Source organism: Candidatus Acidulodesulfobacterium acidiphilum (assembly GCA_008534395.1).
Classification (GTDB): Bacteria; SZUA-79; SZUA-79; order Acidulodesulfobacterales; family Acidulodesulfobacteraceae; genus Acidulodesulfobacterium_A; species Acidulodesulfobacterium_A acidiphilum.
Genome location: SHMQ01000002.1, coordinates 1 through 113,963 on the forward strand (window position 1 = coordinate 1; position 113,963 = coordinate 113,963).

Below are 113,963 nucleotides of genomic sequence, written 5' to 3' on the forward strand. Positions count from 1 at the left end.
ACAAAAGTCGAGGTTGCTCCCGCATTAGTATTTGCAACGCAAGAACCGCTTGAAAGCGTATATCCCGTAGGACATTTTTCCGTCTGCGTCATAGAAATAGAACCGCTTGAATTACCGCCCGATATATCTATATTAGAACTTGAACCTGACAGGGTAAAAGAACCGCTTACGGTTTCGGAGCAGGTAGAGCCGGATAGCGTATATCCGCTCTCAGCGCAAGTTAAATAAGCCCCGCCAGAACAAGAACCGCTCGTAGGCGCAGAACCGTTTGAACACGTTGCAGGCTCTGTTAAGGTTTCAGTTAAAGATAAAGGAATAGAACCAGAAAAAGTATTAGTAGAACTGTCGTAGGTTATGCTATTGCCGTTATAGCTAATAGTATCGCCAGAACCTGAAAGAGTAATCGAACCGCTTCCGCTATTTATTGTAATAGAACCGCTAAAACTCCCGCCCGAATACGTAATAGAACCGATTGCCTCGTTAGAACCGGTTATAGTGTCCGTTGAACCCGATAAAGTAAAAAACGATATACCTGACGAATTTGTAGCGGTTAAAGAACCCGACAAAGCGTAAGTCGTAGTGGGGCTTGCGGCGTAGGCTTTGGTCGTAAATAAAAATAAAAATAATATTAAAAACAATATTTTTTTTAGCATGGTTACCTCTTTTTCGGGAGCGATTCTAACTTTTTTATTTGCAATAATTGATACTCGTTATTTGCCTTATTTAGTTTTTTTTCTAATACCGTTATCTCCGCCCATTCTTTAGTTTCTTTTTTAGTTAGTTTAGCAGGGAGTTTTGAGCGGTAGAGTATTACGGCATTAGGCGTTATTAATTTTTGATTAAACGTAAGAATATTATAATGAAAACCAATAATTAAAACTATTCCGAGCATTACAAGTGCGACGGTTATATAAAAAACAATTTTCCAAAATAGCCAGCGGATAATAGAGTAAGGCTTTTCTAATTTTGGCAAAATATAAGACCAAAAATTAATAGCCGATTGTCTGAAATTGTCTATTGCTTTATTTTTAAGCATGTTTACCTCTAATTAAAATTTTCTTTCAGACGCCAATACCTTATAAACATAACTTTTATCCGCATTGACGTCCGGCGAACCCGAATTATAACAAGCTAAACCTTTTTTAATACCGCCGAATCTCGTTACGCAGCGGTATAATATCCAAGAACCTACCATAACGTTATAGCAAGGATCGGCTAAATTATTCCAATACGGCTTTAACTGCTTATACCAGATAGTATTTATCTGCATTACGCCGTAATCGTAAGTTCCGTTATTGTCATAATCTACCGCCTGAGGATTAAACCCGCTTTCGGTATAGGCTACCGCCTTAATTAACGATACCGGCAAACCGTATTTAAAAGCGGCGCGGTTAAAGCAATAGCTTTGGGCGCAGGCGGTAGAAACCGATAAAAATAATACGGATAAAATTAATAAAAATGATAACTTACGCATATAAAATCAAATTTTAAATTTATTTATTTCCCGCTCCCGCCGCATCTAAATATCCTACCCAGCAGTAAGTATATTCGGCCGGCGTTATAAAATCCAAAAATACTTTATAGTTAGGATTACCGACTTTAGCCTCCAGCGATTTATTATATGCAACGCTATCATTTTCACAGTCTATATAACTCCGCCTCGTGCTTAAATCCGGATTTTGGTTGTAAAGACGTTTTCCTAATAAATAGGATATTTCGTCTATTTTAAACAGACTTTTCGTTTTGATATAGCCTGCCCAGCAATATGTAACTTCAGCGGGAGACATATAGTGCAAAAACAGTTTATAATTAGGATTGCCGTTTCCTTCCGCAAGTTTTTTATTGTATTTAAGCATAAAAATCTTGCATACTTGATAACTCTGCGTGGTAGTTAAATCAGTTTTTTTCTTATAAATAGATTTACCGGCTATATAAGCGGCTTCGTCAAGTTTCTGTAAATTAGAATATACGTCGGCATGAGCAAGCGAAATCATCGAAATAAAAGAAAGAACTAAAACCGTAAAAAAAAATATTTTTTTCAATTTTTGTCCCCCCTAAATATTTATATTTAGCAATAAAGCAGCAATAGCATTAATTTCTTCTACCGAAAATATCTGAGACGTGTTATCGAACATACTTACTGCATTGCTGACAGCATCGTATCTTGACTTTGCGGGTTTATTCAAAGAACTCGTCATATGAGCATCATCGATGAACCTGTCGGCTATGCCGATAACATAAGCGCTTCTCGAAACTCCCGTCATCTTTTTGTTGTAGCCTTTTGCTAAAGGCAATTCGTGGTGGTCTAAAATAGCCAACGTCGAAACGGGAGATATTGGTAATGCCGAATTAGCCGATAACTTAGTATGTTGTTTCATCATATCGTATTCGCCTCCAGTTAAATCTCCCTTATATAAAATATATTCGGGTATGCCGATAAGACCGCTATTAGCCATATACGAAGCTACCACTAAATCTTCTTTTTCTAATCTGGCTTCTTCATTATTACCGCTTTTAATCAAGTCGAAATCCATTTTTAGAAGCTCAAATATCGACATCGCCACTGCGCCCGTCTTTACGCATTTGTCGAATATTATAGGCTTATTGACCGCTACGTACCCTAAAATCGTGTTTAAAGATTTTATTTTTTCGGATACCGGCTGCACCTGATTATTTTCAGGATTTGGATTTTCTTGCGACGGTTCTTGAATATCCGCATTGTCTTGATTAACGGTTTCTTCCGTTTGAACGCCTGCCGTCTCAGTGGTTTGTTCTTGTAGTTCTTCTTGATTCTCCAGCATAATATTAATCCTCCTATGATTTTTTTGACTTGCAAGTATATTTTATATACCAAGCTTTACATCCCACGGTAAACAAAGGAATAAATGCGCTTATTCCGTAAACCAAAGCGCTTTTTACCATAAGGTCGAAAAAAGACGGCCTTATTAATTTATAAAACAACAAAGAGTAATAAACCCTTTTCTGCGGCAAACTTCTGTCTATGAATTTTGCCCAAGAAAAAAAAGTAACGAAATAATGCCCTATCGAGACAAAGCCGGATAATTTATAAAGCAGATAAAAAACAACTATTGAAAAACCGCCTATAAGCCCTATCATAACCGTTCTTCCCGTTAGAAGGGATAATATAGCTATTTTGGTTATTCTTCCCGTATAAAGGCTTGCAAGGGTCAGGCAAAGCATTAAATAAGCTATAAGCGGAAGAAGCGCAACCGATATTAAAAGAACCTGCTTAAATAACCCTATCGGATGTCCGGTAAAAAAATATACGTAATCAGGTATTATAAAGGCAAGCAGAGGAAATAAGAGTAAAGTAAAAAGCAGTTCAAAAGAACCGTGTTTCATTCCTACGTTCATATACTCAAGCCTGTCTTTATAAGTAAATCTGTCTGTTTGCAATTTAACGCCCTCTAATTCTATAGCTCTCCATTTTTGCACTTGGTCTATAACTTCCATAAATGTTAGAACTTTTTTCTTTTTTTCGGGCATCATAACGCCCGGAGTGCCTGAGCCTTGATTAAACATACCATCGAAATCATCATTATTCATAGCTCGGATACCCCCATACAAGGGAGGAGAGCTATCCTCCTTGTTTTAAAAGTTTCAATCAACCTTAATTTTATATATTTAACCGAAGCGTTGATTTTTTCTCCGGTCAAAAGCCTTAAATCAAAATAGCCTGAACTTCTTAAGCTGTAAATAAAGCACTCTATCTTGCCGTATAATACCTTATCAAACCTGTGGAAACCAAAAGCCTGTTTAATGGTATTAACCTTTCTTTTACCGCCTTTAAGCAGGTTAGCCTTAAATAAAGAGCGGTTACACTTGCGGACGTATTTAATGAAATAGTTATTGTCCGTCCTTTCCTGTCCGCTCCCGCCTGCTATGCAAAAGGCGTCGTTAGCGTGGCTCTTTTCGAGTTTTAACGCTATCCTTGAGGACTTGGTAAGGTAGCCGTAAGTAATGCTAACGGCGTTGCCTAACTCCCGCAGCTTATTAACTATCTTCCAGCGCAGGATAGACATAATAGTTTCAGCTTTAAAGGCTTTATGTTTCTTGACTTTAAGCTCTATCTTGCCTTTATGATACGCCTTATGGCAACTTTCGCATAATGTTATAAGGTTATCCGGTCTATCCCCGCCTGTCTGACGGCTTTCGATGTGGTGAACGTTTAATACCTTATCCTTGCTCTTGCCGTTACAAGCTTGGCATTTATGACCGTCCCTGTAAAGAACGTATTCCCTTACGTTCCAAAAGTCCTTTTGATCGCCGTTCTGATAGTCCGTTCCCGTTATATCCGGATTCTTAATTTTCTGGATATCGAAAACAGCGGCTTCGACGGTAATCTCCGATACAGGCAATATAGACTTAACAAAATCTACCGCTTTAACATGCTCGTTAAGCCTGTGTTCTACGCTCGGAGCGAGCCAACCGGCTTTAATACCACGGTTTAAGAAACGAGCCTTGCGATACCATAACCTATTGCGTCTCGTCCTGCGGTATTGCCTTTTCTCCGATAAGAGCTTTTGTATGTCGGTTCGTAATTCTACTTCGGAGCGAAAAAGCTCTTTATCGCTTGATACCGCCGATAATCCGACGTGCTTATAGCCGGTATCGACGCCTAATTTGACGTCTTGAACCTGATTTTCACAATCAAAGTTAAGCTGAATTGTAAAAGGCGTTCTTTTAACCACTTTAGCCCTGCCTTGCTTTAAAAGTTTTCTTGCTTTAGCCGCTTTGCACGGCATTAACGGTTTACCGTCAATACTTAAAACATAGACTAACATAATCGTTTTTAAAACCTCCTGTTAGTTGAAGTTAGATACGCATCGGGAATGTTATTCAAGGTTTTTAAGTCTGTCACACTATCCATTACCCTCTCAGGATTGTTTAATAACAGACCACAGTTGCTACGGACTTGCGTTTTACGGGTCAATTCCCGATATCCGTAGGTGTGTGCCTTATAGGTTCTCTTGAATAACTGCTGATTAAACATAATTTAATCTCCCTTATCAACCGGCTTTTGCAAGCCTGCGGATTTATCCGCGGGTGGTTGACTGTTTTTTAGTTCCAAAATTGCCTCCAGAAAACTACAAAAATTTTCGTATAAAATATTGATTGTGAGTTAATGCGTATATATCCGCCTTTGGCACAAAATTTAAAACAAGTACAATTAAAACCGCAAGCAACGGCAAAGTAACAAGTCCGTATTCCTGAATAGTCCCAACTCTGAATAAATGCAGGCAAAATCCTTTTTTCGTAATAGGATACAAAAACGGAACGCCTTCCATAGTGAGGCTATCGAGGAATAGATGAGAAAGAAAGGCAAGCGTAAAAACGGTTATTTCAGGTTTAAGGTTTATATCGTAATGAATATATCTTCCTTTTAAATAAATAATGCCGAAAATACAAACCGCAAGAAATAATAGCGTATGAGCAATGCCTCTGTGCTTCCATATCGTATTTTTTTTTCTTGAGTCTCCCAGTATTAAATCTATATCCGGCAAAACACCGCCTACCATTCCCGTTAATAAGAGAGGAACGGTATTTATAGGGGCGTGACTTCCGCTAACGCCGATATAGGCGGCGGTGACGGTTAAACCGGCTATAATATGAGTTATTCTCGTCATGAAAAAAATTAAAAAAATAAAAGTTTACGTGAACTACCCGCCCTTACGGACGGGGACTTAAAGTTATAGATTAGTTAAAAAATATCACTTTAATAAATGTTTGTCAATACAAAAATTAAACAAAAAGATATTATACGGAAAAAATTAGTTAGTGGTATATGCTATATATTGTTATATAGTATTATCTTCCTTTAGGAACGAAGACTCGTATTTTTTATTAGTGTAAATTATTACTTTTTCCTTCGCCCTTGTTAATGCTACATAATAAAGCCTTCTTTCTTCTGCAAAAGGATATTCGTTAACGGTATCGGATACGAGATCAAGAATAGAATCGCTTGCGTTTTCGGAAGGAATATTTTTTTTATTCGCATAAATCAAAAAAACAATATCCGCTTCAAGTCCTTTAACCCCGTGAATAGTATCGTTCAATACGGTTATATGCTGTTTTTTAAATTCATCTTTAAGCCTGTCGATTTCAAGAGCGTATAGTTCTTTTTTTAAATATGCGCCGTTTTTTCTGTTAAGAATATATACGGTTTTATTTTTTTCGTCCTTTAAATATTTTTCTATATCGGTAAATATATCCGATTCTTTTTCATAGTTTACTATTACGACGGCATCATCTTCGGAATTTGTATTTGCGATTATGCTCTTTTTAATCTGGTTCGGATTTTTCTGAATAAACTCGGAAGAATAATCGACTATTCCCTTGTCACATCTGAAAGTTTTCGTTAAAAAATTAGTTTTTGTGCCGTAACCGCAGCTTTTGAAATATTTATCGAAGTCATAGATATATTTAATATTGGCTCCGGCAAAACCGTTAATAGCCTGATAATCGTCGCCAACCGCAAAAAGTTTCGCGTCTTTGTTTTTATTTAAAACTGCTTGAACCATATTAAACTTAGAATCCGAAATATCCTGAAATTCATCTATCATGATAAGTTTATAATCTGGGGTAAAATCGCCGGAATTAATGCTTTCTGCGGCCTTTATTACCATATCGGTATAGTCTATCATGTTTTTGCTTTTAAGTTCGTTTGCGTAGGCGCTATAAACTTCTTCGAACATTTTTAAAAACAAAATATTTCTTTTCCTGCCGTATGAAAACTTAATAGATTTGGCTTTTCGTTTTAATTCATCAAGGCTAATTTGCCTGTCCTTAAAATTATCAAGGAAACAGACGAGCAAGTCGTTCAGTTTATTCTCCCCTATTCTACCTAAATCCCTGTTGATTTCCGATACGGATTTAGGAACAAGTTTTAAACCTCTCTTAATGAGTTCTTTTTTAAGATAGCCAAATAGTTTGCCTGAAAAAAACATACCGCTCGTGGTTGCAATAAAATCTATTTTGTCTTTTTTGTAAAGTTTTATTTTTCTATCCATATTTTCTATATATTCTTCCCCGAAAACCGATTTACCGCAGTTGTCAACGGCAAAATGCTCGTGATATAAATCTGCATCAGGGTAATAGAAATCAGGATTAGCGACAATCTGTTTTTTATTCTTTGAAAAATAAGGCTTTTCATATTGATAGTTGACGCCGTTTACGTATAGATAGTTTGCTATAACCGCTTCTTGATAAGACTTAACATATTCGCCTTTTATGGTCCTATAACGGATATCTTTGCCGGTTGCAGCTTTTTTATATCTGTCTCTTTCCAATAAATCATTGTATTCGGCGTAGGGTTCGGCAGTTTCTTTTAAATCAGATAAATAGCGGGTTACAAATTCAACATAATAACCGAAGAATTTTTTATTGACGGAAGCGTAATTTCTAATAAATCTGTTCGCAAAATTTTCGTCGGCTACCGAAACCGTACCGTCTCCTGATTTATTTATAACCAAAAAACCAAAAGAATGAAAAGTATGAATATTTCCCCTTCCTAAATCAATGCCGATTAAACCTGCTCTTTTAATTAATTCTTCCCTGACTTTTTTATTAAAAGCCAATAGAAGTATCTGTTCTGGTTCATATAAACCTTTTTTCAGAATATAATTTAATTTATAAAGCATAGTTTCGGTTTTACCGGAACCTGCCGCTGCAATTAAAAGGTTTCTGTCTTCAAACGTTATAATTGCGTTTTTCTGCTCCTCGGTAAGCTCATTGCCTTTTGCGCTAAAGAAAAGGTTTTTATATTTATTTTTTTCCGATTTTATATATTCGGCGTTTCTTTTTTCTATTTCTTCCGTAAATCTAAATTCTGCTATGTTTTTTATTTTTTGGGATAAATCGGCGTCGTCAAGCAATTTATACATAGAAGATTTTACAAGATAGGAACAGTAGTTTACTAAAGCGCCGTATTTTTCTTTAAGTAAAGATATATCGGAATATGCGACATATTTGTCCTGAGACATTAAATCTTTGTAATCGGAACGCAAGATTTCTATTCCTAAATCGTTTAACTTTAAAAGACAAAGAGATTTGAGTTTAGGGGATAATGAATGCAAAAAATTATCTATAGTTATATTCAGAACAAAAGACAGTTTAATGCTGGGGCGATTATTCAAAATAACGACTATTGTAGAAAAAATAAAAGAGCTGCCGTATTTTATATCGTAAATATCGTCGTATTTAATAGATGTTTTATTTTTGCCGTTTTTAAAAATAAATAAAGCAGGCGGGTCGTCTATTAAACTTAAAGATTTTCTTTCAAATATGTTTAATAAAGCAAACGGTTTTATCTGCATTTTTGCTGTGTCCGCAATGCGGAAATTAGTTTGAAAAAAAAATTAATCTTTATCGTATTTATTAGCTTCTTTTGAAATATCCGAAACGATTTTTGCTATATGCTGTTTTTCCGTCATCTCAAAGTCCACGCCTAATATAGTTCCTAAAACTAAAGCTAAGATTAAAACTCCGCCGGCGGCGAAAAACATATCGCCTAAAAGTGGAATAAACCACTTAAATATAATTCCTAAAACAGTAAAAACAACGGCAAATATCGTATAATACGCCTTTTTGCTTAATTCAGGCTTATCGCCTGTTTTATGCGATGAATAAGTTTTGTTTGCCGCATTTTTGCTTCTTTTGTAAAGATAAACAAGCAAAACGACAATGCCGATAATAATTAATTCAGGATAACCGATTCCATACATAATTAGCCCCCTTTAAAAAAATGTTATTTTAATAAATTATATCATAAAAATATGAAATAGATTAATGTTGACCTGGCGCCGTTAATCCAAAAGGATGAACCATTTGTCCTTTCGCAATATTAAATCCGGTATTAATACTATTATTGAAACTATTAAGATTAATATCACCATAACTCGTTAAGTTAAGTCCTTCGTTAAACGCTCCTGGGTTAGATAAATTTTTTCCGCCTTGTTTAAATTGATTATATAAATAACCAGCGCCCGACTGAGAAAAAACACCTACGGTTGAAACAGCGACTCCGTCAACTATTCCTAATCCCTGATCAACTCCTGTATTAATAAAATCTTTTTTGCCCCCGTTAAAACCTGGCGCAAACGGATCATTGTTTTGTAAAAACTGCATTGCCGCCGGATTTGCTTCTTTATTAACCCAATGACTCGTAGCCCCCGTCGGTTCGCCTACTGAGCCTATACTTGGCAACGGAAGATTATAAGCATTACTCGCCGCATTATTTAAATTAACATAATTGCCGCCGTTATTGTTAAAATTGCCGTTAATTACGCCTTGAGCATGTTTTACCTGACCAGATATATTTGTAGGAACCGAAGATGTCGCCGAATGAAGAACTTTTCCTCCTGCATTGATGCCAGCATTAACTCCAGGAATCATTGCGCTTTTATCTCCAAAATTTGCCATTTGCTGCAATACTGGAGCCATAGTCGATAAATGTTTAGAATCGGTAACAAAATTTGAAAACTGTCCGACAAAATTGGAGAGACCGCCTTTACCCGTATGTGTGGCGTTTAAAAATGCCGGCGTTACGCCTCCCGTAACCCCCATCGTTCCAGTTTGCACTTCTCCAAGTTCCTGCTTTAAATCCTTAATTTTAGACTCCGTTTGTTCTAATCTATTAACTTGGCTTAACTCATGTCTTGCATCGTTACTAATACCAGCAATATGTTTGCTTGCTATAGTCGCTAAATCTTGATGCAGCGTGCCTGTATTCCGAGCAACGCCGGAAGCCGTTGCCGTCGTATGAGCCGAATTAACGGAATGGCTGCTTCCAGTAGTTACAGCACCTCCTATGCCATCTATTTCTAATCCTACAGTACCATTTTTTCCAGTAGTAGTATTATGCGCCGTCGTCGTATTTTGTCCGTTCTTCGTTGAATTAAAAACCTTAACGGTTTGAATATGTCCTGAAGTAGAGGTATTGCCTTGCGAAGCTTCATATTTATTATATCTGTTTATAATGCTGTCGGAAGCTTTAGTAACAGACTGAGATCTGCTGTTCAATTCTCTTTCTTCATGCGTTAAGTTGGTTTTAATATCTGTTTCTAATGCTTTTCTCTCGTTAGCGCTCATATTGCTAGAAACGTTTGTAAAGCCCCATCCGTCAGAACCTTTTTCCAATGTAGCAGTAGCACCACTTCCCGCCTGGACGGACGCATATTCATGTCCTCCGTTTTCATAGGTATTTACTTTCATACCGTCGATTATCTGCTCTCCTGTATTTGCGCCGTGCTCGTTTGTAAAATTTCTTGCCCTATATCCCGTATTTTGAACGTTCGTGACATTCGTCCCATTAGCAAGATAGATATTATCTTTAATCTGCCCCGCCGTCATATTGCCTAATCCTGCTTCTGCTCCTTTAACCGAAGCGTTTTTAGATATGGCGCTGTCCATTCCGCCGACTACGCTTGCGACGGCGTAACTGGAACCTGAGGCTATCATATAGGCAACCATTGGAACCGACCATGAGAAATAACCCATCCAAGACAAGGATGTAGCAAGGAAAGAATTTACCGTTCCACTTCCGGAAACGGAATAGCCTAAACCTGCAATAGGTTGATACTGCGCTTGAATTATAAGCTGCGTTATATAATTAAATATTGCGGTCAAAGACGGCCAAATCGTAATCATAATCATAAGCTGAAATAAGAGCTTAAGGTATGACACGCCCATATGCGTTAAAATAAGAATAAAAATAATAACGGAAGCGCCGAGTAAAATCGCTTCGAATATGCCGAAAACTATCGGCATATATTTGCCCGCAAGTATGCCGGACTCCATCATGCCCGTTTTAGTAGATGTTACCCCCGTTCCGGTTGCTACGGCCAAAGAAGAAGCGTTTGAATCGGACGCCTGAGCCATTTTTAAAATTGCGGGAGCATACATATTGACGCCTATCGCCTGCATAAGCTGAGCCTGACCGCCCTGCTGCATATTAAATATATAAGGATTAACCGCGCCTATGGCATTTGACAGGTCGGAAAAGGAAGCCATTTGTAAACCGCCCGCTATAGCCGGACCTGCGTTATTTGTTATATAATCCTGAACGGCAGTTTGAAGCCAAGTAGTTTCCTGAGAACAAGTGGTTGTCGTTCCGCCGGGATCGCTTTGACCCGAAGCCGTTTCGGTAACGGAAGTTGGGGAACTACCTGAATACCATTCCGTAAGCAGATTGCCGCCCCCGCCGGTTGCGGTATTAGACGTGTAAGTGCTCATAACCGTCCAAATGCTGTTTGCGGCGTTAGAGTTATAAGTTTGGGACGCGGTATCGGTTGCGTCTCCGGCTCCCAAAAGTTCGGAAACGTCTAAATATCCGGCGGATATTCCCGGCGCTACGCAGTTTGAAATATACTGGTTATAATCCTGATAAAGATAGGAATTAGACGTCGAAATAGTGGCGCTGTCCGCCTGCTGAATTATGGAAACGCCTAAACCTTCGGACAGCATATTATCTCCGGCAGGAACTGAAAAATCATTAGTAAAATCTTTGGCAAGCCCGTATTGAATAGTCGTAAAATCCGACCATAAAACCGCTATTCCCCAAGGAACGTTACTTATAGGTTGGGCGTTTGTAGGAGCCGCGGGATTTGAAACATCGTTAATAATTACGGTAGTCTGATTATAAACGAGCCCCGTTAGTATTATACTGAAAACTATAACGTATTTAGCCGTAGAAAGTAGCGAATGCTGATGATAGATAGTAACCCTGATAGCATAATAAATCGCCGCTATTAAAGCCAATATAGTAAACAGAACCCCGATATTATTATTTTTAAAAAACAAGGCTATCGCCTGAAACATTCCGTAAAGCAGATAGCCGTTTCCGAAAGCGTAAACCGTATACATAAAAACTCCAAAAATTATGGATTATAGTTGTAATTTCCAGCAAGCCCATATTGCGATAGCGAACTTACCCACGCCTTATTTAGATTAGCGTAATATTTTAAATTAGCCTGCTGAATATGAAGCGTAGATTCATAGGTATCATACATTTTATCGATAGCGCTCTGCACGTGTTTGACCTGATTTACATAAATATTCCATATGCGCGTTTTTTTCTTTCTGTCTAAATTTTTTGCCGCCATAACGTTGATCTCTACCGCCTTTAATATATCGCTAAAAAGACTTCTCGCGTAACCCGCAGCCATTAAATCGGCTGCTGTTTCTACTATGGCAGGATCGTTATTGACATATGCAAGTTTAAGAACTAACAGCACAGGGACGGAAGATTGCGTTATGAGATTATCCATTTGCGATTGAGACAATGTTGCCACATAAGTTCCACAAAGTCCGCTGCCGACGTTTAAAAAATTAGACTCGCCGAAGTAACTTTGCATAATTTGATTTAAATAACTCTTATAATAAAACGCAAAACCCTGAAAACACATATTAGGCGTTACTTCTTCAAGACTGGATAGACTTGTAGCATTTGTAACGGAACCGGACGGAGGAAAAGGAATTACCATAGAAGTTACATTTTTACTTCCGAACATCAACATGCCAAATAAACTCGTTAATTGATTTCCTGTCGGGTTAGTAGTAACGACCTCGGCGGGAGAAAACATTCTAACAACAGGTTCTCCTTTTTTAGCCGCAGACGCATAACCGACGACATCCCCTATAAACTGCCCCCTTAAAACTCCTATCAAATCATTTGCGCCGCCTGTACCCGGTTTTGTTCCGTCTATTAAACCGATATGCGCCTGCAACAAAGAATTTCTTAAGAGAGACCCCTCTTGAAATTGACTTGCGGCCGCCTTCTGTCCGCAACTCGAAAATCCTGAGTTTACTAGCGCCTGCGCTCCTGCTTCAGTCGAAGCGCAGTTCATAGCGCCGTTGACGGTATTTACAAAGTTTCCAACAGCGTTAGAAACATTGCCTAAAGTATTACTAACTTGGTCGGCGAAAGCGTTTGTAGCACCCGCTACGCCTGTTTTACCTATCATATTTCCTAATTCCGCTCCGGCAAGGTTGCCCATCGCTTCGGCCGTTTGACAGGAATTAAAATTTAGCCCGTTAAGCTTATTGGCAATAGCTTCTATCTGATTCATAATGGTCTGGCACTGCTTGCATAGGACGCCTAAAACCATATTGAAAGCAAATACCAATACTTCACCCGATTGGATGATAGACTGTAGGACTTGCATTAAATGAGAACCGAGCATTGCAAACGCTCCCCATTCGGCGCTTATACCTGAACATCCTATCGAGAAATTAGGCGGGGTTATGGTAAATAACTGCAAGCTCTGACCCGCAGTATTAAATCTTACGTTACTATAACCTAAAGCATAGATATTTTCGCCTTGCGTATGAAATACCCCTGCTCCACCGCTATTAGATACGGAATTGGCACCGTTAAGACCTGCGGAAACGAATGAATTTATCCCTGCATATGCCGGCTGAACATAATAACTAACGGTCGCAAGCGTAGGCGTCGCAATCAAGAAAAAAGATAAGAGCAAAGACGCTATCTTAAATTTTAAATTTTTATACATAAACCCTCCTAAAATCAAACAACTGCTATATCTTTCGTAATGTATATCCTATTCCTTCCATTTTCTTTTGCTAAATAGACGTTATTATCCGCTTCTTTTAGTATTTCCTCTTTTGATTTACCGCTGTCAAAAAAACCCACGCCCATTGAGCAGGTTATTTTCGGTAAATCCGGTATTCTTATCTTTTCTACGGCGTCTTTTAATTTCTTTGTTAAAAACCTTGCCTCCTGTAATGAGTTCCTTATATGATTAGACGACACCAAAACAAATTCTTCGCCACCATATCTGAAAAATACATCGCTGTTTTTCCTTATATTTTTATTTATAGTCTGCGCAAATATTTTAAGCACTTTATCTCCCGCCTCATGTCCATATGTATCGTTAAATTTCTTGAAATGATCTATATCGAAAAAAACTACAAAAAAAGGCTCGTTGCTAACTTGAGATTCTTTATAAACTTCTTCTAAATATTTATCGAATGTTCTTCTGTTATTCGCTCCGGTCAAGTGGTCTTTTTCCGCCGTATCTTTTAATCTTGCAATTTTTTTCTCAGTCTTACTGAATTCTTTTTTTATATTTATAGCGAAGTTATAAACATCATACGAGATAAAAAAATTAAAACCCGACAATAATACAAAAATTAAAGAATATACGCCGAAATCCATGAATAAAAAAAAAATGAAAAAGCCAAAAGCAAAATACTTGAAAGTAACAGCATCAGCGTATCACCGACTTAGGAAAAAGCGGTATAGTATTATATTTAACAACGCTATCTTTAACTAATCCGAAGTATCTCGAATCTAATCCGTATTTATCCGGGGAAGCGGCAAAAAAATAACCGGCGGGTATTTTATAATTATGCCAGACCGGAAAACCTTTTATTTTCATATGAGGCATAGGTATTAAAACCGCATACTTTGGTATCTCGGCTATAAATCTTCCGTTACAATAGTCTTTTCTGCCTACGGTATTTAATATCTGTCCATGCGTGCAAGCTACGTATTTAACCAGCAAATCCTTTTTAGGATAATGAAGTCCGTTGGCTTCATAATATTTTTTCCATAAAAAAAATCTTTTAGGCGCAGGAAAAACTACCGCCTTGCCGTCCTTTATTGCAGGACGCAAGGCGGTATATTTTTCGTTAATAAAAAAATAGGTATCCATGGACGGAGTGTTGGATATTCCGAAGGCGTAAAACTGGCTTATGATAAGATAGAAGAAAGCAAAAAATAGTATAAGCGCAGAAATACTATAAAACCTTTTGCTCTTTAAGCCTGCTTTCAATTTTTCCCGTAATGTCTTCATATCCCTTGCCGCCTATTACCGCTTGTTTTACTATTATGACGCCGTTAGACTCGTAAACTTTAGTATCCAAATCGATGTCCTTTACGAAATCAGTTATCTCTCCTTTTATCATTTTAGGAGTGGTAGATGTAGGATGTCTTAATATTTCTTTATGAATTTCCTGCCTTTTTAAATCCGTCAGTTTTTTTAAATTCAAGGCGTAAATTTTAGTTCCGCCCGCTCCCATATGTTTAATATATACAATATTAACAAATAATGTCAATACTAAAATTGCAAAAAAAGATATTGCATAAATCAAAACGCTTATCTTGCTAAAAGTTTTTTGTTTTTTTACCGATTTTTCCTGCTGTTCCACAAATACCTCCTAAAAATTAATTTTTATTTTTTTCTTTTGCATTGTCTTCGGCTATAACCGACTCTATCGCCTGAACCATGCTTAGCCCCTTATCGGTATATTTCTTAAGTCTTAACTTGTCTTCCATGAACGTAGTAAACAGATAATACATAAACCTATCAACCATTATCCTTGCCACTACTTTTACGCCGAAAGGCGTATTAATAAAAACTTCGGAATGATAAGGCTTAAAATTAGAAACCGACCTTAAAACGTGATAATCCATTTCGGAAAAACTTATTAATTGAGAAAGTTTTAAAGCGTTAATAGATTCTTCCGTCTGTTTTAAAAAGAATTTCCAAGAGCTTGAGTTTATAATAACCCTGCCGGCTCTTGATATAGATTTTTCGTTTACCGAATAAATATCGTCAAAGCCCTGAGTAGCTATAACTATAGAAGCTCCGTGCTTTCTGAAACGCCTGTACGCCTGTTCTATAAAAATATCAATCTTATGAGACGTGCCTAAAAATTTATGCGCTTCGTCGATAAAGCATATTACTCTTGATTTAGAAATACCGCCGTGATAAGTTTTATTCGTTAAATGAAATATCATAATCATAATAACGGCGTCTCTTAATTCCTGCATATTTTCGATAGTATCAAGTTCCATAACGACGTAAGGCTTAGTAAAATCTATAGAAGATTTTCCGGTAAAAAACTTGCCGTAAATTCCGGTAGCGGTATAAGGTTTAAGCTGCTGCCCAAAGTTCTTTAACTCCCTGTCTTCGCTGCCAAAAAACCATTCAGATATATGCGTTATTTCGAGTTTTTCTTTATACTCGTTCCAAAGCTCCGTCAATGCGCCGTCGATATATGACTTTATTAATTTTTCCACTTGGTCGGAATAGTCTTTTGAGAGCGAAGCGCCTATAAAATAAATAAAATCCCTCAGATATTCCCAGTTCTCCTCAAAATCTTTCTGCGTTTTTATTTCGGAAAAGGGGTTTATCGATATAGGATTATTAAGGTTAAATTCTATCCACTGTCCGCCTATTGATTCGCAAAGCTTTTCGTAAGAACGCCCTATATCGAACGTAAAAACCGTATCGCCCCTTGAAAGATACATAAGCGTTAAATAGTTTATAAATACGGATTTACCGGCGCCGGACGTAGCGACTATATATCCGTTGTAATTGTCAGGAGAATCGAATAAATCAAACTCCATTAACTGTCCCCTTCTCGATATTAAAGGGATCGTCGGCGTCTTAGTCCCCGCCCAGTCGGCTTCTGAAGGTATAAACTGCGCCGCTTCGTCGGTGAAAAGCGTTATGTAATTTTCCGTAATAGTATAATATTCGCTGTTCATTGCCATAGGCAATGACGAAAAGAAATTGACGGGGACTATTCTTGCGACGTGTCCGAGCTTAATTCTTTGCTGCGGCGCCCCGGAGTCCCAATAGGACTTTACCGTATCTACGCTTCTTTTTACCTCTTTTTCGTTTTTTCCCGAAACAAGCACGTTCAGTGAAAACTGAACGAGTTTTTGTTTCTCTTCTATTTTCTTTACAGTATGTAAAGCATCCGCTTTCTTCTTATTATGTCTTGGAAATAAATTTGCAGGCATATCCTGAGCCATTGTAGCAGACTGCCTGCCTTTAATACCCGCCGCTTTTTTATTTGAAATCATGGCAAAAGAAGCAGTTATTATAAAAGGCGTATAAAATTGCTGCTTATCGACGTTCGGAGTCAAATAATCGCCCAACCTCGAAGAAAACATCCAGATGTTTGTTTCGTTAGGCAGATGCACCGGTTCTAAAGAAGCCCAGTAAACGCCGTCCGATATAACGTATTTTTTATTTCTCGTATCTATTAAAGTATCGGGGGCAAGCATTTGCCTTGCAAGAGGCACTCTGTCGTCGTATTCCGGTATATCCCTGAAGTCGTGGTTCATGTTCAAAATTTCATAAACTAAAGCTTGAAATTCGGAAGGTTTTACGTTTCTCGGATAATAGCCTTTAGTACTTAAAATATTTTCTATGGATTCGGTAATCATACTAAGCCTGTCGAGGCTTTTTTCCATAGTAATAGAAATAAAAAGCCTGTGGTTTTTAAGCTTCGTTTCCATAAGATTGTTGATTTTATCCTTCGTCTTATTATCCAAAAAATCGACGTAGTTTTTTATAAGAGCGCCGTATAAAGGTTCTTCTTTTGCCCTTTCTTTTTGCGAGGCGAATATATCAAGTTCGTTTGTAATATTAGGGGAGCCGTATAACATAAACTGTATTATGGCACCGGGGACGAGCATATCTAAAATGGATTCAAAAGCGGTAGTATCCGCCGCTACTATAGAGGGGGATAATTCAAGTATGCTTCCCGCTATTCCGTCATTATGAATATAAATACGCTCGTCTTCTTTATACCATGAATACGGCAATACTTCGGAAATATGCGTATATTTTGAAGCTGTATCTTTTAGCAACGGCTGCATTGTTTTTTCTCCTGTTAGCGTCTGATTCTGAACATATTTAACTTGTCGTTTTTATATTTTTTAAACAAATAATTTCCGTAAAGCCATCTGCCCGAACGAACGACTACGAATATATCCTGTCCGCTATGAAACGTTTTTTTAGAGGAATACGGAAGTATCCATATCTTTTTAATTACCGCAGGAATATATAAAGGCGGAGTGCTTGTTTTAAGCATATATTTTAGAAGATACTGCGATACTGATATAGATTTCTTAAAATTATATTTACCCGCCTTAACGGTTTTAACGCCGCTATTTCCCATTTCTTCGCAGGCTTTCGTATGTCTTAAGGATACGGGGCAATTAACTTTTGCCTTTTTTTGTTTTTCTAATTTAGCGTATAGAGCGGGATGTAGAGACGCCTTGTAATTAGTTACCAAAGACGAACAGTTGCCCATATCGGATTTTGCCTCAGGACAAGAATAATTACTTGAATACGGAAGCATAGCGCAACCGGAAAAAGCAAGCATCACAAAACCTACGCCTGCTAATATTCCTGCTATTTTAAATTTTTTATTTTTAAGCATTTTATTGACACCCCGCTTTAATTAATTTTTTCTTTTTAATTTTAACCGTCTTGATTTGTTTTTCTTTTTCTTTATCCATATTATTTAAAATTTTTAAAGATATTGCTCTGAATTTTCTTGACGTTTACGGTTTTAATACCTAAAAGGCTGTAAATTTTACCTATATTAAGCCCTAAAACCGCCTGATTTTTTATTATGAAATACGGCACTCCGAAAATAGAGAATTTTTGCGCCAAAGCGGTATCATATTCAAGCCTTTTCATCGCATAGGTAGACTGCTTGAATTTAGGCGGTATATTGCCAGACTTGGTTAAATAAACTTGTTTTACCATTATCTTGTTTAATAAGGCCACTCTTTGTTTATTATTTAAATGCTGCATTTTAGTAAAATAATAGAGTTCCATTTCTGTAGAATGCGGATGTATGGACGGCTGCGGTATTAAAAATAAATATCTCGTCATTTTATTTCTTAATCTTTTCGACTCTGTGGTAAGTCTTTCAAACGCCCTGCAATAAGGACAGTCTATATTTGCAAATTCTATTACTTTAACCGGACCGTGTCCTATCTTAATGGCTTTTGCCAAATCAACGTATTTTGCAATCTTTTCCGCTTTAGACGCCTGAATGCCCGCCATAGATTCGTTAGTTAAATTCTTGCCGGTATTAGTCCAAATCTGACCGAATACTAAGAGTTTTTTAGACGGATAGACGTAAACTATCTGTCCGTTAGGCATTAAAGCCCCGTAAAGTCCTTGAATAGGCGTAGTTAAAACTTTAGAAATTTTGGTATGCGGTAGTATTGCTTGAATAGTATTTAAAGATATAGCATAAACATTAACCGTTAAAGAAAATACCGCCATTAAGGTTAAAATAAATAATTTTTTCATTTTTTAGCCCCCTTTTTATTAGGTTTATTATTAGATTTATTGCTTTCGATATTATTTTTATAAGTCGCATAAAATCCATGCGTTAATACCAGCGTTAATTTTCTCCCTGCGCCTACGACTACCACAGGCATCATAGAATTCGCCATTTTAGAATAAAATTTAGAGAGTTCTCCCGCAGCAGTACTTAAACCTTGACCTAATCCCGCTTCGCCTACGTTAGACGGATTAATAGTAGAAGTAGAACCTAATGCCGAATAGCTCATAGTTTCCGACTGCATACTCACGACATTGGCAAACCCTTGCATAATTCCCGCCATAAACTCTCTTGCGAGTATTGCTCCCTGTTTCGTTACGACCTTGCCTCTTAATCCGACTTTGCCGTGTTCGCCTACGATATAGCCTTTAATAGGAGCGGATATATGTTTATTCCCGCCCTTGACTATACAGGACAAATCGGTAGTCCTTAAATATACCCTTTCGCTTGAGAGCGACCCGTAACCCTCGGCTATAACGAAACACCCTTTCATAGATAAGCGGTATTGGTTAGGCAAAAACGATAAATTAGTAAGCCTTATAATCGTAGGATAAGGATTAGACTTGCCTTTCATACTCGCTGGGGCGTCTAAACCGTTAAGAAGGATCCCTTGAGTAAATGTTCCCGCCGGAACGTAAAAACCCCCGATACTTTTTTTTTTATTTTTTTTGGTATTCTTGGGCGAAGAATTTAAAATAGTATTAATAGGGTTTGTTATCGGCACTATTTGAACCTGCGGCTTTTTGCCGGGGACGGGCGGAGACGCAAATTTAGAATTATTATTGTTGTTGTTAAACGGAAGCGGCGGCGTAAAGACCCCTCTTGGCGGCTGATTAGGCGTTTTACTTACGCCTTTTGCGCCGTTCGTAGAATGAATTACCGCAACGTCATGAAGTTCTTTTTGATATACTTTATTCTGTTTTTCTAAATTTTTTATTTCGGCGTTATTTTCCTGAAGCTGGTTTTCGCCTTTTGCCACCCAGCTTTGCTTAGATAATTTATTGACGTTTATTATACTTGCTACCGGAGATTTTTTTGTCTTAAGCATAACAGGCCTGTTTCTCATAAATAAAAGAGCTATTACTATAACAACAACGGCTACGCCGCTAAACATCGCTATTTTTACGAATAACTGCCACGACTTTTCGGTTTTAAACTTAGAGCGTAAATTAGCTATAAAAGCATTGCCTTTCTTTTCGCCGTCTTCGTCGTCGTTTAAGTCGTTATTTAAATTCAAATCGTCAGACATATTTTATTCCCCCATGATTAAAAGTCTTGTGAATGTATTTTTAAACAGATGTTCGTTGGATAAAGAAATAGCAAGGATATTGCTCTTTAGATAAAGAAACTCTTTATTGGATAAAGAAATTTCGTTATTAGAGAGATTTTTAATTAAATATTCGTAAACGCTAAATTTACCTTTATATTTCTTTATAAGTTTTATCGCTATTTGCGGATAATTGGATTTATAAACTATATCCGTTTTTTTAGGCATATACCCTTTAGGAATCCGTTTTGCGTAAATATCCCTGAATACTTTTGCCACGTATTTAGAAAAACCGCCGCTTGAATGAAAAGAGCGACTTTTTTGCCCTAAAACGCTGTTTACGTAAATAGTCTGGGGCGGAATATTCTTAGGAATAAGGAGCAGCGATACTACGGAATTTCCCGATTTAAATAAAACCGAACTCGGTATTTTAGGATATACGACTTTTTTAACCGCTCCGGATTCTATCATATAGGGAGAAAAAACGACTACGGCGTCTTTGCCGTTTAACGTTATGGAAACGTCGCCGGTCTTTGACGTTCTGGCATAATCTATATAATGATTAAAGCTGATTCTGTTAATAAAAGCCCTCGACAGATAAATCGTCTTGGTCTGACCGGATTTTACGCTGATATGGACCGCATTTACCGTAGCCGGTAGATTTAATAACTTTTTATTTTCGACAGGCAACGGCGGAAGCGCAACATTAGTTTTCTTTTGAACGGCATTGTCCGTTTTTTTAGGACGGCTACGCCTGCCCTTTATGCCTCCGCTTTTTACTTTGGGGGGCGCGGGATACAAAGGACGAGCGTAACCGCTCGGAGGTGCTGCGAGAAAAAAAACGGCTAAAGAAAATAAAAATAAATAATGCTTAATATGCTTTCTTTTGATATGAAATAGACTGGACATAAAACTCTCCGTTTTTAATTAAATATTTTATTTTTAAGGTTTTTTGATAGCTTTTGCTCTTATCCGTTATTACCCTTATAAGAGTTCCTCCGACGTAAATAATATGATGTTTAACCTTTATAGTCTGAGGAAAGAACGCCTGAGAAACTGAAAGCGTAGCAAGCGCTTTCATCTGCACTAAAAGTTCCGTTTTTAAAGCATTATAGTTAGGCGGATAGGCAAATTGCAAAAAAAGGTTGAGTTGCGTTTTATAATTGTGAGGCGTTAAATCTAAAAGCGTCTGGGACAAATACTGCCCCATATCTATAGCGTACCCTTTAGAAACGTGAGAACCGCTCACGTAAAAAGCTTTTTTCACTTTAGGCGGCAATATTATAGTCTTTGAGTTGCTCGTCAAGCGGAATATCATAAACATCTGAACGATTATAACCAAAGACATAGCGATAACCGCTATCCTCATAGTCCAAGTCTGCAAAATCGCTCTGTCTAATTCACGTTTAAAATTTTTCCATTCCATAAATAACAACCCTTCTGTCTTTGAGATTGATTTTAGAGATATAGCAACATTTGCCGTATCCGAATATTTTTATATTTTTAAGACCCAAAAATCGTTCTGCGGTTTCGGCTCTTTCCAATGCCAATTTATTGTTGTACGCTTTTGTTCCGAAGTGATCCGTATAGCCGGTTATAGATTTCACTTTTATTTTTTTTCCGGCTATAAGCTTTTTAATTTTATTAAGTTTTTTTGAAAGCATTTTATTTATTACAAATGAATTAAATTTAAATCCGTAAACCGTTAATTTGACGGGTTTAAACTTAACAACATGTATGGCGCTTGCGTTTCCTTTAAGCAAATACGCCATCTTTTTTAAAGCTCCCGCTACCGAACCGTCCGCCGTCTTGCTAACCGGCTTTTGAAACTTCGTTAAGCTTTTATTTCTTTGAAATACGTAAGTTAATGACGGCACGTATGTTGCGCCGTAGTTATAAGCCCGCTGTCTTGTCTTCGCAAAAGCGTTTCCCGCAAAGACAAGACAGACCGTTAAAGCTATTAATAAGATTTTTTTCTGCATTCTTTTTTACCTGATGATAAATTTTTGATACGCTTTTATATTTTTTTTTACGTTTAAATAGCCGAACCAGTACGAAAAATGGGTAAAATACCCTTTGATATTTTCCTCTTTAAATTTTGCGTATTTAGCCGCTATTACGACTCCTATGAGAGCCCCGAAAATAGCCTGATGAAAAATAATAATACTGCCGAAAGTAAGCAAAAGTATTATTATTCCTTCCTGCATTTCCCACCAGAGAAATTGGATAGGGGCGTCTATGTATTTAGGTATTCTTTTAAATTCCACGCTTACCTCCTTAGATAACAGCTCCCGCCAAACTGGCGCCCATCGAAGCAAGACTCAATACGATTTCCGGTATAAGAAAGAAAACTATGATAGCAATGATAACGACTACGAAAACCGTCCAGTGCTTGGATATCATCATTACGACACCAAAAAGCCCCATTAATATCGCTACTATAATACCAGGTCCGCCGTATATGAAACCCATTATCGTATTATAAAGGTCAGAAAAGCTGCCGCTTGTTACGTTTACGGTCGCAGCGGTAACATTTTTACCTATTAAAGCAAACGCAAATAAAGCTAATACGGTAAACATCAATAAAATTCTTGCCTTTGTGTTTTGTTTTAAATTCAATTCAAAGTTTGAAATTGAATCGTTGATTTTTTTAACTGTCTGCATTTTTTTAACTCCTTCAAAAAAGAATATTAATTAAAATAAAGCGGCTTTTCTATTTACGAAAAAGAAAAGCCGCTGAAAGTTTAAAAATCGTAGTGAACGCCTATCTGAACGCCGTACTGATGAGTCATGGAAGACGGCTCGTAAAATACGTTGCTCGTGTTTGAATGTTTAAAAAACAAAGCTGAATAATAGATGTCTCCGACTAAAGAAAGATTATCGGTAAGTCTGTATCTTGCGCCTTCGGCTACCGTATAACCGTTCTCTCCGGATAAGTTAAACTCAAGATTATTACCGATAAAATAATCGCCTATAAACCCATGCAATCCTTTAGTAGTGGCCGTTCCGTTAAAACCGTCAAGATATTCAAGTTTAAATACGTTAGAAACCTTAGGCGTAAAAGCGTAAATGTTTTTATACGTAAGACTTAAATATTTGACCTGATAGCTTTCGTCATAACCGGTTGCTCCTCCTGAAAAAGACGAATTAGCCGCCATAAAGTCGTGATTCATATCGCCCAAAGACAAATATAATTCATTCTGCATAAGCCCATTCATAAGACGCGGATCAATACCTGCGCCAACTGAAAAATTATTTAAAGCATAGTGAACATTACCCGTCGTGGCCGTTCCGCCCTGCGTGGCGCCAGTATAAGTTGCGGGAACATAACCAAACGAACCCCTTAAAGATAAGAGAAATAAATTATTGTGGTAGTTAAACCTCTGGACCAAAGAATAGTTAGTCCCCGAATCTGAATCTCCCGCCGTCTCGCCGTAAGCGAAATGTCCTACGCCTACTTTAGTGTTAGACGTCCAATAGGTATAACCGTGGGCGTAGCTTGTAGCCGCAAAGGTTAAACTTAAAACCAAAGCCAAAGCGACCGATAAAAACTTTTTCTTAAACAATTTTTTTCTCATAATACCTCCGTTTAAAATTAATTTTTATTTTTTATACAACAACTGCCGTTCCGTAAACCGTGACCGCCGTTATGTAATCGTTACTGTTTGAAACGATATTCTGCACGTCGATTCTTATGCCTTCTACAGCGTTTGCCCCATTATCGCTGGCATTTGCCGTCATTTTTTCTATCGCTTCTTTGATAGTCTCATCCGTCGAATTTGCAAACACATCAAGAAACCCGCCTTTTTTGACTTCGTAGGAACTTTTAAATGAGTCAATAAACTTTTCCGAATAAATTGCCGTTCCTCTGACAATGCCTTTTACTTCTTTTACGTTTTCTAATTTTGTGCTCGATAATTGCATAAAGCCTCCTTTAAATTTAAATTAATTAAAAAATATCATTTTAATAAATCTATGTCAATACATAAATTAATAAAAAAGTTATTTTGCTTCAAAACGCAATATTTTCTGCACTACGGCGTTAAGCAAACCGCTTGTAAGCTGTCCCGTCCAATGAAAAACTATTTTATGGTGCATTATAAAAAACGATTGAGGAACTTCGTTTATTCCGCCGTAGTCTTGCAATTCCAAAATATTTGCGTGGACTATAGGATAAGTTAAGCCGTCGTCAAACTGTTCGACGAAGTTTTTGACTCCGTTTTTAAGGACGTTTACGTTTATGCCTATTATCAATACGTTCTTTTTATTTCTTTTATAAAATCTATTAAGCATAGGCAATTCCGCCCGGCAAGGCGGACACCAAGTAGCCCAAAAATTTAATATAATTACTTTTTTATGGATTTTGTTTAAATCGATATATTTATATCCGGAAAGTTTAGGGTTAAACACGTTGCCTCTTATATTTGGAGCCTTTGGCGTATAAGCGTAGGATTTTTGAGATAAAGCAAAAAAGGCGAGAAATAAAACAATTAACGAAAGAGCAGTCTTAAAATAACTTCTTTGTATAGTATTTTTTTTACGGACCAAATAAAAATTTTTATAATGTTGATATATATAATGTTCTTTCGTTAAGGAATCTACAATATCCGATAAAACCTCTTTAGAAAATTTTGACTTCGACTGTAATGCCGTAAAAGTAATACCCGGATTTTCCGATATAATCTTGCAAACTAATTTTTGATAACTATCCACGTGAGCCTCCTTTTATTAAGGTTATAAAAAAAATATCATTTTAATAAATGTTTGTCAATACAAAAAAATAATATAAATTAAATAACATTAGAAATTTGTCCAAATCCAAGTCCCATTTTATATCCTAAAAATTCAGGCAAGCGATAATTTGATATAAAAGATAAATACATAACAGGCAAAATTTTGTCTTTATATTTAATATTTTTAAAAACGAATTGATTATTTTGATTTTGAAAATAAATTTCTATTTTATCTAACAAATCAAATGGCAATTCGCTATTTAAATATTCTTTTGCTTGAAAAATAACGCTGTCTATTATTCTGCGCTTAAGATATTTTATAAAATCGGTTTTATCGCTTTTTTGGGAAACGTTAAACAATATCTTATATTCGGTATTATTAACTCCCAGAACGAATGGCGTTCTGCTCTTATAAAATACCATTTCCTTTTTATCTGCAAACGATAGGTAATTGTCGTAACTTACATCTACCTTATTGATTTTTTCGCCGTAACAAACAAAATTTCCTGAATTTAATTTATTGGCTAAATCGCCTATAACATCTATAGACTCTTTATCTGATTTTGCAAATGTGATTTCAAAAATATTTCGATAAGGTTTAGAATAAATAACAGGCGATAGACCCTTACCATGATACATAACAAAATCTTTATCTTTTTCATCTGCGATAGAACCAATAAAATTTCTGATATCTCTTGAATCAAAACCGGATAAATTATTTGATAACGTAACTTTAATTTTCATAAAACCTCCTAAAATTAATTTTATTTTAACCTCACATATGTTAAACTCATACTACGATACAAAATGGTATTCTAATCCAACCTATTACTTTTAACCCCACATATGTTAAACTTATACGCGCAAGGCACGCAGGGAACGCAGCTTGTAAATTCCCTCTTTTAACCTCACATATATTAAACTCATACCTATTTAAATAATCCCTTATAGAACGTCTGATAGACTTTTAACCTCACATATATTAAACTCATACAGAGATGCATCCTTGTCTCATATAGTTGATGGAGAATTCTTTTAACCTCACATATGTTAAACTCATACGAGAATTTTCGTCTCAAATTATTCCTGAAGAACCCGACTTTTAACCTCACATATATTAAACTCATACTCTCGAAAATCGACACGCTCTTTTAGTCGGTGTCAGCTTTTAACCCCACATATGTTAAACTTATACCGGTTCTTCTAATGTATGAAACCGGCGCCCGTATCGCTTTTAACCCCACATATATTAAACTCATACTCCGCCCAAACCGATGCCGAAAAATTTTTTATGACCTTTTAACCTCACATATATTAAACTCATACACAAGTCATCTTATAAATTGTAATTTCAGCTAATCCCTTTTAACCCCACATATGTTAAACTCATACGTTACAAGGACGATATTAAATTTCCGGCGATAACTACTTTTAACCTCACATATGTTAAACTTATAGTAAACGCTATCCGTTTCCATTATCAAGCCCTTACAAACCTTTTAACCCCACATATGTTAAACTTATACCAAGATTTTTTATCGACTTTACTTTGAATATCTTAACTTTTAACCCCACATATGTTAAACTTATACTTGTAGTACCTGTAGCAAGTTCGGCGTTCGACATTCTTTTAACCCCACATATGTTAAACTTATACCCAAATTTTACCAAATGAAATCAAATAACTGCCGACCAAATCATCTTTTTTCGTCTGTCGCACTTGAGTAATGCAAAAATATCAGAAGAGCGACAGACAATCAAATTATTCCTGAGCATCATCATCGGCAGATGTTTTAAAATATTTTTCTATATTTATGTTTTCTGCGGATATATTATCAAGCCATTTGTCCGCCTCCGTAATAGCCTTCCGTTGTTCGCTTGTATATTGCGGTTTCACGTTTACGTTAAACGTATATTCATCGTCAGACCGGGACTGAAGAAAAGGATTGCCGTAATCTCCGTCTATGAACATATCGTAATTGATTACTCCCCAGCTTTTTTGGGTAGAACCTACCCTCGCCGCAGCAAAAATCTCAAGCGTTTTTAGAAGTAAACCATATTCATATTCTTCAATTAGGTATCTGTCAGGCAATTGCATAATCGAGCTATGCAAAGTTATGCCCGGGACGATGTACTCTTTGCTTATCAACATTTGTATGGAAGTCTTGTCATCTTCTTTATCTACTTTTATCTGTTCCTGATAGGCTTGTAATTCCTCTAATGTAAATACTTTCGTTGCAGTTACGGAAACATTTCTTAAATCGTCCATATGCGCTATGTTCATTTCTTGTATATACGACGGTTTTTTAATATCAAAATTTATCGTCCTATGATCAACTTGTTTTTCAATTATATCAGTAGTAGGTATAAAGTTATTAATGGCTATTTTGCCAGAAATGATAAGTCCTGTTCCAAATACAGATATTACGGGATTCAACTTTCTTATTTCATTTAAATCTTTTGCATTTCTTTTCGTTTGCTTTTTATCTTTATTCTTATCGGCGTCGACGTCGTTGTCACTCTCGCTTTTATTGTCTTTATTTTTTTTCTTGTTTTTTTTCTGGTTTACGCCGCCTCCATTAGACATCAAAGAAAAATCGGCGGGCGTAAGCTTTATGCCCTTGGATAGGGCTTTCTCCAACAAAAGCTCAGTCATAATCCTGCGCAATTTTCCGTTTACTCCGTTTGCAGGCAGATAACCTACCTCGTAAAGAGTGTTCCCAATACACACAACTAATTTTTTGATGTAAATGTTGCCTTTGTCGGCACTATCGATAATGCCTACCGGTGTTTTAGTGACTGCCCTAATGTCAATTCTCATAATTTGATACCTCCATAAATTAAATTTAAAATTAGATTAATTTGCCTATGTTTTTAAAAATTCTATTTAATCTGGCTTTGATTCTTTCGTCGTTTATTCTTGCGTCAAGTATGTATATATCGCCTTTATCGTCAGGTCTTCTCTGAAGCCTTCCGAGACTTTGGCGGGTTATAAACAGCATGTCGTTATAAACGGTATTCCAGTAATATCCGTCATTGAAAGCTTTCTTGTCTTGCATGTCTTTGTCGTTGATCGGGGGAAATAAAAGTTTTGTTATATATAACTTTTCAAGTTCGTCTCCGGGCAAATCGATGCCCGTTGCATAAGTTCTCGTTCCTATCAATATTCCGCCCTCAAGTTTAAATTTATTAATAGTTTGGGCTTGCGTCATCGTATAGTCAGCTTTAATGATGTTTGTATTTGGCAAAAGTTTTATTAATGCAGAATGTAGCGCCTTAACTTCCGCATAACTTCCGGCTATTACCAACGAATTTTTGTTTTCAAACGTTTTATTTATGTAACTGGCTATGCCGTCAACCCATTCCGCATCCGGCGTCCCGTCGTCAGACATATTTTTATTTTTCTTTACAAGATAATCAGTGTGTATCTTGATATTATCCGTAGGAAATAGTCTTGGTTCGCTTTTAATTATTACTTTATCTTTTAGTCCGCTAAGACCAAGTTTTTTAATTATATAATCGCCGTTATCCATTTCTATGCTTTGAGAAAATTCTTTTTTATCGGCAGGCGGCGGGACAGTAAAAAGAGTTCCCGATACGCCGACAAATCCAGATAAACTTTTAAAAAAATTATATAAACCCGATTGAACGCTTTGCGACTGAAAATGGACAGTCGGATAACCCTTAGCAGGCGAATAATACAAAGAAATATTTTCTTCGCTATTAACTATGGTGTTAAGTTCTGTATACTCCTGTAAAAAAATCTTTGCGTATCTGTCGGTTTTTAGTTCTTTAATTAATTTCGTTAATTTTTTTCGAGACGACGCAAATTTAGTTAAATCGTCCAGATAATCTTTAAATAAGCGCTTGTCCGTTACATACGAGTCGATTTTATTTTCGTCCTTATATTTTTTAAGTAATACAGACGATTCTTTATAGATTTTACCGAGATATGTTTTTGCCGTTCTGTCAATTTTGCTTTTTCCTATTATTCTTTTTAGCGAAGTTGTAAATCGTGAAACAGAAAAACTCGAAGTAGAAATTAATTTCTGAGCTTCGTACATTTTATCCACTTCGTCGGACAATATGTAATATTCCGATAAATCGACGTTTTTATTGTATCTAAGCATTATAAGAAAAACATGATTGGTGATTGATACATCATATTCAGATACGCTGTCCAAATCTTGCCTGTTGTCTGCATGATAGATATTTGATACTACTAATTTGTCGTCGTCGTTTAAAAGGCAATTCCTGTACAACTCTTCAAACGTTATATTTTTATTTAAAGTTTTAGCGTATTCAATTACTTTATCCGGATACGTAAAATAAGAATAAAACTCGTCGTCTATTTTGTTTAAATCTAAATAATTTTCCGCTCCGATTACTATGCCTACTTTCAAATTAGGGAATCTTTCCTTGAAATCTAAAAATAGCTTGTCGGCTAAAGAATTGGTAAAAGTAGATATTATAACCTTCCTGTCTTTAAGAAGCTCCACTGCGATATGAGGCAATAAATAACTTGATTTGCCGAATCCGGTTGATAATTCATGCAAATGAATAAATTTTCTCCTTGCATTTTCTACTGCTATTTTTAAAATTTCCGTCTGCTTTTTGCTTAACATTTCATCCCCCTTAATTGAATGGATAAATAATTTTTAGTAAATTAAGAATATCGTGCGTGTATTTAGCCTTAAAACCGATATATTTGTTTTTGGAATATAAATAATCCGTTTTGTCTTCAGAATTATCCAGTTCCTCTACCGCTTTTAGAAACATTTCGGTATCTATCGTCATAACGCCGTATTGCTTGTTTGCTATTTGAAACATTGCATTACTGACATTGACGCTTGACTTGAAAACAAGATGTGCGCCGTTGGAATCATTTTTTATAGTTATAAGAAACGGCGGCGTTTTATCTTTAATATTTTTGTAAAATTGAAGTTTTGTTTCCCTAATTTTATTTTTGATTAAGTTGTCGAATTTTTCTTTTGTCATACCTGCCGGACGCTGAGTATTTTCTTTCACCGCTTTATCTAAATTTCCGCCGCCTATATAGATTTTTTCATTGTTAGAAATAAACAAATTTGCCGTTTTATTATAATTTTCGCTGTGTTCGATTGCCTTGCAATAATCGCAGACATAATCTCCCGCTTCTACGAATCCAAAATCCGTAAAAGTCTTCGGAAATATTTTTTCTTTTTCTTTTGTATCTCTTTTAATTCCGTCACTCCCGCCGCACATTATACAAATATGTTTTTTTTCAGATGTTTCAGGAACAAACGGCTTTTTTTCGTACGTGAAAGAAAACATATCCTTTGTGTTTTTGTACATAAATTCCGTTGAACTCATAAAATCCATTGTGGTAATACTTTTAAATCCTTTATCCCAAGAAACGTCTTTTTCTTCCGTGTAATACATAGGCGGCATATAACAAGCAACCTTATTTTCTTTTAGCCAATAAGGCGGATAAAATCTATAAAACATAACTCTATGGGTATTTACCGAAAATTTAGAACATGGAAGAGGTTTAGAAACAGTAGTTGCATTTAATAAAATACCTTTGTTTTCATCGATTACTTCTACTTCAGGATCATCGTCCGCAAATCCAAAACCTATTTTTGCTTTTTTTCCAAGATATTTAACTTCTTTTAATAAATCCAATATTTTGTCTTTATGTCCCGTTACATAAAAATAAATTTTCGGCAAAACCAATATTGGAAAAATTAAATTATAGGCCTTATACTGACCTTTATCGGTAATAAATTTTTTATCGGTAAAAAACCCATGCTTTTTATATTCTTCGTGTTTCATAGACTTAAACATCCTGTATTCACTTTTGTAGATAGGGCTATCTTTGTCTGCGTACCATATAGAACCTGATATAATTCCGTTTTTTATTTCGAGAAACTTGCCTATCTCGTCCAAAAAATCTTCCGTTTTAATAAAATCCGTAATATTCTTTTCCTCTTTGTATTTTTTAAAAAAGACAGAAAGCAAAATAGAATCTATCGTCGTAAATCTATTTTGAAATATTGCAGGACTTTCAAGATTAAAAGTTATTTTTAAATTTTCCACTTCTTATTCTCCTTATTTTTATTTATATTGAACTAGCGAAAGCCGGAATATCAAAAATCTACGCCGCTTCCTTTTTCTTTCCATAAAATTCAATTCCTTTGTTAGTTAATTCGTGAATTAAGGTCTCAAAACTTATTTCAATTCCTGAATTTTTTTTATAAAAGCTTTGAATTTTCTTTAATCTCTTGACGTCTTCTTTGCTTAAATCGATTTTTTCTTTTTTTATCATTTTGCCCCCTAAAATATATAGCGAAGTTATTTTTTTATTTTTTAAAAAAACCAAAGAATCTGCAAAATTTTGACATATTGATATTTTCGAGAAATTCTTTGGCTTCGGTATTGTTATTTAAAAAAAAGTCCTTATTTTTCTTATAGTCCATAACTTTTAACTTATGATTATATTTTTCTAACATCCAGCCGCCGGAATCGTCCCTTGATGCCGTTTCGGAAACTATGTCTATATCTACGGATAGCCCTTTTTTTCTTATGGTCTTTTTAATATCGTCGAATATGCCTTTTAATTCGTTATTCATGCGATAATCGGTTACCGTTACGCCGTGGAGCGTAGTTTCGCCGGTTAAATAGAAAAAAGCCTTGCATATAGCCGTCCGGTGATTGCCGTCTCCGCCTATATAAAGTTCTCCGCCGTCGATACTCTGATAATACATAGATGGGATTTTCTTTTTGGTCTGCCTGTAATAATCGGGATTAGTTTTAAAAAAATTAAGATTAAGCGCCATTCTTTTGCCTGTTTCCAGAAATTCCAACCATGTTAAACCCGCATAATCCGGATGTTGAGTTCCTTTAACCCTAAATATGTTAACCGAAGCACTATCCTGCCAGAATGATTCCTTTACGAAACGCATATCTGGAGCAGTCCACTTGTCTATCTGGCGGTTTAGTATTTCAGGATTAACATCTTTAATTTCTTTTAATAAATCATTGACCATTTTTTTCTCCTCAAATTAGGTTCTGCTTATTTGCAAAACCGTCTTTTTCTCCCCGCAACCGAGCTTTATTTGCACGGAACAAGAATTAATATACCTTTCATCATCGTCGATGATTAAAAATCCTTTTAGAGCGTCTATAATAGGTTTAGGAAAATAATTATCGACATCTCTATGTTTTTTATCCGCAAAGCAAACCGTGACAAAAATATCTACTTTGCTTCTGCCGAACGGAAAGCATTTTTGCTTAAAGCCTTTCGATAATAGAAACCACTGGACATCGTTTTTTAGACGCTTAACAATGGAACTCCTAAAATACGGATTCGAATTTGCGTAGAACTCGTTTAGAGATGGCGCCACGAAAGGCAAATCAATGACTATTTGATTTTTTTGATTTTCGCTATACATTAATTTTTACCCCCACTATTTTATTTTTTGATTTTTTATCGACAAGCGACAGTTTCGGTTTGTACCCGTCGATTATTTTTATGATATCTTCCTGTTCTACAAACTGCTTTAGTTCGGCAACGTATATTTTTCCCTTGAAATCTTCCCATCTTTCGTTATTGATTTCTATTATTCCTGAAAAATAATTTGGAGCGTCGTAATTACCGTTAGATTCCGCAAACACCTTATAGCTTTCGATAAAATCCCTTTTTTTCCAGTGGGTTTCCGTTCTGTTACACCCACACAATTCTACGTCATAATCTATAAGCGAAATCGCCTTTCTAATAGCCTTATCCTTGAAAGTAAAGCTTTCATATATGCCGCATACGTCTATTACGTTTAAAACGTAACTCCAAGCTAATTCCGCCATAACATGAATATCAGTCTTGTTTTTAACTTTTTTCAATATATCGGCGATAGTAGGCATATATGATATTTCCTGCGTGCAGGATTTTAAAGCGTGAAGGACATTATCGATAGGATATTCTTTAAGGGAACTGATATAAATCTCAAGAACGCCTTCGGATAAATTCCTGTTAAAGAGTTCGGCGCACACCATTAATGCGTTTTTAATCCTTAATTTTTCATCATTATTCATAATAACCCCGCTTTAATCTTTTCTTCGAGCCTTTTTGAAATTTCGTTATTTTTTTCGGTTCTTATTTCATCCCAAGTTCTTTTCGAATAATTAATAGACGATTTTAAGGATTTATTATCCTGCGCCCTTGTAAGCCAGTTATTTATAAAACGCATATAATCGCTCGCCGGTCGTTTTGAAGGATTGTTTAATAACCAAGACTCCATTTTTTTAATTTCTAAATAAATATCAAGATATGGAAATTTCGATTTTAAAATATTTAGGTAGTCCTCAGTTAAACCGGTAAAGCTTGCTATTTCAGAATCAAAAGAAATATTGTATTTTGTTGCTTTTTTAGTTTTAGCATTAGCTTTGGTTTTAGTTTTTTCGTTAAAAAGCCATTTCACGGCAAATCTCATAAAATTGCCTGCATTGTTTTTTTGTATATCCAATACTGTTTCCGGATTGCTCATAAGCCATAAAGACATTTCTTTAAACTTTAATTCTAAATCAACATCCGGATATGCTGATTGTAAAATTTTTATGAGTGCTTCGGGGATTTCCATTTTATTATTTTCAGGATTGAAAGATATTATATTTTCCGGTATTACAACGCAACGGCGTTTTTCGTCGTTGCGTAAATCTTCTTCTTCTGTATTTTCTTTTTCTAAATCTATATCTTTATTCTTATTCTTATTCTTATAGGCGTTACGTAACGTTACAGAGACATTACTTGTAACGTTACAGCAATTATCCTTACTCTCACTTGCATTTGCATTGTCCCTTGGGACAAAATTTGGGACAGTTTTTGGGGTAATTTTTGTCCCGTCGTGGGACAACATAGGGACAACATAGGGACAATCTTGGGACAGATATGGGACAGTTGTGGGACAGATATGGGACAGTTGCGTCTCGCCGGTTTTATTATCAGAATCATATTCGCTATCTTCTTGCTTGTCGATATTAGAATTATTTTGGAATATTTCATTATCGTATTGATCAGGCATATTATTATTTTCTTTTAATAAATTTTCAATTTTCTTAATAATTCTCGACACTGTATTTTTTGACATATTAAATTTTTTTCCAATATCCCTAAGTGTATATCCCTTTTTATATAATTCATAAATTTCGGATTCTGCATGTTTTGAACTTAACGATAAAAGTTTTTGTTTTTCTCTATAATTTTCAACTCTTTGCCTATTAAGTTCTTTCACTCTTTCCATACCGTCAATATTTTGATATTTACTCCAGTTTTTCAAACAATAAATTTTCTGCTCATCCTTATTTAATAATTCTATTATTTCGTATTGAACAAGCACCGATAAGGCTAATCTTACTGAATTTAGCGGTCTGTCAAATATAGTGGACAACATTTCATCTGTATAGGGAATTTTATTTGAAAAAAGCAATTCGCCTGAATTATTGCTTTTTCCGGCGAGAACAAATATTTTAAATAATACAACTAAAATAGTATCTCGCTCCGGCATTCCATCTATTAATTTTATTTTTTCGTCGTCAAAAATATTAGTAGATATTTTTATCCATTTAATCATAGACATATTAATACTCCTCGATTTTATCTAAAACCAGCAAGAAGACCCCGTCTTTACAAGGCGAGGATAAATTGCAATCCCTTGCCGTATTTAATTAAAATTATTATTCAAAAACTTTTTCGGCAAATCCCGCCTTGATATATTCTTCCTGAAAGGTGAACGTTTGTTTCCTGTATCGGTTATCCCATTCCTTAAGACGTTCTACTATTTCAATTTCTTGATAATTGTCGTTTCTTTCGTCTATCAAAGCGTCTATAATTTCTTGATTGAATTGAATACCGCAACCAAACAATTTTTCTATCAATGCCGTTAAAACGTACGGCGATTTAATTTCTAACCACTTAATGCCATACCAAACAGTCGGATAATCTTCGTCTTTATCCAATTGCATAAAATAAGTTTCAAGCGGGTCATCATAGCCAATCCAGCCGTATTTTTGCCAATCCAATAAGGTATTGCCGAAAATATCTTTTTCGGCTTTAATTTCTTTTGCAAAATCTGAAAATCGATACCTGCTCATAAAAACTCCTATTTATATTTATTGATTTGTTCTAATATTTTTTCTTTAGAATATCTTTTTAGCACTGCCTTTGCGTGATTGACGGCTTCCTGCTTAGTTTGACCGCTTCCTATTAGCATCCCCGTCGTTTCCTCGGCAACCCGCCAACTGTTCCCCAAAATACAGGTTTTTCCGCCAACGGAAATAAACGGAAGTCTATATATAAAAAGTTTTACAAAATTATTGCTTCCTAAAATTAGTGATTCTCCTTTGACTTCTACGATAACTTTTTGGAAACCCGCCAAAACTATTTTTGCTTTGTATTTTTTGCTATTTTCTATAGTATCCATCTGATTTTCTCCTTTTTATAAATATTTTGCGTCTCTCTTTTTCTTTTTTCTCTCGACCACTCTTGAGGCTTAACTAAACCGTCTTTTTGAGCTCCTACCGCCCTTAAAGACGAGCCGCTTTCTTCCGCAAGCGTGTAAGTGAGAACCTTTTTATAACCCATTACTTGCGCAATTTTCTTAACTCTACCGTAAAGCATAGAATTTGCGTTTCTCGTCCCGTCCGTGCAGACCCTTAAAATTTCCAAAGTTAATCCATCGTCCGCCATACGCGCTACCGGACGTCCGCAAATTGCGACGCCGATTAGCCTTTCGTCGTCAAACAAGCCTATCGAAAATTTATGACCGGCGACGGGCTTGTTATGGCGGTGATTAGCCAAAACAAATTCGTTAGCGAGTTTTAGGCTTATAGGTTGAAAATTCATAATTTTTTTAAAACAAATTTAACTGTTCTCCTTTATTTTTTATTCTTCTTTTAACTGTTTTTTGCTTATTTTTCTTAAAATTACAGTTACTTGCACTTCTTAAAGCGCCGCCGACGCCCGCGGTTAAAGCAAGCGATTTCTTAAGTGCATCCGTAACGCCAAATCCGCCGTCTTCTAAAATTCTGCAAAACTCGTCCATTATAGGAATTCCGTCAGGGGTAACCATATTTACGATATTAGGAACGTTTTCCATAGCCAAAGCTTTAGGCTTCATCTCGGATATAAACCTTGCATATTCAAAAACCAAACTATTTCTGGGATCCAATACGTTGCGTTTTCCAAGAGTCGAAAATCCTTGACACGGTGGAGAGCCGACCATTAAATCCAACTCGCCGGGTTTAATTCCTAATTCGCTCATAATCCTATCCGACGACAATTTCCTTACGTCTCCGACGAATATATATTTAACCCCTTCAAACCACGCGGGGCATACTTTATGACGATTATTGCCGGAAACTTCCATATGAACGATGCCGTCTTCCGTTTTAGTCATCATTTTTTGAAAATACTTTTCGGCGCGTTCCCTGTCGGATTCTTCGACAAATATCATTTTAAGCGGATACGCCCCTAAATTTATAGAATATGTATGAACGGCCGCTATGTCCCATTCTGCCGCCGCTATTACGTTAATACCCGCATTGATTAAACCTAAGCTAAATCCGCCAATGCCCGAAAAGAAATCCATCGCTATCAAACGTTTTTCGGGTAAACAAGTTTTTGGAATAATTAAACCTGACGAATTTCTATAAAAATTATCTTCGTTAAAAAGTAAATTCATATTAATTTACGCCTCCGCAAAGAGCGGTATCTGCCCCTGCTAGTTTAAATCGTAATTAGCCCAGACGGTTTCCGTCCGTTCAGGACAGTTATTTTTATTCCTATACCTCAAGCTATTAGCAAGACAATTAAAATCCTGCCTGTAAAAGCCTGAAAGCCTTTTGTTATAAATATCGTTATCGTAGCCGCTTAAAAGCCATTTACCTTTAATACTTAAAAGAATATCGATAAGGTCGTTGTGGTCTTTATCCGTCATCTCGAACATATAACCGCCGCTCTTGCGGGAACTTGCCACGTAAGGCGGGTCGAGATAGAAAAACGTATCGGGGCGGTCCCAGTTAGCGATTAATTTTCTGAAATCCAAATTATCAATATAAACATCCGAAAGTCTTTTGTGTATTAAATTTAATTTATCAATGCTATTTCTAATGTATTTTGGTATATTCACGTCTATCGAAAACCGCCAACCGGCTCCTTTCTTGGCGTTAGGATGTTCGCCGTTTATCGTTGATTTAATCAGATAATAAAACCTTACCGCCCGCTCTGCTTTGTTAAGCTTATCCGTCCGCATATCACGATATTCGTAATAGCATTCGCGGGAATACGGCAATAAACTTATTTTCTCTTGAAATTTCTTAAACAGCTTTCCGTCCGCTATAACCTTAAAAAAATTATAAAGTTCGCCGTCTATATCGTTATAAACTTCGATTTCGGACGGCTCTTTATTTATCAGTATCGCGCCGGACCCGCCGAAAACTTCGACGTAAGTTTTATGTTTCGGAAATAAAGGCATTAACTTATCCGCCATAAAAAATTTGCCGCCGAAGTAGCCGAATGGAGTTAATTTTGTTTTCATAATTTATTTAAATCTCCATTCGATAACCTGTAAATTTAGATATCTGTCATCGGCTCTGATAAACATTTTCTGTTCTCATTTTTTTTTATAAATTCTTCTAACTGTTCTTTTGAGTAATTCTGTAATGTTTTATAAGCGTGTCTTATTGCACCGGACCTGCTTTTCCCGTGTCCGACCGTTAGTCCTGTCTTTTCTTCTACAACGCGCCAACCTGTAAATATATTGTTATGAACTTTAATTTGACCGGCGGAAGAAAAACTTATTTCCGGCATTCTGCAAACAAATAAACTTAAATATTCTCTTTCCGGTAATTTTACAGGTTCGCCTTCGACTTTAATTTTCGTCAATGGAATGCCAATTCCTATTACGCCTATTCCCATTACTTTAATAAAATATTCCATAATGCCCCTTTTTTTTCTAAAAATAAATGTGGTGTTCCTCAAAAACATTGTCCTTAATGTAAGTATTTTTCTTGAAACTTTCTTTAATAGGAATTTTTTTATAGACTATGAAATAAAACCCTTCGATTTTTTGCGGATAAACATTAACTACTTTATATCTTTTTCCTTTCTCAATTATGCACTCCGCCTGAAATTCCCTCATTGCGAATGCATAATCATTTTTGGAATAATGTTCTCTAAACCATCTTACGAATTCTAAAACGCCCCCCGTTTTCATAATGCCCCCTTATTTTTTATTTTTTATATATTTTTTTCCTCTTAATTCCCCCACGTTTATTTGAAACGAAAACTTTTCTTTTTTCTTTTCCTGAATGAATTTTTCAATATCTTCTCTGTCGAATTTTATAGAACCGTCAATTCTTACGCTTGGTATTTCCTGTTTGGCTACCATGTCATATAATTTAGACCGTCCGATACCCAATATGAGCATTACCTCTTTGAAAGGTATTAGTCTTTTCTTTTCTTCCTCTACTTTTTGATTTTTAAGTTCGTTAATTTCAGAAATAATAACTTTAAACATCTGGCGAAGTTCTTCGACTTCAGGATTAAAGTTTTCCTTATTTAAATTATTTAAATCTAAAGACTGCGGTTGTATATTAGTTTCCATTTTCAATAAAATCCTTTAAAATTAAAGACTTAATAATATATTTCAAAAAACTAACTTGAATTTGTGAAATCTTGTCATCTGGATTGTTTTTGGATATTTTTACTGCTTCTATATATTTAAAAAGCGTCGCATTAATTTCTGGATTAATTATTTTTTTGGCTTGCATTTTCAACCTCATCATTTTTAATATTTTCAGGGTATAGCAAATCTATTACTGTTATTTTGTTGTTAGTTATAATTTCAATTTTTTTTGCAAGCGTTCTTCGGGGATAAAATTTGTAGTTAATAATGTTATGCAAACTTTGCCTTGAAATACCTAATAACTTACAGAAATTTCCAATATTAATACGATTTTCTTTGATATATATTTTTAATGGATGCATAATTTTAATTTTGACCTCTTAGTATGAATGAACACAACTTAAAGTTTAATTTAACAACTTAATATTTAAAATAATACAACTTAATATTTAATATGTCAAGCTTAAATTTAAAAAAAAATACAATATCAATATAATTTAAACCCTATATGTAATATAGCGAAGTTGATAAACTAAATATAGGGTTTATTTACTATGCAATATTTTTATGATATATATTTAAAATCACAAAATATAAAAGGTTAATTGTTCTATGAAATCAATTAATACGGAATTGTATAAACAAATAGCAGAAAAAATTAAATCTGCTATTAAAGAAAAGAATGTAACGCAAGAACAAATCGCAAGTAAGTTAAATATATCGGCTCAACAATTTCAAGCTTATATTAATAAATTTGATAAAAATAAAATTCCACTTGATTATTTGATAGAAATAGCTAATTTTTTAAATATTAGCCCTGAATATTTTTACAAAAAAAATCAAAATATAATTCCTTCCGCTTCCTGTATTTCAGAATCTCAAGCCGACGACTTAAGTCTCGACAAATCCAAATATCAAACCATTCCCGTTTATTCTTTTGCCGGCGCCGGAAAATTTGTAAATTTAACCGAAATCGAGCCTATTGATACGCTTTTAGTCCCGAAAGAATTTATTAAGAAAAAATTAGCCGTAGTAAAAGTAATCGGTCCAAGCATGGAGCCTTATATAAAAGACGGCTCTTATGTAGGAATTGACTTAAATTACAAAGAACTCGTATCGGGATATATTTATTGCGTTAATTTAGACTATGAAGGCGCTCTTATCAAATACGTCATTAAAGACAGGAACGGCATAACTCTTAAATCGGAAAATCCTAAATTTCACGATATATTTATTAAAAAAGAAGAGATTGCCGACGGGGATCACTTTGTAATAGGACGAGTTGTCTGGGTGTGGCAGAACATATGAAAATTAATCTTTTATATTTTTATATTATTTTTTGCAAGATAATCTTTATTTTTGCATAATTATTTCCGATTATTAAATAGAGAGATTTTATATCGCTTTCCTTTGATTTTTGCTTGACAATAAAGGCTATAAAAAATACAATAAATATCAATGATTTCACGGGGGAAATAAATATGGAAGAAGTCGGTTTAATAGAACCGGTCGTATCGGTATCGTCGGTATCTGGTCCTTATTCTTTTAATATATTACCCGAATCAATTTCCGAACAGCCATGCGAAATTATTCCTTATAAGCGCAAACCTAATCTAAACGAGCTATTAAATAAAATTATTAACGAAGATGCGTTAATCGGATTAAAAAATATTCCGGACGAATCAGTCGATGTCGTTATTACCGATCCGCCTTACGGCATTGCCAAAAAAAATTCGTTTAAAGATAAAAGCCACGGGACATTCAAGGCTTTAGATTCCGAATGGGATATTTTTCCTTCGAAAAATCATTATATCAAGTTTACCGAAAACTGGATTAAAGAATGTTGTAGAATATTAAAGCCGACAGGCTCTATCGCGGTTTGGGGAAGCAGGATAAGCATTTTCGACGTTCAACCCGTTCTCTCGCAATTTTTCCCGAAATTTCTGGATATGCTTACGTGGATAAAAAGGGATTCTCCGCCGAATATGACCCGAAGAGGAATGGCTCCGTCCACGGAATTTTGCCTTATATTTACCAAAGCAGAAAAAGGCTGGACTTTTAATCACGACGATATTAAAAGGTATAACGACGGCAAACAAATGAGAAATTACGTAGATATTCAAAGGACGATGCCTGCCGAGGAAAGAACCGGACACCCTACTCAAAAGAAAATCGAAACGCAACTTCTTTTAGTAGAAATGTTAAGCAATAAAAACGAGATAGTATTAGATCCATTTACGGGAAGCGGAACGTTGCCTGTTGCCTGTCTTAAAACCGACAGAAATTTTATCGGATTTGAATTAAACAAGGAATATTATGCCGTCGCTAAAAATAGAATAAAAAAACTTATAAATGTTAACGATAAACACAAAAGAAACCGATATTGATTGTCAATCTCCTAATGAGAAAAGGAATATCGGCAGAAAATTTAGGGTTGTGGAATGTCTTTTCGATAATACGGGACAAAATAAATCCGCCCTTTACGACGCATCTTCACAACTTGCAAATAAAGTTAATCCGGGACAGGCAAATAAATCTTCGAATATACGAGATTCAAACACATTAATTAGGGATGCCGGAGGCGGCATTTTGGCGGAGTCAGGTTGTCTGACGTTTATAAATAAAACCTTTGGAAATATAGCCCATCCTACGAAATTTACTTCGTCTATCGGACAAATAGATATAGAACTTAACAAAGAACACACGATAGAGGTCAGGTCTTCTTTCCCCCGCAATGGCGTAAAATTTGCCATTTGTAACGATAAATATAATTTTAAAAATATCGGAAGGTATTCAAATCTCTATAAACCGGACGAGAAAGCAAAGGACTTCTTTGCCATGATCCTGTTTGAAACGCGAAAAGACGTTTTGTTCGAAAGCGACACGATAAAATTTTATCTTATAGGCGGTTCTACGAAAGAGATGCTTAAAGACGACAAAATAACCTATACCGGCGATTTAATAGCGGAAGGCGATTCGACCCAAACCAAGACTAAATATCGGATTATAAAATTAAAAGACGCGCTTGATATAGACGGGTTTAAAAATTATATGCATATCATAGGCTATTAGCTAATGTTTATAGAATAAACGCATTGCGGACAATAAAAATTAAAGGGGGCAAAAAAATGAAAAGTATTATTAAAACAATCAGAGAAATAGACTTAAAACTTTGCGAGAAGTATCTTTTCTACGAAAGAATAGTTAATTTGTGTGGGCTTGAACAGAAATTCGACGTTGCGTTAATTAAAAAATTTCCGTCGCTTTCAAGGCATTTTACGGACGAGATAACTATCAAAAGGTTTTCTGATTTGCAAAGAGCGGAGATTGAAAAATTAAATTTAAAAAATTTAAAAAGTTGAGGCTGCTTATGAACAAAATTATTACAGGATTATTTATTTTTATTATTTGTTTTTCTTTTGTGCATCCATCTTTTGCCATGAGTCACAAAAAAATTAATCAAAATCATAGCAATTTAATAGAATTGGGCGCAAAAGCCTACGTAATCGGATACAAAATTGAACAAAAAGTTTTAATCCAAAAAGCTGAAGGAGAAATTTCGAGTAATACTATGACAAACAGATGCAGCATAGCTGTAAAAAAAATCGGCAATCATTCTTCTATGTTGTTTTTGGAAGCAAAATGTTTGCAAGGAGCAGAAGCTCAAGCTATGATATCAATGGCGACTCAAGAAGCATTAAAATTAGCTTCTTAAATATTCGCTATCAAATTTACCCCGCCCTTACGGACGGGGTATCTTTTTTTCTGTATATTATTTTCCCCGCATTAGTATCTATTATTTCTTTTATATCTTCTTTAAAAACTCTATACACCGCCCTTGCTATTTCGAGCCTTTCCTCTTCTGACAACTCTATCCTGTCCGCAAAGCGATTTTCTTCTTTTTCTTCTTCTATTTCCCCGAACAGATTGTATTGCATAACTATTTTCCTGCTTTAGAAAATATAGAACTTATCAAAGACTTGCCCTCTTTGCTTTCCGTCTTCGTTATCCTTATCTCTTCAGTTCCCCTTAAATTTTCTACCTTAAAAACTTTTTTCCAAAACTTATCGTAAACTTCCCCGTTTTTAAAATAATAATCCGGAAGCCATCGTTCGCTTTGCGGACAAACTATAGTAAAACCCTTTTTTTCAATAAAAACGGTCGAGATTATTATATCAGCTTCGTTAATTTCCGCCGCAGCATTCCCTACGGATATATCTTTAATATTAACCCTGTCGTTTTTTGCCATTCTTTTGGCGACGTTTGCAAAATACGGGAATAAAGACTCAGTTTGATAATTTGACAAAAAAACCATATTAAATTTTTTCGATAATAATAAAGTTAAATAAATCAAAAATTCAAGCGTAGCGCCGGAAACGGTATTAATATCCTCTTTTTTCAGCGGCATAAAATCGGAAAGCATATATTGCGTTTTATCGACGAACATCTTCATTTCAAAAGCGTTAAATACCGTTAATTCCGTTTTGTCCGCCGTGCGATTTTCTTCCTCTATTTTTTCTAATAGTTCCTCTAATCTGAATTTTTCAAGATAATCGCTTACGTCTCCGTGTTCTTCTAACTCCTCGAATTTAACTACTTTAAAGCTTTTTGCGATTTTGCTTAACGCCGCCGTAAGCTTTTCCGTCCGTTTTCTTCCCGCCTCGTCGTTATCTTCGAATACCACGACGTTTTTACCTTTTAAATACATATTATAGGATTCTTCCCAGCTCTCGGCGCCGGTAGCGTTAGTCGTGAAAGCGGCGTTTTTATCCGGCCATACAGTTTTTAAATTATTGCAATCTTTTTCCCCTTCGCATATAAAAATGTTTTCCGCCAAAAGCACGTCTTTTAAGTTGTAAAGTATAAGTTTTGCGTTTCCTTTGCCGGTTAACCTTTTAGCGCCTTCGTAGTGGTAAAACAAGAACTTCTTAGATATCCTTTCTTCGCCTTTAAAACGCTCCCAGCGTTCTTTTTCGTATAATATTTTGCCGCTTTCGTCGTCGTAGATGTACGTGGCCGTTTTTTTATCTACCTCTTTATCTTTTACCTGCACAGGTTTTTTAACCGGCTGCTTAACCGGTTTGTCCGCATTGCGAACGGGGACAGGGGGCGGCGGTTCTTCGATATTATTTATTTCGGGATTATAGTCTTCCGCTTCAGGATTTTTGAACTCCGGTTCTTTTTCGTTTTCGTTTTCCATAACATTTACCTCGTTATCCGCATTAAAAGCGGTTTTATTTTCTTTGTCCGCAAAACGGACTTGTCCGTCTTTGTTTTTAAAAGCGGATTTTTCCTTAAAATTATCGGGCGGATCTATTCCGTATCCTCTGGCTATTTCTACCGCTTCCGGAAACTTAACCGACTCCATTCTTTCGATTAAGTGATAAATGTTGCCTTTTTCTCCGCAACCCCAGCAAAACCAGACTCCGTTATCCGGATTTACAGAAAAAGAAGGCGTTTTTTCCTCGTGAAACGGACATAAACCGAAATAATTGCGCCCCTGTTTCTTTAATTTTATATATCTTTCCGCAACGTCTATGTAGGACATAACTTAGTATATTCCTTCGAGTTTTTTTCTTTTGTTTTTCTCTTTAATGCTTTTTAAAATAATAGAACTCATATCCTTTTTATGCCTTAACCCCCAATACATCGAATATTCTATCGTATCTTTTGCGTGCATAAAAACTTCAAGGGACTTATGCTTTAATCCTATCCTCTGCACCCTTTTTCTCGCCTGGTCAAAAATTTCGTAATCCCAAACGGGCGAAAACCAGATAATACCTTTAGAGACAGAAAGATTTAACCCCGTTCCCACGCTGACGGGATTAGCCAAAAGGATCTGAACGGCGCCCGACTTAAAATCGGCGATAGATTTGCCTGAATTCTGTCCTCCGTAAGCGGCCGCTATTGAAAAATGCCCCTTAAGAGCTTTAATTATTTCATCTATATGGCTTTTGAAGTAAGCAAAAACAATAACCCGCTCTCTGCCGAATTCCTCTTCGATGATTTCTCTTAATGCTTCTATCTTTTTATTGTTTTTAGTCAACGAGACAGAGCGCCCTATATCGTCATAAACGTAACCGCTCGCCGCCTGCCAGAGTTTTGAAGCCTTAGCGGACGATTCTGTATTAATGTTGCTATTTTCTATTAAAGCCGAAGCTTCATTTTCGATTTTGTCGTAGTTTCTTAAATGTTCCGAGTCTAATTCAACCTCTCTCCATAGCGTTATGTTTTCCGGCAAATCTACGCAGTCTTCTAACTCAAACCTTATGGATTTAGCTACTACTTTTTCTTTAATGGCGGCTGCGCCGTCTTTGGTAATAAACCAGTCGAACTTAGTTTTATAGGCATGCTTACTTAAGAATTGCCAATAGTTTACGCCTAAAGTTTTTCCGCCGTCCATTAAATAAAACTGGCTCCAGTATTCAAGCGGGGTATTAGGCGCCGGAAGCCCGGACAAAATAAAAGTGTATTCTACGGGCAAATAACGCTTCAGTATTTCAAATCTTTTGGTCCGGACGTTTCTTGCTTTTGCCGATTCGTCCAATAATACGCAATCGAAATCAAAATTAAAAGTTTTAGTTATTCTTTTTATCTTTTTGCCGGTTTTTTCGTCTTCTTCTATAACGTAATCAAAAAGGATTTTAATCATATCCCAGTTAATTATCCAAATGCCTTCTCCCGCCTCGTTTTGATTTTTGCTTAACTTTTGAATATTTAAATGCGGGAAATAAGTATTGCAGTCCGAAATCCAAGCGTCGTTCATAACTAAAAGAGGGGTTATAATCAAAGCTTTTTTGATTAGCCCGTTCTGAAAAAGGTAATCTAAAGCCATTAAAGACGTTATAGTTTTACCCGTTCCCATGGTATTGAAAACCGCCGCCTGTTTTTGTTGAAGCATAAATTTTAAGGTTTCTATCTGATGTTTATACGGGGTAAGACCGGAAGGCGGAACATAGTTTAAAAGAGGGTTGTTTTGTCTGTTAAAATCGAAATTCCTGACGGATTTGTCTATTTCGGCGTTAGGAAAAGCTTTTCTGAATACGTAAAAACTTTCCAAATTCAAAGGTAATATCCAGTTTTTAGTCTGTGGATCGAAAGACCTGTTAGGCAAGGTTTTGACTTTTTCTACCAAAGCAGGGTCGTAATAAAAACTGATAATCAATTTTTTGCCGTCGGTATATAGTTCCATGCTATATTTTATATTAATAAATAGAATTTTTGTCAATACAAAATTTAATAAAAACGTCATTTTAAATCAAAAATATATAAATTCTGTATTGACAAAAATTAACGAAATATGATTATAATATAACGTCATGCCGATATTAAAAGAGAAAAAAGAAAGAATGGTGAGGGCTTACATCGATAAGTCCTTATATAAAAAAATAGAAGAGGTCATAAAAGAAGCCGAAAAAAACGGCATAACTTTAATGGCAAGGGATATTATACTTAAAGGATTAGAATTAAAAGAAGAAGAAATAGCAAAAGTTAAAATATCGGTCGCCTTAAAAAAAGAAAATTACGAAAAATTTTTAAAGTTAAAGGAAAAACGCAAAGAGACGCTAATTGAAGATCTCGTGCGGGCTGGAATAAACGAGACTATCGATGAATATAAAAAAACAATAAAAAACTTTGTATAGCATGCCTCCAAAAAAAGAAGACAAAAAAGAAAATAAAGATAAAAACACCGTTTATGCGTCTATAAAACTCACGAAAGACGAGTACGGCAAACTGGAAGAGATGCGGAAAGAAGCTGAAAAAAAAGGCATACGGCTTACGTTTAAAGATATTATAAACAAAGCCTTTCAGAAAGGAATTGATTTAGCGGAGAAAGAAATTGAAGAAATTAAAAAAGAGCGAAAAAAGTCCGGCAAAAAAAACTAAAAACGTATCGGTTAGGATTCCGATAGATTTATACGAAAAATATCAAGAAGCTAAAGAAAAAGCTAAAGAGTTTAATTTAAACGTTTCTTTAAGCGCTATAATAAGAAACAGCGTTCAGGAATATATAGAAAAAATTAAAAACTTTAAAAACCGCGGGAAAAAGTAAATAATAAGCAAGATACCAAAAACAAAACCGGCACGAAAGCGAAATGAAACGCTTTTACCCTGCTCTTATCGAACAAGCCGTCTAGTCTTGCGCTGAAATAAGTTATCACCTTTCCTAATATTATAGCGCAAATCGAAATAATAATTATATTGTCTATCCCGACGAACGCCCCTATAGCTCCCGCCGTCAATATATCTCCAAAAGCGTAAGAACCGAGCCTTGTTATATCGATTAGGATAAATATGCCTAAACCTATGCCTAACGCCTCAAAAGCGTCAATAAGGGGCTTATTTGCCATATAAGCGAATAACACGCCCGCAAGCATTAAAAATATGGGAATAAACCTGTGTATTCTTTCAAAAAGCATATCGGTCAAAGACATAAAAATTAATCCGGAGAAAAGAACGAGATATTTTAAATTAAAACTGACAGGGATAATTAATTTATGAGTTGAAAAAGCGGTTTTAATTGCAAAATAAATATCGGCAAAATTGCTGGAGAAAAAGGGATATAGAATTAGTATCCCTAAAAGGACGGCAAGGACGGGGAGAATAAATATGCGCTTAGATACGGCGAAATTAAACATTAAATTATCTTTTTAATTTCATTAATTTTTGTAGAGTATCAATAACTTTTTGAAACTTGCAATAATTTAATCTCCGCTTATCAACCTGCTTTTACAAGCCTGCTCCTTTAAGCGTAGGTGGTTGACTATCAAAATAGAATTTCAAGAACAAAATATTATTCTTTCTTTTTATGAAAATTCAACAAAGGTATCTATAACTTTATCTAAATCTTTTTTAAGTTCATTTTTAATCTGTTCAATTAAATTATATTTTTTTGCCAACTCTCTTTGCCTACTTAAATCAAATTCCCCTTTCTTATCAACTGGTATTTTAATACTTATTTTTTCAATATGGGTTTTTTTAAGTCTCTTATTTCCTTCTCCGACAGAATAATTAGGGAGTTCATTATCTAATAAATATTTTAGGAATTCATAATCTAATTTATCTTTAAACTGTTCTTTAATGGTTAATAATCCACAATGGGTAGTTAAACTAAATTTTCCATTTCTATAAAATACTCTACCTGCATATCCGTCAATAGTCCAAGTTAAACCTTCTTTATCGTAATCATAACTGTCTATTTTTGCTATTTCTCCATTATTTTTAGTCTGACCTGAATAAACCGGATATTTTCCTTGATGTGTTGAAAAGTATTTATGGTTATATTTTGAAATACCAAGATTTATATTAAATACATCTGTTATAGCTACTTTTTTTAATTTAGTTTCTTTTCTTTCTTCAAGTAAGTTTATTTCTTGTTTGAATTCTTTTAAATTATCTGAGGTTTCATCAAGCATAGAAGAAAAATCAAGGATATTTACTTTATTTTCTTTTTCAACAATACCTAATTTTATCTTTTCTTTTTTAGACCAAAATCTATCAATTACCCAATTATCTTCGGGTTTGAAATTTTTAATTGGTAGTGTTTTACATCTTAAAGAATTTGTTTTAAAGGCATTTTTAGCTCCTTTAAATTGATTAAATAAATCAACTGCTTCGTTCAAATCATTTTTCTCTGGATTTTCAAATCTGTAAATATCTAAACTTTCTCCAATATTACTCACTAAATATAAAAACACAGGAGTGTCTTGAATATCTGAAGAACTATTTTTTTTTGTAATTGCTAATATATAAGTTTTTTTAATGTTTGTAAAAAAAGTTTTTGTCGGCAAAGAGATAATGGCATCAATAACACATTCATCGGTAATAAATTTTCTTAAATTCTTATCGTTTATTCTATTTAAAATCCCATCAGGGATAATAACAAATGCTTTTCCATTTTTTTTTAATGCCCTTATTATCCACTCTATAAATAGTCCTTCTACACCCATAGCATTTATTTTATAATAGCTCTCTAATTTGCTTTTTACTATTTCTTCTTTTAGGTTGCTACTACCAGTAGTTACATATGGAGGATTTGTTAAAATCCAATCATATTTTTCTTTAACATCATCAGCTAATGTTCCAAGTATAGAATTAGTCTTCAAAATAAAACTTTTATTGAATAAATCTGAAAATTCTTTAGTTAAATTAGGATGTTTTTTAATTAAATCGGAAAAATAAATAAGCATATTTGCTTTTGCCAAGATAATTGTTTTTTGTTCTTCTGTGTCAAACCCCTTGTCGAAGCCATAAATTTCTATTTTTGCTTCTATTTTATTATTTATAACTTTATAAAATCTATCAATATTATTAGCAATGATTTCCAATGGAAATTTTCCAACGCCGCAAGCAGGATCGCATATTTTATCACCTTCTTTTACATCTGTCATTCTAACTATTGCCTTAACAACTTTAAGAGGTGTAAAAAATTGCCCCCAATTTTTTTTACTTATGCTCTGCTTCATAAAACTTTCAAATAATCTGCTTTTAAATTCATAATCAATATTCTCTAATTTCTTATAATCCCTAAATCTATATAGAACTTTTTTAAAAACAGTGCTATATCCTTCGACTGCTTTTTGGTCTTTACTTACAAATATTGTTCCGTTAATTATTGTCGTATGATCTATAGGATTTTCCTTAAATAATTCTTTTATTTTTGGTCTTATTATCTTCGCATATTGCTCTAAAACTTCTTCATCTGTATTTTTTTTGTACATATCAATTAAATCATAAAAACCAAACATGCCCTGTAACACACCTAAATCACTTAAATATTTAAAAATAAATAATTCAATAAAGGTATATAAACAGTTTTCAGGAGTAGCACCACTAACCATCCAAATATCTTGCCAGATTTGTTTTGCTAATTCAGTAGGATTAATAAGCTCAATTGATTTTAGAGTAGAATTGGTTTCGCTTATAGAGTTATTTATTTTATTAATTAACTCTATAATATCTTTATCTTTAGGGTTAAAAATATAATTTAAATCGTTATGATTTTCATCTTTAATAATCTCGCCATTTAAAGCATTAACCCATATAGTTTCTGTTGTATCTGTAATAATTAGAATTTTTGTTAATTTTTGTGCTACTTCTATTTCTTGTTTTAGTGCTTTTTGTTTTTGATTAATTGTTTTAAATTTAGAAGGTCTTTTGTTTTCAATTATTGCTATAACATTATCTCCTTCTGTAATAAGTCCATCAACTTTTTTCTTTTCAATTTTTTCCCCATAATCAATATTTTTGATTATGCCGTTTTCTTTAAGCGATTTTATTGTGGTCGAACCGATATTATAAAAATTCCACCCCCCAATTTTTTCAGGGTTTTTAATTAGATCTCTTTGTAATAATTCTTCGCTCATAATTTATATTGTTAAAATATATATAGTTAATGAAATTTAAAAATATTTGTTATTTATATCGTATTATATTTTTACACCTTTAAAACACACTAAAAAGAAGGCAAGAATAGGAAAAATAAAAATGCGCTTAGACACGGCGAGAATTATCTTTTTAGTTTCATTATCTTTTGTAGAGATCAATAACTTTTAAAACTTACACCAAAATCAAGATTTTCCTTTCTTTTTTTAAATCTAAATTTGCCATTGTTAGTAGTCAGAAACTTTAATAAAATCAACCGTTTTTCATAATTTATACCATAAAAAAAATATTAACTTTTTATAATTAATCGTTTAATTTACTTCTATGCTGCTCTGTCTCGCTGTTAGATTTCATTAAAGCATTTCCAATAAATTCTGATAATTTGCTTATCAACTCATTAATGGTAATGTTATTCAATTTATAACTCTCTATTACCTCTGGAGGTATATAAGACGTGTTTTTAATATCATCTTCATTAAATTCATAATTTAAGTCCTTTGCCATTTTCTTTAATAAATTATAAAAATGCTCCTTCTTTTCAGTGTTCCATTTTAAGTCTTCGTTATTAGAAATTATTTTATCCTTTTCAGGATTGCTGGCTATATAATTTCTAAATTCTTTCCAAGCATGAATTACGTCTTTATTATTATAGAATGCCACATTAATACTATTTAAAGCTATATAAAATTGTGAAGAAAAAGGGAATTCCCTATTTTGCATAAGGGTATAAAAAATATTTATTTTTATTTGTTGGTCAGAATTTTTTTTTAAATAATATTGATTTAATTTTATAGAAATTATTACAGCAATAAGAGGACCTAAAAAAATGGCAATTATAGAAATAATTTGCATATAATTGTTGTAAATTAATATTAATATGGCTTTTTATTTATCGTATCATATTTTTTAAATTTTTAAAACCTCATCATCGCTTCCAACTTTATCCCGTTCATCACATAAACGAATACCGTCCCAACGTAAACTCCGGTCTTTGCTATTATCCTGTATCCGTAATAATTAGCCGTCGCTTTGCCGTATTGCCTTGCTTCTTGAATAGTATTATTTATAACGGGTTTTATTCCTTTTGGCAAATTATCCCACCCCGCCATATTGGTATTTTTAACCTCTGCAATATTTCCGTTGCATATCTTATAATTTTCTATTGCCCAGTATGCCGGTTTCGGAAAGCCCTGCGTGCGCCTTATAATGCTTATCAGTTTGCACCCTGACATAGTTGTTGTTATAGGAATAGCGTTATAGGTATAAGCTCCGTATGCGTAAGCATAAGGACTGCCGGAATTATAAACTCTCATTGCAAGTTTATTAAAGTTAGTGTCAGACTGGTTGTAAGGAATATTGAAAATGCCGAAAGCAAAAACTTTATTTGCAGAAAATAAAATAAATGCAAATATAAATATTTTAAAAATTATTTTAATCATTTTAAAATTTTTTATAAGATTTTGATTTACCGTTTCCCCAATCTGTATCTCTGATATATAAAGTTCCGTTTTCTATTTTTATAAAATAATTAAATAATTTAGTATGCGCTTTCCCTTGTTGTTGATATTTTTTGATTAATGACACTAAAGCATTTTTAACGGAGTTATCTATACTTTTAATATCTCCGAGATAATTATCAATTCTTGTTAATAACGGATTATCATTAAAAAAATCGTTAATAACCAAGCATTGAATATTATTTATTATATATCTAAAATAATTATTTTGAACCGATTTAATCTTATTAATATTTTTATTTTTCATAACAAAATAAATTAATAATTTTTTTTAAAGAACTCCGTCAAACTATTTATCTTATTCTCCGGTTCCGTCAGGCTAAAATCTCCATAACCTCTATTGAGCCAATAAGCGTTGCACTCAGGACAGTTTAATTCTATATGGTGAATTGCCAAATTATAATCGTCTATGAAATATTTTATTCCAAGTTCGGAAATAATTCTATGCTTTTCTTTCGTGTCGGCGTGATATACGGGAATGTCTTTGCCTAATACTTTAGATACGTTTAATTTCCTTAAATGCAAAGCTTCTTTCGGGCTTGCCGTTATAAAGCATTTGATATCCTTAATATGATGTTTTAGATTTATAACCTCGTCAAAAACTTCCATATCGGAAAAGTCAATTTTTGAATTGATTAAGGATACCTGCTCCGCGGTAATCTCGTATCTATCCGCCATATTGTATATTTCGGGACGTTTGATTGAAATATTTAGACCAAGTTCGGCGGCTTTCTTCCGGAAAGTTTTCTCGTAGTCGAATATAACGCCGTCTAAGTCTAATGCGATTTTATTGAGCATTAAATTTCTCCGTTAGCTCTGTCTATCGTATTTAATTTATACTGTCATATATTACATAAGCCAATATGCCTGCAAATAGAACTGCGAAAAAACAACATCCGCCATACATAATTAATGACTGCCATGTCGATAAATGAGCTGTGTCGGTAAATTGAACTCCTAAGGAACTTGTAACCGCAATAAAAATTAAATATGCAAACCCTAAAATAAGTAAGGTTTCAATTATTGCAACGGTTAATTTATACGCTACAGACTTTTTTTCTCGTTCTATTAATCCAGCTTTTTCTTTTAAGTTTTCTATTTCAATATTGCGCTCCCACAGAGGCATTCTATCCCAGCGTTCTTTTTCTTTTTGTGCCTCAATTTCATTGAGTTATTTATTTATAGATTCAAGTTCAAGTTTAGCCTTTGCTTTTTTGAGTTTATAAGATTCAAACATTTTGAGACTCCTCCTGCTGTCCTCGAATTTTTTGTTTTTTCTAAATTCTAAGCGTGCCTTTATCGCTTCTAACTTTTAACGGAGTACCTTTCTTGTAACTGCTTATCTAAATTTGGCATTAATTTATCAAATAGTCTTTGATCTTCGATATTCGACAAAATTGCGATCTCTGCGCTGTCGGGATTTCTATTTTCTCTTTTACAACTTTTAAAAATTTCTTCCTCCAATCTCTTTCTTGTTTCTTCTTTTTGGTTCATTTTAGTCCTCCAATAATTATTATTTTTGAATTAGTAGTGCGTATATATTTCTAATATAATCATCGTCGCCGAAAATATTATAAACGACAAATAAATATAGAAATATAAATTTTTAAAATTATCCTTCATTAGAGTCTTCCTCTTGTATTTTCCATTCATTTTCGGCTATTCTATCCTCCTTTTCTTTAATATTTTATATATATTTTATACGGAGATTTGCTTTCCTTCCGTTAAAGAATAAACCTTTTCTTTTAACTTTTCTTTTTTGTATTCTTTTTCCAAATCAAATAACTCTGCTTTCAAACTTTTAATTATTTCAGGTATTCTTTTCAAATCTTCTTCTAAATAGTAAATCTTTGCGCTTCTGTTTAAAGAAGCGTCTATTATTTTATTGCTGAAATCATCATGACCGTTATCGTTAATATATTCCTGCGTTCTTTCGTCCGTTATCTTAAGTATTTTTTTTAAGGATTCTATATTTTCAGGTATTTCCGATAACTTTTTTTCCATTCTAATTATCTCTTTTTGATTAGATACAATTTGTGCTTCAATTTCAGTAATCTTTTTATTTACAGATTTTAATTTAAAATTTTCAAACATTTCAACACCTCTTTCTAATAGTTTTTATTTGCCCTTAAACTAACAAACAAAGCTCTATTTTTAGCAATATTTTCTTTTTTCATAACGTTGCACCAATCTACCAGTTCATCAATGTTTACAATTACTTTTTTAACATTATACCCTTCTTTCCTTAAATTTTGCATTGTAGCAGTCGCAATTTCAAGCCAAACTTCATAAACACTAGGCATAGAATCCTTATCATCAATGACTCTTAATAATTTGTCGTATTCGTCTTTTTTATACCAAGCAATAACAATATCGTCCATAAAACACCGTTTTTATATATGAATTTAAAAATTAGATTATGAAGTTCTTTTTTTAGCCCGGGGAATATATTCTTGTATGTGAACATTCCATCCCCTTTTACTTTTGCTGGCCTCGAATTTTTTGTTTTTTCTAAATTCTAAGCGTGCCTTTATCGCTTCATCTCTTGTCGCAAAACCTTTCGCAACTATAAAAAGGTTATACCCGCATGGTTTAAGCATGTTCGGATTTGTTTTGATTAGTCTAAACATTTTTAGCCTCCTATATAAATATTTTACTATATTTTTATAGCGAAGTTCTCCGGAAAAAGAACTTCCAATATAGACCTATCAACGCTTTTCCTGAAATATATCGACCTTATAAAAATTTTAACCTTGTCCCTGCCGAATTTTTCCAGTAAAACATTTAAAGCGTTTCTTAATTCCTCTATGTCATCTTTTCCGTATTTTTCTTTTTTACCTTTCAATTCTTCAAAATCTTCGTAAATCGCCTGCGCTATCAAATCTTCCTGAATTTCTGTTTCTTCGGCTTCCCGCTTCGACAATTCTCTTTTTTCTTCTATCCTGTCCGCACTGCGTTCGTATTTAAGAATAGTTTCTCTAAACGGCGCCGGCTTTACGATTTTTTCTATAATATTTTCGCTCGTAAGTCCTTCCTCTTTTAATCTATCGTAAACCGCCTGCCTTAAACACGTAAAATCGTAGTCGTCGAGATTTAAGCCCGCTATATCTAAATTAACGATACTACTTATATCGTTATCGATTTTGAATTTAAGGGATTCGTTTAAGTTTTCTACCTCGTCTATATTTGATAAACCCGCGTAGCCCGGATAGTCGTTTATAAAATCTTCTACGGTTTCGTAATCGTCTATATTATATCCGTTTTCTATAACTTCCGTAAGTTCCCTGAAAGCTCCGTTCTGTTTAGAAAAATAAGTCTTATATCTTATGCCGTTATAGAATTTGTCCGCAATGAAAACGAAAATTTTGTTATATAAAAGCCCGTTTTCTGATAGCTGGGATTTAATAGAATATGTTATTTTATCGATTAAGGAATTTTTATCCATAAGATTTATAGTTTTATCATGTCCGGTTGTCGGACAAAATTATTAATTTATACAATTTTTATTTATCCCGACAATCTTACTGTTCACCTTGAAATAATCCATATAATTGCCTTTATAAATTAAGAACGCTTTATCGGGCAAATTAATTCCGCTGCAATCCTTTTTAATTCTATACGAAACCGTTTTTCCGCCTTTATTATACAGATTTAATATGTATCTTTGCGGCGAATAGCGCCATTTCGCAAAGAGACCTAAAAGCATAATAATTACGGTTATTCCGGCTATCAAACTTAAAATAAATTTGAATAAATTTTCCGGACCGACGGAAAACATAACGCCTATGCCGAATAGTATCAAAAACAATTTAGCAAAATCGGTTAATAGATTGTTGTCCACCGGAAATGGCGCTCCGTATTCCGTCGCGTAAAGAAAAAGCAAAATGAATCCGACGAGGTATGACAAAAATATAGCTATAACCAACAGCTTTACATATTCTAATAACGATACAAAACCTATTTTCATATCATTCCTTAACGATGCTAAAAAACTGTTTTCGATTGTTTTGTTCTGCATATTATTTATCCCCTCTAAGAATTGTGAACTACCTATCAATAAATTGATAGGCTTCCTGCCTCATCGTATGGTTACTATATCCGATACTCTGAATACCCGTAAGAGCATACTCCAGAGGCGTTAATTCCGCCGTTCCCGGCGTATTTTTTAAGATTGTTAATCCTTCAAGGAAAAGGTTAATACTTGCATTTACATCTCTGTCGTGGACGGCTCCGCATTGCGGGCATATCCAGAACCTTTCGGATAACTTAAGGTCTTTATGGATATATCCGCAGTCCGGAGTAGAACAAGTTTTAGACGACGGATAAAACCTGTTAACCTTAAATACCTGTCTGCCGTACCAAGACGCTTTATATTCAAGCATATCGTTAAATTTACTCCACGATACGTCGGATATAGGCTTCGATAAATTACCGTTCTTAACCATTCCTTTGATATTTAAGTCCTCGAGAACGATAACTTGGCTATCGTTTACCGTTCTTGAAGACAATTTATGCAAAAAATCGTTGCGCTGATTAAATATATGTTCGTGCAATTTTGAAAGTTTATTTTTAAATTTAATATAATTCTTTGACGGAGTAGTCTTATCCTGTTTACTGCGTTTATGAACCTTTCTATCAAGTTGTCTTGAAAGCTTAATAAGGCGTTTTTGGGACTTAAGCAAATATTTCGGGTTAGGTATCTTAAAACTCTCTTTATTATCAAAGCTTGTGCCTGTAGTTATAATGGCAAAATCTTTTAAGCCTAAGTCTATGCCTGTTGATATACCTACCACTTTTTTAGGTATATACGGAGTAAAAGCAAACTTTTCTACCAGCATATTGACGTAATACTTGCCGGACGTAGTTTTAGAAATACTAATAGACTTTACCGCTTCGTAAACTTTCCTATGAAATTTAACCTTTATAGCGGTTTTGAGTTTCGGTATATTGATAAAACTGTCCTTTATCTCAAAGCTTTGCGGTATTACGATACTGCTATATACGCCTTTCTTTTTGAAATTGGGATAACCTGCCTGTTTCTTAAAGAATTTCTGAAAGGCATCGTCCAAATCCTTAAGGCTTGCTTGCAAGGATTGGGAGTTAGCTTCTTTAAGAAAAGAAAAGCCTTTTTTAAGCAAAGGCAATATTTTTTTAAATTCATAGTAGTTAAATTTAATATTATGAGTTTTATATAAATGCGTAGCTCTTTCAAGAAAGAAATTATATACGAACCGGTTATAGCTCATCTGCTCGTCGAGATAAGCTACCTGCTCGGCGTTAGGATATAACCGAAATCTATATACGTAAAATTTATTGTCTCTATCTTTCATATTATTATAGCTAACTTGCTTTTTGAGATACCGAAAAATTAATTTAAATTTTTTATATTTTTATCCAACTGTTTTAATTTTAAAATTTTTTCTTTTTCTTTTCTATCTTTTTCTTTTAATTCTCTTTCTTTTTCTAACTGCTCATTAATAACATCTTTATGTTGCCATACGAATGCTCTTGTGGGAATATTTATTCTATTGTGCATATTAAACCAATAATTGTCTCCTATATACGTTTTATATACCCCTGTGATTATATCTATTATTTTATAACCATATCTATCACTAACATCGTATATTTTAGTATATGTTTTAGTATTTACTATCACGTATTTATATATATTGCCATCGTTATCTTTATCCTGAAAGGATATAATGTCTTCATTAATTATAAAATCGTTTACGTCTTTAAACGTTTCGATTTTACCTGAAAACGAATTTCTCTTTTTATTTATATGACGATATATTTTTGGAATATATTCTATTAATAGAACTCCAAATATTAGAATTGCTACGCCGTATATTGGTGCCATTTATACCTCCAGCTTTTTTGTAAAATTAATTTTAGGCATGTTTCAGTCTGTCCTCATCCTTTGATGTTAATTATGGGTATAAATTTATCTACTACTTCTATATTTTTGCCATTCTGCGCATTTATAACATCTTCCAAATTTTTATAAGCGAATGGCGATTCGTCAAGCGTTTCTCTATCTACTTTAGCAAAAATTCCGCTCATTACGGATTTAAAATCATTTATATCTATCGTCTTTTTAGCCTTACCTCTGCTCATAACCCTGCCTGCTCCGTGAGATGCGGAATTAAGATAGTCGTTATTGCCGAGTCCTTTGACTATATAAACCCCGTCTCTCATATTTCCGGGGATTATCCCCATTTCGTCTTTTTCGGCGGATATCGCTCCTTTGCGATGCAATATGCCGTCCTGCGTAATAACAGCATGATTATGATTTTTATTAATAAAATCATACATAAAAACGCTGATATCGAGTTTTAATATATTTAATACTATCTGCATTATTTTCTTTCTATTCTCCAAGGCAAACTCAAGGCAGTAGTTCATATCCTCTAAGTATGCCTGTCCTAATTCTGAATTTATATCGAACATCCGCCCTTTTTTCATATAAAATTCGGCGACGGTATGCCCTGCGTTTCTGGACCCGGAGTGGACGGTTATTCCTATTTCGTTTTTATCATTAATGCCTATTTCGATAAAATGGTTACCTCCGCCCAATGTCGCATATTGCATGTTTATCTTATTCCTTACCGTTTTAGTTAATTGCTTATCGCCGGATACGGACGTAAACTCCTGTTTAATATAGCATGCCGGCTTGGACAGAGAATTAAATCCTACGGGAATTTGTTTATATATTTCGTTAAATACGTAATCCCTAAACTCATCATAATCTTTATCTGTCTTATCTAATAAGACCTTAGTATTTATATTAGATACGCCGCAGCCTATATCGTAACCGACGAATGACGGCGATATTTGATTATCCAGCAAAGCAACCCCGCCGATAGGCATATCGTAACCGGCATGAACGTCTGGCATTATAGCAAACGATTTTAAACAGTCTAAACTTTCGATATTTTTTATTTGATTATGCGCTTCCGACTCGATACTTTCTTTTGGAATACCGTAAAATGTCTGCATTTTTTATTCTCCATATTTAGTTATATAAAAATCTTTACTACATATATAGCGAAGTTAATCTTTCTACAACCTAACCAACGACTCTTTAGCTTTATTTATTAATCGAAAAAGTTTCGTAAAATTTTCTACAATAAAATCGTATATATTATTAATTAACTTTCGTTCTTCTATCAAACACAAGATATTTTCAATTCCTGACGGATTTTCACAGTTAAGAACTATATATTCTCTGTCATCGAGAAAGTATAGCAACTCTGACAATAGATATTCTATTGCAAACAATATAAGCGATAATAAAGCGATAAGTATAGGCAATATCACAAACTCTGCTATTGCTCCGACAAATATCATAATGATTATTTCTGACATTAATAAAATTCCATTGTTTACATAATGCAAATGCACAACATGAGGAGCAATATATCTAAGAAAAAAGAAAAAAATCTTGCCAATCGCAAAAGTAATCAATAAATACGGCGTTAATAAAATGGCAAAAATAATAGTTTTTAAAAAAAATTTTAAACTATCTTTCAAAATTTTAGAATAATTAATAATCATAAATCCCCCGCTATTATCCTGCATATCTATCATAATATCCATTAAAACATTTCCCAAATACACGATTCATGCGCTTAAAAATTTTTTCGTCGTAAAACATCGAATAACCTTTTAAGTTAGCGACAGCACAATCTTCGGCATCCTCGCGAGACGGTATTTTATATTTCGACATCATCCAATCGACATAATCATTGAAATATCTCTCGGCATCCGCCTTATTGTCTATTTCCATTGCAGGACCTAATACGGAACGGTTTGTCATATCTCCGGGATTAAAAACTATCTTTCTCTTCTTACTCCAGAATCTGTCAAAATTTTTAAACATCTAAAACCTCCATTATTTAGTTTTATCTAAAATCAGCAATAAGACCCCGTCTTTACAAGGCGGGAATAAATTGCAACCCCTTGCCGTATTTAATTAAATTGACTAATTCTGTTTTAACGGGCTTTTTTAAACCCGCAAGTTTGATATACTTACCTAAATTCTGCATACCTTTAACGAGAAAGGCTTTACCGTTAAATCTTACCAAGTCGTTCGGTTGCAGTTTATACCTTACTTTCCTGATAGACGGTTTAAAGCCCTTGCGGTTAAGCTGCGTGCATCTATTCTGCCTGCGGGTAAAAGAACCGTTAATAACGTCCGTCCTTTCTTGCCCGCTCCCGCCGGCTATGCAAAAGGCGTCGTTAGCGTGGCTCTTTTCGAGTTTCAGGGCTATCCTTGCGGACTTGGTAAGGTAGCCGTAAGTAATACTGACGGTATAGCCAAGTTCTTTTAACTTATTAACTATTTTCCACCGCAGGATAGACATAATAGTTTCCGCCTTAAAGGTCTTATGCTTCTTGATTTTAAGTTCGAGCTTGCCCTTGTGATAAGCCTTATGACAACTTTCGCATAATGTTATCAGGTTATCCGGTCTATCCGTCCCGCCGTCAGCTCTCGGAGTAACGTGGTGAACGTTAAGTATTTTATCTTTACTCTTGCCGTTGCAAGCTTGGCATATATGGTTATCACGGTATAAGACGTATTCCCTGACATTCCAAAATCCCGCTTGTTCTCCATTCTGATATTCAACGCCGGATATATCCGGATCCTTAATTTTTTGAATATCGAAAGCGGCGGCTTCGACGGTAATCTCCATAACCGGTAAAATAGACTTAATAAATTCTACCGCTTTGATATGCTCGTTAAGCCTGTGTTCTACCGACGGAGCGAGCCAGCCGGCTTTCTTGCTCTTAACTCTGTTTAAGAAACGAGCCTTACGATACCAGAGGCGGTTTCTCCGAGTCCTGCGGTATTGCCTTTTTTCGGATAACAGCTTCGGTATATCCGTTCTTAACTCTACTTCGGAGCGAAAAAGTTCTTTAGCACTTGATACCGCCGATAATCCGATGTGCTTGTATCCGGTATCGACGCCTAAGGATACAGGTTGCTTTGTTTCTCCCGTCGCATAAGTAAGCTGAATCGTAAAGGGAGTTCTCATAATTACTTTGGCTAATCCTTTTCTTAAAAGTTTTCTTGCTTTGCCTGCCGTTGTCGGCATTAAAGGCTTACCGCGCATGTTTAAGACGAATACCCGCGGGTTTCGTCCTCTCCTGCCGGAGAGTAGGTTCTCTTCGGGATTGTTATTAACCGTTTTTAAGCCTGCCGCACTAAGAGTTTCCTCTTTGTTTAACGACAAACCACAGTTGCTACGGACTAAAGAAGTATCCGTAGGTGTGTCGGTTATCCGTCTTGTTAATAACTTCTGCATTTTTTTCATAATTAATGCCCCCTAATCAACCAGTTGCCCTTGTGCCTCACGACTCAAGCCCCGTCCGAAAGGGCGGGGTGATTGACTCGTATTCTAATCAAAAGGACGCCAAGCATACCTTAATATTTTTTCAAAAAAACCATATTTTTTATTATTATCTGTAAATTCTATAATATTTCTTTTCCATAAAAAGTTTACTATTAAAGATAAAATAATCATGGCAATTATATATGATAGGAGTCCAAATATAAGTAATGCTATAAGTAATGTAGCCCCTAATAACGGTGTATTGAAATATGAATGTAGCGAAGCATGAAAATGGCTAAAAACATGAATATTTCTAACTGTATATCCTATTCCAAATAAGATAAGATAAATTAATATAGAACGTAAAGTAAATATAAATAATTTATTAATTAACTTACGCAAATTTTCAATATTTAAAGAAACCATAAAACCTCCAATAAATAAAATTATATAACTATAGAAATTTAGTTTTATTTATCTTTCTTCCAATCTATAGAACCTTTTAACTTTTTTTCGATAAAAGACTCCTTGCCTTTTTCCGTAAAACTAAAAGCTCCTTTGTTATATAAATATTGCAATAAAGCATAAAACGTTGCAAGTATTAACACTACCAACATTATTACATCAAAAATAATCAATACACCAATAACAATATAGGCAAAATCCATGCCGATATTACTTGACAAACGCAATAAGTTATTTATATTGCGATATAAAAACAACACAAAAACCAACCTGCCCGCCAAATAAAAAAGAATGATGGCAGAAAAGTATAATGCTATCTTAAAAACTAAACGCAATATCGCGGTAAAAAAGTTTTTAGCGTTAAAAACTACCATAAAACCTCCTAATAACTGCTTTTTTTGGTAAAAAAACTATAAGCCGTTTTTTTTAATTTGATTTTCAAGCTCTCTTTGCCTCTGCAATTTTCTTTCTTCGTACTCGTTTCTTTCCTTTTGGAGCAAAAGCGCTTTGTTAATATCGTCTCTATTAACCCAAATATAAGCCCTAATATTCGGCTCAACTTTTTCGTCTATTAAACCTGTTGCTATTTCCTCTATAACAATATATTTATGCCATACTTTTCTTATTTTTCTTTCTCGTGACCTGTCATTACAAAAAGTAAAAAACCAATATGCGCCATTCCCAAACGAAGTTTTTGAGAAATAATGTTTATATCCATCTAAAAATAAATTGACGTCTTCATATGTCTTAATGACTTCTATTTTTGGCACATCTTTAATATTTAAAAGCTTTTTAATTTTTTTTAACATTTTACATCCTATGTTAAGGTTACATTAATTTTATTTGATAAGCCACAAATCCAAGAAAAATAATAGTAAAACCAATCACAAATATAAGGAAAACTATGGTAAATGTTTCTCCACTGAAATAATCGAGAAAATATATGAAAAACTCCGCAAAATTTGAATTTTTAAATATTTTCTGATTATCGAATACTATCATTTTATTTGCCTCCTATTATAGCCGTTTTTTTTATTTACCATAACTAACGCTTTATATTAAAAAGAACATTAAATAATGTCGGATCGGCTAAGAAAATTGCAGCGAAAACGCTAAACAAAATAACCACCATTCCAGCCCACATAACCATTCCAAACATTTTGCCGGCTTCATATTTAACGCCGTCATCACCTTTTAAATGAGCAATTATAAAAAGTATAGTACCTACAATTATTGCAACTGCAAGACCATCTACTATAGATCTAATCATTTCAGAACCGCCGAAATTCATAATAACCTCCTTTAGACTTGTCCGACAACCGGACAAAATTATTTTTTTTTATTACTAACAATCCCCGTCCTTACGGACGGGGTAGCCCTGCTTTTTCTTTAAACAGGGCTATTATCAAAAGGGATGTCGTCCTCATCGCCAGTGCTTGGCGGCGGCGCTTGATATTTTTGTCCGCCTTGCGTCCTCTGTGCTGTTCCTGACATTTGTCTTTGTGTTTGCGCCTGAGGCGGTTTTTCATCATAATAATCGTCTTGTCCGCCCTGCGAATCTTCTTTTCTGCCTATCAAAACAATATTATTTGCTATTATTTCAGAGATGTATTTCTTATTGCCCTCAGCGTCGTCATAAGAGCGGTTGTTAATCCTGCCTTCTACAAAAACCTGCTTGCCCTTACTAAGATAATTTGCCATAGTGCTTGCTAACTTATCAAAAAGCACTATATTATGCCAAATCGCCTTTTCCGTTTTATTGCCTGATTTATCATTAAAATACTCAGTCGTGGCCATCGAAAATTTTAAAATTGCCAGACCATCCGGCGTGTATCTTAATTCCGGATCTTTCCCTAAATTACCTATAAGCATTACTTTGTTTAAACTTCCCATGATTTCCTCCTTAAATTAAATATTATTATATTTTTAAATTTTTAAAAATAACTAAGTTTGTCCGTTTTGCGGACAATTAGCTTAACGCTTTAAAACCCTCACTTTTCAATCTAATAAATTTATTTTTTTTGACTACAACGCCGGGGATATCCAATAAGTCCCCCATTGCTTTAATCTGTTTTTTAAGTTCAGCCTCATTTACAGCAATAAGGCTTTCCGGCGTGTTGCCGTTCTTTATACCCTCAATAAAATCCGCCATATCTATCTGAAAATCTACGCCCTCCGTGCGAACGAAATCTCCGTCTTTCAAATCGTTTTCGTCGAGATATTCGATTATGTTTTGCTTCAAAACGGATTCTTTCTCCTCAATACTTGCTACAATTACATTGCGTCGATCACGAATACTTTTGTAAGACTCATAGGCTTTTTTAACAGGTTCGTCGAACAAATTTTGAAATATCTTTTTGAACGCCCCTGTTTTTTTTAAATTTTGTTTTGCTAATTGCAGATCACTCTGGTTTTTAACTTCGAATTTCATTTTAGATAAAACAGCATCTTTAGTAACTATTAGCTTATCTTCTTTGAACATAAAACCTCCTTTTTTTTAAAATTATTTAATTGTTAATTTTTATTAAACAAAGATTATTCTCTTTAAAAGTCCATTTATAGCAGTCAAATAACCTGCCGGACGAATCCGAAAAAAACTTCTTGATAATAGCTAAATTTGAAAAAGTCCATTTAGCAATACATGTGTTTTCTGTGCATTTAACGATAGGCAAACTTAATATTTTTTTAGTATCTTCATATCTGAATATTTCTATTAAATTATCTTTAAATATTATTAATATATCCACTTTGAAATCACCTCTTTTTTTCTTTCTTATCTACATAGCGAAGTTATGCCGTCCGTTTTGCGGACAATAAAATTAATTGTTATTTCTTAAATCTATTTCTTTAACAAATCTTGATATATCGTTATGTTTGTATCCCTTTTCGGTTTTTCTGTTCTCCGCGCACGTCATATACAATAATTCCTTTGCTCTTGTTATCCCGACGTAACAGAGCCTTCTTTCTTCCTCTACTGATAATCCGTCCCCTAACGACTTTGCATGCGGAAAAATATTTTCTTCCATACCGACCATGAATACGACCGCAAATTCAAGCCCTTTTGCCGCATGTATCGTGGCGAGAGTTACTTTATCGGTTTCTTCTTTTTCTATCCCTATCTCGGCGTCCATTGCGCTTGCGTCTAAAAATTCTTGAATATTTAAATAATTAGACGCCGCTTTTATAAGCTCTTTGATATTGTCAATTCTGTTGTTTTGCAATTCGTCTTTTTCCGCTTTTTCTATTAATAAATTTTCGTATCCGGATTCTTTGAAAACAGTTTCTATAATCTCGTCTGCTTTTGCCGTCCCGGCCGTTTCTTTTATTTTTAAAATCAACTGAAAATAATTTAATAATTTCGACTTGTCCGCCGTGCGTTTGGTTTCAAAAAGGTCGCCTTGTTTTACTTTTAATCCTTTTATCTCGTCTAATAATCCCTTGTGAAAAGCCGTTAAAATATCCGTATCGCTTTCGTCCGCAATGCGTTTTATCTTTTCTATCGCAACCTCTCCGGCTCCGGTCGGAATGCATTGAACGCTTCTTTTAAAACTCAAAAAGTCAAAAGGATTAACGGCAAATCTAACAAAAGACAAAATATCTTTAATTTCTTTTCTCTGGTAAAACTTTAGTCCGCCGTAAATCTGATAATCGATATCGTTATTTAATAGTCCTGCCTCGATACCTCTCGATAAGGAATTTATCCTATATAAAATAGCCATATCTTTATATGAATATCCGGACCGCGTCAATAATTTAATTTCTCTTGCAATATACCCCGCTTCCTGTTCATCCGTTTCAAACTTATAAACCTTAACGGGCTTTCCGCCTTTTTTAATCGCCCTTATTTCTTTATCAGCCCTTTTTTGATTTATCTTTATGACGTTAGAGGCGGCATTTAAGATAGTTTCGTGGGACCTGTAGTTTTTTCCGAGATGTATTTCTTTGCAATCCTTAAAGCTGTTTTTAAATTTCAAAATGTTATCTACCAAAGCTCCTCTAAAACCGTAAATCGACTGGTCGTCGTCTCCGACTACGCATATATTTTTATGTTTTCCGGCAAGCATTTTTATAAATTTATCCTGAATATAATTGGTATCCTGAAATTCGTCGACCATGATATATTTATAAAAATCCTTATAGAAATCCAAAACAAAAGGCTTTTTTTCAAAGAGTAAAACAACGTTAAATAGTAAATCGTCGAAATCCATAGCGTTTAACTCTTTCAATTTTTCATTGTATTTTTTGTAAATGCTTACAAGATTTTTTTGAACCAGACCGCTTTCGTCCGTTAATATCTCTTCGCTGTCAATATATTCGCTTTTATGCTTCGATATAAATTCTTTAGCCTTACTTATCGTATAAACCTCTTCGTCTATATTCGAATCAACTATTGCGCCCTTTATAAGCTTTTCCGAATCGCCTTCGTCTAAAACTATAAAAGACTCTTTATAACCGATTAAATGAGCGTGTAATCTTAAAATCTTAAGACAGAATGAATGAAACGTCGAAAACTCCGGCAAGCCGTTTTTATCCGTTCCAAGGGCTTTTTTTATCCTTTCTCTCATTTCGCCCGCCGCTTTATTGGTAAACGTTACCCCTAAAATCCTGTTAGGTTCGGCGAGGCCTTTTTTAATTAAATGCAAAGCTCTGTAGGTTATAACTCTCGTCTTGCCCGAACCGGCTCCGGCAAAAACAAGAACCTGACCTTCGGTTTGCAAAACGGACGAAAGCTGTTCGTTGTTTAAACTTTTTAAATAGGGATACTTGGACTCTATCCCTATTTTATATTTTTCGATTTGTTGTAATATAGTTTTCATGCTTACATAGCGAAGTTAGTTTGTCCGATTTACGTTTTCTTCTTTTCTGTTAATTTCTTCTATCCAAGTAAACATCTTTTCTCTCGGCGCCGGTTTTTCCGCATCGCCGAAATTGTCGTTTGCGCGGTGCGTAGTCCATCTTTCCTTGTATGGCAATTTTCTACTCGCATCAATTTTCTTTCTGCTTTTCTCCAACAATTCAGCCCTGTGAGCTAAATAATATCTTTTGTTTTTGGTTTTATTTGAAACGGGCATGTATCCCCCCCCTAAAATCAAATAATAGTTTTATTTAGTCTATACCAGTAAACCCTTAACATCCCCTCGAAAAGCCCCCAATATTTTTCTATTGATTCGACTTTTATAGCTTTACATCCCACGGGCTTTAAATCCAAAATGTATATGCCGTCTATATCAATATCATTGTCATTAAGAAGTTTTTTATAGCCGGCCATTTGGACGTTATAGCTGTCTTGTTTTAGTCCCGTTTTTATGTCGAAGAGATACGTTTTACCTTTTACTTTCCCGACTATATCGACCGTGCCGGCAAAGCTGATATTTTTGTCCGCAAAGCGCTCTTCTAATATGACGGGTTCTATTTTTGCCTTTTCCTGAAACTTTATAAAGGAATCGAGATATGGCTTTACGGCTTCGTCTATAGTTTTAAAATCCAACACGCCTTTAAACCATAATTCTATAGCCTTGTGGACGTATGTTCCCCGTGTAGCATGATAAATTGCATACTCTGGATATGTAATATTTAAAACTTCTTTTATAACCGTCGTTACGGACGGCAACTGCTTGCCGCCGTAACTGTATTCGTGTTTTTCTTCGTTAAAATCAGGTCTTATCATATACCCCCCCCCGTTTAAACCACGGACTTCAAGTAATCTATTAAAATCTTGGCTTGTTTTTTTGTGAGTTCTATTAAATTTATAGGTTCTCCAAATACGCTTTCGGTAAACTCAGGCATCTGTTCTTCATAAATGCCTTTTTGCTTACATAACTGATTAACAAAAGCCAATTGCTTGTCTGTTATGTATTCAATATTGTTGTTGTCTTTTTTATTAGTTGCGGAATTTTGAGCAACTGCCGGCGCCGCTTTTGGTTCTGTTGTCTGCATTGCGGAAGTTTCTTCGTAATCCCACGGAATGTCGTCATAACCGTTGTCTTCGGACGTAAAAGTATCTGATTCCGATTCTTTTGGTAAGTCTGACGCTTCCTGCGTAGTCCCTTTGTTATCGACTTCGTTATTTGCAGTTTCTGTTTTATAATCTGATAATTGAGCTACTTTTTTATCGTTTGTTATTGCTTTCGGTTCCGTCATTCCAAGAGTTTTATTGCCGGTTTCCGAACTTATAAACATATCTTTGGTATTAATTCCGGATTCGCCGTATTCGTCAATAACAGTGGCCTTTGTTATTTCGGGAGAAAGAGATAAATATTTCATCATTCTCCTAATAACAGTCTTCTTCATCATCTCTTCTTCGTGAGTTGCCCACGGAGAAGTTTTACTGTCCCCCGCCTTAGAAGATTTTTTAACCTCATCGAGTTCCTCTGCCCACAAAAAATCAAAAATCTTTGAGTTGTCATTCATTGTTGCTACCGCGTAAACGCCTTTTATATTAGAACCCCTTTTCGACGGCGGCAACGGCGTATGTTTAATGTCCTCCATCAGCCCGTATTCAATACTAAATGGTTCGTTTTCGTAAACCATTCTTGCGCTTATATTTCTCAGCTTGCCTGACCTGCGGGCAAGTTCTATAAGTCCGCGATAACCTATGATAAGTTGCACCTCTTTTCTTCTTGCTTTGTTATTAAAAAATGGGACTAAATAAGCAAGTCCCAAGTTATCATCAAGTTCAAAGCCTAACTGCGATGCCTGCATAACTGCTCCCAAAAAGCTGTTCGGGTCGCATTCTAACAAACCCGGATTTTTCCTAAGAGTGGTCAAAGCGATCCTTGCGACTCTTTCGGGCGTTATGCTCTTTGGTAACGCTTTCGCGATTTCGTTTTTTGATTTTTCTAATAAATCTCTTACGACCGCAAAAGTATCTTGTTTTTTTTCCATTAATTGGTTCTGCATAATTTTTCTCCTATTAAAAATTAATTTATTTTTTTTTAAATACGCGAATATTTATCTAAGCCGCTTTTTTAAATCCCTGTATTCCCGCCGGTTTTTTCCTGCCGTAAAACCCAAACAATTTGTCGTAAAAAAACTGCAATTTCTCCGTTGGGCTATCTTTTGTATCATTTAAAATAGCCTCTACATGAGTGTAAACATCAAGACTGCCGTCTTCGTTTAAATACTCGATGTTTTCTTTTAAACGATTCACCCGTTTGTTTAATAAGGCAATACATATTTTGTCTATATCTATTGCTTCCATTTTTCCTCCTTATCTATATAGCGAAGTTAATTTGTCCGCAAAGCGATTTTAAGATATTTATCTATGTCAGACTGCTTTAAAAGCCAATCTTTATAATCTTCAGGCAAATCTTTAATCGCCGTTCCCTTGTATTTTCCAAAAGGCATAATATCCGGAATCCTGGCTTCTTCCGAAAATATCCAGATATCGCCCCACGACTTTAACCCTGTTTTTTCTTTTAATATAAATCTCAATAATTCAAGGCAAAGTTCCACGTCCGTTAAAGCGCTATGCCTGCTGATTAATTTTTCTCTAATTTTAGGCCTTGCAAACTCATCGCACAGCGCATAACTCAAAGCTCCAAGATTATGCGAATCGAAATCCGGCCACAGTTTTCTTGCCATAGGCAAAGTGTCTATCAATTTAACTTCCGGCTTGCCTATAACTTCCCAATCGAAATCTATATTATGGCCGACGAGATATGCTGTATTTTCTGGAAGCCTAAACTCAGTCGCCGGCGGGCAGTTCTCTAAATCGCAATCCAATATATTATGAGTGGCCATAGCTCCAAACGAAATAGGCTTGCCCGGATTATAACGATTATTCAAGGTTTCCGTCTGTTTGTCAAAAGGACTGCCGTTAATAATAATACCGGCGGCTTCTATTAAAACCGGCTCGGTAATCCCCGTGGTTTCCGTATCAAATACTATGACTTTACTCATAAATTTCACCCCTTAAATATATAGCGAAGTTTGTCCGACAAGCGGACGGTTAAAGCAATATTATGAGAAATATAATCTTTTACTAATAAATTTCTTTCATCAAATCCTTCCTCATCCGGTTTTGCCACTACCGGAATGACTTTTATGTTCCGAAAATAACTCGTAACTTCTATAAAAGCATTCCGAAATTCTATGATATGTTTAGCGTAATTATCTGTGTTAATGGTGGCTTTTCTTAAGGGATCTTCGAGTGATTTTTTTAATAACGAAGTTATGCCGCCGAGCAAATCTATATCGAAATAAAAAATATAATCGTAAGGTCTTATTGATTTATTTTTGTAGGCGTTAAGAAGTATTGTAAATTCTTTATGAAACTGGTTTTTATCCTGCAATAAAAGAAAAGCTAAATTATCAAAAACTCCCCTATCGCAAACTATAATGCCGTCGCCAACGAGATTTTCTGTAACGTTTTCTCTTTGTCTCTGAAACTCGCAAATTTTTTCCCTGAATCTACTAATATTTTCGGTAGGCATATCGGGATACATCTCTGCAACCTTTCTCGACGACTCGCTTAAAACCGTTAAATTCTGTATTCTTTCCTCAAGGTAATTTTCTATGCAATGCGTTTTTCCGGCTGCCGCCGGACCGCTTATACAAACTTTCTTAACCATTTTTTTTACCTCTTAACTTAAGAGCGAAGTTTATAACGTTTTAATAAATATTTGTCAATACATTAATTGACATTATCATACGTTTTGAAGCTCATTGCAAGTATTTTTTTTCTTATTTTTTTTACCTTTAAATCCAGATAATTTCTATTGAGCCTGTTAAAATAAACTTTGCTAATACAGGCTATATTGTGATATCCCGTCGCATAATCTAAAAGAGACGGATAATTATTGTTTTGCCAAGTTTCTATAAAATTATGCCAAAATATAGCCTCGCCGATTTTTATCGCTAAAACAGGCCTTGACAAGAGTTCACTATAAGAAGTTATTTTATATCCCATTTTTTGCATTTTTGAAAGCGTCCAGAACTTTATATTTATCTGAGGGTAGCCGTAATCGTATTTATTATAAATCCCCCTATTAAATTTAAAATTATCGGATTCGGTTAATAGAATAGCTATATAAAGTTTTTTAAAGTCTTTTTTAACCGATTTGCTTTCTAATAAAACTTTGCCCGGACCGCATAGATATTTATTGTATCTGCAAACCCTGCTGTTTATATCTTTAAGAGATTGAGATTCAATAACCTCTTTTAAGTCCGCTTTGCGGACAGTGCGGACAACATTTCTTTTTTTAATAGTTTTTTTGGCTTGTCCGCTTTGCGCATAACCTGCGTAAAAACCTAAAAATAAAACTATTAAAGTAACAAATGTAAAGAAAAAAGCTTTTTTGACCATTGCATAACCTCTCTTTCGATTATTTATATAGCGAAGTTATTTTAAAATTTCAGGATATACTGTTATTATTTCGTTTAATTCTTCTCTTATCCTCTCCGATATTGATTCCGCTATATAATCCCCAGCGTTGTTTATAAGATAATCTTTAATTTTTTGAAACTGCTTATCTGTTAGCGTTTTATCCAATATATCCTCGAAGTTGCTCTTGTCGTACCACTGCGGCACAAATAAATCTTTATATTCTTCGTTCAAGTCCATTTTAAAATCCTCTTTTTTAATTTGTCCGGCAAACGGACAAGTTATTTTTTAAATTAAGTGCCCTTTTCTTAAAAATAAAATAGGTTCGGAGTATAAAAATTTCTTTATATCTAAAATTGCAAACCATTCCGAAGCGGGATAGTCTTTAGGAATCTCTTTGTAATAATGGCGACCATCTTCTTTTTTTAAATATATTGCTCCGTGATAACTTGAAGATAAAGGTTTATAATAAACATAAAACGAGTCATCTTTTATGTCGTTAATTAATTTTTCAATAAAATCTTTATTTGTCATTTTACGCCTCGCTTAAATTTTACAAGTTATTATATATAAGCCGCTTGTTTTTCGGCATTTACAAGCACGAAAAACGGCTTACCGAAAATATCGTAAAACTCCCTCGTCTCGAAAGCTTTTGCTTCTCCGTTTTCGTATGCAAAATATACCTCATCGTCCTCGATGTTTTCAACCGCCCTGCCTAATAAAATAAAATTCCCGTTTTCGGCTTTTTGATATACTTGGTATCTCATTTTGTTCACCCCCTTTATATCTATAGCGAAGTTATATCGTCCCGTATTTATTCTTATCTAACCTTCCCAAAAAAACATTTAAATCGTCCGCCCGCCGTTCTGTTTCTCTTTTCTGGCTTTCAATATAACCTCTTATCTTATTCATGTAATCTTTAATCGCGTCTGCGGCCTCGGCGTCGTTGAAATTATATCCGTCTATCTCGTCTAAGCATATACCGGCAAGTCCAAAACTATACGAATATAAAGGTTTGTCGTCATAGTCTATAAACTCGTCTTCTAAAACGGTTACTTTCGTTTTTATGGTTTCTCCAGTTTCGCCATCTTTTGCCGTAAATTCTTTTGATTCAAATTCCTCCGTAAATTCGTTTTCCCCGATTTTTACCGATTTGTTTAAATCTTCGATGAAATCGTAAAGTATTTCATTGGTTGTCATAATCCCTCCGCCGTTATTTTTGGTCTTGTTGTTTCCATTATTTCAAAGTCGTCTCTCGTCAATCTTGATTCGGGCAATATATAACCCTGTTTTATAGCATATTCCGTGTCCTCTATTTCTTCTTTTATCGCCTGTTCGGCTTCTTCCGCCGTATCGAAGTATTCAGGAATTTCGTTTCCGGATTCATCTTCCGTTGTCCATGTATTAGACCATCCGTCTGCCAAAGAATAGGTTAACACCTCAAACATAATAATCTCCGTTTTATTTGTTATTTTCTTTATTTATTTTAGCGAAGTTATTCGTTTTCCTTGAAAAACCGGCATTCGCATTTGCAGTTTGCGATATCTTCGTAGTTGTAATTAAATACTCCGCCCGGCTCTAAATCGTTAATGGTTTCGTCGTTGCATTTAGCTAATTCATCGCCCTCCTCAAATAACTGGCATTTTTTGCATTTTTCGGTTTCTATTAATAACATCTTTTATCTCCTTTCAGTTTTAATTTTGTTTTTCTTTAATCTCGCTGTTGCGCTCTTTTTCTTCTAATTTTTGGATTCTTATTTCTAACTTTTCTAATCTTTCATAAAAATAATCTAAGTCAATTATAATTTCTTCTATGGTTTTCACTGGAATTTTCATTTGAATCTCCTCGCCCCGAAGGGCCTTAAATGTTATATTAAAGAGCGGGGGGATTGCAAGAGGACTAATCCGTTTACCCCCGCTCTTTAATACATAGCGAAGTTATCCGTTTTTACAAAGGGAATTAATGTATTCCCTTACTTCATCTGCCATATACTCGGGAACATAGACACATTCAAGGTCTTCCGTTTTATCCGGGTAAACCCTTATCGCCTCTATACCCCCGTCTTCGCCTGTCCAAATCAAATCGGCGCTTCCTTTGACGATGTGTTTCGACAGCAACTCCGCAAAATCTTCGCTGTCGTAAAACTTTCCATAATAGTCGTCCATCTCTATTTCATAATATTCAGTTGAATCCTTACGAACTAAATTGAGAATCTTAGCTTCACCCATGCCACTGTCCAGTTTTGCAATTTTTTCGTTTAACTCCTCGATGTCTTTAATTTTGACATCCAAACTAAAACTATAATCAAATGTGCTTTCGTATCCCATTTTGCGATACCCCCTTTTTAATTATTTATTTTATATATCTTTAGCGAAGTTGCCGCATACGTTCAATCTAAATCAATCATTGACACAATGTTTTTTATCTCTTCTTTTTCAAGAATAACATAAGAAAACGCCTCGTTAGAAAAAGCGTAATCATCCGTTCTATACTCGATGTATTCGTCTATATCCATGCCGTCATAATCGCCGCCGCCCTCGTCGATAATTTTCCTTGAGTCCTTATTAAAAACTTCTACGCTTCTGAATTCATTATTTGCGATTATAACTATAATTGCCTTATCGTCTTTTTTCATAATCTGCCCTCTTGTTTTTAATTGTATTTATTTGCTTGTCCGCACGGCGGAAATTATTTTTTTAATGTAATATTATATTTCTTGACTATCTCTTTAAAATCCCTATTGCCGATTCTCTCATCGTCCGTATAAACCATGCGGTCGCCCGTATTATCCACGATATACTTGAAATATCCCCGTCTATCCCTGCCAATTACTAAAATCTTATTTTCTTCAAAATCGATTTGAATACCTGCGCCTTTTGAAAATGTGCTGAAATAAAATATAATTTTCCTTGAGCTTCGTTCTTTAAACGAATAATTAATAAATGGCATGTTTTATCCCCTTTTTATCTTATCTATATAGCGAAGTTCCGCTATCGAGATTAATAATTACCACTTATCGCAATCATTCTTGTATTGCTTTAATATGCAGTATTCGGCATAATCGGACGGTTCGTTATTAAAGAAACCCTTAACGGCTTCGTCAAGAAATAAATACTGCTCTGTTAATTTATCGTTTCTAAAAAAATAAGTTGTTTCTTTACTTATATCGTTAACGCTTGGCAATGAAATATAATAAGAATTTTCTTTCACAAAATCTAAAAGTTTTGAATAAAAAAAATCGTTCAAAACGGAATCCTTATAATTTGGCGGAGTGATATAATCTTCCCTTATGATATCTCTATCGCAAAATATTCCGTCAAGAACCGACTTATCTCTATTAAAAATTAGCATTTTTTCACCATTTTTTAAGTTATTTTGCTTTGCTGATAAAAAGAATTAATTTTTATCAGCAAAGCAATTTTCGTTAAAATTAAACATATTCTTCTTTGACATACGGACACAATGACTGTAAATTGTTTATAGTATAAAAAACCGTATCGTCGCTAAAATCCTTTTCCCTTAAAGCAAGTTCATCGTGTTCCCAATAATCGCTTGTATTTAGTTCTACTCTTATCATTGTTTCTTCGTTATCGGTTTTTATAAGAACCATTTCGGCTCTGTTCCAACATTCGTCTTCATACACAACAAAACAAATATCATTAATTTTTATCTTAAAATAATCTTCAAGTTCTTTTATTGCTTCAGGTTTGTTTTTCCTTAAATAATCTACAAATTCTTTTCTTATATCTTCGCCTAAATTTTCTAATTCTTTTTCCATTTCTTTATATTTTTTTACTAAATCTTCGTATCCCATTTATATCCACCCCCCCTTTTTTTAAATTATTTATTTATATATAAATAGCGAAGTTAAAACCTTTAAAAACAGTAATAAGAAATATAATCGTCTCCCTGTTTTTTGGCAATTTCCATATCTTCTTTTATTACTTTTTTTGTTTCTTCCCTGATATATTCATCTTTTAATGCTTTTTTTAATTTCTCTAAAGATATCTCGATTATACCGGCAGCATTAGAATTAAGCATATCTATATCGATATACCTTAACAGCTCCCCTATCGAAAAAGAATATTCGTATTCAAGCTTTATTATCCTGTGCGCTCCTACCCCCATTTTTACACCTCATCTTATTTATTTTTTTTATTTGATTTAAGTTTTTTTTATAAGGCGGTTTAGCTTTAAACTATCCCGCCCGCATAGGCACTTAAGTTCCATAATAAGCTCCGCCTGCGGAGCTTTAGGAACGACATATCCGTATCTAACCTCATTGTCTCGCTATGCCGAATCAGCATAGCTATTAATTCTCTAAGTTGTTTTTTTATTTACTGCCTATATTTTTATAGCGAAGTTATTCATTTTTCTTTTTTGTCCGCATTGCGTATTTAATATTCTTCTTCATTAAATAAATACTTCCTGTATTGTAATAAATCTTCCCTCGTCAATTCAGGAAAGTCGGCGGCAAAAGGAAAATCTAAATCGTCCGTTAAATATTCATTTATTTTTATATCCGGAATTTGAAAATTTATAAGCCTTAAACATTTTTTTAAGGTAAAATGCATACTCGATAAACTCAAATACTCGTGGGCGGTATGCTCGTTATAGAACCCCGCCGAAAGATTAACGTTAAATCTTGAAAATCTTGACGAAAGCGTTAAAACGTCAGAATAACTGCCGATATTTTCTTTATATCCAAGCTTTTTGAAAATACGGTTTATATCTTCGCTCCCATAACCGTAATTAACAAATTCCCTAAATCCCCGACGGTCAAGCCCGACAAAAAGCTTATGCTTTATGTCGTTAAAATCCATACAAAAAGCATTTACTCCCGCCTTTGTGGTTTCCTCGAAGTCTGTTATTAATATAGAAGCCCCCGCTTTCGCGAGGCTATAGGCTATCCAGACGCCCGCCCTGTCGTCGGCTCCCAAAATACCGTTTCTGTTGTAAATAAAATCGCCATATCGCTTTATATTAAATTCATTATCTCTTTTAACCGTATCGACGTGCGCATTGAAAAGAACGTCCGTATTACTTCCTTCTAAATAAAAATATGTTTTCTTATAAATCCCGTTTTTAAAAACCTTTTTAAAGTTATAAAATATTTCCTCTTTGCTTGCCGTTAGAAATTTTTTTATCATTTATATGCTCCTTTTATAATCTGCTAAAGCCTCTTTAATAGAACCGCAGCAGGCTATCCTTGAATGTCTTTTATGTTCAGCTTGTCCGCAAATCGGACAAATGTATTCCTGATTTTCTAATTCATTGTAAAAAACTTCTTTTATCATTAGGCTTTTAAAATCTTCTACCTCGCTGTCTTTAACCGCTATAAAAGGGTCTAAATAAGTGCCGTGCATAGCACCCGCCCCGTTATATTCTTTAATCTTGTATTTTTCTATACCTATTAATTTAGCTATTTCCTGCCTCATCGTTTCCCCGTCAAATTGAGAGCCGTAATTTTTAAACATTAAAAAACCTTTTTTGCCGTCTTTTTCATAGAAATATAGCCAAGCCCTGCTCGTCTTTCTGCCTTTTTCCTGCGAAAATAAAATCGCCGTTCCGGGCATTAATGCCCATTTAGGGACGCCGTGCGAATAACAACCGCCATCGGCAAAACAAGACTTAAATGTTGCGAAATCCGAAGGACTTAACATATCCGCAGGATTTGTAGATATAATAAAATCCGTTTTTCTGTCATAAGCTCCCGATGCATATAATTCAAAGTCGGCGGTATAGTCGTATCCCTTTTCTTTTGCTTTTTTGACTATAAACCTTGTAAACTTTCCGTCGTCGGTAAGCCTGTTTTTTATTATCTCTTCGTCCGTTATCGTTTGACCTGTAAAGCTTCCGTAATATCTTTTTAAATTTTTTAAATCCCACCTGTCCAAACCGGCAGGTAAAAACATTTTCGTTCTGTAATTATTTTCTTTATTATGTTTTAGCAATATCCTTGTTTTTTCCTTTGCGGTATTTAACGTGTCTATAAAAAAATCGTTTAGCATTTTTAAAACTCCCTTTTATTTGTCCGCAATGCGAACTTTTTAACTTCCTATATATTTAGCGAAGTTAAATTAACCAAAAATCCCCGCCTTACTTTTAACCATTTTCCCGTAATTTTGCAAAAAAACAACCTTGCCTTGATGTTTTTCCGCCCTGATTTTCTTTTTCATTTCTTTTGTTAATCCGACTTTTTGATTAACGACAAGACCGCAAACATATTGCCTTTTCCAAGACGGCATTTTCTTTACTTTTTCGTAATTTATTTCCATACCGTATTTATTTAACTGCTTAACTATAAAAGATAAGGCTTTTTCCATAAGGTCATAGTCGTTTCCCGAAAAAGTTAAATCGTCTGCATATCTCGTATATGCTATATTAAACCCAGCTAATTTTTTGGCGGTTTTATAATCGAATTTTTTTAAATATAAATTTGCTATATAGGGGCTCGTCGGCGCTCCCTGCGGAAGTCTCTTGCCTTTTCCGTCTTTAAAATCATAAAAACAAAGACCCCATTTAAGCTTTGCTTTTATAATCGATTTAGCTTTTTCAAGCGTAATAGAAGGAAAAAAATCTTTTATATCTATTGAATAAACGAATCTTTTATTTACGTGCGGTTTTGCGTTTGAAACTATGCTTTTGTTCGGCGTAAATCCGTGCGTATAAGGGCTGGCAGGATAGGCTTTATATAAGTATTTCAAATAATCTTCCTGCCTCTTTTTCGTTATGGGGTCTGGAGCTTCGATATGCCTCGTTCCTCCGTTTTTTTTCGGAATTTCAAAAACCCTATACATTTTCAAATCCTCCTTTGGCGGGATTTTAATATCCCGCCGTTGCATTAATAGACACTAAAAGTAAGCGGGGGCGGCGAAGAGTTCGCAGAGGTAAAGCGTATTCCCCACTATCTTTTTTTTCCTGTAGCTTTACCTTGCGAATCGTCGCCGCCAGAGCGGAAACCTGATAAAGCTAAACCTGATTAACTTGTTATGCCGAAACAGCATAACCGTTGCAAGAACTAAGTTGTTTGTCTTTTTACTGTCTATTTTGATATCTTAATAACGAGTTATTTTAAGCATTGCATAAGCTAAATCCGCAGCAAAAGCAGGTTAAGCAACCCTCTGCGTGATAAAGTTTAGCTCCGCATTCTGGGCAATATTCAAAATTTAAATTCTGACTTTTTTCTTCTTTTATCTTTTCCATTTTCGTATCCTCTTTACTGTTCCTTATATATAAATAGCGAAGTTGCGAGGGTTTATTTCCCGACTACGATAAATCTTTTTATTTAACATTTTTTATATTTATCTTTTTCCTTAACAACGTTTTTTATAATGCCTTTAAAAACGTCCTCATTTGACCGTAGAGGCGTTTTTAGCTTCGGGCGTAGGTTTTGTATTAATAAGTTTTTTTAAGAGGTTCTAAAAAGGTGCTTTTTATATAATTTTTTCTTTCGGAATTTAAAGTCCTTTAAAAACCGCGATGCTGAAATCCGAATAATTTTAAGGGCAGGGGATCGCCTTTATTATATTTAATAATCTTTTTTCAACTTTAGCGGGGGATTAAAAGGGAGAAACGCCCCGAAACCTCAACTTAAAAACGCTTCGAAGGACAAACCGGACAGAATCGTTTCGGGGCGTTTCGGAAACAGGCAAATCCCCCGCCCCGCCGTTATAAAAAATTTCAAGGGGAATTCGATAGAAAATTAAACCCGAAGGGCTTGCAGGCTTTAGCCTGTTTATATTTTCTGTCGCAATTCTCCGTCAGGCGGTTTAGGAAAATTCGATAACAGTTTTATCGTTGTCGAATTTTCCGTTAAAAACCGCCTGTGAAATTTTTGCCTAATAAACCGCCGACGTGGAGCTTGCGGATATGTCGGCGCACTATTTTGCCGTAGCGGTTTTCTTTTCCAAGAAAAAACAATATAAAAACGGAATAGTTTCAGGCAGCTCTCCTGACCGGACGGACGGTTCCTGCGGGACGGCGAATCTGCGGCGCCCAGACAAACTTAAAAATGTGGAATAACGATAAAGGGTATTTCTGTAATATAAAGGATTAACGGATTAAAATTGCCGCCGAAGGCGGCCGGCGCCGCCGGAGTTTTTTTATTTTATTTTCTAAATTATTTTAAAATCGGAAAAAGTCAGGTTATCCGGTCTGTTAAACCGTCGGTCAGGGGAGCGACCCGCTGACGCTGCCGCCCTGACTTTCTCCTTATATATTTATAGCGAAGTTAAATCAAATTTCAATGTAAGTATTATGACCGCATAACCTTATATACTCTTTAACTTCATTTCTTCTTAAATATTCCTTGAGGGTTCTTTTTAATTCTAAATTTATAATCGCCGCTTGCTGTTCCCGTTTTGCATTTTTTATCTCTTCTTTTTTTATTGCGATAACTGCTTTTAATCTGTTGTTGTTTATTTTTTTTAATAAAATGTTTAAAAAGTTATAAAATTCTTTACCCGACTTGCTAATTGCTATTTTTAAAACTTCCTTTTCTATCGTATCCATGATAAATATCTCCTTTTTAAAATTAAATAAAAAATAATGCTGTTAATAAAATCATAAAGAACGTTATGCTTATGCCCTGCTCTATATATTCTTTCGTTATAGCTTTCATAATTGCCCCCATGGCGGGGTTGTTAGCCCCGCCCGTTATAGTTGTAAAGGTTGTTTATTTTATAAATCTATTTCCAAAGGGTCTTCTCCCAAAACAGGACTGCAAGATATTTTTATCTTTTTTATTTCGCCCGTGTCAATATCGAAACCCCGCTGAACGTAAAAATCTTCTTCTTCCGCTCTGTTTATGATTTCTCCGTTATTGCCGCAATATTTATCCGATTCCGCAATGGCTTTTATTAATTTGCTTTCAATGGAAGGATACTTCTTAATTATTTTTTCTTTTGATAAAATTTCTTTAGCGTCATACAAGAACCCTTCTTTAAGGATTTTTTCAATCCTTTTTTGTGCGTCTTCGATAAATTCGACCGCTGTAGAAAATTCCTGACAGGCTAAAAAATGTATTGCGTTTTTTAAATCCGTCTGCGTGTTATAAAAAAAATATTTCATAATTACCCCCTGCCCCTCTTTCGAGGGGCTTTTAAAATTAATGTTAAAATTAAAATGCAAAAGCGGTTTGTAAGTTTTTCGTTGCCTGCTCCGGCTGTCTTTTTTGATATTTTGCTTTTATTTTTATTTCGTCTTCTTCGATTTCGTCCTCGTCGAACATTCCGGCGCTTTCATTGTAGGTTTCCCATTTTTTCGCTGGGATTAAATCTATAAGCTCTGTTGCTTTTCCGTCCTGAGATATTACGGTATTTAAAGAAGCAGTAAAACAATTTTTCAAATCAAGGTAGCTTATTATCGCTTTTTCAAGTTTTCTTTCTAATTTATTTTTTTTGCCGGGAATGTAAACTTTTGCGGCTCTTGTTAAGGTAAGAAACAGGCGGTATATTTCGCCTTTTAAATTTCTATTAAAGCGGTCGAAGTCTTTCTGGTCTTTAAATTCGATGTTTAAAAATTGCGGATAGTTTGTTGCCTTCTGCATTATCTTTTCAATAAGATATGCTTTAATATGTCTATCCATAAGCAAATCTCTATTTATTACTTCTTCGTTCATTTCTTCGATTGCCATATTAACAAATGTTTCAATTATTTCGCTTTTCATTTTTTCTTCTCCTCTATTTATGGCGGGGTTGTTAGCCCCGCCGTTATTTAAAATTTATTTATTGTGAAATATCCTTTTATATAACTTTACAGTGTGTTTTATCTCGTCTGGTAGATAATAGCCCCCAATGAAAGATTTACGATTGCCATATATTAATTCAGCTTTTTTTCCTCCTTTTTTCACGTATAAATATAAGGAATGGTAGAACGTCAACGCCTCCCAATCCTTTACTTTGTATAAAATTTTTGTTGCAATTTTTAAGCTTTCCTCATTCATTCTCATTTTGTTTTCTCCTTTGCCTGCCTATGCAGGCTTTTAAAGTTAATTAAATTAAATGTGCTAACTGATAAAGGTTAAAAACTACCAAACTAAAATCTAAAGCCATTAAACTTATTCCGATTAACCTATCCATTTTCACTACCTCCGATTTAAATTTTTTTTAACTTTTAATAATTTTTTTTTAAATTTTTTTTGCTTTTTTTATCGCCCTTTTACCGTCGGAGACATTTGCGGAGTAAAATTTACTTTTTGCTTTGCAAGGCGTGCCAAAATTTGAAGAGATTAGAAAACAAAATATTTTAAATTTTTCTCTGCGTCGTTAGAGATAAAGTAATGTCAATCTATTGTTTGAATGCAAGATATAAAAACGAACTGAAAAATTTAAAATATTTTTTTTCTACTCAAATAAAAAAATATTTTGGCACGACTTGCTTAAGCAAAAAGCGTAGCGAAGCGAAGTCCGCAGGATAAATTTTACGTAGCAAATCTGGGGCGATAAAAAAAGCAAAAAAATCTAAAAAATAAAAGAAAAATATTCATACCACAAATACTACAAGTGCTTCTGTTTTAGTGAGGCAAGCAAAGCGAAGCCGAACTAAAACTCTTTTAAATCCTACAACATCGTTGTTTTTCCAAGTAAAAACTAATAAGTCTTATGCCGGTATTATGAACGCAGCGGGATCGTCGCTGTCTTAATGAAACGAAGTTTCGAAGAGAGTTCGCTTTTACTTTACTTAATAAGTAGTTATTCCTCGCTTGCGGGTTCGGGACATAAGGGAGAAAACGGGCGCAAAATCACAATTAAAAACGCCCCAGAGGACAGCCCCATACAAAAAATTATTTTGCGTCCGTTTTCGGAATAGGTTTGTCCCGAACCGTCGCCGTCCGCAAAAAAATTTCAAGGAGAATTCGATAGGTTTGGTCACAGGACGGACGTTATGGGATAACTTATCCAAGTTAAAAAACTATCCGCCGAAGCCTGTGAGCAAACCTGTCGCAATTCTCCGTCAGGCGGTTTAGGAAAATTCGATAACAGTTTTATCGTTGTCGAATTTTCCGTTAAAAACCGACTGTAAAATTTTTGCCTAAGGGACGGGCGCAAGGAGCGAGCGACGCAGCGCCCCACTAAATCGATTTAAGAACGTTAATCTTAAAAGCCTGTCCAAAGAAAAAGCTGGATTAACTTAAATTAAGTCCGAAAAATGCGCTCAGGTTAAGTTACCGATACTCTGCTATACGGCACGATATAAAAAAGAATCGGGCGCCCGTTGCGAAGCAATGGGCTAAAACTATAAAGATGCCGTATAGCAGATAAGATAATATAAATACGTATAGCCGGATAAGCATACGGTATGCGTATAGATAGATAAACAGTCAGGTATTAGCAGTGAAGCACGTGCAGGGTTCAAGAAAGACAGGCGGGGTATTCCACTAAAGCATTATAAAGACGAAAAGACTTTTAAAATAAAAAAAGCTCAAACGAAGACGTCCACCCCGCCGTCTTTCTTGTGTAAGAAAAATAAGCGGCGCAAGCCGTTACAATTTTGAAACGAAAAGGCGGTTAAGAATAAAAGTTAAAAGAAACTATCAAAGCGGGAATCGGAACGACGAAGATGTTCCGAGAGAGCCCCAAGGCGAACGAGGAACGAAGGGAAAGGAAAAAAATGGAAAGGAAAAGAAGGGAAAGGAAAAAGGGAAATAAAGGAAAAAGGAAACGAAAAAAAATTATCCGTTTATTCGGAGACGAAAAAGGAAAATTATTTATACCGTTCACTACGAATTAGATTTCAAAAACACAACATCGTTGTTTGGTTCGCAAGTGGAAACGAAAGCAAAAAAACGATGTAAGAAATTCTTCTACGAAAAGCTGAATAGGAGTGTAAGGCTTTCGCTGTGGAGTGGAACGGCAGGATTGCCTTGTTGATAAAAAAATAAAAGTGCTAAATTGAATTACGTAAAAAAAGACGATAAAATTCAAAAACAAAAAGGCAATCCGAAGTGAAACGGAACAGCATCAGTTTTTATTTTGCCCAAGACGAAGTCTTGCTTTAATGGCAAAATAAAAACTCTCAACTACTCCCCCTTGCGAATAGCGAGGGGGTGAGGGGGGTGTCTCACGTGTGGCTTCAGTGCGAGATATTGACTTTCCACTGTTGCAACTATAAAAACGATAAAAATAAAATAAGATAAATGCAAAAAATAAAAACGAAAGTCAATATCCGCACGGTGTAGCATTCGCGGCGATTTCTTTCAACTTAAATCGCCGCGAATGCGTGCAAAGAGGTTCGTAGCCGTATCGGCTTTTAAAATAAAACACGCTTTTTTGTTTTATTTTAAAAGCCGAAGGTTTCACCGCTTCACTTTAAGGTGAAACCGGTAGGCACGAACCTCGTATATTTTTTTTTATTTTTTATGTTTTTGCTGCGGCTCTCTTAGATGGTTTTACTCAACTTGAGTAAAAAATATTGCAGAACACAACAAACTACAACTTAAATCTTCTGCAATATTTTTTATGAGCCGCAGCGATAAAAAATAAAAAAAAATATACAACACACTATACAACTTTGTCGGTGTTTTTCAAATTCAAAATTACTTAATAAAATTGAATACTTAACTATGGCAAATTACCGTATATATTTGAGTGGGGGGTAACTACGGGGGGTAGGTGCATTTTTTTATGTTTTTTTATGGTTAAAAATCGACCGTATTTTGCATTTAAAGGCGACGATTTTATCTCTGAATAATTTCTTATTAGATAAAAAAATACGACCTTAAAAACAGTTTTAAGAGCGTTATTTTTTTCATAAAAATGAATTGAAATTTTGTCATTTTAAAAACAAAGATTTGCAATTTTAAACTTAAAAATTAAAAAAAATTTAACGATAATCATTCTGCTTTTTTATAAAAAAAAATAAAAAACAATCTAAAATTTAAGTTAATTCCGTCAAAAAGTTTTTAACTTTTAGATGATTTTTGAATTAAAAAACGGCTTTCAAATTTTAATTTTAAGGCTTGTTTTTTTCGTTCAGGACGTTTACTATCAGGTTAAAAATAGGCGGGATTAAAATCGATTTTACGCAAAAAAAACGCCGGATAAAATTAATTTCCGGCGTGAAAAATGATAAAAACAACCTTAATTCAGTCCAGTCCATAGTTTCAAAAAAGTTTCGGGATTAGAAAAAAAATCGTCTAAAACTACGACTAAATTTTTATCTGCCGCATCCGAAAAAATCATTTTTTTGTCTAAAACCGAATCGTATTTAAACGACTCGCCGGCGTAATTCATAAATATTTTTATTAATCTTTCTTTATCTTTTTGACTTGGCACAAGCCATACCGTCTTATCGTATTCCTTAAGATATTGCGACCAAAAAAGACGCTTACCGTAATGCTTGTGGTCTGGTTTTATGTTAAGTTCTATTTCTATTAATAAGTTTAAATTTCGAATAAGAATATCGGGACGGATTTTATATTTATTCTTTTTGTCTATGTAAATTCTTTCGTCGTTATAGTCGTCCAAAACCGATTCCGTTTCATAATTTAGGAGTTCGTTTTTGTTACCGTTTTCATCTATCCTAAATCTTTCTACTATGGCGGCTACCCTTCGGATGTATAAATTATGTTTAAGATGTTCGCCCTGAACGCCTACTGTTTTTATTTTTTCTTTGCCGAATAATTTACAACCTTGAGTATCAAGACTAAATGCCGTCAGTAGTTCAGGTTTTGCATTCCAATCAGGGGAATTTATCGTGATTCTTGTTTTACGAATATAATTGTAAGAGATTAGTTTTTTAATTCTGTCCCAAAAAGCTCTGTCACTTTTTTTATTCAATAAAATTTTGGCGGTTACGTCGTCAATATATTTATTGTCTGCTATAAATCGCAATAAAAGTTTATCGTTATTTTGTAATTCTATTCTTTTTTTGCTTAATGAATCTTTAATTTTTGAAAAATCTATCGTCATAATTTAGCTGTTTTTTTATAAAAAAAATAATTAAATATAATCTAAATTTTTACTCCAAAAGTCATTGCTCAGATTGCAGTTTGAAGCGGTGAAAATTTTTCAAAATTTTGAATATTGACAGGCTTATATTTAACTCCCCCGCCGAGAAGTCCCCGTCTGTTAGGGCGAGGATAACAGGCGGTAATAGTTTCTTTATCTTTTACGCCAGTATTCTTTCCGTTATCCAATTGTTATTCCTCCTTATATGCTCTATTTTATCTGCGGCAACCTGCTTATAGGATTTGCCGTCCGCTTTTATATAGTCACCGTTAATATCCTGAACGTAGCAGGCGTTTCCGGTAAATCCCGAAATATATCCCTTTTTACCGCATACCTTAACTTTATCCCATAATGCAAACTTCCTGCCGTTTACGGTAATTTCTTTGGTATTTTTAGCGTTCCTGACCGAATGGACGTTAGGCTCTTTTCTGCCTTTCCTCGCCGTAGCTTCGTGCAGGGAACGTTTCTTTTTTCTTGCCTGCTTAATAACAGTTATAAGAATAACGTTATCTTTTACTTCCGTTATGCCTGTAATAGCTATGGCGTCGTTATAATGCTCTTTTTCTAATTCAAGACTGCGCCTGTTTATAGAAGTAAGATAGCCGTAGGTAAATGCAACCTTATCTCCATAAATAGCCTTAAATTCGTCCATAAGTTTATATCTTACGGCGTTATACATTGCGGCGGATATAAACTGCTTTGCTTTTTTGAGTTTTGATAAAGCTCCTGTCTTATGTCCTTTTATATGACAGCTTTTATGTAATAACGCAAGATTATCGGGTTTATTAGTCCCGCCGTCCGCTCTCGGTATTATATGGTGAATATGCCAGCCGTCATTTTCTTTGTAACCTTTATGACAAAGCTGGCATTTGCCGCTTTCTCTTACGAGTAAAAACTGCTTGGCGTTTTCATAGCCGTATAAAGAGCCCTGCTGATATTCAACGCCGGATATGTCGGGATTAATAAGTTTTTGCATATCGAATTTATTAATTTCTATTTTTAACGTATAATCGGGATAATAGCTTACGAGTTCGTTAATTTTATTAACTATATGCCTTGCTTTTTGTTCTATGCTCGACGGTAACCGTCCTGCTTTTTTATTGCAGCGGTTTAAAAATCTTGCCTTGCGGTAACGGGTATTTCTGTTTCTTCTACTACGTCTCAATACTTTTCTTGCCGCAAGTAAAGATTTAACGTCGGTTCTTAACCTGATTTCGCCTTTTTCTACTATTTTACCGTTATCCAACGCTACTGCGTATCCGGTAGTATCGCCGGGGTCAACGCCTACGGTTGCGTGCTGGACAATTTCGGGAGTATCGAACAATAACCGGATAGTAAACGGCTTTTTCGATATTATTACCGCCTTGCCTTCTTTTAGCATACGCCTTACCTTGCCGTATCTTTTGGTCGGCATAAGCTGTTTTCCGTTCTTGCTAATTACTTTTACCATTTCTTACCTCTAAAAAGTTACTGTAAGTCTTCCTTTTGGAAGTTATTGCCCATCGGCAATGTTATAAGCGCTTTGTTAAATGAGGTTGACTAAGAGTTTCCTCTTTGTTTACAGAGCCTCGATAGAGCTTGACGCTTGGGCATTACGTCAGGGTATCATCACGCAAATAACGTAGTATCGGTTATGTCTCCGATACTTAGCCTAGACAACCAATTACTCTTGAACCTTACGGTTCAAACCCCGTCCGAAAGGGCGGGGTGATTGACATTACTCCTCCTTATTCACCTAAACGTTTTTTGTCGTCTAAAACGTCGAGCGAAAACTTGTTTTTTTTATCGCTTTTTATGCAGTAATCTTTTATATTTTTTTCGTCCTCTTTTAAAAAAAATCTAATAAGAAGAATGGCAAGCGTAGATAGAAAAAGAAATAAAACTATATAGAAATAAATTCCGAGCAGAGCGCTTGAATGTTTAGTCGGAGATACATAAATATAGCCGTAATATCCGTATTTGACAAACGTAAAAACTTTTGAAAACATATCCCCGAACACAAACGTAAAATAGCGTCCGTAGAACAATTTAAGAAACAAAAAGGGAAGGAAAAAGCATAAAAAAATTATAAAAATAATCGACAGAGCTTTGACTACGTGGTCTTTATACATTCCTTAGCGCTTCCTCCATATTGATATGTTGAAACTTCATAATACACTTCGTTAAATCCTGCCTTATCAATATTTTTCCTATAGCGTTTCCCGGTTTCAAAGCCGATATCGCAGACGGCTGGACGAGCCAGTCTTTTACCTGCCCTGACGACACCATTGTAGTTCCGTGCGTCTCCATCGTGCGGGATTTAACCTCTTCGATTTTATAGCCGAAGAGTCTCGAAATATCTTCGTTCCTTAATCCGTCCTGCGCGAAGATAATTTTATTTCTTGCGTTGTTTAGTATGATATCTAAAAGCGTCGGATCAAATCTATCGGCATCGGAAAATGACTGAGTAAGCAAAGCTATTTCGATTCCGAATCCTCTTATTTCTTTTATAATTTTACTGAAATAAGAAAACATTAAATCCGAAAATTCATCTATGGCAAACGTCATAAGAAAATCTCTCTGACGCGGTTTTACAAGTCTGATATACTCTATCGTCATTCTTCCGAAAGCGTTTTCAGTTTCGATATTTCTTAGCGAAAACCAGTTGTCGGCTTTAATATCTATATTTTCCGCATCTTCATAATTTAAATTCTTAGCAAGAGCGAACGGCTGAAGTTTATTTAAAAAATTAGATATCAAAGAGGCGTAATCTGAGTTATTGACTATACCCGATAAAATTAGTTCTTCAGGCTTCGATAAATAGCTTTTATAAGTATCGTACAGCCTTTTCATCTCGTCCCTAAATAACGATAAAAACAATTTTTCAAAGGTAATATTTTCGATATAATCTATCGCAAAAGACAGAGCCTGAACCGCAAAATTTTGATAAAACGTTTCTTCCGTAGATATAACTTTAGGATAGAGCGAATTCTTTAACATTTCGAGTATTTCATCTTTTTTAAGACCTTTAAGCAGATTTATTTTAGATTTCATATCGTAAAAATTAGCTTCCGGCTTATAAATCCTTGCGACCATTTTTGCATTTTCATCGCCCTTGCCGTCTATTACCGTGATATTTTTTTTATTAATCCAAAGCGGCAATAAAACGCTTTCGGTTTTTCCGGAGCCGGTTATACCGAAAGCTATCATATGGGCATCGGGAAAAGGGATTTTTATAACAGGACTGTCATCTTCTTTGGTCATATCCTTGATTAAGGCAAAAACCGGCAACGATTTTTTTTGCATATTATCAGACTGCTTTTTGTTATTTAGAATATCCAAAATTATTTTTCCTCCGTTTTTTTAGATTTAGCGGCTTTATTTTTCCCGTTAAGGTCTTCTATTAATTTCTGTTTTGAACTTTCAATTAAAGTTTTAACTATTTCCGACTGTTCTACTTTGTATTTCTTGGAAACTTCCGTTATTAAATCGTAAATAGATTTTGAAATTTTAACGTTCTTTAACGAAACGGTTTCTTCTTTTACGAGTCTTTCAAAAATAGACATAACTTAATCCTCCTTAATTTTAATTATTTGTTTTAATATTTTTTCCGTCTTTAATCCCGATGGAATTTTTAAAGTTATACTGGTCATTTTTTTTAAAAATAAAACCGACATTTTAGATGAATGTTCTTCGTTAAACCGGTTTATTAAATAGGTGATATTATCATTATCCAACGAAGAATTTTTCTTATTTTGAATATCTTTAATATGCAGTTCATCAAAATCTTTTATTATCTCTTTTTTAACTTTAGCTTCGTCAATTCTCGAAACTTCTATCGCCTTTCTTACGTTTTTTTTGGTTATTTTGCCTTGCAAATCGTTTTCTACGCTTAAAAGGGAAATCATATCGCTTATATGACTTTTGCTTTTACCGACAAGACTTGCTATATCCCTTATAGTTTTGTTTTTGTCTAAAAGTTTTTTATATGCCTTTGCAAGCTCTATGGGTTCTAATTCTTTTCTTTGCAGATTTTCTATAATCTGAATTATAAAAATATCTTCTTCCTTTATATCGTTTCTTATATTGGCTTTGATAGTTTTTAAGCCTAACTGTCTAAACGCCGCAAGCCTTCTTTCGCCGCATATAAGATTATAGTTGCCGCCACCGTCTTCTTTTACTACTATAGGTTCTAATAATCCGTGGGTCTTAATAGAATTCATAAGTTCGTCAAACTCTCTACCGCCTATATTTTCTCTTGGCTGCGAATATATTATTTTGACTTTTTCAGTTTCTATTTCGGTTTTATCGGTTTTATTTTCTTCGGCTTTTCCTCCGAGCCAAGACAAGGGATCTTTTAGTTCAAATTTTGCCATATTTGCCTCCCGTAATTTCTTTGGCAAGGTCGATGTAGTCCGCCGCGCATTTAGAATTATTTTTGTAAGTATAAACCGTTTTACACATTGCTTGAGCTTCTTTTAATTTAGTATCCGTTCTAATAACCGTTTTAAACATTTTATCTCCAAGCTGAGGTTTTAAAACAGATTCATAAATTTGTTTAGATACGGAAAGTCTTTTATTATAGCCCACGGCTAAGTATCCCATTATTTCGAGATTATTATTGATTTTTGATTTCACTCTGTCAAAAGTATTCAAAAAATCCGAAAGGCCGTCCACGGCAAACTTTTCAAGAAGTATAGGCACTATTATCCGGTCTGAAGCGGCAAGGGCGTTAAGTGATATTAAACCTAAAGAAGGCGGGCAGTCGATTAAAATATAATCGTATTTGTCTTTTACGTCCTTAAGAGCGTCCTTTAAAATATATTCCCTGCCTATTTTCATAAAAATTTCAAGCTCTACGCCCGATAAAGAAATATTCGAAGGCACTAAATCAATGCCGTCAACGTTGATTACGACATCTTTTAATAACGCCTTTTCCATTAAAACCGCTGATATTGATTTTTCAGGTTCTACTCTTTCGGTTAAATGAAGCGTAGCGTTTGCCTGAGGATCTAAATCTACGAGCAGAACTTTTTTTGAAGCAAGAGGCAAAGTTAAAGATTTTGAAAGATTAACGGCCGTCGTAGTTTTACCGACGCCGCCTTTCTGATTTACGATAGAAATAATCATAAAATCCCCCATTATAGCGAAGTTAAATAAAAGTCCGCAATGCGGATTAATAAAAAAATATCACTTTAATAAATGTTTGTCAATACAAAATTTATTGACAATGTAATTTTAATATGATATTTTTTAAACATTATGAAAAAAATATTAATTCTTATCTTTATTTCAGCTTTATTTTTTACGGTAAGAAATACATTCGCTTATAATATAGGAAACCCTGACGCTAAAATAAAAATAATAGAATACTCCGATTACGAATGTCCATATTGCAGAAAATTTGAACTAAAAGTATTTCCATATATTTATAAAAACTATATTAAAAGCGGCTATATCGATTGGGATTTTAGGGATTACCCGTTGGTAAATATTCATGCTTTCGCTTATAAGGCGGCGGTTATAGCCGACTGCTCCGGAAATAATTATATGACGGTAAGGTATTACCTTTTTAAATATCAAAACGAATGGAAACAAACCGGAAATATATATAAAATATTAAAAAGATATATAAACATAAAGCCTGTGGAAACTTGCGTTAATACGAGATACTCTCAAAAGATAGTAGATAACGATTTAAGGCAAGCGTATAAATTGGGATTAAGAGCTACGCCGAGTTTTGTTATTGATAAAAACGGCAAATATTTACAGACTATAAAAGGATACCATAATAGCGGTTTTTGGTATTTGACTTTGAATTTTCTGTTATCCGACAAATAATTTCTTTAACTGCAATTGTCAACTTATTTTTTTAATTAATTATGAATATAAAAGAAGTCAATAAAATCATTGGAAATAATATAAAAAAATATAGAAAAGGACAGGGAATCACGCAAGGTGATTTATCTAAATCTTTAAAAATAACGCAGCAAGCTATCGCTAATTACGAAAAAGGTTTAAACCGCATTGCTTATGATAAACTTGAGCATATAGCTGTTTTACTCGGTATTCCTTTGTTGTATTTTTTTTTAGATACTAATAATGAAACTTTAGTTAATAATATAAATTTCGATTATTTATTGAAGTTAGCTTCTGATTATTTCGATATAAAACTCAATGAATCGCTTAAAATAGACCTTAAAGAATCATTGCAAAAAGTTTTTCAAAATAAGACGATTAGAAATCAATTTTTTGGAGAATATGGACAATTTCAAGGGGGATTTAGGGAAGTTAAAAAACTGATGGATATATATATATCAGGAAATGAAACATTAATAACTAATATAAATAATCAAATAAATTTAATACATTCAATGCTCAAAAAGACAAACTTAGATAAATATCCCGAAGAAGAATGAAAATAGTAAAACAAATGCTTTTTCCTAAACTTGATTATCTTTCCGTATAGTGGTATATTTTATTATATAATGAGTTATAAAAAATTAAATAAGGGGTAAAAAAAATGGATAAAAAACCAATAAATACTGAAGATGCAATGGATGTAGCAAAAGGAGTGGCCGAAAAGGCTGGTTTGCCTTTAATGTTTACAACTATAAACAGCATTAAAAAAGAAAATGAAGAATATATTATAATATTATCCAATACTTTAAATAAGAATAGTTATAAAGTTCGTATTAATGCTAAAACCGGGGATGTAATCGAATGGGAAGAGATGATACAACAGAAGCCATAGAAAAAATTGGGAAATATAAGCATAGAGCCGAGAAACTTTTTGAAAATGCTAAGATATTCTTAGATAAAGGAGAATATGAAAAAACCGGAGAGTTTTTATGGGGTGCTCTTGCGGCATATATTAATGCCATTGTATTTCTCAGGACAGGCGAAGCAAAATATAGCCATAATAAGTTAGTTACGGCAGGAGAAAACATTGCTAAGGCTACAAAAGATGCGGATTTATTAAAGGCTATTCGTCAAACAGGACAGAAACTTCATGCGAATTACTATCATGGTTTTCTTATTCTTGAAGATTTTAAAGATATGTTTCCTGAAATCGAAAATGCAATAGAAAAACTTGATAATATTCTCTTTAATGAATTAAAATAAAAAAATCCTTTCAAATTTCCGTTTTAAGGCCTTTGACTTTTTATTTAGTTATAAAACCATTAATCTTTTTTACTACTCTTATTCCACACGTCGTCAACGGCCTTGCGTAAAGTGCTTGGAACTAAATGCGAATACCTTTTCGTCATCTGCGTTGTTCTATGTCCCAGAAGTTCCCCTGTGATATAAAGCGACGTCCCGTCCATTACCATTTTACTTGCGAAGACGTGCCTTAAATCGTGAATGTGCATATCCTTAAATCCCGCATTTTTACAGGCGGTATTGAAAGACTTCTTAAAATCGCCTAATTTAGCCCCGTTTTTGTTAAATACGTATAAACAGTCCTGATGTTTTTCAATACCGCCTAAAAGCTCTTTTAAGGGCTTACTTATCGGAACATAGCGGTCATACTTAGTCTTAGTTCCCTTTATGGCTATTACGTCGTTCTGTAAGTCCACGTCGTCCCATTTGAGGTTAAGGGCTTCCCCTTTCCGGCAGCCTGAAAGGATTAAGAAAGTTATTAAGTCTTTAGTAAGTTTATTGGAAGCTCCATTAATCAATTTTAAGATATCTTTATCGGATAAAGTTTTTAACCTGGACAGCTCGTTAAGTTTTTTAACGCCGCCTGCCGGATTCTTTTCGATGAGTTCCTTTTCAATGCAGAAGTTAAAGAAGTGATGAAGGGTAGTTATTTCTAAATTTACCGATCTGAAACTTATTTCGGATTCTTTTTTGCCGATATTTTTCGGCATGGCCATAATTTCTATTTTTCTTTTCAACTGGTAGTCTTTGATATTAGACTGCGTAATATCGGAAATGCTTTTGTCTTTAAATATAGGTAGGAAATGTTTAGATAGGCTTATTTTATCTTTCGTAGTCTTGCTTGAATGGCTCTGGTTTTTTATATATTGCTCCCATGCCGTTAAAAAGGTATAATTATTTTTAACCGGCATGCTGAATTTTTTCCGGACCAGATCGGCTTCTATTGTATTTGCTATTTGCTGAGCAAGTTTCTTATTGTCAGTTTTGGTAGAACCGCGGTATCTGAATCCGTTAAGACGTATTTGATACCAGTATGTATCGTTTCTTTTATAAATGCTTGCCATATTTAGCCGTAAAATAATGTGGTCGTTTTTGTGTCTAAAATAAAAATACGATACGGTAAAATATAGCATTTTACGGACTAAAAAAGCAAGAAAAATTTTAAATATAAAAACCGCAAAGCATTAAAAATATTGATTTAGCAAGGCATTAATGATAATAAAAGCTTATGACTCTTAATCAGTAGGTCGTCGGTTCGATCCCGACACAGCCCACCAGTAAAATAAAGACTGTAATCATTTTCTTATTAAATACATAATAATAGTCAATATTATGCTTGCAATTATACTTAATCCCAATGGAAAATAAAAAGTAAAATTGCCTTTTTTAATTATTATATCTCCCGGAAACTTGCCTATAGGCAGTTTATGAAAAACAATAAATAATAAACCTAAAATTATCAATACTATTCCGGTTAATATAAGGAATCTGCCTAACCCATACATATATTTAACCTCTGAGCTTTTGAAATTAATTTGTTAAAATTTATACTTTTATATCCATAAGCGGCATAGAAAATCTAATTTTATGTCCTGCGTTTAAAGAAGGAATGCTTGAAGCAAGATGAACGGAATTTCTTCCTAATTTTTTATTTATACCGTCTATAGAATCGTATATGCGTTTTATTTTATCAATTTTAACAATATCGTCAAAAAGCGAATACTGGACGTTTTCCGTAAGGTACAAAACTATTTCCGTCTGCCTGTATAGATATATTTTTTCATATATATACTTAAAACCTTCTTTTAAAGCATTCATAAGAAGAGGCGGGAAGGCGGAAGGCGTAGTAAGTTTTATCTGAACGCCGGTTGTTTTAAAATCCTGCGTTTTTAAAAAAATAGAAATTTTTGCGGCGGCTAAGTCAAATCTTCTGGCTTTAGCGCAGGCATTTTCTAAATTTTTAGTAAGTTCCGAAAAAAGAAACATCTCGTCGCTTGAGGGCGGATAAAAACTCTTAGCCTTGCTTATAGTTTTATAAGTCGATTTAGCGGATGCGTTAATTCCTAAAACTGCATTTCCTCTAAGTTCAAGCCATGTTTCTTTATAAGGTTTAGATAAATACCTACCTATAAAATTTTCGTCTTTGAGAGCAAAATCTAAAGCGGAATTTATGCCGAATTTTTTCAAAAGATACGCCGTATTATTTCCTATGCCCCAGACGTCTTCAATCTTGATATTGCATAAAATATTTTGTATATCCCTGCCTTCTATTACGGCAAGCCCTTTAGGCTTTTTAAGTTTAGAAGCTATTTTAGCAAGCGTTTTCGTTATGCTTACGCCTATCGAAACGGTTATAGACAACTCTTTTTCTACCGCAATCTGCATTTTTTTAGCAATTTCTTCGTAGGAACAGGAAAACACCCTTCGTAATCCGCTTAAATCGACGAACGCCTCGTCTATCGAATACTCTTCTACCTGCGGCGAAAAGTTTTTTATTATATTAAACATACGTAAAGAAAAAAGGGAGTATGCTTCGTAATCGGATTCTATAACTATAAGCCCGGGACATATTTTTTTAGCTTCGAAAGACCTCATGCCGCGCTTTACTCCTTTTGCTTTAGCTTCATAGCTTAAAGCCGTTATAATGCCCCGCTCTTTTCCTACCGCGACGCATTTTCCGTTTAAAGACGGATTTAACGCACGCTCGCATGCTACGAAAAAAGCGTCGGCATCTATGTGGGCGATAGCCTTCGGCCATGAATGTACGCAAAAATTGGTCATAAAATTTTTGTTATACGATTATAATTTAACCGCTATTTATATTTTCTTATAGTGCCTACTACGACTCCAGCAACCGTTAATTCCTGTTTAGGCGTTATAATCCCATATTTAGGGTTTGCAGCTTCAAGTATATATTTGCCGTTATCTTTTCTGAGATATTTTATCGTCCAGTCGCCGTCTACGCGCGCTATTACTATGTCCCCTTCTTTTGGCGTCAGCGATTTATCTACTACTACAAAATCTTTAGGCATTATGCCGGCGTTAATCATAGAATCTCCTGAAACTTCAAGCATAAAAGAAGAATTTGGATTTTTTATCAAAAGCTTATCGATAGAAACGCTGTCTAAAAGCTCTTCTTCCGCAGGACTGGGAAAACCGGCTTCAACGCTTCCAAGAAGCTTAATAAGACCGCCGCCTGCGCCTGCCGCCGCAAAAATAGCGGATGCATTAGTCATCAGCATAGCCGCCGTATCCGCATAAATACCGGAAACCGGCAGTAAATACCCCTTTGAATCTTTTTTTAAAAAACCTTTTTCTATAAGCTTGCCGACTATTTTAAAAACCGCATTTTTTGATTTCACCCCGAATAAATCCGTCATTTCGGAATAAGTCGGCATCCTTCCGCTTTTTATATAAAAACCTTTTATAGAATCAAGTCTGCCCTTAAGTTTTATATCCATATTTATAATTTATAGCGGAACAATATGAAAAAATTAAATTAATTAAATTAAATAATGATGAAATTTAAATTTTGAATTATTGAATTATTTGAAATATTCTATATTTATTTACGGCATATATATCGCGATATATAATATATATATTATAATACAGTAAACAATCGTTCACTGTCAAGCAAAAAATAAGCAGTAAAAAAAGCAAAAAAAATTATATCAATACTATAAAATAATGATAAAATTAAAAATATGGATTTAAAAGCCAAAAATAAAATTATCGCAAATCTCTTTCTTTTATTTGCTTTTTTAATTTTTTTAGCATCTTACCTTATACACGTCGATAATATCTGGATATTTATACTGCAAAGGGCTTCGGCGGCGGCGCTTATAGGCGGTATCGCCGACTGGTTTGCCGTAACGGCTTTATTTAAATATCCGCTCGGACTTCATATTCCGCACACAAATACCATTAAAAACAATAAAGAAAAAATTATTAATTCGATAAGCAATACCGTCAACGATATATGGCTCGGCAAAAATTATCTTGCAAAAGAAATAAACGACATAAATTTTTCCTATATCCTGCTAAACATTATAAAAAAAGATAAAAACAAAAATAAATTAATGCTGTCTTTAAGAAAATTAATTTTAAAATCAGTTAATTATGCCAAAACGGATAAATTTAAAAATTTTTTACATAAAAATATCGATAAAGCATTGGACAAAACATTGTCCGACGACAATATATCCAAAAATATAATAAGCAAATTTGCCGTATTTTTGGAGTCCGAAGATTCGAATTATATTTACGATAATTTAATTAATTATATAAACGATTATATTAAAACGTATAATGCGGACGTCCTGTCAAAAAAAATCACGGACGCGTATTCGGATGAAATTATAAAATCTATAAAATTTGCGGGAAATAAAATAATAGATGAAAATTTCGCCTACATTATATCCGATTTAAGCGGCTTCGCAATACGGAACATAGAAGAAAACAGGCCGTATTTAAAACAACAGATAGCCGATATAATCGAAAAATATAAAAGCAGTTCCGCCTTAAAGAACGTACTGATGTTCGTAGCGGAAAAAACGAATATTATCGACATAGACCGTCTTTCTAACGAAATTATAACAAAAATTATAGATTTTATTAAAGATATAAAAAACAACGAAAATAACGAGGTCAGATTAAATATAAAAGATTATATTTTAAGCGCATTAAACGATATAGACAAAACTTCAAGGATTCAAATTTTAAATGCAGTAGAAAATATTATCGACGAAAATACCGATAAAATAAAAGATTACATAATAAACTATTTAAATAACGACGAACTGAAAAAAACGGTTAAAAACAAACTTTCAAATTTTATTAATTCGGAGGGCTTAAATATTATAGTTCGTTTTAAAGACCGGTTAAAAAGCATTATGCGCGACGCAATAATAAATTTTATCGGTTCAATACTTAAAAACAACAAAGAATATATCGTTAATAAAAAATTGTTTAAAGAAAAATTTAATTATCTTTTTATTTTCATAGAAAACGAAATATCTAAAAACGCCGATAAAATTGATGTTTTTTTAAAAAACAACATTATATACGTTATGAAAATCAATCATTCGGCTATAGGAAAACTTATAAGAAAAAATTTAGAAAATCTCGACGAAGATAAATTAGTCGGCCAAATCGAAGATAAAATCGGCAACGACTTGCAATATATAAGAATAAACGGCGCTATAACCGGTTCTTTTATCGGAATCATTATAGCCGTATTGAGTCTTATTTTAAAAAAAATATAAATAATATAAACAATACTTCCGCATAATCTGCAGAGAAAAAATTTTATGAAATGAAATTGCCTTAAAAGTGCTTATTTACTGCGGTTTTGAATGGAGCCGGCGATAGGAATCGAACCTACGACCCGCTGATTACGAATCTAACGCCCCCTATTTTTTAAAATCCTTATATTTACCTCAACATTTAGTATTTAAGCTATTTTACGGTTTCTATATTTTATGTTATTTTCTATATTTTTATGCTTTTTAGTAGATTTTTTTAGCACTGTTTTAGCACTGTTAAAAATAAAAAAAATGGGAGATTATTAATCTCCCAAATAATAAGCTTCTGTTTAGAATATTCCAAATAAACTATAAGGAATAATTGTTTAATAATTTTGCCGATAACAGCAAAACCGACGCAATATAGCATCTTAACTCAAGCTTATTAAATTATATTATATTACTTTTAAGATTTTAACAATACCAAAATATCGTTTTCCTGAAACCTTATCGAACCGCATATTTTTGTAGATTTTAATTTTTTACGGTAAACCCAATCATAAATTGTTACCGGCGATACTTTAAAAAATTCTGCAACCTCCTTGACCGTATAAAGTTTTTCTTTCATTCATAAAACCTCCGCGTTCCAAAACGCAAAAATAAATTGACCGACTGATAATATTATACATTATATTATATATAATGTCAAGCTTTTTAAAAACAGTGCTATTTGACTTAATTTTTTTTGTGTTTTAATATTTCATTAAAAAATAAACGGAGGTGGAAAAATGGAAAAATCAAAAGAAATTTTATTAGAGCATTTTAAAAAAATATTTTTAAAGAAAGACGATACCGTCGCTTTCGTCTTATTAAAAAAAGATAACAAACCTTTTCAGATTTTTAAAAAAATAGGCGATATCGACGATTCATTTATCGAATTTTTAGAAAAAAACAATAATAACGGTTATAGTATTCACGGCTCAGTAAATCCGCTTTTACCAAACCCGACAAAAAGAACTAAAGATTTTTACAGCGAAAATCAGCGGAGACTATGGCTTGATTTAGATAATAAAAAAAATAATTATATATTATTAAAATTTAAACAATTTTTAATAGATTTTAATTTACCCAAGCCAAACCAGATAACCCAAAGCTCAGAAGGAAATTATCATATATATTGGGTTTTAGACAAAGAATATAATTTTGAAATATTGTCTAAGATGATGTTGAGAATGAATATTTTTTTAAAACTTGATCATACGCAAGATATAACAAGGCTTTTAAGACTGCCAGGATTTTATAGTAAAAAACCAGGCAAAAACGATTTTGTATGTTGTCCGTTTAAAAGTCTTAACAAATTACCGGTAAATATAAATTCTTTTGCTAAAATTGACAATATAAAAATACAAGCACCTAATAATGAAAATATAAAATCTAATATCATGGCTTTCTCAGACGAAAAAGGAGAGTTGTGGAATTTTAAAGTAAACTCAAAGCAGACAACCAGAGATATCTACAATATATCGACAAAAAGGTTAAAAAGCAAATCTTTATCGGAAATAGATTTATCTTTTGCCAAAATTTTAGATATAAATAATGTGTCTATGGAAATCATAAAAACATTATTGATATCTTTAGCAACCGGCAGAAAACCTAACCCCGAATATTACGCACAAAAAACGATAGAAAAACTTTAAACTCAATTTTTAAAAAAAATAACCGTTAATCCCAGCTTATTATTAACAAGTCAACGATTTTTCGCAAAATAATAAAAAACGCTATATATATTTTTTTAACGCCGCAACACCTTGATATTACTAAGTTTACCGGTATTGAGTTTGACTATTTTATTTTTTATAACTATATTTTCATTAATTAATAATAATTATTATTAATAATTTTAAAAAAAAGGGGTGAATAAAATGATTACGATAATTTTAGTAGTAATAGCAATAGTTGCTGATATAGTTTTTAACGATTCAATCTTAACGATGAGAGTTTTATCGGTTTTAGCAAATATAGCAAACGAAATATTTAAAAATATTTAAGTATTTAGCGAGCGCAAGATACAGCGCCCGCCGGCTTGCTGGCGCTTAAAACAAAAAAATTAATTTAGGAGGTATAAGGTTTATGGTTTTATAGTTTTACTATGTTTTCATTCCACGCCGTCCTCGCAGTAAAAAATGAATACAAAAGATTTAGAAAGTTTAATCAGAGAGGCATATTTACCGTTTTTAGCCGAAGAATATCCTAATAGTTATAATATAAACGAAATTTTGAGCGACAAATATATTTCTGATTATATCATAAAAAAAGCCGCGCAAGGGAAAAATAAAAATTGTAATAATTGTGATGATTTTCAAGAATTAGACAAATTTTTAAAAATGGAAGTGCATTTTTTATATAAAAATTTGCTATATCGCTTAGAAAAATACAATTTTAACGATAAAAAAATAAGAAAGAGCCGTTCAGAGAATATTCTAAAAAAGGCAATGTTGTCATTATTATGGTTTCAAAAATATTTTCATAAAGTCAGTTTTGACGATTTTATAAGCAATAATAATGGGGAAGGCTTAAGATATGCAGACATTATCGACGACGATGACAAAAGTATTTTTGCATTAAAAGATATTATCTTATAAGGGTGGAGAAAATGGAAGAATTAAACGAAGAACTAAAAAAACAATTTCAAGAATTTATTAACAAAAATAAAGCTAAGAGTTTAAATGAAATAGCTATTATCGGAGATGATAAGGAGAGAAAGGCCGAATTTGAAAATTGGTTAAAAGATTATCAATTCGAAACCGACGACCGCTATTTTTTCGCAAAAGAACTTGAGACCGAGAAATTTATAGTTTATGACAAAAATAAAAAGACCGTTTCGAGATTCGAAAATGTGGATATGATTTTATCGGTTTTAGAAAATAAATATAATCTATCACTAAAAACTGTTTTGAAATCAAAATTTGTTATATGCCGCATAATTTTTGACCCGAAACAAGAGGCTTTAATTTTCTGCAAAGAAGACGAGATAGAAAAATTTATAATTAATACATATTTTATCTCAGAAATTGAAGACGAGGCACAAGCTAAAAAAAATGTTAACGGCTTAGAACTTGAAACAGCTATTGATTATTTAGACAAAACCTGCCCGAATATTTCAGTTATTATTAACAATTTGTTTCAAAAGCCCGAAGAAAAAAAATATGTTATCAACTGGCTGGCATATATCGCGCAAACTAAAAATAAGACAAGAAATTCTATTGTCATTAAAGGCGTCCAGGGCTCAGGCAAAAACGTTTTTTTTGAAAAAATAATAACGCCGTTTTTTTCGAAAAGTCATTGCGTTGTTGTGAGCAATGAAATTTTCAACCGTTTCAATTCGCTCTTAGAAAATAAAACTTTTATAGCTTTCAATGAAATAAAACCGGACTTTAAAGAAGGCTCAAAAGTTTACGAAATTCTAAAAGAAGTTATAGCCGACGATACGTTGACAATTGAGACGAAATTTCAAAACTCAAGAAAAATTAAAAATGTTTCCAATTGTATTTTCTTTTCAAATCATTCAATACCGATTGTTATCGATATGAGCGACAGACGATATTCAATAATAAATTGTATGAACTCATTAACAGAAAAGTATAGTTTTGAAGATTTAACAAAAATTATTGAAACCGGTATCCCAAACGAAATTGTCAATTTTTGGACAACTATTTTATCTATAAAATTTAATGGGGCTTTAGCGCTTTCCGTTTTGCAAAACGAACAAAAAGAAATCATACAAAAATCGACTACCGAAATTGTAGATGTTTTTGCTCATTACATTTATAAAAAAGATTTCGATAATTTTTTTGAATTTTTAGAAAACGAAACAAACTCATTCTTCGATATTGAAATATATATAAATAGTTTAAAAACTCAAATTTCTAAAAATTTCATAAACTCTGCAACATTGTTTTCAATATATAAAGTTTTTAAAACAGACGCAACACTTATCAAATTTACAAGAAGGCTTTCGGCAATTCTAGGACAGCCATTTAAGAAAGAAATCGAGGGCATTCGCTATTACGGATGGTCAATTTAATTTAAGAGGTAAAAATATTATGGAAAACAAAACAAATATTATAGATTTTTTAAAAAGATTTTTTAGTTTCAAAAACGTTAAATTTTTAATTATAGCTTATATCTTATTTCATTTTTTGTGTTTATTATTTGTTAACGGTGAAACGATAACAATTAAATTTTCAGTTAAGAAAATATTTATGTCTAAAAAACAAATACCTGTTTTGTATATTAAAAAAGACAAAGCTAAGCAACACTATAAGCCAAAACTTAAATAATATATATATTATATATATTATATATATTAAGAATTATAAAACATTATTTATATTATAGAATGTAAAACATTTAAGAAATATAAGACATTATAGAAATATAAAACATTAAAAGTTAAATAAAATATTTTAAATATTAAAAATACATTTAAGAATTATAAAACATTATTTATAAATTATAAAACATTTATAGGATATAAAAACATTATAGAATTATAAAACATTTATAGAATGTAAAACATTTTATTTATTATTTTACAAAATATTTTAACGAAATTAAAACGAAAAATGAATACAAAATATAACTAATTTAAGGCTTACGCCTATTGATTTAGCACACACTACGCACTAAAGTGTCATTATCTTTATCATAGCCTTTTTTTCTATCATTTCCGGCAAAACATTAAAAAAAACTACCTCAAACGCAAATGATTGCGCTATGATAGGCCTAATTTACACCCCTCAAACCCGCGTAATTCCGTTTAAAATTTCTAAAAAACCCGCAACATTAAATGATAAAAGGGGTCGCAGGCTTTTTAATTGTATACTATATATAGAAACAAAACAAAAAATTGATTAAAAGGTGAACATAAAATGGCAAAAAAAATAGACACGATTAAGACGAAAAAATGTGCTGAAAGTTATCTCGATTTTTTACAAAATAAAAACTTAGAAAGCTATTTTTTGTATCAAAAAGATTACAACAAATTGAACGCAGATGAGAAATTTTTAGTAATTTTAGATATCACGGTTTTGAAAGAAATAATCAAAGACGAATCAAAAGGTGAATAAAATGTTGAGCGCAGGAAAACAATATCAAAACTACGAATATTACGCTAAAGATCCTATTTTTAGTGTCGAAGAAGGACATTTTATAGGAGGTCTTGCGGCTGAACTTGGATTCAAAGAAATGAACAAGGAAACATTCGAAAAATTACAAGCCGGACAAAACGCAAAAGGTGAACAAATCATCGAAATGGCGCAAGGGAAACACGACCCAGGAAAAGATTTTACATTTTCTTTAGACAAAGATTTGTCAATTTTTATGTTATCATCTGAACAAAATAAAGTCGCAATGCAAAACGCTCTTAATGCAGCAGTTGACAAAATAATTGATACGGCCATAAGCGAAGGTTTTTTATCGTGGAGGGAACATAAAGGAGACCAAATAATAGACCATAAAATAACCGATAAAAATCAAATTGCGGCTTATGGTTTTACTCAATCATTATCAAGAGACAACGATCCAAACGTTCACGCTCACATCGCTTTTTTTAATCAAACTAAAACAGAAAATGGAGATTTTAGGGCTATATCTTTTGACGGTCTTTTCACAAAAGGAGCGCGCGAATATTTAGATAATGTCGGTAAAAATACATTTTTAGATACGCTTCAAAAAGGAATTAATAAAGATATTTCAAGCGAACTTGAAACGAACAAAAAAACAGGAGCAATTAACTTGAAAAGCTATAGCCAGGAAGACAGAGATTATTTTTCTAAAAGAAGTCAAGAAATAGAAAAAGCGAAAATAGAATTACAAAAAGAATATCCAAATGCTAGTAAGGGCGAGATATCACAAATGGCAAATAAATTGACCAGAAATGATAAAGATTTTGATTTTAAAAAAGAAGATTTAGACAAAGAATTAGAAAAAGTCAAGGGAAAAACTAACGCTATAGAAGCTAATATCGAGCTATCAATGTCTTACAATAAAGAGAATAACTTAAGCTTTTATAAAACAAAACTTGTCTCAAGTTTGGATAATTATATGAAGGCTTTAACTCAAAAAGAAATCTATAGCAGCAAAAATTCTTTATTCACGGAAGTATTAAAAGAAAACCGTTATGCTACAATCGAAAATGTCAAACAAGTTTATGACGAATATCTTAAAAACGGTAAAATTGAAGAACGAGATTTAACTACAAAAAACGGTCAAACTATCAAAACTTTTGCTTTAACCGAAGATTTAAAAGCAGCAGAAGAAATTTACAAAATGGCGGCAAACGGAAGAGGTAATTCTTTTACCGTAGGAACTAAAGAAGAAAATGATAAAATAATTGCACAATTCGAAAAAGAAAAAGGTTTTATTTTATCTCCGCAACAAAGAGAAGCAGTTGAAAAATTTATGAACCAAAAAGACCAGTTTAATTTTACGCAAGGATTCGCCGGAGCAGGAAAAACTACAGCTTTTGAATTAACAAAAAGATTAGCTGAAAATTCTAATTTTTCTATTGTAGGTTTCGCAAATAACGGCAGCCAAGCTCAAAATTTAATGAATGAGAGCGGTATTAAAAGTCAGACTATGGCTAGTTTTATAGCCTCTGAAACAAAAAACAGACAAGGAGAAAAAGCCCTTGTAATAATTGACGAAGCGTCAATGACTGGTTTAAAAACTTACTCAGAATTTTACAAAAAATTAAATGATACTTTCGGAGCTAATAATTGGAAAACTTCTTTAACTGGCGACACAAATCAACTACAATCAATTGGCAAGGGAAGAGTTTTTAACGATAATATAGAAAATTCTGAAAATAAAACGGTTATTTCTGATATAAGAAGACAAAAAAACGAAACTTTAAAAAGTCATATATACGAATATTATGAACAATTTGAAAAAAACAAAATAGACGGCCAAGAAATGGTAAAAAGTTTCAAAGATTATATAAAAGTAGTAAAAAAAGAAGATGATATTTTAAAAGAAGCGGTTAAAACTTATATGTCTTTTAATAAAAAAGAAAGTACCGTAATTTTGGTTAGAACTAACGAAGAAAAAAATATATTAAACGCCGAAATTAGAAAAGAACTTTCGCAACAAGGAATTCTAAAAGGTAAAGATAATTTTGTCGGAACTTTAACTAAAAAAAATATTGAAGAAACCAATAAATTAAAGTCTGAAAGCTACGAAAAAGGCGATATTATAAGTTTCAGGAAAAGTGAATATAAAGAAATAAGCCGCACAGACGATAAAAACAATCTTATTTATTATAAATCTTTTGTGTATAAAAATGTTGATAAAAATGTAAAAATCGACGAAGAAAAAAATAAAGTTTTTATTAAAGATAAAAAAAGCGGTTTAATTCAATCTTATGATTTAAGAAATTATGATAAAGAATCAAAAAACGTTTCTTATTTTATCGGTAAAAATGAATCAAGACTAAATTTATCCGAAAATAGCGAAAAAACTTTAAAAATTCAAAAATATGAAGAAAACAAAATATCTCTTAAAAAAAACGATAAAGTCATATTTACAGAAAATATCAATTTAATAAATAACACAGAAAAAACTGTTAAGTATATTAAAGCTAGCGACCAAAGCTTGTTAACACAAAAAATTCTAAAAGCCGATAAAAATTTTAACAGAATTTTAGACGAAAAAAAGTTTAATAAAGAAATTGCTAAAGCGGAAAAATTAGGCGCAATAATTAACAGAGTCGAGCTTAAAAACAAAGACGGCAAATTAATAGGCGAATCGGCGAAAATAGTATATGAAGAGAAAAAAGAATTAAAAAACGGTCAATTTGCTACTTTTGTAGAAAAAAAAGGGAATATTTATAATTTTAAAGTCGGCGAAAATATTTTATCTTTAGATAAAAACAATAAAAGTAACGCCGCAGCTTTACAAAAAATAGAACATGCTTATGCCGTCACGACCGATAAGGCTCAAGGGTTAGCCTTTCTAAATGTCGTTTCCGTCGGAGCTGTAAAAAAGACGGCACAAAAAATTTTGGTTGATATTACAAGAGCTATAAAAAACCTTGTGCTTATCGTTTCTGAAAAGTCAATGGAAAAAAAAGAATTAGAAAATGGTAAACTCGGGAAAAGCGATTTAGAAAAGGCTTTTGAAAATAAACAAGAAAAAACGACTCTTAGAGAAGAAACTAAAAAGGAAATATTCGGAAATTCAAAAAATATAGATAAAACCGAAGAAAAAAAAGAAAAATTTGAAAATTCAAAAACTAAAGGTGAAGAAAATGAAAACGTTAGGGTTTATGGCAGATGATGAGCTGCACGAGAAAATAGAGGAATATTGCGGAAAAAACGATATAACAAAAGCAGACTTTTTAAAATCGGCAATATTAGAAAAATTAGGTAAAGACAAACCGGCAATAAATGATGTTTTAAGTCGTGTCTATATTATGGTTTATGCTTTAACTAAAAATTCAAATATACAAAATTTTGATAAACTTAAAGAAGAAGCAGCTAAAACTTTAAGCGCGATAGCAACAAGTTTAAGCGAGGTGGCAAAATGAAAAAAATACTTTATGAAAATTACGAACTTTTAATTTTATACTTTGTTCTAAGCATATTAATTACGTTATCAATTTATTTTGACAAAATAAAAGACGCAATAATAGACCTAAAATTAAGAATTATAATGTATTACGGTTATTTTTCTTTATCAATTTTTTTTGTGTTTATATTTTTAACGATTTATTTTTATTTTTTAAGAAAAAAGGTGAGATAAAATGCAGGAACCATCAAGACAATTAGGCTATTTCACATATATCAACAACTTTTTAACGCAAATTTACTTGAAAACGAGAGCTCTATTTTTGATAGCGCTGTCAAGTTTTTTAGGAGCTTTTGCTATCACAATTATAATTTTTATAAAGCTTTATATAAAAGTGTATAAAGGATTTTATCTTGTTTTTCATACTTTTAAATATAAAATATTTACGGGGCAAGGTTTACACTATTTAGGCGTAGTTTTTAGTATGTTTTTGCACGTTTTACTAGAAACCGGAATTGTGATTATTTTTATATCTGTTATATTTTTTTATTTTTCATATACTTTTTTGAAAAGTAAATCAGCAAAACTTTACAAAAAGAAATATGTCCGCGGCGTTGAAATAATTGAAATGAAAGAACTGATTAAAAAATTAAATAAAGAAGAATAGGGTGAATTATGAAATCTAGAATAGAAATCAAAACGGTTGACGGTATTATGAGCCTGCCGCCAAACACAGAAACTAAACATACTTTAGCGGTCGGAGCGACAGGCGCAGGAAAAACGCAATTAATCGAACAATACGTCGATAATTTAATTCAAAGAGGCGATAAAGGCGTTATACTTGACCTAAAGGGAGAATTTACCGCTAAATTTTATCGGCCTGGCGTTGATTTTATATTAAATCCTTTAGACCAGCGAAGCGTTAAATGGACAATTTCAAATGACATTAATTTTAACTTATTAAAGGCAGACGCTGAAGTTATAAGCAATTCTTTAATAAACGATTTGTCGGCTCAATCCGAAAATGAGAAATTCTTTTTACAATCGGCAAAAAATGTTTTAAGAGCGCTTATTTATTTTACTTATGCGTCTGGTTTTAAATTAAATAGCGATTTAAACAAAAAGATTTTTAGCGGATATGAAGATATTAAGTCGATGTTAGAAGCTGTTAAAGCTACAGATTCTTTGTCTGCTTTAGGCGATAAACCGAGTCCTCAATCTGACGGCGTTTTAGCGACAGCTCACGTTTGGAGCAGAGCAATAGATTTATTAAGTAATATGGACGGTGATTTTTCGATAGAAAATTGGATAAAAAACGGCGAAGGTCTTATTTTTTTAAACGCCTCACAAAAATATCAAAACATCGTAAGTCCGGTTGCCAGGTTTTTTATTGACTTTTTATTAAATATACTGTTAGGATTAGGACAAGATTTAGAAAGAAGAATTTTTATAATACTCGACGAATTTCAAAATTTATCAGCTATTCCGTCTTTGTTAACCATTTTGACTTTGGGTAGGTCTGCCGGAGCAAGCGTAATTGCCGGAACGCAAGATTTCGGTTTAATAGACCAAAAATATTCACAAAACGCTAAAACGACTTTACTTAACGCGATGAATACTTTATTTTTATTAAGAATTATCGAACCTAACACTGCGGAATATTTGTCAAAAGCTATGGGCGAAAGTGAGGTTGAGGATTATACGACCTCGTCAAGTTTATCAATGGATGAAAATTGGGACAGAATAAACATTCAATCGAATCGGAGAAATGAAAGACTTGTTATGCCTATTGATTTGTCAAGTTTAGGAGATTTAGAGTTTTATTTTAAAAATAAAAAATATATGGCGAAATCAAAACTTAAATTAACTATAAGGAAAAACAAACAACCTGCGTTTTTACCTATTTCTCAAGAAATAAGCGTAAATAAAGAGCAAGAAACAATACCGGCCGACTCATCTGAACAAAAAACAGAACAAAAAACACAAGAAAATGAAAAAACTTTATTTTAATTTATTTTAATGTTAGTTTAAAGCAGATATTAAAAAAGCCGCTATAAGCGGCTTTTTGTTATTTTAATTTTTTTATTTTACTTACCCTGGGCATAGCAAGACCAATTGTTTTACCTTTTTTGTTAGATATTGCAGCGAAAGTATCATCAGTGGCTAAAGCCAACACATAAGTTTTATAAGGGGAAAATAACATTTTTTCGTGTATTATAATCATTTTTTTGGATGAATAATGAATATAAAACTTAATTTCTGCTTTATTATTACAATAACCAATCATTTTTATATTATACATTACGCCTCCAGATAACATAGGTAATAAAGTACTTGTTACACTAAAAGAACTTTTATAACCGTTTAATTCTTTACCTTTAAAAATAATTTGAATGGGTGTATTATTTTGTGAATAACACCACGCAGCAGGTAATAAAAAATCTTTTGTTACTGCAAAATCAATTTTTATTTTTGGAACTGTAAAAAATAATTGATTTATGACATAATTTTCTAGATGGATTTGTTTATTGATAGTGGAATACGTCCCTTGATAATATATTGATGTATAATGTTTTGCTGCAAATGCCGTTTTGTAAATATTAAATACTAAAAATATTGCGATAAAACTTAATATAATTTTTTTCATGATTATTCACCTTATTTATTTATTGATTTTTATAAAATGTTTAACGAATAAGCTGACTAATTCGTTAAAATCCTTTAAATTTCCTGACGAAACCATATCGGTTAAACCCTTAATTGTTGGGAATACTTTTTTACCTGGCGGCGTAATATATGAAATAAACGACGGTGTTAAATTCATTGTAGATATATTTGAATAACCGTTTTGTTTTAACATAAACACAAGCTGATTTTGTAGTTGTGTCGAAAACAGAGATTGGGTGACCATAAAACTGTCGCCACTTATCGGATTGCCAGCCACTATGAAAGAGCCACAGGCATAAGTTGCATAATTGTTTTCTATATGATAATCACAATGGTATTCAAAATCATTATGGTTTAAGCAATAATTATTTAAAATTTTAAGGGCTTTAAACTTATTTTTACTAACATTTTCTCTAGCTAAAATTAGCGATTTAAGATATAAAGCAGATTTTAAAGCCTCTTTATATCTTTGTAAATTTTGTGTTTGATGTGTATCAATATAATAATTAATTTTTTTTATTTCTGTGTTTACGTAGTTTAAAGCTATAGATATCATAAAAGCTCTATAATTTATCCAAGCAAGTAATTGATAAGTTTTATATCGTAAGGCTCTGTTTCCACCGGTTATAATATACTTTTTAAATGCAGGTAAAAGATTAGTTTTAAGACCTACACTTTTTACAAAATAATGATTGGTGGAGAAAAAAGTAACGTGTGGATAAGGTCTATTACTAGTTTTAATACTATATTGAAACGCTTGAGCAGCCATCGGTATTAATAATACCGCTAAAATTAAACTTAAAATTAATTTTTTCATGATTGCACCTTTTTATTTATTTATCTTTTTCTAATATATTTAGCAATTCTCTTTGATATTTTGTATTCTTTCGTTTAAGAATACTACCTAAATATGAAAAAACACCAAAAATTTGTTGGCGTAAAACTTGCAAAGCTGTTGGCGAAGAAGTTTGTTTTGTTCCAGAAAGATATTTTGTTCCATCACCTTCAGTAAAAGTTTTGTATTTAAAACGAACTGGATATCTCGATAAACAAGTTATGTTTGGATTTATATTTTTATCAGTTAGCAAAACTAAAGCAGTTCTATATTCTGTTTTAACTACAGCCGTATACAAAGCCGTTTCATAATGTTGCCCTTGACTATTTATATTATTATATATATTATTTAACGTTAATAATCTTTTGACAAAATTGGCGAGAGCTCTTCCATGATAGACCATAGACACTGGAATAAAATTATCTATTGGACCACTATAAAATCCTTGATATCTATAAAAATAAATTTTACATATCGGCTGTTCTGTTTTTTGTTTTACTATTTTATTATTTTTAAACAAATATTGATAATATATACATCCTTCACCTGGTTTTTGGTATTTTCCGCCTTTTACAAAATTCATTTGTCTGATTAAAAACATAATAGAAGGACTGCCCCTATAATTTCTTAAAAGTTCTCTTAAATCGTGCATTGAAAAATGTTTATGCTTTGTAAATACTAGATAAGATAAAACTTTTAATTCTCCAGATAAAACAGGTTTTGAGACTATTTTGTTAACGGAGACCGCATTGGCTGAAACCGTAAAACCTAAAATTAAAATTAATGCTACAAAAATACTTATTTTTTTCATGATTATTCACCTTATTTATTGATTTTTATAAAATGTTTAACGAACAAATTAACCAATTCGTTAAAATCTTTTAAATTTCCTGTTGCAACCATATTGGTTAGTCCCTGGATTGTATTTAATACATATCTATCGAATGGTTTTTCATTTTCTATTATATTAGAAAACTTTGGTTTATATGGTTCTGTAATATATGATACAAACGCAGTTGTGAGATTCATTGTTGAAGCATTTGAAAAACCGTTTTGTTTTAACATAAACACAAGCTGGTTTTGCAATTGTGTTGAAAATAGAGTTTTGGTAATTATAAAATCATCAGGAGCATTGAAAGGAACAGTCAGCATAAAAGAACCGCTCGTATAAATGGTATATCCCATACCATTATTAGTATAGGTTGTATCATTATAACCAACTGAACAGTTATTATGTCTTAAACAATAATTATTCATAATATTAATTGCCTTATATCTATTGTTGCCTAATAATTCTTTTTCTTTTGCTATTGCTAATAACACTTTCCCCCTTTTTGCCGCTAATATTTTTTGTTCATCTAATTTTGCTAATGAAAATAATGGCGAATATTTAACATAATAATTGTGAAATTTTTTATTATCTTTTATAAGTTTCATAAAATAAGAGAACATATTTAGAGTATAAGACAATCCATAAGAAGTTGCTTTATTTGTTATTTTTAAATTGGGAACAACATTTTCAAAAAAGTTTTGTATTTCGGCTTTTTTTACCCAAAAAAAGGAACCATTAGGATAAAAATAATTATACATATACGAAGCCAAAATTTCCTCATATTTTATTGGATATTCTCTGTTTGGATGTTCCAACATTTTTTTTGCCATACTATAAGAAAGTTTATGTTTTACTGACAAACAACCCCCTGTGTAATACTTAGTCGTGTAATGATGTTTACTAAGTATCGGAAATTGTATAGGTTTATAATGATAAGAAGCAAAAGATTGACTTGCAAAACCTAAAATTAAAATTAATGCTATTAAAATACTTATTTTTTTCATGATTATTCACCTTTATTTATTTATTTTTATAAAATGTTTAACGAATAAGCTGACTAATTCGTTAAAATCCTTTAAATTACCTGACGAAACCATATCGGTCAAACCCTGAATTCTAGATAATACTTCTTTGCCTGGCGGCGTAATATATGATACAAATGAAGTTGTAAGGTTCATTGTTGATGCGTTTGAATAACCGTTTTGTTTTAACATAAACACAAGCTGGTTTTGCAATTGTGTTGAAAATAGAGATTGTGTAATCATAAAATTGTTGCCACTTGTCGGATCACCAGAGACCACAAAAGACCCATAATAATAAGTATAATATCCATTTTGATCGTGTTTATAGCCCTTAACTTCACAACCATTATGTCTTGAACAATAATTATTTATAATAGCAATTGCTTTATATCTATTATTACCTAATTTCGCTTTAAATTTTTGTTCATCTAATTTATTTTTTCTTATTAAATATTCAATAGTTTTTTCTACTTTAATAACTGGTAAATGTTTTATTATTGAAGGTTGTAAAGCAACAGATTCTTTAATATATTTTAAACCTTGTCTATATTTTTTTTCGCGTGCTAATTTTATACCTTTAAAATAAATAGAAATAGCTTTTTGTCTCGCTAAAATTTTTGATTTAAGATATAAAGCTTTTTTTAAAAAATATTTTGCTTTTGCCGAATTATTTATTTTTTTAATATCTGTATTAATATAATATAAAGCAGCTTTTGTCATATAAGATTTATAATTTATAAAAGCAAGCATTTGTAAAGCTTTATATTGTAAAATTTTGTTATTACTATTTCTAGCGTCTGCTTTTATAATAGGTAAAATGTTAATATTAATGCCTGCTCCCTTGACCATATAACCATTTGTAGAGAAAAACACAACATGAGGATAAGGTTTATTGTTAATCTTAGCCTTATATTGAAACGCTTGAGCAGTTATCGGTATCAATAATACCGATAAAACTAATAAACTTAAAATTATTTTTTTCATTTTTAATTACCTCTAATTTTAGCAAGGTTAGCTTGCTATAATATACTAAAATTTTGAAAGCTGAGCAAGTTTTTTATTAATATTTTGCGTTGAAATTTTCTTTTGTATTTGCTCATTTAATTGCTTTTGTCTTTTTTCGGCTCTTTTCTTATATACTTTTTTACCGGTAAATTGATAATTAAACTCATTCCAATCCCTAGAAAAAGCAATACTTTGCTTTTTGACAATAGCGTGTTGTTTATGTTGTTGATTTTCTATATAAAAAAATATCAAGATTAAAACCGGAATAAACAATAATAATATTTTGAACCATGAACTTTTCATAATTTGCCACCTCTATTCTATAATAGACCGCTTGTTAACATATCCGAGGCAATATCGTTTTTAATGCCATCGACCCAATTAACGGCTCTATCCCTTGTAGTATTTGAACTATAATCGCTATTTTTTCCGTATCCGATAGTAATTATATCGTTTTGACCGGCAAAATCAGCCTGAGGATTAAACCAGTCTAAACCGCCCCATGATAATTTAGGTGACCCCTCAAGCGATAAGAAAACGCCGCCGCATTTAATATTTTTGCCGTATAAAACGCAGCTATGACTTTTTATTTCTCTTTTAATTTCTTTAAAAGAACTTTTTAACCTTTTATTTTGGTGCATAATTGCGGCTAGCAAAGAGGCTTCCGTATAAGCATAAAAAGCGTTTACCGATATATTATCGACGGAACCGCCAATATTGTTATTTAAATCGTCAAAAGTTTGAGCTATAATTAATCCATAAGTTGCGGCACATATCATATAGTTTTTAACTTTTCTTTGATTTAATATTTTTGTTTTCATTCCTAGTTCCTGCGAATTATTCATATATTGTAAAGCGTAGGTATCTATTACCTGAACACCTGAATAATCTTTTCTGACTCCAGTCACAAAAGAGCTTAAAGTTTTAGGATTTGTAACTAAACCGCATTTTTCAAAAAAAGGAACTGTTTGCTCTAATCTTGACAAATAAGGTAAATAAAGAGAATATATAGCTAAAGTTTTTGTAAATTCTGCTTTATTTGTCATAGCCCTTTTTTGGTCTAAAGCTTGTTTTTCGGCAACTGATAAATCGGAATTTGCGGAAACCCCTACCGACATCGCAAACGCTCTGCTATCTATTATTGCTAACAAAAATAAAACAACAAAACTTGATATAATTAATATTTTTTTTATCATCATTTTTTTACCTATTATATTATTAATGCTAAAATAATCAAAAATGCTGACGAAGCCATAATTACCCAACCATCACACGATATTGAAAATCTTGAATAATTAGAATAATTATAAGGTGCAATCAATGAATTAAATATATGTGAATAATTATAAGGCGTAATCAATGAATTAAATATATGCATTATCATTATTTACCTCTTGACGATTGCCAGCCTTTAATTTTTTAACAAAATCAATGTAAGATTTTTTACTTATTTTTTTATCTTTAATTGACTTTTGTAAGATTTCTATTTGTTTTTTTATAGATATTTTTTTGTCAATCATTAACTTTATTTCGTCTTGAAAAGATTCCAGAAAATTTTCATTTGACGTTAAAATATCTATCTCTTTTTTAATCTTTTCTTTTACTTTTTTGATATTCATTATTGTTCACCTTTTAATCAATTTTTTGTTTTGTTTCTATATATAGTATACAATTAAAAAGCCTGCGACCCCTTTTATCATTTAATGTTGCGGGTTTTTTAGAAATTTTAAACGGAATTACGCGGGTTTGAGGGGTGTAAATTAGGCCTATCATAGCGCAATCATTTGCGTTTGAGGTAGTTTTTTTTAATGTTTTGCCGGAAATGATAGAAAAAAAGGCTATGATAAAGATAATGACAC

139 protein-coding genes and 1 CRISPR repeat array are annotated in these 113,963 nt (G+C 33.5%); of the genes, 20 read left to right on the top strand and 119 right to left on the bottom strand.

Annotated features, from left to right (window positions below; all coding sequences use genetic code 11):
• The 44 genes from EVJ48_01230 to EVJ48_01445 form a co-directional block, all read right to left on the bottom strand.
• Positions 1-653: hypothetical protein (locus tag EVJ48_01230; protein ID RZV40139.1), on the bottom strand; the 653-nt coding region annotated here is incomplete at its 3' end.
• Positions 654-655: 2 nt separating this feature from the next.
• Positions 656-1,036, bottom strand: a complete 381-nt coding sequence (locus EVJ48_01235; GenBank protein ID RZV40140.1) for a hypothetical protein — start codon at positions 1,034-1,036, stop codon at positions 656-658.
• 12 nt (positions 1,037-1,048) lie between these two features.
• Positions 1,049-1,474, bottom strand: a complete 426-nt coding sequence (locus EVJ48_01240) for a lytic transglycosylase domain-containing protein (protein RZV40141.1) — start codon at positions 1,472-1,474, stop codon at positions 1,049-1,051.
• 19 nt (positions 1,475-1,493) lie between these two features.
• A complete protein-coding gene (locus tag EVJ48_01245) occupies positions 1,494-2,042 on the bottom strand; it encodes a hypothetical protein (protein ID RZV40142.1) in 549 nt (182 codons plus the stop codon).
• A 12-nt stretch (positions 2,043-2,054) separates the two neighbouring features.
• Positions 2,055-2,801, bottom strand: coding sequence for a hypothetical protein (locus tag EVJ48_01250; GenBank protein ID RZV40143.1), 747 nt, complete (start codon positions 2,799-2,801; stop codon positions 2,055-2,057).
• 13 nt (positions 2,802-2,814) lie between these two features.
• Positions 2,815-3,567 carry a hypothetical protein gene (locus EVJ48_01255; protein RZV40144.1) on the bottom strand — a complete coding sequence of 251 codons (753 nt, stop codon included), beginning with the start codon at positions 3,565-3,567 and terminating at the stop codon, positions 2,815-2,817.
• Positions 3,564-4,805 carry an HNH endonuclease gene (locus EVJ48_01260; GenBank protein ID RZV40145.1) on the bottom strand — a complete coding sequence of 414 codons (1,242 nt, stop codon included), beginning with the start codon at positions 4,803-4,805 and terminating at the stop codon, positions 3,564-3,566. Before EVJ48_01260 ends, EVJ48_01255 begins: the two co-directional genes overlap by 4 nt.
• A gap of 303 nt (positions 4,806-5,108) precedes the next feature.
• Positions 5,109-5,648 (bottom strand): metal-dependent hydrolase, encoded by a 540-nt coding sequence (locus tag EVJ48_01265; protein ID RZV40146.1) that lies wholly within the window; start codon positions 5,646-5,648, stop codon positions 5,109-5,111.
• A 171-nt stretch (positions 5,649-5,819) separates the two neighbouring features.
• Positions 5,820-8,336 carry a hypothetical protein gene (locus tag EVJ48_01270; protein ID RZV40147.1) on the bottom strand — a complete coding sequence of 839 codons (2,517 nt, stop codon included), beginning with the start codon at positions 8,334-8,336 and terminating at the stop codon, positions 5,820-5,822.
• Positions 8,337-8,378: 42 nt separating this feature from the next.
• Entirely contained in the window at positions 8,379-8,744 is a 366-nt protein-coding gene (locus tag EVJ48_01275; protein ID RZV40148.1) for a hypothetical protein, read from the bottom strand.
• 61 nt (positions 8,745-8,805) lie between these two features.
• Positions 8,806-11,883, bottom strand: a complete 3,078-nt coding sequence (locus tag EVJ48_01280) for a conjugal transfer protein TraG (protein RZV40149.1) — start codon at positions 11,881-11,883, stop codon at positions 8,806-8,808.
• Positions 11,884-11,897: 14 nt separating this feature from the next.
• Positions 11,898-13,532 (bottom strand): hypothetical protein, encoded by a 1,635-nt coding sequence (locus EVJ48_01285; protein RZV40150.1) that lies wholly within the window; start codon positions 13,530-13,532, stop codon positions 11,898-11,900.
• A gap of 14 nt (positions 13,533-13,546) precedes the next feature.
• Positions 13,547-14,197 (bottom strand): GGDEF domain-containing protein, encoded by a 651-nt coding sequence (locus EVJ48_01290; GenBank protein ID RZV40151.1) that lies wholly within the window; start codon positions 14,195-14,197, stop codon positions 13,547-13,549.
• 52 nt (positions 14,198-14,249) lie between these two features.
• Positions 14,250-14,837: a hypothetical protein gene (locus EVJ48_01295; GenBank protein ID RZV40152.1), complete on the bottom strand. Its 588-nt coding sequence runs from the start codon at positions 14,835-14,837 to the stop codon at positions 14,250-14,252.
• On the bottom strand, positions 14,782-15,192 hold the full coding sequence (locus EVJ48_01300) for a hypothetical protein (GenBank protein RZV40153.1): 411 nt from the start codon (positions 15,190-15,192) through the stop codon (positions 14,782-14,784). The genes EVJ48_01295 and EVJ48_01300 overlap by 56 nt, the downstream gene beginning before the upstream one ends.
• Before the next feature lie 16 nt (positions 15,193-15,208).
• Positions 15,209-17,659: a conjugal transfer protein TraG gene (locus tag EVJ48_01305; protein ID RZV40154.1), complete on the bottom strand. Its 2,451-nt coding sequence runs from the start codon at positions 17,657-17,659 to the stop codon at positions 15,209-15,211.
• 14 nt (positions 17,660-17,673) lie between these two features.
• Positions 17,674-18,225, bottom strand: a complete 552-nt coding sequence (locus EVJ48_01310; GenBank protein ID RZV40155.1) for a hypothetical protein — start codon at positions 18,223-18,225, stop codon at positions 17,674-17,676.
• A gap of 80 nt (positions 18,226-18,305) precedes the next feature.
• Entirely contained in the window at positions 18,306-19,112 is an 807-nt protein-coding gene (locus EVJ48_01315; GenBank protein RZV40156.1) for a hypothetical protein, read from the bottom strand.
• Positions 19,109-20,395 (bottom strand): hypothetical protein, encoded by a 1,287-nt coding sequence (locus EVJ48_01320; protein ID RZV40157.1) that lies wholly within the window; start codon positions 20,393-20,395, stop codon positions 19,109-19,111. The genes EVJ48_01315 and EVJ48_01320 overlap by 4 nt, the downstream gene beginning before the upstream one ends.
• A 3-nt stretch (positions 20,396-20,398) precedes the next feature.
• Positions 20,399-21,322 (bottom strand): hypothetical protein, encoded by a 924-nt coding sequence (locus EVJ48_01325; protein RZV40158.1) that lies wholly within the window; start codon positions 21,320-21,322, stop codon positions 20,399-20,401.
• Entirely contained in the window at positions 21,285-21,839 is a 555-nt protein-coding gene (locus EVJ48_01330; protein ID RZV40159.1) for a hypothetical protein, read from the bottom strand. Before EVJ48_01330 ends, EVJ48_01325 begins: the two co-directional genes overlap by 38 nt.
• Positions 21,820-22,395: a hypothetical protein gene (locus tag EVJ48_01335; GenBank protein RZV40160.1), complete on the bottom strand. Its 576-nt coding sequence runs from the start codon at positions 22,393-22,395 to the stop codon at positions 21,820-21,822. The genes EVJ48_01330 and EVJ48_01335 overlap by 20 nt, the downstream gene beginning before the upstream one ends.
• Before the next feature lie 6 nt (positions 22,396-22,401).
• Entirely contained in the window at positions 22,402-22,731 is a 330-nt protein-coding gene (gene traL / locus EVJ48_01340) for a type IV conjugative transfer system protein TraL (protein RZV40161.1), read from the bottom strand.
• Entirely contained in the window at positions 22,691-23,077 is a 387-nt protein-coding gene (locus EVJ48_01345; GenBank protein ID RZV40162.1) for a hypothetical protein, read from the bottom strand. The genes traL and EVJ48_01345 overlap by 41 nt, the downstream gene beginning before the upstream one ends.
• A gap of 80 nt (positions 23,078-23,157) precedes the next feature.
• Entirely contained in the window at positions 23,158-23,991 is an 834-nt protein-coding gene (locus tag EVJ48_01350; protein ID RZV40163.1) for a hypothetical protein, read from the bottom strand.
• A 31-nt stretch (positions 23,992-24,022) separates the two neighbouring features.
• Complete coding sequence (locus EVJ48_01355; GenBank protein RZV40164.1) at positions 24,023-24,337, bottom strand: heavy metal-binding domain-containing protein; 315 nt, start codon at positions 24,335-24,337, stop codon at positions 24,023-24,025.
• 78 nt (positions 24,338-24,415) lie between these two features.
• Entirely contained in the window at positions 24,416-25,126 is a 711-nt protein-coding gene (locus EVJ48_01360; protein ID RZV40165.1) for a TlpA family protein disulfide reductase, read from the bottom strand.
• Between the two features lie 77 nt (positions 25,127-25,203).
• Positions 25,204-25,890, bottom strand: coding sequence for a hypothetical protein (locus EVJ48_01365; GenBank protein RZV40166.1), 687 nt, complete (start codon positions 25,888-25,890; stop codon positions 25,204-25,206).
• 22 nt (positions 25,891-25,912) lie between these two features.
• A CRISPR array of direct repeats spans positions 25,913-26,803; the repeat unit is 30 nt; unit sequence CTTTTAACCCCACATATGTTAAACTTATAC.
• Positions 26,804-26,908: 105 nt separating this feature from the next.
• Positions 26,909-27,967, bottom strand: a complete 1,059-nt coding sequence (locus tag EVJ48_01370) for a hypothetical protein (protein ID RZV40167.1) — start codon at positions 27,965-27,967, stop codon at positions 26,909-26,911.
• A gap of 31 nt (positions 27,968-27,998) precedes the next feature.
• Entirely contained in the window at positions 27,999-29,771 is a 1,773-nt protein-coding gene (locus tag EVJ48_01375) for a hypothetical protein (protein ID RZV40168.1), read from the bottom strand.
• Positions 29,772-29,781: 10 nt separating this feature from the next.
• The gene (locus EVJ48_01380; GenBank protein RZV40169.1) at positions 29,782-31,224 is read right to left on the bottom strand and encodes a hypothetical protein; all 1,443 of its coding nucleotides are present in this window, start codon (positions 31,222-31,224) and stop codon (positions 29,782-29,784) included.
• A gap of 263 nt (positions 31,225-31,487) precedes the next feature.
• Positions 31,488-32,174, bottom strand: a complete 687-nt coding sequence (locus EVJ48_01385; GenBank protein ID RZV40170.1) for a hypothetical protein — start codon at positions 32,172-32,174, stop codon at positions 31,488-31,490.
• A 15-nt stretch (positions 32,175-32,189) separates the two neighbouring features.
• Positions 32,190-32,579, bottom strand: coding sequence for a RusA family crossover junction endodeoxyribonuclease (locus tag EVJ48_01390; protein RZV40171.1), 390 nt, complete (start codon positions 32,577-32,579; stop codon positions 32,190-32,192).
• Positions 32,572-33,216 carry a hypothetical protein gene (locus EVJ48_01395; protein RZV40172.1) on the bottom strand — a complete coding sequence of 215 codons (645 nt, stop codon included), beginning with the start codon at positions 33,214-33,216 and terminating at the stop codon, positions 32,572-32,574. The genes EVJ48_01390 and EVJ48_01395 overlap by 8 nt, the downstream gene beginning before the upstream one ends.
• On the bottom strand, positions 33,213-34,757 hold the full coding sequence (locus EVJ48_01400; protein RZV40173.1) for a hypothetical protein: 1,545 nt from the start codon (positions 34,755-34,757) through the stop codon (positions 33,213-33,215). Before EVJ48_01400 ends, EVJ48_01395 begins: the two co-directional genes overlap by 4 nt.
• Positions 34,758-34,854: 97 nt before the next feature.
• Positions 34,855-35,271, bottom strand: coding sequence for a hypothetical protein (locus EVJ48_01405; GenBank protein RZV40174.1), 417 nt, complete (start codon positions 35,269-35,271; stop codon positions 34,855-34,857).
• A gap of 8 nt (positions 35,272-35,279) precedes the next feature.
• A complete protein-coding gene (locus EVJ48_01410; protein ID RZV40175.1) occupies positions 35,280-35,600 on the bottom strand; it encodes a hypothetical protein in 321 nt (106 codons plus the stop codon).
• Positions 35,588-36,025 (bottom strand): hypothetical protein, encoded by a 438-nt coding sequence (locus EVJ48_01415; GenBank protein ID RZV40176.1) that lies wholly within the window; start codon positions 36,023-36,025, stop codon positions 35,588-35,590. The genes EVJ48_01410 and EVJ48_01415 overlap by 13 nt, the downstream gene beginning before the upstream one ends.
• A gap of 4 nt (positions 36,026-36,029) precedes the next feature.
• Positions 36,030-36,860 (bottom strand): DNA cytosine methyltransferase, encoded by an 831-nt coding sequence (locus EVJ48_01420; GenBank protein ID RZV40177.1) that lies wholly within the window; start codon positions 36,858-36,860, stop codon positions 36,030-36,032.
• Positions 36,861-36,899: 39 nt separating this feature from the next.
• Entirely contained in the window at positions 36,900-37,715 is an 816-nt protein-coding gene (locus tag EVJ48_01425) for a DNA adenine methylase (GenBank protein ID RZV40178.1), read from the bottom strand.
• A 35-nt stretch (positions 37,716-37,750) separates the two neighbouring features.
• Positions 37,751-38,116: a hypothetical protein gene (locus tag EVJ48_01430; protein RZV40179.1), complete on the bottom strand. Its 366-nt coding sequence runs from the start codon at positions 38,114-38,116 to the stop codon at positions 37,751-37,753.
• Positions 38,117-38,132: 16 nt separating this feature from the next.
• Positions 38,133-38,393 carry a hypothetical protein gene (locus EVJ48_01435; GenBank protein ID RZV40180.1) on the bottom strand — a complete coding sequence of 87 codons (261 nt, stop codon included), beginning with the start codon at positions 38,391-38,393 and terminating at the stop codon, positions 38,133-38,135.
• 9 nt (positions 38,394-38,402) lie between these two features.
• On the bottom strand, positions 38,403-38,783 hold the full coding sequence (locus EVJ48_01440; protein ID RZV40181.1) for a DNA-binding protein: 381 nt from the start codon (positions 38,781-38,783) through the stop codon (positions 38,403-38,405).
• A 143-nt stretch (positions 38,784-38,926) separates the two neighbouring features.
• Positions 38,927-39,166, bottom strand: coding sequence for a hypothetical protein (locus EVJ48_01445; protein RZV40182.1), 240 nt, complete (start codon positions 39,164-39,166; stop codon positions 38,927-38,929).
• A 250-nt stretch (positions 39,167-39,416) separates the two neighbouring features.
• Here EVJ48_01445 and EVJ48_01450 point away from each other — a divergent pair, with 250 nt between their 5' ends.
• The 5 genes from EVJ48_01450 to EVJ48_01470 all read left to right on the top strand — a co-directional run bounded on the left by EVJ48_01450 (position 39,417) and on the right by EVJ48_01470 (position 42,519).
• Positions 39,417-40,112 carry an XRE family transcriptional regulator gene (locus EVJ48_01450; protein ID RZV40183.1) on the top strand — a complete coding sequence of 232 codons (696 nt, stop codon included), beginning with the start codon at positions 39,417-39,419 and terminating at the stop codon, positions 40,110-40,112.
• Positions 40,113-40,285: 173 nt separating this feature from the next.
• The gene (locus EVJ48_01455) at positions 40,286-41,191 is read left to right on the top strand and encodes a hypothetical protein (GenBank protein ID RZV40184.1); all 906 of its coding nucleotides are present in this window, start codon (positions 40,286-40,288) and stop codon (positions 41,189-41,191) included.
• Positions 41,157-41,876, top strand: coding sequence for a hypothetical protein (locus EVJ48_01460; GenBank protein RZV40185.1), 720 nt, complete (start codon positions 41,157-41,159; stop codon positions 41,874-41,876). The genes EVJ48_01455 and EVJ48_01460 overlap by 35 nt, the downstream gene beginning before the upstream one ends.
• A gap of 56 nt (positions 41,877-41,932) precedes the next feature.
• The gene (locus EVJ48_01465) at positions 41,933-42,166 is read left to right on the top strand and encodes a hypothetical protein (GenBank protein ID RZV40186.1); all 234 of its coding nucleotides are present in this window, start codon (positions 41,933-41,935) and stop codon (positions 42,164-42,166) included.
• 8 nt (positions 42,167-42,174) lie between these two features.
• Positions 42,175-42,519, top strand: coding sequence for a hypothetical protein (locus tag EVJ48_01470; GenBank protein RZV40187.1), 345 nt, complete (start codon positions 42,175-42,177; stop codon positions 42,517-42,519).
• Positions 42,520-42,535: 16 nt separating this feature from the next.
• On the opposite strand, the gene EVJ48_01475 is transcribed toward EVJ48_01470, so the two are convergent.
• The 3 genes from EVJ48_01475 to EVJ48_01485 are packed head-to-tail and all read right to left on the bottom strand — an operon-like array spanning position 42,536 to position 46,056.
• Positions 42,536-42,742 (bottom strand): hypothetical protein, encoded by a 207-nt coding sequence (locus EVJ48_01475; protein ID RZV40188.1) that lies wholly within the window; start codon positions 42,740-42,742, stop codon positions 42,536-42,538.
• A 2-nt stretch (positions 42,743-42,744) separates the two neighbouring features.
• Positions 42,745-44,352, bottom strand: coding sequence for a hypothetical protein (locus tag EVJ48_01480; protein RZV40189.1), 1,608 nt, complete (start codon positions 44,350-44,352; stop codon positions 42,745-42,747).
• A gap of 3 nt (positions 44,353-44,355) precedes the next feature.
• A complete protein-coding gene (locus tag EVJ48_01485; protein ID RZV40190.1) occupies positions 44,356-46,056 on the bottom strand; it encodes a DEAD/DEAH box helicase in 1,701 nt (566 codons plus the stop codon).
• A 67-nt stretch (positions 46,057-46,123) separates the two neighbouring features.
• Here EVJ48_01485 and EVJ48_01490 point away from each other — a divergent pair, with 67 nt between their 5' ends.
• Genes EVJ48_01490 through EVJ48_01500 form a run of 3 tightly spaced genes read left to right on the top strand, consistent with a single transcriptional unit; the run spans position 46,124 to position 46,857 of the window.
• Complete coding sequence (locus tag EVJ48_01490) at positions 46,124-46,447, top strand: hypothetical protein (GenBank protein RZV40191.1); 324 nt, start codon at positions 46,124-46,126, stop codon at positions 46,445-46,447.
• A gap of 1 nt (position 46,448) precedes the next feature.
• Complete coding sequence (locus tag EVJ48_01495; GenBank protein RZV40192.1) at positions 46,449-46,691, top strand: hypothetical protein; 243 nt, start codon at positions 46,449-46,451, stop codon at positions 46,689-46,691.
• Positions 46,645-46,857: a hypothetical protein gene (locus tag EVJ48_01500; protein ID RZV40193.1), complete on the top strand. Its 213-nt coding sequence runs from the start codon at positions 46,645-46,647 to the stop codon at positions 46,855-46,857. The genes EVJ48_01495 and EVJ48_01500 overlap by 47 nt, the downstream gene beginning before the upstream one ends.
• On the opposite strand, the gene EVJ48_01505 is transcribed toward EVJ48_01500, so the two are convergent.
• The 59 genes from EVJ48_01505 to EVJ48_01795 form a co-directional block, all read right to left on the bottom strand.
• A complete protein-coding gene (locus tag EVJ48_01505; GenBank protein ID RZV40194.1) occupies positions 46,835-47,443 on the bottom strand; it encodes a hypothetical protein in 609 nt (202 codons plus the stop codon). The two genes, EVJ48_01500 and EVJ48_01505, sit on opposite strands and share 23 nt — an antisense overlap.
• A 168-nt stretch (positions 47,444-47,611) precedes the next feature.
• Positions 47,612-50,170, bottom strand: coding sequence for an N-6 DNA methylase (locus tag EVJ48_01510; GenBank protein ID RZV40195.1), 2,559 nt, complete (start codon positions 50,168-50,170; stop codon positions 47,612-47,614).
• A gap of 322 nt (positions 50,171-50,492) precedes the next feature.
• Positions 50,493-51,041, bottom strand: coding sequence for a hypothetical protein (locus EVJ48_01515; GenBank protein RZV40196.1), 549 nt, complete (start codon positions 51,039-51,041; stop codon positions 50,493-50,495).
• Positions 51,042-51,103: 62 nt separating this feature from the next.
• Positions 51,104-51,628, bottom strand: coding sequence for a hypothetical protein (locus EVJ48_01520; protein RZV40197.1), 525 nt, complete (start codon positions 51,626-51,628; stop codon positions 51,104-51,106).
• Between the two features lies 1 nt (position 51,629).
• Positions 51,630-51,953 carry a hypothetical protein gene (locus EVJ48_01525; GenBank protein ID RZV40198.1) on the bottom strand — a complete coding sequence of 108 codons (324 nt, stop codon included), beginning with the start codon at positions 51,951-51,953 and terminating at the stop codon, positions 51,630-51,632.
• A gap of 11 nt (positions 51,954-51,964) precedes the next feature.
• The gene (locus EVJ48_01530) at positions 51,965-52,504 is read right to left on the bottom strand and encodes a hypothetical protein (protein RZV40199.1); all 540 of its coding nucleotides are present in this window, start codon (positions 52,502-52,504) and stop codon (positions 51,965-51,967) included.
• A gap of 31 nt (positions 52,505-52,535) precedes the next feature.
• Positions 52,536-52,832 carry a hypothetical protein gene (locus EVJ48_01535; protein ID RZV40200.1) on the bottom strand — a complete coding sequence of 99 codons (297 nt, stop codon included), beginning with the start codon at positions 52,830-52,832 and terminating at the stop codon, positions 52,536-52,538.
• A gap of 179 nt (positions 52,833-53,011) precedes the next feature.
• On the bottom strand, positions 53,012-53,200 hold the full coding sequence (locus EVJ48_01540) for a hypothetical protein (GenBank protein ID RZV40201.1): 189 nt from the start codon (positions 53,198-53,200) through the stop codon (positions 53,012-53,014).
• A gap of 204 nt (positions 53,201-53,404) precedes the next feature.
• Complete coding sequence (locus EVJ48_01545; protein RZV40202.1) at positions 53,405-53,800, bottom strand: hypothetical protein; 396 nt, start codon at positions 53,798-53,800, stop codon at positions 53,405-53,407.
• Positions 53,801-53,814: 14 nt separating this feature from the next.
• The gene (locus EVJ48_01550; GenBank protein RZV40203.1) at positions 53,815-54,087 is read right to left on the bottom strand and encodes a hypothetical protein; all 273 of its coding nucleotides are present in this window, start codon (positions 54,085-54,087) and stop codon (positions 53,815-53,817) included.
• Between the two features lie 36 nt (positions 54,088-54,123).
• Positions 54,124-54,336, bottom strand: a complete 213-nt coding sequence (locus EVJ48_01555) for a hypothetical protein (GenBank protein RZV40204.1) — start codon at positions 54,334-54,336, stop codon at positions 54,124-54,126.
• Positions 54,337-54,362: 26 nt separating this feature from the next.
• On the bottom strand, positions 54,363-55,151 hold the full coding sequence (locus EVJ48_01560; GenBank protein ID RZV40205.1) for a hypothetical protein: 789 nt from the start codon (positions 55,149-55,151) through the stop codon (positions 54,363-54,365).
• A 42-nt stretch (positions 55,152-55,193) separates the two neighbouring features.
• Positions 55,194-55,724, bottom strand: a complete 531-nt coding sequence (locus tag EVJ48_01565; GenBank protein ID RZV40206.1) for a hypothetical protein — start codon at positions 55,722-55,724, stop codon at positions 55,194-55,196.
• A gap of 28 nt (positions 55,725-55,752) precedes the next feature.
• On the bottom strand, positions 55,753-57,036 hold the full coding sequence (locus EVJ48_01570; GenBank protein RZV40207.1) for a transposase: 1,284 nt from the start codon (positions 57,034-57,036) through the stop codon (positions 55,753-55,755).
• A 38-nt stretch (positions 57,037-57,074) separates the two neighbouring features.
• Positions 57,075-57,569 carry a hypothetical protein gene (locus EVJ48_01575; GenBank protein ID RZV40208.1) on the bottom strand — a complete coding sequence of 165 codons (495 nt, stop codon included), beginning with the start codon at positions 57,567-57,569 and terminating at the stop codon, positions 57,075-57,077.
• Between the two features lie 53 nt (positions 57,570-57,622).
• Positions 57,623-58,708: an RtcB family protein gene (locus tag EVJ48_01580; GenBank protein ID RZV40209.1), complete on the bottom strand. Its 1,086-nt coding sequence runs from the start codon at positions 58,706-58,708 to the stop codon at positions 57,623-57,625.
• Between the two features lie 63 nt (positions 58,709-58,771).
• A complete protein-coding gene (locus tag EVJ48_01585) occupies positions 58,772-59,077 on the bottom strand; it encodes a hypothetical protein (GenBank protein ID RZV40210.1) in 306 nt (101 codons plus the stop codon).
• Positions 59,078-59,279: 202 nt separating this feature from the next.
• Entirely contained in the window at positions 59,280-59,591 is a 312-nt protein-coding gene (locus tag EVJ48_01590; GenBank protein RZV40211.1) for a hypothetical protein, read from the bottom strand.
• Positions 59,592-59,643: 52 nt separating this feature from the next.
• Complete coding sequence (locus tag EVJ48_01595) at positions 59,644-60,825, bottom strand: HNH endonuclease (protein ID RZV40304.1); 1,182 nt, start codon at positions 60,823-60,825, stop codon at positions 59,644-59,646.
• 285 nt (positions 60,826-61,110) lie between these two features.
• On the bottom strand, positions 61,111-61,470 hold the full coding sequence (locus EVJ48_01600) for a hypothetical protein (GenBank protein RZV40212.1): 360 nt from the start codon (positions 61,468-61,470) through the stop codon (positions 61,111-61,113).
• A 44-nt stretch (positions 61,471-61,514) separates the two neighbouring features.
• Complete coding sequence (locus tag EVJ48_01605) at positions 61,515-61,883, bottom strand: hypothetical protein (GenBank protein ID RZV40213.1); 369 nt, start codon at positions 61,881-61,883, stop codon at positions 61,515-61,517.
• A gap of 36 nt (positions 61,884-61,919) precedes the next feature.
• Entirely contained in the window at positions 61,920-62,318 is a 399-nt protein-coding gene (locus tag EVJ48_01610) for a hypothetical protein (GenBank protein ID RZV40214.1), read from the bottom strand.
• Positions 62,319-62,554: 236 nt separating this feature from the next.
• Positions 62,555-62,800 (bottom strand): hypothetical protein, encoded by a 246-nt coding sequence (locus EVJ48_01615; protein ID RZV40215.1) that lies wholly within the window; start codon positions 62,798-62,800, stop codon positions 62,555-62,557.
• A 98-nt stretch (positions 62,801-62,898) separates the two neighbouring features.
• On the bottom strand, positions 62,899-63,402 hold the full coding sequence (gene ssb, locus EVJ48_01620) for a single-stranded DNA-binding protein (protein RZV40216.1): 504 nt from the start codon (positions 63,400-63,402) through the stop codon (positions 62,899-62,901).
• Positions 63,403-63,478: 76 nt separating this feature from the next.
• Positions 63,479-63,991, bottom strand: a complete 513-nt coding sequence (locus EVJ48_01625; protein ID RZV40217.1) for a hypothetical protein — start codon at positions 63,989-63,991, stop codon at positions 63,479-63,481.
• A gap of 25 nt (positions 63,992-64,016) precedes the next feature.
• Positions 64,017-64,256, bottom strand: a complete 240-nt coding sequence (locus EVJ48_01630; GenBank protein RZV40218.1) for a hypothetical protein — start codon at positions 64,254-64,256, stop codon at positions 64,017-64,019.
• Positions 64,257-64,328: 72 nt separating this feature from the next.
• The gene (locus EVJ48_01635; protein ID RZV40219.1) at positions 64,329-66,326 is read right to left on the bottom strand and encodes a hypothetical protein; all 1,998 of its coding nucleotides are present in this window, start codon (positions 66,324-66,326) and stop codon (positions 64,329-64,331) included.
• 15 nt (positions 66,327-66,341) lie between these two features.
• Entirely contained in the window at positions 66,342-66,581 is a 240-nt protein-coding gene (locus tag EVJ48_01640) for a hypothetical protein (protein RZV40220.1), read from the bottom strand.
• Between the two features lie 17 nt (positions 66,582-66,598).
• A complete protein-coding gene (locus tag EVJ48_01645) occupies positions 66,599-67,177 on the bottom strand; it encodes a hypothetical protein (GenBank protein ID RZV40221.1) in 579 nt (192 codons plus the stop codon).
• Positions 67,178-67,191: 14 nt separating this feature from the next.
• Positions 67,192-68,409, bottom strand: a complete 1,218-nt coding sequence (locus tag EVJ48_01650) for a hypothetical protein (GenBank protein RZV40222.1) — start codon at positions 68,407-68,409, stop codon at positions 67,192-67,194.
• A 55-nt stretch (positions 68,410-68,464) separates the two neighbouring features.
• Positions 68,465-68,710, bottom strand: coding sequence for a hypothetical protein (locus EVJ48_01655; GenBank protein RZV40223.1), 246 nt, complete (start codon positions 68,708-68,710; stop codon positions 68,465-68,467).
• Between the two features lie 26 nt (positions 68,711-68,736).
• Complete coding sequence (locus tag EVJ48_01660; protein RZV40224.1) at positions 68,737-69,411, bottom strand: 3'-5' exonuclease; 675 nt, start codon at positions 69,409-69,411, stop codon at positions 68,737-68,739.
• A 5-nt stretch (positions 69,412-69,416) separates the two neighbouring features.
• Positions 69,417-70,082 carry a hypothetical protein gene (locus EVJ48_01665; GenBank protein ID RZV40225.1) on the bottom strand — a complete coding sequence of 222 codons (666 nt, stop codon included), beginning with the start codon at positions 70,080-70,082 and terminating at the stop codon, positions 69,417-69,419.
• Between the two features lie 62 nt (positions 70,083-70,144).
• A complete protein-coding gene (locus EVJ48_01670; GenBank protein ID RZV40226.1) occupies positions 70,145-70,816 on the bottom strand; it encodes a hypothetical protein in 672 nt (223 codons plus the stop codon).
• Between the two features lie 36 nt (positions 70,817-70,852).
• A complete protein-coding gene (locus tag EVJ48_01675; protein ID RZV40227.1) occupies positions 70,853-71,074 on the bottom strand; it encodes a hypothetical protein in 222 nt (73 codons plus the stop codon).
• A 48-nt stretch (positions 71,075-71,122) separates the two neighbouring features.
• The gene (locus EVJ48_01680; GenBank protein ID RZV40228.1) at positions 71,123-71,368 is read right to left on the bottom strand and encodes a hypothetical protein; all 246 of its coding nucleotides are present in this window, start codon (positions 71,366-71,368) and stop codon (positions 71,123-71,125) included.
• 29 nt (positions 71,369-71,397) lie between these two features.
• Complete coding sequence (locus EVJ48_01685; protein RZV40229.1) at positions 71,398-71,601, bottom strand: hypothetical protein; 204 nt, start codon at positions 71,599-71,601, stop codon at positions 71,398-71,400.
• Positions 71,602-71,632: 31 nt separating this feature from the next.
• On the bottom strand, positions 71,633-72,034 hold the full coding sequence (locus EVJ48_01690) for a hypothetical protein (protein RZV40230.1): 402 nt from the start codon (positions 72,032-72,034) through the stop codon (positions 71,633-71,635).
• Positions 72,031-72,282 (bottom strand): hypothetical protein, encoded by a 252-nt coding sequence (locus tag EVJ48_01695; protein RZV40231.1) that lies wholly within the window; start codon positions 72,280-72,282, stop codon positions 72,031-72,033. The genes EVJ48_01690 and EVJ48_01695 overlap by 4 nt, the downstream gene beginning before the upstream one ends.
• Positions 72,283-72,329: 47 nt before the next feature.
• Positions 72,330-72,509, bottom strand: coding sequence for a hypothetical protein (locus tag EVJ48_01700; GenBank protein ID RZV40232.1), 180 nt, complete (start codon positions 72,507-72,509; stop codon positions 72,330-72,332).
• 262 nt (positions 72,510-72,771) lie between these two features.
• On the bottom strand, positions 72,772-73,161 hold the full coding sequence (locus tag EVJ48_01705) for a hypothetical protein (GenBank protein ID RZV40233.1): 390 nt from the start codon (positions 73,159-73,161) through the stop codon (positions 72,772-72,774).
• Between the two features lie 62 nt (positions 73,162-73,223).
• Positions 73,224-73,469, bottom strand: coding sequence for a hypothetical protein (locus tag EVJ48_01710; protein RZV40234.1), 246 nt, complete (start codon positions 73,467-73,469; stop codon positions 73,224-73,226).
• A 53-nt stretch (positions 73,470-73,522) separates the two neighbouring features.
• Positions 73,523-73,783: a hypothetical protein gene (locus EVJ48_01715; GenBank protein ID RZV40235.1), complete on the bottom strand. Its 261-nt coding sequence runs from the start codon at positions 73,781-73,783 to the stop codon at positions 73,523-73,525.
• A 57-nt stretch (positions 73,784-73,840) separates the two neighbouring features.
• Positions 73,841-74,185, bottom strand: a complete 345-nt coding sequence (locus EVJ48_01720; protein ID RZV40236.1) for a hypothetical protein — start codon at positions 74,183-74,185, stop codon at positions 73,841-73,843.
• Between the two features lie 79 nt (positions 74,186-74,264).
• Positions 74,265-74,648 carry a hypothetical protein gene (locus EVJ48_01725; protein RZV40237.1) on the bottom strand — a complete coding sequence of 128 codons (384 nt, stop codon included), beginning with the start codon at positions 74,646-74,648 and terminating at the stop codon, positions 74,265-74,267.
• Between the two features lie 62 nt (positions 74,649-74,710).
• Positions 74,711-74,962, bottom strand: coding sequence for a hypothetical protein (locus EVJ48_01730; protein RZV40238.1), 252 nt, complete (start codon positions 74,960-74,962; stop codon positions 74,711-74,713).
• Positions 74,963-75,231: 269 nt separating this feature from the next.
• Entirely contained in the window at positions 75,232-75,984 is a 753-nt protein-coding gene (locus EVJ48_01735; protein RZV40239.1) for a hypothetical protein, read from the bottom strand.
• Positions 75,985-76,845, bottom strand: a complete 861-nt coding sequence (locus EVJ48_01740; protein ID RZV40240.1) for a hypothetical protein — start codon at positions 76,843-76,845, stop codon at positions 75,985-75,987.
• Between the two features lie 69 nt (positions 76,846-76,914).
• Positions 76,915-77,679 (bottom strand): RNA-directed DNA polymerase, encoded by a 765-nt coding sequence (locus EVJ48_01745; protein ID RZV40241.1) that lies wholly within the window; start codon positions 77,677-77,679, stop codon positions 76,915-76,917.
• A 1,393-nt stretch (positions 77,680-79,072) separates the two neighbouring features.
• Positions 79,073-79,348: a hypothetical protein gene (locus EVJ48_01750; GenBank protein ID RZV40242.1), complete on the bottom strand. Its 276-nt coding sequence runs from the start codon at positions 79,346-79,348 to the stop codon at positions 79,073-79,075.
• A gap of 168 nt (positions 79,349-79,516) precedes the next feature.
• On the bottom strand, positions 79,517-79,906 hold the full coding sequence (locus EVJ48_01755; protein ID RZV40243.1) for a hypothetical protein: 390 nt from the start codon (positions 79,904-79,906) through the stop codon (positions 79,517-79,519).
• Positions 79,907-79,955: 49 nt separating this feature from the next.
• Positions 79,956-80,504 carry a DUF1926 domain-containing protein gene (locus EVJ48_01760; protein ID RZV40244.1) on the bottom strand — a complete coding sequence of 183 codons (549 nt, stop codon included), beginning with the start codon at positions 80,502-80,504 and terminating at the stop codon, positions 79,956-79,958.
• A 3,412-nt stretch (positions 80,505-83,916) separates the two neighbouring features.
• Positions 83,917-84,747, bottom strand: a complete 831-nt coding sequence (locus EVJ48_01765; protein RZV40245.1) for a hypothetical protein — start codon at positions 84,745-84,747, stop codon at positions 83,917-83,919.
• Positions 84,748-84,946: 199 nt separating this feature from the next.
• Positions 84,947-86,236, bottom strand: a complete 1,290-nt coding sequence (locus tag EVJ48_01770; GenBank protein ID RZV40246.1) for a hypothetical protein — start codon at positions 86,234-86,236, stop codon at positions 84,947-84,949.
• 277 nt (positions 86,237-86,513) lie between these two features.
• Positions 86,514-86,897: a hypothetical protein gene (locus tag EVJ48_01775; GenBank protein ID RZV40247.1), complete on the bottom strand. Its 384-nt coding sequence runs from the start codon at positions 86,895-86,897 to the stop codon at positions 86,514-86,516.
• Complete coding sequence (locus tag EVJ48_01780) at positions 86,890-88,107, bottom strand: hypothetical protein (GenBank protein ID RZV40248.1); 1,218 nt, start codon at positions 88,105-88,107, stop codon at positions 86,890-86,892. The genes EVJ48_01775 and EVJ48_01780 overlap by 8 nt, the downstream gene beginning before the upstream one ends.
• 2 nt (positions 88,108-88,109) lie before the next feature.
• Complete coding sequence (locus EVJ48_01785; protein ID RZV40249.1) at positions 88,110-88,331, bottom strand: hypothetical protein; 222 nt, start codon at positions 88,329-88,331, stop codon at positions 88,110-88,112.
• 3 nt (positions 88,332-88,334) lie between these two features.
• Positions 88,335-89,141 carry a ParB/RepB/Spo0J family partition protein gene (locus EVJ48_01790; protein ID RZV40250.1) on the bottom strand — a complete coding sequence of 269 codons (807 nt, stop codon included), beginning with the start codon at positions 89,139-89,141 and terminating at the stop codon, positions 88,335-88,337.
• Positions 89,128-89,907, bottom strand: a complete 780-nt coding sequence (locus EVJ48_01795; GenBank protein ID RZV40251.1) for a ParA family protein — start codon at positions 89,905-89,907, stop codon at positions 89,128-89,130. Before EVJ48_01795 ends, EVJ48_01790 begins: the two co-directional genes overlap by 14 nt.
• Before the next feature lie 120 nt (positions 89,908-90,027).
• On the opposite strand from EVJ48_01795, the gene EVJ48_01800 reads away from it, so the two are divergent.
• The 4 genes from EVJ48_01800 to EVJ48_01815 all read left to right on the top strand — a co-directional run bounded on the left by EVJ48_01800 (position 90,028) and on the right by EVJ48_01815 (position 91,890).
• A complete protein-coding gene (locus tag EVJ48_01800) occupies positions 90,028-90,606 on the top strand; it encodes a hypothetical protein (protein RZV40252.1) in 579 nt (192 codons plus the stop codon).
• Positions 90,607-90,647: 41 nt separating this feature from the next.
• Positions 90,648-91,184 carry an XRE family transcriptional regulator gene (locus tag EVJ48_01805; GenBank protein ID RZV40253.1) on the top strand — a complete coding sequence of 179 codons (537 nt, stop codon included), beginning with the start codon at positions 90,648-90,650 and terminating at the stop codon, positions 91,182-91,184.
• Between the two features lie 104 nt (positions 91,185-91,288).
• Positions 91,289-91,519, top strand: coding sequence for a hypothetical protein (locus EVJ48_01810; protein RZV40254.1), 231 nt, complete (start codon positions 91,289-91,291; stop codon positions 91,517-91,519).
• Entirely contained in the window at positions 91,489-91,890 is a 402-nt protein-coding gene (locus EVJ48_01815; protein RZV40255.1) for a hypothetical protein, read from the top strand. The genes EVJ48_01810 and EVJ48_01815 overlap by 31 nt, the downstream gene beginning before the upstream one ends.
• Before the next feature lie 59 nt (positions 91,891-91,949).
• Here EVJ48_01815 and EVJ48_01820 read toward each other — a convergent pair whose 3' ends face one another.
• The 4 genes from EVJ48_01820 to lexA form a co-directional block, all read right to left on the bottom strand.
• The gene (locus EVJ48_01820; protein RZV40256.1) at positions 91,950-93,062 is read right to left on the bottom strand and encodes a site-specific integrase; all 1,113 of its coding nucleotides are present in this window, start codon (positions 93,060-93,062) and stop codon (positions 91,950-91,952) included.
• A 162-nt stretch (positions 93,063-93,224) separates the two neighbouring features.
• Complete coding sequence (locus tag EVJ48_01825) at positions 93,225-93,434, bottom strand: DUF2905 domain-containing protein (protein RZV40257.1); 210 nt, start codon at positions 93,432-93,434, stop codon at positions 93,225-93,227.
• 40 nt (positions 93,435-93,474) lie between these two features.
• Positions 93,475-94,710, bottom strand: a complete 1,236-nt coding sequence (locus EVJ48_01830; protein RZV40258.1) for a DNA polymerase IV — start codon at positions 94,708-94,710, stop codon at positions 93,475-93,477.
• Between the two features lie 32 nt (positions 94,711-94,742).
• Positions 94,743-95,390: a repressor LexA gene (gene lexA, locus EVJ48_01835; protein RZV40259.1), complete on the bottom strand. Its 648-nt coding sequence runs from the start codon at positions 95,388-95,390 to the stop codon at positions 94,743-94,745.
• Between the two features lie 246 nt (positions 95,391-95,636).
• On the opposite strand from lexA, the gene EVJ48_01840 reads away from it, so the two are divergent.
• A complete protein-coding gene (locus EVJ48_01840; protein ID RZV40260.1) occupies positions 95,637-97,196 on the top strand; it encodes a DUF445 domain-containing protein in 1,560 nt (519 codons plus the stop codon).
• Positions 97,197-97,641: 445 nt separating this feature from the next.
• On the opposite strand, the gene EVJ48_01845 is transcribed toward EVJ48_01840, so the two are convergent.
• Positions 97,642-97,803 carry a DNA-binding protein gene (locus tag EVJ48_01845; protein ID RZV40261.1) on the bottom strand — a complete coding sequence of 54 codons (162 nt, stop codon included), beginning with the start codon at positions 97,801-97,803 and terminating at the stop codon, positions 97,642-97,644.
• A 160-nt stretch (positions 97,804-97,963) separates the two neighbouring features.
• Between EVJ48_01845 and EVJ48_01850 the strand changes: the two genes are divergently transcribed.
• From EVJ48_01850 to EVJ48_01880, 7 genes are all read left to right on the top strand, one after another.
• Positions 97,964-98,872 (top strand): hypothetical protein, encoded by a 909-nt coding sequence (locus tag EVJ48_01850; GenBank protein ID RZV40262.1) that lies wholly within the window; start codon positions 97,964-97,966, stop codon positions 98,870-98,872.
• Between the two features lie 486 nt (positions 98,873-99,358).
• A complete protein-coding gene (locus EVJ48_01855; GenBank protein RZV40263.1) occupies positions 99,359-99,817 on the top strand; it encodes a hypothetical protein in 459 nt (152 codons plus the stop codon).
• Between the two features lie 11 nt (positions 99,818-99,828).
• Positions 99,829-101,259: a hypothetical protein gene (locus EVJ48_01860; protein ID RZV40264.1), complete on the top strand. Its 1,431-nt coding sequence runs from the start codon at positions 99,829-99,831 to the stop codon at positions 101,257-101,259.
• Positions 101,260-102,106: 847 nt separating this feature from the next.
• The gene (locus EVJ48_01865; GenBank protein RZV40265.1) at positions 102,107-102,304 is read left to right on the top strand and encodes a hypothetical protein; all 198 of its coding nucleotides are present in this window, start codon (positions 102,107-102,109) and stop codon (positions 102,302-102,304) included.
• A complete protein-coding gene (locus EVJ48_01870; protein RZV40266.1) occupies positions 102,297-105,512 on the top strand; it encodes a hypothetical protein in 3,216 nt (1,071 codons plus the stop codon). Before EVJ48_01865 ends, EVJ48_01870 begins: the two co-directional genes overlap by 8 nt.
• The gene (locus EVJ48_01875; protein RZV40267.1) at positions 105,502-105,762 is read left to right on the top strand and encodes a hypothetical protein; all 261 of its coding nucleotides are present in this window, start codon (positions 105,502-105,504) and stop codon (positions 105,760-105,762) included. The genes EVJ48_01870 and EVJ48_01875 overlap by 11 nt, the downstream gene beginning before the upstream one ends.
• A 656-nt stretch (positions 105,763-106,418) precedes the next feature.
• Positions 106,419-107,753 carry a DUF87 domain-containing protein gene (locus tag EVJ48_01880; protein ID RZV40268.1) on the top strand — a complete coding sequence of 445 codons (1,335 nt, stop codon included), beginning with the start codon at positions 106,419-106,421 and terminating at the stop codon, positions 107,751-107,753.
• Positions 107,754-107,811: 58 nt separating this feature from the next.
• On the opposite strand, the gene EVJ48_01885 is transcribed toward EVJ48_01880, so the two are convergent.
• The 8 genes from EVJ48_01885 to EVJ48_01920 form a co-directional block, all read right to left on the bottom strand.
• Positions 107,812-108,390, bottom strand: coding sequence for a hypothetical protein (locus EVJ48_01885; GenBank protein ID RZV40269.1), 579 nt, complete (start codon positions 108,388-108,390; stop codon positions 107,812-107,814).
• Between the two features lie 15 nt (positions 108,391-108,405).
• Entirely contained in the window at positions 108,406-109,227 is an 822-nt protein-coding gene (locus EVJ48_01890; protein ID RZV40270.1) for a hypothetical protein, read from the bottom strand.
• 16 nt (positions 109,228-109,243) lie between these two features.
• Positions 109,244-110,056: a hypothetical protein gene (locus EVJ48_01895; GenBank protein RZV40271.1), complete on the bottom strand. Its 813-nt coding sequence runs from the start codon at positions 110,054-110,056 to the stop codon at positions 109,244-109,246.
• Positions 110,057-110,067: 11 nt separating this feature from the next.
• On the bottom strand, positions 110,068-111,081 hold the full coding sequence (locus EVJ48_01900; protein ID RZV40272.1) for a hypothetical protein: 1,014 nt from the start codon (positions 111,079-111,081) through the stop codon (positions 110,068-110,070).
• Between the two features lie 12 nt (positions 111,082-111,093).
• Positions 111,094-112,083, bottom strand: coding sequence for a hypothetical protein (locus EVJ48_01905; GenBank protein RZV40273.1), 990 nt, complete (start codon positions 112,081-112,083; stop codon positions 111,094-111,096).
• A 45-nt stretch (positions 112,084-112,128) separates the two neighbouring features.
• Positions 112,129-112,407 carry a hypothetical protein gene (locus EVJ48_01910; GenBank protein RZV40274.1) on the bottom strand — a complete coding sequence of 93 codons (279 nt, stop codon included), beginning with the start codon at positions 112,405-112,407 and terminating at the stop codon, positions 112,129-112,131.
• 17 nt (positions 112,408-112,424) lie between these two features.
• Positions 112,425-113,303 (bottom strand): hypothetical protein, encoded by an 879-nt coding sequence (locus EVJ48_01915; GenBank protein ID RZV40275.1) that lies wholly within the window; start codon positions 113,301-113,303, stop codon positions 112,425-112,427.
• A 165-nt stretch (positions 113,304-113,468) separates the two neighbouring features.
• Complete coding sequence (locus EVJ48_01920; protein ID RZV40276.1) at positions 113,469-113,723, bottom strand: hypothetical protein; 255 nt, start codon at positions 113,721-113,723, stop codon at positions 113,469-113,471.
• Positions 113,724-113,963 lie beyond the last annotated feature (240 nt).

Bases quoted from the DNA above. Each gene is read 5' to 3' on its own strand.
- EVJ48_01235 (RZV40140.1), bottom strand. From the start codon at position 1,036: ATGCTTAAAAATAAAGCAATAGACAATTTCAGACAATCGGCTATTAAT.
- EVJ48_01240 (RZV40141.1), bottom strand. From the start codon at position 1,474: ATGCGTAAGTTATCATTTTTATTAATTTTATCCGTATTATTTTTATCG.
- EVJ48_01250 (RZV40143.1), bottom strand. From the start codon at position 2,801: ATGCTGGAGAATCAAGAAGAACTACAAGAACAAACCACTGAGACGGCA.
- EVJ48_01255 (RZV40144.1), bottom strand. From the start codon at position 3,567: ATGAATAATGATGATTTCGATGGTATGTTTAATCAAGGCTCAGGCACT.
- EVJ48_01260 (RZV40145.1), bottom strand. From the start codon at position 4,805: ATGTTAGTCTATGTTTTAAGTATTGACGGTAAACCGTTAATGCCGTGC.
- EVJ48_01265 (RZV40146.1), bottom strand. From the start codon at position 5,648: ATGACGAGAATAACTCATATTATAGCCGGTTTAACCGTCACCGCCGCC.
- EVJ48_01270 (RZV40147.1), bottom strand. From the start codon at position 8,336: ATGCAGATAAAACCGTTTGCTTTATTAAACATATTTGAAAGAAAATCT.
- EVJ48_01275 (RZV40148.1), bottom strand. From the start codon at position 8,744: ATGTATGGAATCGGTTATCCTGAATTAATTATTATCGGCATTGTCGTT.
- EVJ48_01280 (RZV40149.1), bottom strand. From the start codon at position 11,883: ATGTATACGGTTTACGCTTTCGGAAACGGCTATCTGCTTTACGGAATG.
- EVJ48_01285 (RZV40150.1), bottom strand. From the start codon at position 13,532: ATGTATAAAAATTTAAAATTTAAGATAGCGTCTTTGCTCTTATCTTTT.
- EVJ48_01290 (RZV40151.1), bottom strand. From the start codon at position 14,197: ATGGATTTCGGCGTATATTCTTTAATTTTTGTATTATTGTCGGGTTTT.
- EVJ48_01295 (RZV40152.1), bottom strand. From the start codon at position 14,837: ATGAAGACATTACGGGAAAAATTGAAAGCAGGCTTAAAGAGCAAAAGG.
- EVJ48_01305 (RZV40154.1), bottom strand. From the start codon at position 17,659: ATGCAGCCGTTGCTAAAAGATACAGCTTCAAAATATACGCATATTTCC.
- EVJ48_01310 (RZV40155.1), bottom strand. From the start codon at position 18,225: ATGCTTAAAAATAAAAAATTTAAAATAGCAGGAATATTAGCAGGCGTA.
- EVJ48_01315 (RZV40156.1), bottom strand. From the start codon at position 19,112: ATGAAAAAATTATTTATTTTAACCTTAATGGCGGTATTTTCTTTAACG.
- EVJ48_01320 (RZV40157.1), bottom strand. From the start codon at position 20,395: ATGTCTGACGATTTGAATTTAAATAACGACTTAAACGACGACGAAGAC.
- EVJ48_01325 (RZV40158.1), bottom strand. From the start codon at position 21,322: ATGTCCAGTCTATTTCATATCAAAAGAAAGCATATTAAGCATTATTTA.
- EVJ48_01330 (RZV40159.1), bottom strand. From the start codon at position 21,839: ATGGAATGGAAAAATTTTAAACGTGAATTAGACAGAGCGATTTTGCAG.
- EVJ48_01335 (RZV40160.1), bottom strand. From the start codon at position 22,395: ATGCAGAAAAAAATCTTATTAATAGCTTTAACGGTCTGTCTTGTCTTT.
- EVJ48_01345 (RZV40162.1), bottom strand. From the start codon at position 23,077: ATGCAGACAGTTAAAAAAATCAACGATTCAATTTCAAACTTTGAATTG.
- EVJ48_01350 (RZV40163.1), bottom strand. From the start codon at position 23,991: ATGAGAAAAAAATTGTTTAAGAAAAAGTTTTTATCGGTCGCTTTGGCT.
- EVJ48_01355 (RZV40164.1), bottom strand. From the start codon at position 24,337: ATGCAATTATCGAGCACAAAATTAGAAAACGTAAAAGAAGTAAAAGGC.
- EVJ48_01365 (RZV40166.1), bottom strand. From the start codon at position 25,890: ATGAAAATTAAAGTTACGTTATCAAATAATTTATCCGGTTTTGATTCA.
- EVJ48_01370 (RZV40167.1), bottom strand. From the start codon at position 27,967: ATGAGAATTGACATTAGGGCAGTCACTAAAACACCGGTAGGCATTATC.
- EVJ48_01375 (RZV40168.1), bottom strand. From the start codon at position 29,771: ATGTTAAGCAAAAAGCAGACGGAAATTTTAAAAATAGCAGTAGAAAAT.
- EVJ48_01385 (RZV40170.1), bottom strand. From the start codon at position 32,174: ATGGTCAATGATTTATTAAAAGAAATTAAAGATGTTAATCCTGAAATA.
- EVJ48_01390 (RZV40171.1), bottom strand. From the start codon at position 32,579: ATGTATAGCGAAAATCAAAAAAATCAAATAGTCATTGATTTGCCTTTC.
- EVJ48_01395 (RZV40172.1), bottom strand. From the start codon at position 33,216: ATGAATAATGATGAAAAATTAAGGATTAAAAACGCATTAATGGTGTGC.
- EVJ48_01400 (RZV40173.1), bottom strand. From the start codon at position 34,757: ATGTCTATGATTAAATGGATAAAAATATCTACTAATATTTTTGACGAC.
- EVJ48_01405 (RZV40174.1), bottom strand. From the start codon at position 35,271: ATGAGCAGGTATCGATTTTCAGATTTTGCAAAAGAAATTAAAGCCGAA.
- EVJ48_01410 (RZV40175.1), bottom strand. From the start codon at position 35,600: ATGGATACTATAGAAAATAGCAAAAAATACAAAGCAAAAATAGTTTTG.
- EVJ48_01420 (RZV40177.1), bottom strand. From the start codon at position 36,860: ATGAATTTACTTTTTAACGAAGATAATTTTTATAGAAATTCGTCAGGT.
- EVJ48_01425 (RZV40178.1), bottom strand. From the start codon at position 37,715: ATGAAAACAAAATTAACTCCATTCGGCTACTTCGGCGGCAAATTTTTT.
- EVJ48_01430 (RZV40179.1), bottom strand. From the start codon at position 38,116: ATGGAATATTTTATTAAAGTAATGGGAATAGGCGTAATAGGAATTGGC.
- EVJ48_01435 (RZV40180.1), bottom strand. From the start codon at position 38,393: ATGAAAACGGGGGGCGTTTTAGAATTCGTAAGATGGTTTAGAGAACAT.
- EVJ48_01440 (RZV40181.1), bottom strand. From the start codon at position 38,783: ATGGAAACTAATATACAACCGCAGTCTTTAGATTTAAATAATTTAAAT.
- EVJ48_01445 (RZV40182.1), bottom strand. From the start codon at position 39,166: ATGCATCCATTAAAAATATATATCAAAGAAAATCGTATTAATATTGGA.
- EVJ48_01450 (RZV40183.1), top strand. From the start codon at position 39,417: ATGAAATCAATTAATACGGAATTGTATAAACAAATAGCAGAAAAAATT.
- EVJ48_01455 (RZV40184.1), top strand. From the start codon at position 40,286: ATGGAAGAAGTCGGTTTAATAGAACCGGTCGTATCGGTATCGTCGGTA.
- EVJ48_01460 (RZV40185.1), top strand. From the start codon at position 41,157: ATGTTAACGATAAACACAAAAGAAACCGATATTGATTGTCAATCTCCT.
- EVJ48_01465 (RZV40186.1), top strand. From the start codon at position 41,933: ATGAAAAGTATTATTAAAACAATCAGAGAAATAGACTTAAAACTTTGC.
- EVJ48_01470 (RZV40187.1), top strand. From the start codon at position 42,175: ATGAACAAAATTATTACAGGATTATTTATTTTTATTATTTGTTTTTCT.
- EVJ48_01475 (RZV40188.1), bottom strand. From the start codon at position 42,742: ATGCAATACAATCTGTTCGGGGAAATAGAAGAAGAAAAAGAAGAAAAT.
- EVJ48_01480 (RZV40189.1), bottom strand. From the start codon at position 44,352: ATGTCCTACATAGACGTTGCGGAAAGATATATAAAATTAAAGAAACAG.
- EVJ48_01485 (RZV40190.1), bottom strand. From the start codon at position 46,056: ATGACGTTTTTATTAAATTTTGTATTGACAAAAATTCTATTTATTAAT.
- EVJ48_01490 (RZV40191.1), top strand. From the start codon at position 46,124: ATGCCGATATTAAAAGAGAAAAAAGAAAGAATGGTGAGGGCTTACATC.
- EVJ48_01495 (RZV40192.1), top strand. From the start codon at position 46,449: ATGCCTCCAAAAAAAGAAGACAAAAAAGAAAATAAAGATAAAAACACC.
- EVJ48_01505 (RZV40194.1), bottom strand. From the start codon at position 47,443: ATGTTTAATTTCGCCGTATCTAAGCGCATATTTATTCTCCCCGTCCTT.
- EVJ48_01510 (RZV40195.1), bottom strand. From the start codon at position 50,170: ATGAGCGAAGAATTATTACAAAGAGATCTAATTAAAAACCCTGAAAAA.
- EVJ48_01515 (RZV40196.1), bottom strand. From the start codon at position 51,041: ATGCAAATTATTTCTATAATTGCCATTTTTTTAGGTCCTCTTATTGCT.
- EVJ48_01520 (RZV40197.1), bottom strand. From the start codon at position 51,628: ATGATTAAAATAATTTTTAAAATATTTATATTTGCATTTATTTTATTT.
- EVJ48_01525 (RZV40198.1), bottom strand. From the start codon at position 51,953: ATGAAAAATAAAAATATTAATAAGATTAAATCGGTTCAAAATAATTAT.
- EVJ48_01530 (RZV40199.1), bottom strand. From the start codon at position 52,504: ATGCTCAATAAAATCGCATTAGACTTAGACGGCGTTATATTCGACTAC.
- EVJ48_01535 (RZV40200.1), bottom strand. From the start codon at position 52,832: ATGCCTCTGTGGGAGCGCAATATTGAAATAGAAAACTTAAAAGAAAAA.
- EVJ48_01540 (RZV40201.1), bottom strand. From the start codon at position 53,200: ATGAACCAAAAAGAAGAAACAAGAAAGAGATTGGAGGAAGAAATTTTT.
- EVJ48_01545 (RZV40202.1), bottom strand. From the start codon at position 53,800: ATGTTTGAAAATTTTAAATTAAAATCTGTAAATAAAAAGATTACTGAA.
- EVJ48_01550 (RZV40203.1), bottom strand. From the start codon at position 54,087: ATGGACGATATTGTTATTGCTTGGTATAAAAAAGACGAATACGACAAA.
- EVJ48_01555 (RZV40204.1), bottom strand. From the start codon at position 54,336: ATGTTTAGACTAATCAAAACAAATCCGAACATGCTTAAACCATGCGGG.
- EVJ48_01560 (RZV40205.1), bottom strand. From the start codon at position 55,151: ATGGATAAAAATTCCTTAATCGATAAAATAACATATTCTATTAAATCC.
- EVJ48_01565 (RZV40206.1), bottom strand. From the start codon at position 55,724: ATGCAGAACAAAACAATCGAAAACAGTTTTTTAGCATCGTTAAGGAAT.
- EVJ48_01570 (RZV40207.1), bottom strand. From the start codon at position 57,036: ATGAAAGATAGAGACAATAAATTTTACGTATATAGATTTCGGTTATAT.
- EVJ48_01575 (RZV40208.1), bottom strand. From the start codon at position 57,569: ATGGCACCAATATACGGCGTAGCAATTCTAATATTTGGAGTTCTATTA.
- EVJ48_01580 (RZV40209.1), bottom strand. From the start codon at position 58,708: ATGCAGACATTTTACGGTATTCCAAAAGAAAGTATCGAGTCGGAAGCG.
- EVJ48_01585 (RZV40210.1), bottom strand. From the start codon at position 59,077: ATGTCAGAAATAATCATTATGATATTTGTCGGAGCAATAGCAGAGTTT.
- EVJ48_01590 (RZV40211.1), bottom strand. From the start codon at position 59,591: ATGTTTAAAAATTTTGACAGATTCTGGAGTAAGAAGAGAAAGATAGTT.
- EVJ48_01595 (RZV40304.1), bottom strand. From the start codon at position 60,825: ATGCGCGGTAAGCCTTTAATGCCGACAACGGCAGGCAAAGCAAGAAAA.
- EVJ48_01600 (RZV40212.1), bottom strand. From the start codon at position 61,470: ATGGTTTCTTTAAATATTGAAAATTTGCGTAAGTTAATTAATAAATTA.
- EVJ48_01605 (RZV40213.1), bottom strand. From the start codon at position 61,883: ATGGTAGTTTTTAACGCTAAAAACTTTTTTACCGCGATATTGCGTTTA.
- EVJ48_01610 (RZV40214.1), bottom strand. From the start codon at position 62,318: ATGTTAAAAAAAATTAAAAAGCTTTTAAATATTAAAGATGTGCCAAAA.
- EVJ48_01615 (RZV40215.1), bottom strand. From the start codon at position 62,800: ATGAATTTCGGCGGTTCTGAAATGATTAGATCTATAGTAGATGGTCTT.
- ssb (RZV40216.1), bottom strand. From the start codon at position 63,402: ATGGGAAGTTTAAACAAAGTAATGCTTATAGGTAATTTAGGGAAAGAT.
- EVJ48_01625 (RZV40217.1), bottom strand. From the start codon at position 63,991: ATGTTCAAAGAAGATAAGCTAATAGTTACTAAAGATGCTGTTTTATCT.
- EVJ48_01635 (RZV40219.1), bottom strand. From the start codon at position 66,326: ATGAAAACTATATTACAACAAATCGAAAAATATAAAATAGGGATAGAG.
- EVJ48_01640 (RZV40220.1), bottom strand. From the start codon at position 66,581: ATGCCCGTTTCAAATAAAACCAAAAACAAAAGATATTATTTAGCTCAC.
- EVJ48_01645 (RZV40221.1), bottom strand. From the start codon at position 67,177: ATGATAAGACCTGATTTTAACGAAGAAAAACACGAATACAGTTACGGC.
- EVJ48_01650 (RZV40222.1), bottom strand. From the start codon at position 68,409: ATGCAGAACCAATTAATGGAAAAAAAACAAGATACTTTTGCGGTCGTA.
- EVJ48_01655 (RZV40223.1), bottom strand. From the start codon at position 68,710: ATGGAAGCAATAGATATAGACAAAATATGTATTGCCTTATTAAACAAA.
- EVJ48_01660 (RZV40224.1), bottom strand. From the start codon at position 69,411: ATGAGTAAAGTCATAGTATTTGATACGGAAACCACGGGGATTACCGAG.
- EVJ48_01665 (RZV40225.1), bottom strand. From the start codon at position 70,082: ATGGTTAAGAAAGTTTGTATAAGCGGTCCGGCGGCAGCCGGAAAAACG.
- EVJ48_01670 (RZV40226.1), bottom strand. From the start codon at position 70,816: ATGGTCAAAAAAGCTTTTTTCTTTACATTTGTTACTTTAATAGTTTTA.
- EVJ48_01675 (RZV40227.1), bottom strand. From the start codon at position 71,074: ATGGACTTGAACGAAGAATATAAAGATTTATTTGTGCCGCAGTGGTAC.
- EVJ48_01680 (RZV40228.1), bottom strand. From the start codon at position 71,368: ATGACAAATAAAGATTTTATTGAAAAATTAATTAACGACATAAAAGAT.
- EVJ48_01685 (RZV40229.1), bottom strand. From the start codon at position 71,601: ATGAGATACCAAGTATATCAAAAAGCCGAAAACGGGAATTTTATTTTA.
- EVJ48_01690 (RZV40230.1), bottom strand. From the start codon at position 72,034: ATGACAACCAATGAAATACTTTACGATTTCATCGAAGATTTAAACAAA.
- EVJ48_01695 (RZV40231.1), bottom strand. From the start codon at position 72,282: ATGTTTGAGGTGTTAACCTATTCTTTGGCAGACGGATGGTCTAATACA.
- EVJ48_01700 (RZV40232.1), bottom strand. From the start codon at position 72,509: ATGTTATTAATAGAAACCGAAAAATGCAAAAAATGCCAGTTATTTGAG.
- EVJ48_01705 (RZV40233.1), bottom strand. From the start codon at position 73,161: ATGGGATACGAAAGCACATTTGATTATAGTTTTAGTTTGGATGTCAAA.
- EVJ48_01710 (RZV40234.1), bottom strand. From the start codon at position 73,469: ATGAAAAAAGACGATAAGGCAATTATAGTTATAATCGCAAATAATGAA.
- EVJ48_01715 (RZV40235.1), bottom strand. From the start codon at position 73,783: ATGCCATTTATTAATTATTCGTTTAAAGAACGAAGCTCAAGGAAAATT.
- EVJ48_01720 (RZV40236.1), bottom strand. From the start codon at position 74,185: ATGCTAATTTTTAATAGAGATAAGTCGGTTCTTGACGGAATATTTTGC.
- EVJ48_01725 (RZV40237.1), bottom strand. From the start codon at position 74,648: ATGGGATACGAAGATTTAGTAAAAAAATATAAAGAAATGGAAAAAGAA.
- EVJ48_01730 (RZV40238.1), bottom strand. From the start codon at position 74,962: ATGGGGGTAGGAGCGCACAGGATAATAAAGCTTGAATACGAATATTCT.
- EVJ48_01735 (RZV40239.1), bottom strand. From the start codon at position 75,984: ATGATAAAAAAATTTCTAACGGCAAGCAAAGAGGAAATATTTTATAAC.
- EVJ48_01740 (RZV40240.1), bottom strand. From the start codon at position 76,845: ATGCTAAACGATTTTTTTATAGACACGTTAAATACCGCAAAGGAAAAA.
- EVJ48_01745 (RZV40241.1), bottom strand. From the start codon at position 77,679: ATGCAACGGCGGGATATTAAAATCCCGCCAAAGGAGGATTTGAAAATG.
- EVJ48_01750 (RZV40242.1), bottom strand. From the start codon at position 79,348: ATGGATACGATAGAAAAGGAAGTTTTAAAAATAGCAATTAGCAAGTCG.
- EVJ48_01755 (RZV40243.1), bottom strand. From the start codon at position 79,906: ATGAAATATTTTTTTTATAACACGCAGACGGATTTAAAAAACGCAATA.
- EVJ48_01760 (RZV40244.1), bottom strand. From the start codon at position 80,504: ATGAAAAGCGAAATAATTGAAACATTTGTTAATATGGCAATCGAAGAA.
- EVJ48_01765 (RZV40245.1), bottom strand. From the start codon at position 84,747: ATGACGATAGATTTTTCAAAAATTAAAGATTCATTAAGCAAAAAAAGA.
- EVJ48_01770 (RZV40246.1), bottom strand. From the start codon at position 86,236: ATGGTAAAAGTAATTAGCAAGAACGGAAAACAGCTTATGCCGACCAAA.
- EVJ48_01775 (RZV40247.1), bottom strand. From the start codon at position 86,897: ATGTATAAAGACCACGTAGTCAAAGCTCTGTCGATTATTTTTATAATT.
- EVJ48_01785 (RZV40249.1), bottom strand. From the start codon at position 88,331: ATGTCTATTTTTGAAAGACTCGTAAAAGAAGAAACCGTTTCGTTAAAG.
- EVJ48_01790 (RZV40250.1), bottom strand. From the start codon at position 89,141: ATGGCAAAATTTGAACTAAAAGATCCCTTGTCTTGGCTCGGAGGAAAA.
- EVJ48_01795 (RZV40251.1), bottom strand. From the start codon at position 89,907: ATGGGGGATTTTATGATTATTTCTATCGTAAATCAGAAAGGCGGCGTC.
- EVJ48_01800 (RZV40252.1), top strand. From the start codon at position 90,028: ATGAAAAAAATATTAATTCTTATCTTTATTTCAGCTTTATTTTTTACG.
- EVJ48_01805 (RZV40253.1), top strand. From the start codon at position 90,648: ATGAATATAAAAGAAGTCAATAAAATCATTGGAAATAATATAAAAAAA.
- EVJ48_01810 (RZV40254.1), top strand. From the start codon at position 91,289: ATGGATAAAAAACCAATAAATACTGAAGATGCAATGGATGTAGCAAAA.
- EVJ48_01815 (RZV40255.1), top strand. From the start codon at position 91,489: ATGGGAAGAGATGATACAACAGAAGCCATAGAAAAAATTGGGAAATAT.
- EVJ48_01820 (RZV40256.1), bottom strand. From the start codon at position 93,062: ATGCTATATTTTACCGTATCGTATTTTTATTTTAGACACAAAAACGAC.
- EVJ48_01825 (RZV40257.1), bottom strand. From the start codon at position 93,434: ATGTATGGGTTAGGCAGATTCCTTATATTAACCGGAATAGTATTGATA.
- EVJ48_01830 (RZV40258.1), bottom strand. From the start codon at position 94,710: ATGACCAATTTTTGCGTACATTCATGGCCGAAGGCTATCGCCCACATA.
- lexA (RZV40259.1), bottom strand. From the start codon at position 95,390: ATGGATATAAAACTTAAGGGCAGACTTGATTCTATAAAAGGTTTTTAT.
- EVJ48_01840 (RZV40260.1), top strand. From the start codon at position 95,637: ATGGATTTAAAAGCCAAAAATAAAATTATCGCAAATCTCTTTCTTTTA.
- EVJ48_01845 (RZV40261.1), bottom strand. From the start codon at position 97,803: ATGAAAGAAAAACTTTATACGGTCAAGGAGGTTGCAGAATTTTTTAAA.
- EVJ48_01850 (RZV40262.1), top strand. From the start codon at position 97,964: ATGGAAAAATCAAAAGAAATTTTATTAGAGCATTTTAAAAAAATATTT.
- EVJ48_01855 (RZV40263.1), top strand. From the start codon at position 99,359: ATGAATACAAAAGATTTAGAAAGTTTAATCAGAGAGGCATATTTACCG.
- EVJ48_01860 (RZV40264.1), top strand. From the start codon at position 99,829: ATGGAAGAATTAAACGAAGAACTAAAAAAACAATTTCAAGAATTTATT.
- EVJ48_01865 (RZV40265.1), top strand. From the start codon at position 102,107: ATGGCAAAAAAAATAGACACGATTAAGACGAAAAAATGTGCTGAAAGT.
- EVJ48_01875 (RZV40267.1), top strand. From the start codon at position 105,502: ATGGCAGATGATGAGCTGCACGAGAAAATAGAGGAATATTGCGGAAAA.
- EVJ48_01880 (RZV40268.1), top strand. From the start codon at position 106,419: ATGAAATCTAGAATAGAAATCAAAACGGTTGACGGTATTATGAGCCTG.
- EVJ48_01885 (RZV40269.1), bottom strand. From the start codon at position 108,390: ATGAAAAAAATTATATTAAGTTTTATCGCAATATTTTTAGTATTTAAT.
- EVJ48_01890 (RZV40270.1), bottom strand. From the start codon at position 109,227: ATGAAAAAATTAATTTTAAGTTTAATTTTAGCGGTATTATTAATACCG.
- EVJ48_01895 (RZV40271.1), bottom strand. From the start codon at position 110,056: ATGAAAAAAATAAGTATTTTTGTAGCATTAATTTTAATTTTAGGTTTT.
- EVJ48_01900 (RZV40272.1), bottom strand. From the start codon at position 111,081: ATGAAAAAAATAAGTATTTTAATAGCATTAATTTTAATTTTAGGTTTT.
- EVJ48_01905 (RZV40273.1), bottom strand. From the start codon at position 112,083: ATGAAAAAAATAATTTTAAGTTTATTAGTTTTATCGGTATTATTGATA.
- EVJ48_01910 (RZV40274.1), bottom strand. From the start codon at position 112,407: ATGAAAAGTTCATGGTTCAAAATATTATTATTGTTTATTCCGGTTTTA.
- EVJ48_01915 (RZV40275.1), bottom strand. From the start codon at position 113,303: ATGATGATAAAAAAAATATTAATTATATCAAGTTTTGTTGTTTTATTT.
- EVJ48_01920 (RZV40276.1), bottom strand. From the start codon at position 113,723: ATGAATATCAAAAAAGTAAAAGAAAAGATTAAAAAAGAGATAGATATT.